This window comes from Aequorivita sp. CRS11, assembly GCF_059693805.1.
Window position 1 is genome coordinate 461,371 of record NZ_JCATIG010000003.1, and the last position, 102,720, is coordinate 564,090.

The following is a 102,720-nucleotide window of genomic DNA, read 5'->3' on the forward strand; positions in this document are numbered from 1 at the left end:
AGGATATGTTCCTTTAAATTGCGGAACAATAGTATAGGAATCAGTTATGTTGCCTGACATTCCACCGATGGTCGTATTTACGTTTTCGTTATGTTCGGGTTCATAGACTTCTAAAGTATTAGGAAGTTTTACCGCGGGAAGTGTGAACAATTTCAAATTTCCTTTGCCTGAAACTTTTACATCCAATTGTAAAGATTCGTTAGCGTTTAGTTGGGTTTTATTAGTGTTCACATCAAAAGTGAAATCGCCCACAGCACCATTGAAACCATCGGGTTTTCCTTCCAATGGAAGCGGTTTTACATCAATAGTACGTTTTCCTGCCGAAATTGTTTTATTGACACGTTCCATAACCCGTCTGCCAAAAATATCACGTCGGTTGCCCTGAACGTCGATTGGAATATCCAGAGTAAGAGGCTCTATTTCCAATTCTCCAGTTTTTTGTGGATAAAGCACTGTAGTTCTTAAAACCACATAACGATAGTCTTCTCCGTTGTATTTGCCCTCGTAAACTTTAAAATTGTTTTGATTGTCAATATTCTGGCTCCAAAAGTCTGCATATTTTGGGGTGTCAATCTCGCGCCATTGACTAGTAATACTTACGTCGTGTGAAACATATAATTTGTATGTAACTGTAAGTGCTTCGTTCAAATACGGATTGGCGTTTGAAACTTCTGCAACCAAATGCACATTTTCACTGGCTACATAATCTGCATTGTTGCCGTCTTTTGGCACTTCCACCGCGGCGGTCACTTCCACCTCAACGGGAAGGGTTTTATAGATTTCACCTTCTATTTCAATTGTGGCTTGGGCAATGGTAATTTTACCGCGGGTTTGCGGTGCTAAAAAATAGGAATACGTTTTTGAAAAACTTCGTTTGCCGTTTATCCACGAATTACTGATGGATTGATTTGGCCCACCAACTACGCGGAAACCATCAAAACTTGGTGGTCTAAAATTGTCGCCATCCTGGTTCATTTCAAAATCTATCCGCAAACGCTCGTTTATTCCAAGTCTTTTTTTGCTGACCTTGGCATCAAACTGAACCTGTGCTGTTGCAGCAATGCTGCACAGTACAAATCCTAAAAGGAATAAAAAACTTTTCATCTTCATAATCTACCAATCTTTATCCGTTCTCACTTTTGCGCCCTTCTGTTTTTCGGCATTTATCTTATCCTGGGTTTTTTTCTCTTCGTTGTTCATAGCTTCCAGCAAACTTTTCACTTGTTGTGGTGAAAGTTGTCCGGGAACTGGTTGTTGCTGTTGCGGCTTGTCGCCCGCTTCGTCTTTTGGCTCATCGGGTTTGCCTTGGCCTTTGTCCTTTTCGTCTTTCTCGTCGCCTTTGTCGCCCTCGTTATTTTTATTGTCCTGGTCCTGTTGGTCTTTTTTATCCTGGTCTTGGTTCTCCTTGTTTTGGTCTTTGTCGTCCTTATTATCGTCTTGGGGCGGTGGCGGATTTTTTTCTAACATATCCTTCGCCAATGCTAAATTATACCGCGTTTCATCATCATTTGGATTGTTGCGAAGTGCATTTTTATACGCTTCCACAGCTTCGGTATATTTTTTTTCGTTCATATACGTATTCCCGAGATTGTGGAAGGCTTTGTGTTTTTCGGCTTTACTGTTGGCAGTAGTTGCTGCTTGTTTAAAACGAAGCATGGCCTCGGCGTTCTTTTCTTTTCCGTAGTAAGCGGTGCCCAGATTGTACTTTGCAGTTTCGCTTTTTGGGTTCAGGGAGATCGCTTTTCGGTAATCTGCTTCTGCTTCGGGAAATTTATCTTTTTGAAGCGCTTGCTGGGCCTCACTTAAATAATTCTGAGCAGCCTTCAGTTCTTTTTCTTGTTCCTTATTTTGGGGCTGTGCAAATGAATTAATTGAAAAAATGACAGCACAAAGAACCATTCCAATTCTTCGCGTACTTTTATTTTGAAAAAACCTTCTATCTGCAAACATCATTTTATTGTTTTTCCTTTTCATTAAACAAATTCAACTTTTTGAGCCAGGCTGTTTGCCGTTCCAAAAAGAACACATCTAAAACTAGCAAAAACAATGCCCCAGCCAAAAACCACTGGAATTGATCCTTAAAATCCGTAAATTGCTTGGCCTCAAATTCTTTTTTATCCATTCCATTCAGAATGGCTTTTACTTGTTCAACAACCACTTTTGTATTTGAGCCGTCAATATACTCACCATTAGCGGTATTAGCAATCTCTTTAAGAGTTTCTTCACCTAATCGGGTGATAACCTGCTCGTTATTTTGGTCGCGTTTGTAATATTGCAGCACGCCGTTTTCTTTAATAGGAATTGGACCGCCCTCCGCAGTTCCCACGCCGATGGTAAAAATGCGGATTCCTTTTTCAGCAGCGTCTTCAGCTATTTCAGAAACATTGCCTTCGTGATCCTCTCCATCAGAAATTAGGAAAAGTACACGATTGGTTTGCTCTTCGTCGTCATAAAAAGTCTGCGCCAATTCAATGGCTTGCGTAATGGCGGTTCCTTGCGAAGAAACCATATCTGTGTTCATGCCGCTCAAAAACAGTTTTGCGGAAGAAAAATCTGAAGTAATGGGAACTTGCGGAAAAGCGCTTCCGGCGTAGCCTATGATGCCAATTCTATCGCCTGCCAGACCGTTGATTATTTGCGTAATGAGCTGTTTTGATTTTTCAAGACGGTTTGGCGCAATGTCTTCTGCCAACATACTTTTTGAAACGTCCAATGCGAAAACAATATCTACACCTTCCCTTTTGACGGTTTCAAGCTTGGTTCCAATCTTTGGATTTACCAAAGCAAAACTTAAACAGGCAATGGCCAAACAAAGCACCAAAACTTTTAAAATAGATTTGAAAAGCGAACGGTTTGGACTTAATTTTTTAAGCAATTCCTTATCGACAAACCGTTTCTGAATTGTTTTTTTCCAAACCAAAAGCAATAGAAAAACCACTACTATCACCGGAATGGCGAAGAGAATGTAGAAATATATGGGTTGTTCTAATTGGTACATTTTTAAATAAATCCTTTAAATACTGTTGTTCGTAACAAAAACTCAAAGCAAATTAAAATCAAGGCGAAAATGGCCCATGGACGGAACATTTCGTTATAATTTGTGTATTTGAATTCTTCAATATCGGTTTTTTCCAGTTTGTTGATTTCTTCGTAAATCTGCTCCAGTTTGGTAGTGCTCGTTGCCCGGAAATACTGGCCGCCAGTTTTTTCAGCAATTTCTTTTAGCAATGCTTCGTCAATTTCTACTTGTACATTTCCGTATTGAAAACCGCCATCGGGACGGATACCGATAGGCGACATCGCCATTCCGTTGCTTCCCAAACCGATTGTGTACACTTTTATGCCAAATTCCACAGCAAGCTCGCTTGCAATTTTTGGATCAATAAATCCTGAGTTGTTTACCCCGTCCGTCAACAAAATAATCACTTTGCTTTTTGCGCGGCTTTCTTTTAAACGGTTTACCGCTGTTGCCAGACCCGAACCTATTGCGGTTCCACCTTCAATAGTCGTATTGTAAGCTATATTTTTTAATGATGAAAGCACAATGGTTTTATCGCTCGTCAAGGGCGTTCGCGTATAGCTTTCGCCGGCATATTCTACCAAACCAATTCTATCATTCGGACGGCCGTTTATAAAACGTGCAGCTACTGTTTTCAATGCTTCCAAACGGTTTGGCTTTAAATCGCGCGCCAGCATACTTGCCGAAACGTCTATAGCCATTACGATATCAATCCCTCGCGTGGTTTTTGTTTTGGTGGATTCGTCAACGGTTCTTGGGCGAGCCATCGCAACAATCAAAGCCGAAAGCGCCAAAATGCGAAGCACAAAAAGCAAAGGTTTTAATCGAGCCAACCAGTTTTTCCCAGATTTAAAACCGCTAATGCTTGAAATTTTTAGAGAAGCGGTTTGCTGTTTCCGTTTCCATAAATACCATAGCACGAGCATTGGAAGTATAAGTAACAACCAGAAAAACTGTGGATTTACAAATTCGAAATTACTGCCCATCTTTTGCTGCTATTTCAAGCTCTATGGAAGCTTCAATTCTTTTTAATATTTCTTCGGCGTACTTGCCGTCATCTTGATAGACTATCAAAACCTCCTGGAGGCCATTTTTCTGTGCGAAAAGCAATAATTCATAAGTGCTTTTCTTTTTCAAAACTTTAGTATCTGAAACCTGTACGTTGAATTCACCGTAAGCCTTTAAACCTTTTATTCCTTTTTCGGTTTCAAAATCGTCGCGTTTTACAATTAGGTTTTTCGCGCCACTTTGTTCGAGGTCGTCCAAAACAGCATCGAGTGCCGTTTCCAGGGCAATGTTCTGTTTTTGGCTGAACTGTGTGGTTGAAACCATAATGTAAAGCGGGGAATTCATTTCGCCATAGATGAAGAAATCCCTTCCCATCACCGCACTTTTATCGGCATTTGTAATTGGGGCTTCCGCACGGACGAGCACTTCGGGGGTTTCCAAAATTACTGCGGGATTTCCGTACTCACTATTTATCCATCTTCCTTCTGAAAGTTCGCGGAGGTCGTTTCCTAAAACCTTGTCTTTTAAATTGTCGAAACCTGTAACTGCTCCATAAATAACCCCTGCCAATACAACTGCGGCAAGCACGCCCGAGATTCCCAAAACCCATTTTCTGCGTTGGCGTTTTTTCTGAAGTTTTTCAAGGTATTCCTGATTTGCCAAAAGTTCCTCCTCAGTAGGTTCGGGAACGGCTTCATGCGTTTCGTTGATGATTTCCTCAATTGTTTTTCTATCAACTTCGGCTTGCCCGGATTCTTGGTTCATTTTTGCGAATTTCACCAAATCGGCACGTTTGAAAATTGAATCCAGTTTTCGAATTGTTTCCAGATCAAAATCGAAACTTCCAGCATCTTTGTGCATCATCAATCGCGTGATTAGCTCGTCGCTGGTGCTTTCCAAAGCGGCTTCGTCCACTTCGCGATCCAAATAGCGTTTTACGATTTCGGTGAGACTACTATAATATTCCTTGCTTTTGTTTTCTTTTAAAAGCTGACTATTGTCCAATGTTTTCAATGCAACGATTGCTTCTTCATAAGGCGGCAATTGCTTTTCGGCGGCGTCTTTTCGTTTTTTTCTTCGGAAGAGATAAATGGCGATTCCAATAATCAGCAAAATTGGCACCAGCCAATACAAAAGCGATAACCAATCAAACGGGGGGCTTTTCACTTCCATCGCTGGTTTTATGTCGAACATTTTCTGTTTGGTCGTATCAACGGGGACGTCCGCCACTATAACCTTTATGGAATCGGTCAAAAATGGTTTGTTGTTAATGAAAATTCGCTGCGAGGGAATGGTGTATTTTCCGCTATCAAACTGCGTTAAGCCGTATTTTTTGATGAGACGGATTTTTGAAGCTTCGAAAGTGGTATCCGTTTTATAGGATTCAATCATTTCCAAAGGCGCAAAAGTTTGCTCTTCAGGAAAAACCACGACATCGGTGGAATCTGCTTGTACGTTTATTGTGTAAAGAATTTCTTCACCGATTTTAATTTTTGTGGAATCGATTGAGGAATTTACTTGTGAAAAAGAGGAAAAAGAAAATAGAATAGAGAATAGAGAAACTAGAAAATAGTGGTTTCTGAGAAATTTTGAATTTCCTATTTTTTGATTTCTATTTAATCTAAAATCTAACATCTAAAGTCTAAAATCTATTTTAACGTCTTTTAAAATACCCCAATAATTTTTTCACATAACTTTCGTCAACTCTACTGCTTAAAGCACCTGCGCCGCTTTTTGTAAATGACTCGGTGAAATAATCCACACGTTCACGATGGTAACTGTAATATTGGTTGCGTACGCTTTTGGAGCCTGTGTTTACCAGTAAAAGTTCGCCAGTTTCCTGATCTTGCATTTGTACCATTCCAAGGTTTGGAATGGTTTCTTCGGCTTTATCGTAAACCCGAATTCCAGTTACATCGTGTTTTCGGGCGGCAATTTTCAAAGTGTCGCGGTAACCGTCTGCAATAAAGTCTGAAAGCACAAAAACGATGGCTTTCTTCTTCATTACGCTGCTTAAAAATTTCAAGGCGTTGGCAATATCGGTCTTGTTACTATTTGGCTTGAACTCAATCAATTCACGAATAATACGAAGTACGTGCGACTTGCCCTTTTTCGGAGGAATGTAAAGTTCAATTTCATCTGAAAAAAGAATCAATCCCGTTTTGTCGTTGTTCTGCATTGCTGAAAAAGCGAGTGTTGCGGCAATTTCGGTAATGATTTCATTTTTGAATTGTTCCTGCGTTCCGAAAAATTCGGAACCGCTAATGTCAACCATCAACATCAACGTAAGCTCGCGCTCTTCCTCAAAAACTTTTACGAAAGGTTCGTTGTAGCGAGCGGTAACATTCCAATCAATATTCCGAACATCATCGCCAAACTGATATTGGCGCACTTCGCTGAACGTCATCCCCCGACCCTTAAACGTACTGTGATACTCGCCACCAAACACGTGATCGCTCAACCGCCGCGTTTTGATCTCGATTTTACGTACTTTTTTAAGAAGTTCTTTGGTATCCACTGCGATAGTTTCAGGTTTCAGGTTTGAAGTTTCAGGTTAAAAGCATCTAAAACTTTCAACTTTTAACTTTAGACTTTGAACTTTTTAGGGTACTTCAATTACGTTTACAATCTTGTTGATAATGTCTTCGGAAGTAATGTTTTCAGCCTCCGCTTCGTATGTAATACCAATTCTATGTCGAAGTACGTCATGCACTACGGCGCGAACATCTTCAGGCACTACATAACCGCGACGACGGATAAAGGCGTAACATTTTGCGGCAATGGCAAGGTTGATACTTCCACGTGGGGAAGCACCAAAATTGATAAGCGGTTTTAAATCTGCAAGCCCAAAATTTTCTGGCGTTCTTGTGGCGAAGATGATATCGAGAATGTATTTCTCAATCTTTTCATCCATATAAACTTCACGAACGGCAGCTTGAGCTCTTAAAATTTGATCGATGGTCGCTACAGGATTTACTTGATCGTATGCGCCTTTTAAGTTTTGGCGAATAATCAGTTGCTCTTCGGCAATCTGTGGATATTTTATAACCGTTTTCAGCATAAAACGGTCAACCTGCGCTTCGGGCAATGGGTAGGTTCCTTCCTGTTCTATCGGGTTTTGGGTTGCCATTACCAAAAATGGTTTGTCGAGCGTAAAAGTGGTTTCGCCAATGGTAACCTGCTTTTCTTGCATCGCCTCCAAAAGTGCGGATTGTACTTTTGCGGGAGCACGGTTAATTTCGTCCGCAAGAACGAAGTTGGCAAAGATCGGTCCTTTTTTTATGCTGAAATCGTTCGCCTTCATGTTATAGATCATCGTTCCCACAACATCTGCAGGAAGTAAATCTGGAGTAAACTGTATGCGGCTAAAACTACCGTGAACAGCTTTTGAAAGTGTATTTATGGCAAGGGTTTTTGCAAGTCCGGGAACACCTTCCAAAAGAATGTGGCCTTGGCCCAAAAGTCCAATCATAAGACGTTCTACCATGTGTTTCTGGCCTACTATTACTTTATTCATTTCCATAGAAAGCACATCTACAAAAGCACTTTCCCTTTCAATTTTTTCATTTAATGCCCCAATGTCAAAGGTCGAATTTGTATTTTCCATACCGTATTTAGATTCAATTTAAAGCCTTTATAAAAAGACGGTGCAAATTGAAAATTTATTGATTAAAAGCCTGTTAACAATTGGTTAAAATAAAAAAAAGGAAAATTTAAATTTTTCTTAGCGATGGCAAGCTTTTTAAAGTATTTCAATATTTATAAAAATGCTTTTATGAAGTATTTCAGAAGTAGTACTTTTAAGAAAAATAATTTATGAAAAACAAAACTGCATTTATAACAGGCGCAACTTCGGGAATCGGGATGGCAACTGCAAAACTTTTCGCTAAAAATGGTTTGAAATTAATTCTCTGCGGAAGAAGGGAAGATAGATTGAAAATATTGTTGGAAGAGCTTTCAACGTCGACCGAAGTTCATACTTTGCGTTTTGATGTCCGCAATAAAGAAGAAGTTTTTTCGGCAATCAACTCACTTCCGCAGCAATTTTCAGAAATTGATATTTTAATAAACAATGCCGGTAACGCCCACGGAATGGACACTATTGAGGAAGGTAGCATTGAGGATTGGGATGCCATGCTGGACATTAATGTGAAAGGTTTACTTTATGTAAGCAAAACTATTCTGCCAAAAATGATTGAGCGAAAAAGAGGCCACATTATAAATATTGGTAGCACTGCCGGAAAGGAAATTTACCCCAAAGGAAACGTATATTGCGCCAGTAAACATGCTGTGGACGCCATAAACCAGGGCATGCGATTGGATTTGAACGGTAAGGGAATAAAAGTTGGCGCCATAAATCCAGGCTTGGTTAAGACTGAATTCAGCGAAGTGCGATTTAAGGGTGATTCTGAAAGAGCCGAAAAAGTCTATAAAGGTTATACGCCATTAAAACCCGAAGATATTGCCGATATTATTTGGTTCGCCGTAACGCGTCCGCCGCATGTTAATATTGCAGATTTGACTGTTATGTGTTTGGACCAGGCTTCTTCGACAATTGTAAATAAAAATTAAACTAAGATGCATCCCGAGCGCAGTCGAGAGGTTTCTTAAAAGTTAGAATTTCTCTTTTAAATTGGTCTCGACTGCGCTCGACCAGACATTGAAAATAAATGATCAATAAAAGACTTCTCATCAAAAACCTCCTCGCCCATAACGACGAGAGTAGTTTCTATGATAAAAAGCGAAAAATAGATCTCGGCACCAAAGAAGGAAAGGCGAAATTTTTAAAACATATTTGTGCGCTCAGTAACAGCAATCCGGCAAATAATTCCTTTATCGTAATTGGCGTTGAGGACGAAACCAATGAAATAACTGGCGTTGATTTTTTTGACGACAGCAAAATCCAAAACCTTATAAACGCCTACCTTACCAATGCTCCGCTCATTATTTATGAAAACGTGGCGTTCCCTAATTTGCCTTCAGACAAAGTTGTTGGGCTGGTAACCATTCGCCCCAATGGATTGATCACTTCGTTGCGCAAAAACATTTGGAAATATTGGGGCGGTTCCATTTTTCTACGCGATGGCAGTATTTCAATGCCGAAGGATTTTGATATTGAGATAAAAGATGTGAATTCAGAAATCGTAAAATCCATTGAAAATGCTGCCAAAAACAATATTGAACTCACGCTGGACGGCGTGATGGATTTCATAAACAATCGCCACAAAGATTTGGAAAGCCATTACAAAGTTTTTAAGGAACAATTTGTAGTCTGTTGGGCAGGAAATCCTAAAAAGGCAAGGAAAAATTTGTATTATTCCCGTGTTGATATTGAATTGATCAACGAGCAGGTTCGGCTATTTTATTCGGCATTGGACGAAGTAAGTATTGAGTTTACAAATGATTACTTCAAAACTGTGGAATATGTGCATTTGGGCCTCAACGAACAATTCAAATATTATCCATTGGAAGAAGTTACAATTCACTTCAAAGAAAACGGCTCATATAATATGGAGTCCAAGCTTATTTTTGAACCGCCACAGTTCAACAAAAAGACCCTTTACCATATATATAACGCAAACAACGCAGTTTTGGAAAAGCTGAAAAAGAACATTCCGCTTACCGCTTCCGAAGAAAAAGATTTGCGAAATCTTCCCTCAACCTATCTCATTTGCTATCTAAATAGCTTTGAAGATGCGAAGGATAAATTACAAGAGGCAAAAGATTTTTTAAGGGATTATGATGCCGAAGCCTATCAACTTTCAAAGGAATCGCTGCGCATTTTGCGGAAGGTGAGTTATAATTAATTTGTTTTCAACCTATTTTTATATCTTTAAACTTGATTAATATAAATATGAAAATATGGGCATCTTCGACAAAATAAAAGAAAAACTAAGCAATGAATTCATTGACATCATCGAGTGGCTGGATTATACCGATGACACCATTTGTCACCGTTTTGAACGCTACCAAAACGAAATAAAAAACAACGCAAAACTTATAGTCCGCGAAGGGCAGACCGCGGTTTTTATAAACGAAGGCCAATTGGCAGATGTTTTTAAGCCTGGAACTTATACTCTGAACACGCAGAATCTTCCCATTTTAACCACCTTAAAAGGGTGGAAGTATGGTTTTGACAGCCCTTTTAAGGCGGAGGTGTATTTTGTAAATACCCATCTTTTTACGGATGAAAAATGGGGAACAAAAAACCCGATAACCTTGAGCGATGACCGTTTCGGTTTGGTAGAAATTCGTGCTTTTGGAACCTATGCCTTCAGAATTAACGATGCTGGAAAATTTATAGTTGACATCGTTGGAACGGACAATAACTTCACAAATTTCGAAATAAATGAACATTTAAAAAGTCTTATTGCCACACGATTTACTGATACTGTTGGTGAAGCGAAATTACCAATAGAACTTTACGCTGCAAATACTACCGAACTTTCCGAAACCTGTAAGGAAGTGATGCAGCCAGAATTCAACAGCGTGGGAATTTCTTTGGAAAAATTCTTTATTGAAAACGTTTCCATGCCTGAAGATCTTAAAAAGGAAATCTTCGAATACAGCCGAATCGACAAGTTGGATCTTGATAAACTTACCAAATTCAAAACTGCAAAAGCCATTGAAGCTGCCGCTGCAAATGAAGGTGGAACAGCTGGAGCAGGAATGGGCATGGGCATGGGCTTCGTACTCGCGCAACAAATGGGCGGCATGATGAATCCACAAATGGGGCAACAGCAAGCTCAGCAACAACAGCAACAGGGTGGCATGATGCCACCACCAATGCCTGCAGCAGTCCAATATTTTTACGCTGTCAATGGCACACAGACCGGTCCGGTGAGTTTTGAGCAGTTGCAATCTTTGTTTGCGAGCAGAACTGTGAATAAAGACACTTTAGTTTGGAAAGCCGGTTTGGCAGAATGGACACCGCTTCAGCAAATTGAAGAATTGAAATCGTTTTTGGGCGGAAATACACCACCGCCACTTCCACCGCAATAATTGATTTTGAAACAATTCTGAAATACTAATTCCTTTGGAAGAATAACTTCATGGAAGAAATTTCACCCAAAAAATCTGAACTCAAAAAATCCTGCGTCAATTGTGGCGCAGAACTCACGTATTCTCCGGGAACAACGGAGTTGAAGTGTGATTATTGTGGTTATAAACAAACTATTGCTCCTTCCGAAAATGGCTTTGAGGAATTGGAATTGAAGCCTTATCTCGAAAAGATGGGCTCTCAAAAACACAGTGAGGAAATCATTATGCTTCACTGTAAAAATTGCGGCGCCAATCAGCATATTGAGGAAAACTACAAGTCGCTTTCATGTATTTATTGCGGTTCGCCTTTAATTATTGAAGATGCTTATAAAGAGGAATGGATTCTTCCGGGGGCTGTTTTGCCATTTCAGATTGATCAAAAAAAGGCGCATCAAATTTTTAAAACTTGGGTTGATGGCCTTTGGTTTGCTCCCAACAATCTTAAAAAAGCTGCCATAGATCCTGAAAAAACACGAGGTTTATATGCACCTTATTGGACATTTGACGCCCAACTTTATGCAGATTATACAGGACAGCGTGGGGAATATTATTATGTTACCAAAACCGTTGGAAGCGGCAAAAATAGAAGAACCGTCCAGGAAAGGAGAACCCGTTGGTATCCAGCTTCAGGTAGCGTTTCGGGTTTTGTGGATGATACATTAATAAAGGCTTCCGGTCAAAAAACAGGGGTTATTCCGCAAAAGATTGCACGATGGAATTTACAATTGTTAAAGCCTTTTGACAATTCCTATTTGGCTGGTTTCGTTACCGAAAAATACACAATTCCGCTTTTGGATGGACATACTGAAAGTAACAAAGTTGCAGAACAAATTGCAGATAGTTGGGTACGGCGCGATATTGGTGGAGATACGCAACAAGTCTCTTCCATGAAAATGAAACTGACCGAAGAAACTTTTAAGCACATTCTGCTTCCGGTTTACATAAGCACCTATAAATTTAAAGGCAAACGCTATAACTTTTTTGTAAATGGACAAAGTGGTGTCATTTCGGGCGAACGACCGTATTCTTTTTGGAAAATTTTCTTTTTGGTGCTTGCTATAATTTTGGCAATTGCGCTTATTTACTTATTTTCATCCTAATGAGAACAGTTGTAATTGGTGATATTCACGGAGGTTTTAGAGCCTTGAAACAAGTATTGGAAACTGCAGATCTTCCGAAGGATACAAGATATATTTTTGTGGGCGATTATGTGGACGGCTGGAGCGAATCTGCCGAGGTGGTTTCGTATTTAATTGATTTTTCTGAAAAAAATGATTGTATTTTCATTCGCGGAAACCACGACGAATTACTTTACAAATATTTGAAATTTGGAGAGAAAAACCCTATGTGGCTCAATCAGGGCGGTGAAAGTAGCGTAAAAAACTATTCAAAAATTTCCGAGGCAGAAAAGGAAAAGCATCTTCAGTTTTATGAAAATTTGATGAATTTTCACATCGATTCCGAAAACCGTCTTTATCTGCATGCGGGATTTACCAATCAGCACGGGCCGCAAAACGAATACTACCCAAACTTGGTCTATTGGGACCGAACCCTTTGGGAAATGGTCTGCGCAATGGATTCGAATATTTCAGAAGAAAACGATAAATATCCAAAACGGCTAAAGCTTTTCAAGGAAATCTATATCGGTCACACGCCTGTAACCCGAGTTGGTTTTGATAAACCCGCTAATTTCGCAAATGTGTGGAATGTTGATACCGGCGCCGCTTTCAAAGGAGAAATCTCTATGCTTGACGTAGATTCAAAAGAAATTTGGCAAAGTGAGCCTGTATTTAAATTATACCCAAATGAAAACGGCAGGAATTAATACTTCTTTATAATAAATTTCGCTGTACAGTCCCTATCTTTGTAGTTACCTCTAAAATAATACCATGGCACTCAAAAATATCCGTTTGGAAGTAATGCAGACTGTTGAAAAGAAAATTGACAGTTATATTGATCAATATCTTATTCCAGTTAATGAAATTTGGCAACCAACCGATCTTTTGCCCAATTTTCAAAAAGAAAATTATATGGATGAGGTTATCCAAATCCGTGAGGAAGCCAAAGAACTAGGTTATGATTTTTGGATTGTTTTGGTAGGCGATATGGTTACTGAGGAAGCGTTGCCAACCTACGAAAGTTGGTTGATGGATATGGAAGGAGTAGATCAACACGGCCGAAATGGTTGGAGCAAATGGATTCGCCATTGGACAGGAGAGGAAAACCGCCACGGCGATACTTTGAACAAATATCTCTATCTATCCGGAAGGGTAAATATGAAAGAAGTTGAAAAAACTACGCAGCATTTAATAAACGACGGTTTTGAAGTTGGAACAGGTCGCGATCCGTATCGAAACTTTATTTACACAAGTTTTCAGGAATTGGCTACCAATGTTTCACACAACCGTGTTGGAAAAATAGCAAAGAAAAAGGGCAATAAAATGCTTGCGAAAATGTGCAATATTATTGCGGGCGATGAAATGCGTCACCACTTGGCTTATCGTGAATTTGTAAAAACCATTTTTGAATACGACGCCAGTGAAATGATGATTGCATTTCAAGACATGATGCAGAAAAAAATAATCATGCCTGCTCAAAACCTTCGCCAAAGCGGTGGAAAAATGGCTTCTGCTTTTGATGATTTCAGTAACGCAGCACAGCGTTTGGGCGTTTATACTACATTTGATTACATAGATATTCTTGAAAAATTGAATGCCCATTGGGAAATTTCAAAAATCAGTGGCTTAACCGATGAAGCTGAAAAAGCAAGAGATTATCTTTTAAAATTACCATCGCGAATGATGCGAATTGCTGAAAGGATAAAAATTCCGCAGGATGCAAACCGCTTTAAATGGGTTGAGGCGAATGGGGTAGTGTAAGCCCCTCCCAGCCTCCCCGAAGGGGAGGAGATTGTAATCCAAAAAAAACCTCACAGGTCTCTGAGACCTGTGAGGTTTTTTAATTCATGCCCACAACATTTCCCCCTTCGGGGGTTAGGGGCCTTTATAAATCAAACTTAATACCCTGCGCTAATGGCAATTCATCACTATAATTAACAGTATTGGTTTGTCTTCTCATATATACTTTCCAAGCATCAGAACCAGNTAAATCAAACTTAATACCCTGCGCTAATGGCAATTCATCACTATAATTAACAGTATTGGTTTGTCTTCTCATATATACTTTCCAAGCATCAGAACCAGACTCGCGGCCGCCACCTGTTTCTTTTTCGCCACCGAAAGCACCGCCAATTTCTGCTCCCGAAGTCCCAATATTTACATTTGCAATTCCGCAATCTGATCCTGCGAATGATAAGAACTTTTCAGCCTCTTTTAATTCATTGGTCATTATTGCAGATGATAAACCTTGTGCAACGCCGTTTTGCATTTCGATGGCATTTTCTACGTCACCGCTGTATTTCAATAAATATAAAATAGGAGCAAATGTTTCGTGTTGTACGATTTCAAAACTGTTTTCAGCTTCAATGATTGCTGGTTTTACGTAGCATCCACTTTCATAGCCTTCACCTTCTAAAACGCCACCTTCAACGAGTACTTTTCCGCCTTCAGATTTAGCTTTTTCGATTGCTTTTAAATAAGTATCAACTGAATCTTTATCGATTAATGGCCCAACGTGATTTTTTTCATCAAGTGGATTTCCAATAACGATTTGCTCATAAGCACCAACAATTGCATCCCTAACTTTATCATAAACACTTTCGTGAATTATCAATCTTCGGGTTGAAGTGCAACGTTGCCCGCAAGTTCCAACGGCGCCAAATACTGCGCCTGGAACAACTACTTTTAAATCTGCTGTTGGTGTAATGATGATAGCGTTGTTTCCGCCCAATTCCAATAAAGATTTTCCAAAACGCTCTGCAACCTTTGCGCCAACAATACGTCCCATTCTTGTAGAACCTGTTGCTGAAATTAAAGGAATTCTTGTATCGGTCGTCATCATTTCGCCCACTTTATAATCACCGTTGATGATGGAGGAAATGCCTTCGGGAAGATTATTTTCTTTTAAAACACCCGCAATAATGTTTTGGCATGCTACTGAGCACAAAGGTGCTTTTTCACTTGCTTTCCACACACATACATCTCCACAAACCCAGGCTAATGCTGTATTCCAAGCCCAAACTGCTACTGGAAAGTTGAATGCTGAAATAATTCCAACAATCCCAAGAGAGTGCCATTGCTCGCGCATTACGTGGCCAGGACGCTCAGAAGGTATTGTTTGACCGTTAAGTTGTCGGGATAAGCCAACTGCGAAATCACAGATGTCAATCATTTCTTGAACTTCGCCGTAACCTTCTTGTAAAGATTTACCCATTTCATAAGAGACAAGTTTTCCCAATGGTTGTTTCAATTCGCGAAGTTTATTACCAAATTGACGCACAATCTCTCCACGTTGTGGAGCCGGCATTGCTCTAAAAGATAAGAAAGCTTTTTGGGCAGAAGTTATTACTTGCTCATATTCTTCTTTTGTGGTAGTGGTAACTTTACCAATTAAAGCCCCATCTACTGGAGAATACGAAGATATTTCTTCGCCTCCCGGAAACCATTTGTTTCCAGTAGAAGTTCCGTGGTTTAAATCTTTAATTCCTAACTTTTCCAATGCTTCTTCAATCCCGAAGCTAGTGGTTGTTGCTTGCATATAGTAATGATTTTTTATTCTGAAAATTTATGAAGCGCAAAGGTACACAATGCGCTGAAGAAAGTAAAATGAAACGGTATCAGTTTGGGAAATACGGTGTTAATCTTGTGTGAAACGTGGGTCGGCTTCCATCACAGTACCACAATTATTACAAGTTCGCAATTCCTTGCTTCCGTAGAAATGTTTGAAATGTTTCAGAAAATCGGTTTCAATATCGCTTAACGGGAAGTAAACTTCATATAATTTATTGTTACAATTGTCGCAAAACCAAAGAAGTCCGTCCTTTCCATCAAGATCGGTGCGTTTTCTTTCAATAACCAAACCTATTGAACCAGTGCTTCGGCCAGGCGAGTGCGGCACTTTTCCGGGATGAAGATACATATCGCCGGGTCCAAGTTCCATCACTTTTTTCTCCCCATTTTCTTGAATTGCAACTTGAATATTTCCCTCAAGTTGATAGAAAAGTTCTTCAGTTTCGTTGTAGTGATAATCCTTTCGAGCGTTGGGACCAGCGACAATCATTACAATATAGTCGTCAGATTCAACGTATAGATTTTTATTGCCAACTGGTGGTTTTAGAAGGTCGCGGTTTTCTTCTACCCACTTATTTAAATTGAAAGGTTTTTTAATAGCCATTGCCGTATTTTTAACTGTTACGTAAAAATACGGCAAAATGGTCTAATAGAAAAAGGGATGTGAGGTTACTTTCTATAAAAAAGTTGAGTAAAGTAGCTACGGCCTTTGGCGCATTTCATTACTCCAAAACCGGTGTGTGTATAATTGCCTTCAATGATTGCTTTATGCCCCGGGCTGTTTAACCAGGCATTTACAACGGCTTCTGCAGTGTCATAGCCATACGCAACGTTTTCACCAACCACTTCAGCGTTGTCGTGATACTTAATTCCTTCAGAGCGATACCCGAAATTGTCGTGGTTTATCTGTTCTTTATCAATCATATATTCGGTATGGTCCACGGCAAAAGCTGAGGCATATTGGGTATCTATCTTAAGCGCGGAAAGTCCTATTGACGCACGGTGGTCATTTACTAGGCTTAGGATTTCAGAAGACATTTGGCTGTCGTTTCTTTGAGCCAAAGCTAAATCAATATCATATTTAGCGGCTTCAACTTCAACGGAATCCTCTTTTGAACACGAGGTGATGACTAGGCATAGCAATGCCATTGCAAGTAGGTTGCTCTTTAGTAGGTTCATAATTTGGGGGACACCAGATTTGGGGCTTGATGTCGATTCAAATATATAAAAAAATTGACACGAAAATGCTTTTAATCGAAAAAATGTTGCACTTTATCGGATAAAGAACAATTTTTTCATTGTCGTTAAAAATTTAAAATGATGCTTAGGCACAGTAAACGTTATATATTTCACGTATATTGGTCGTATATTTAAAACTATTAGTATGGTTAAAATTTTAACATATTTTTTTGCTATTTTTCTTCTATTCGGGTGTAAAAACGAAGAAAAATCTTCTAACGAAACCTTAAATGCTTCAGAAAATTCAATAAAAAAAGAAGAAATTTTCGGAATTGTCATTCACGGAGGAGCTGGAACAATTCTCAAAGAAAATATGAGTGATTCTTTGGAAGCGGCCTATAAAGCAAAACTTAAAGAAGCTATTTCCGCAGGGCATGAAATTTTAAAAAATGGCGGCACTTCTTTGGAAGCAGTTACACATACTATTAATGTTATGGAGGATTCGCCACTTTTCAATGCGGGAAAGGGTTCGGTATTTACACACGAAGGTTCAAATGAACTTGACGCGTCCATAATGGATGGTGCCACTTTGAATGCTGGCGCTGTTGCCGGAATAAAACACATCAAAAACCCAGTAAATTTAGCCCGGGATGTAATGCAAAAAAGTGAACACGTAATGCTTTATGGTGCTGGCGCGGAAGAATTTGCCCAAAATTTGGGTTATAAAATGATGGACACTTCCTATTTCTATACCCAAAAAAGATATGAGTCTTTGCAAAAGGTTTTAGAAAAAGAAAAGAGTAAAAATGAAAAGAAGATTTCTTTTGAAGATCCATTTATTAAAAACTCAAAATTTGGAACAGTGGGCTGTGCCGCACTGGACAAACACGGCAATCTTGCGGCCGGAACCTCAACGGGAGGAATGACAAACAAACGCTGGAACCGAATTGGCGATGCGCCGATTATTGGTGCGGGAACATATGCCAACAATAAAACTTGTGCCGTTTCTTCAACCGGTTGGGGCGAGTATTTTATTCGATCCGTTGTTGCCTATGATATTTCTGCGTTGATGGAATATAAAGGAATGACTTTGCAGGAAGCTGCATCAGAAGTTATCCAGAAAAAAGTTCCGGCATTGGGCGGCGACGGCGGTATTGTTGCAATTGATAAGGATGGAAATGTAGCTATGGAATTCAACACTGCAGGAATGTATCGCGCCACAATGAATTCTGAAGGCGAATTAATTATTAAAATCTATAAAGAAGAATAAATGGAACCGTATTACGCTGTAATCTTCACTTCAGTGCAAACCGAAAATATTGAAGGCTATGCTGAAATGGCAGATTTAATGGAAAATTTGTCAAAACAACAACCAGGTTTTTTAGGGATTGAAAGCGCACGAAATGAAATTGGCATTACCGTAAGCTATTGGCAAAGCCTTGAAAGTATCAAAAACTGGAAAGCGAATCTAGATCATTTGGTTGCACAGAAAAAAGGACGTGAACAATGGTATTCCTATTATAAAGTGAGGATTTGTAAGGCGGAAAGAGAATATGAATTTAATAGTTGATTGAAGATAAAATTTTGATAGCCTGTTAATTATCTCCCAAATGTTAAATTTTAAAATACGATTATAAAATAGTTGAACGTTAGAACTTTAACCTCCCACCCATAAAACGTATTTAAGTAATTATTTCAAACAAAACGATTTGGTTTTTGCTTTGCTGCCCAATCATTTTGCCTTATTTTTAAATGCCTTTAACCATCGAGTATGAAAAATCTTCTCAAGTTCCTAACTGTCCTTTTATTGCTTTTCGTTTTTTCCTGCAAAGACAAAGAGAAGCATTCCGAAACCGACAATCTTTTTAAGTTCAAGGAATACATTTCGTATAACACCTACGGAAACCAATCCATCACCACGGATATTCGTGTTGAACTTGCAAAACCGTTGGAACAATTTGAAATGACACAGGAACTTGCTGCCGATGAATATTTAAAAATTTCTCCCGCTACGAAAGGTAAATTGGTTGTTGAAAACGGCAAAACGTTGATTTTCCAACCTTTGGAATATTTAAAACTCGACACAGAATATACTGTAACGGTAAAACTGGATAAATTTTACGAAGATATTTCCAAAGAATTCAAAACCTACACTTTCAGCTTTCACACCATTACGCCCAATTTTAAAATAGATATTGGAAAACTGCAAAGCTATAGCAAGCAATGGCAATATGTTGAGGCATCCGTTGAGGCGTCGGATGTTATTTCTTTGGAAAAGGCGAAGAAATTGGTTTCTGCGTCGCAGGAAGGCAAAAAGTTAAAACTGAAATGGCCGTCAGAAGAAAAAGAGGCGCGCTATTTCAGCTTTACCATCGACAGTATTTCAAGGAAAATTGACGATTCCGAAATTCTCATAAAATGGGACGGAAAACCGATCGATGCCGAAAACAAAGGTGAAAATACCTTTACAATTCCCGGACAGAACAATTTCACGATTGTTGATATTAGCAGCACCGTGGCACCCGCTGCATTGTTGAGCATCAACTTTTCCGATCCGTTGTTGGAAAATCAGGATTTCGCTGGTTTGGTTACTATTGAAAACACTCAGGATTTACGTTACGAAGTCAACGGAAATGTGTTAAACGTATATCCACCAAATCGCGTTGTGGGCAATGTAAAAGTCACTGTTTTCACGGGAATAAAAAATACTGAAGGTTTTGGATTAAAAAAGGAATTTTCAGAATTGGTTTCTTTTGAACAGTTAAAACCCGCCGTCCGGATGATTTCCAAAGGTGTGATTCTTCCAAATTCTGCTTCAACACCAGTTTATTTTGAAGCTGTAAATCTTTCAAAAGTTGATGTGCGCGTCATTAAAATTTATGAAAACAACGTGCTGCAATTTCTTCAAAATTATAATTTGAATGACAACAATACATATGATATTAAAAGAGTTGGAAGAAGAATTGCCAAAAAAACCATCACCCTTAAAAATACCGACTTGGGCGATAACGGCAGTTGGAAAGCCTACGCCATTAATCTTTCGGAATATTTTAAAGCAGATCCCGGCGCAATTTATCAGCTGGAGCTCAGCTTCAAAAAAGATTATATAACCTATGATTGTGCCGAAACTTCTTCTGAAGTAACAGAGGAAACCGATGATGAGGGCGATGAATATTATGACGATTATTACGAAGAAGATCCTTATTTCGCAAATGATTCCTCCGAAGACGAAGAACTTCGCGAAGAGCGCTATTGGGATAATGAAATTTACCGTTGGAGAAATTACACATACAATTGGCAGCAGCAGGACAATCCTTGCCATCCCGCATATTACAATGAAGATCGTGTAGTTACCGCAAATATTCTGGGCTCAGATTTGGGCTTGATTGTAAAAAAAGGCAACAACCGTTCGTACCATTTTATTGCTACAAACCTAATTTCCGCAAAACCAGAAGGAGGCGTAAAAGTGAAGCTTTTCAACTATCAGCAGCAATTAATTGAAACTGTAACTACGGAAAGCGATGGAATGACACTTTACGACGGTTCAAAAAATGCAGCTTTCGCCGTCGCTCAAAAAGGAAATAATTTCGCCTACGTAAAGTTGGAAGACGGAAATGCCCTTTCAATGAGTAATTTCGACATTTCAGGGAAAGAACTTCAAAAAGGATTGAAAGGTTATACTTATACAGAGCGTGGCGTTTACCGTCCCGGCGACAGCATTCACTTGACATTCGTGCTCAACGACAACGCCAATCCACTCCCAAAAAACCATCCCGTAACCCTTTCGGTAACAGACGCCCGCGGAAAACTCGTGCAAAGAACAGTTTTGAACGGTAACGGTTCCCCCCTCGGGGGGGTTAGGGGGGACTTCGGGGGAGATGCCGCAGACAGAGGGGGCCAGGGCTTCTATTATTTCCCAATCGCCACGGACGCTTCGGCGCCAACCGGAAATTGGAACACAACCGTAACCGTTGGTGGCGCACAATTTTCACATACTTTGAAGGTGGCGACAATTAAACCAAACCGTCTAAAAATCAAGCTCGATTTTGAAGATGAAATTCTCGACGCCACAAAACCCGTAAAAGGAACGGCAAGTGCAATGTGGCTTCACGGCTCGCCTGCGCGTAACTTGAAGATTGATATGACTGCGACACTTCGCGCGAGCAATTCTGCTTTTCCGAAATTTCCAAAGTATAATTTTATAGATCCAATCCGAACTTTTTCCGAAGTTGAAATCTCAGTTTTGGATGCACAACTTTCTTCGGAAGGCAGCACTTCTTTCAGCCAAAATCTGGAGGTTGGTAAAAACGCGCCCGGAATGTTGAAAGCCACATTTTTAACGAAAGTATATGAAGGCGGCGGCGATTTCTCAATGGATATTTTTTCGAAGGATTTGTCGCCGTTCTCACATTTTGTCGGTTTAAAATCTCCCGAAGCTGGGCGTTACGGTTCCTATTTTACGGATGAAAACACAACTTTTGACGTAGTTTCCGTGGATGCGCAGGGCAAAGCTGCAGCCAATCGCGAATTGGAAGTAAAAGTTTTCCAGATTGAATGGCGTTGGTGGTGGAATCGTGGTTCGGACAATCTTTCAACCTATGAAAATTCAACCGTGCACCGTCCCGTAAAAGATTTCACTGTAAAAACCGATGGCAGCGGAAAGGGAAAATTCACCGTAAATATTCCCGAAGAGGAAGGCGGCAGATATTTAATTCGCGTCATCGATAAACAATCCGGTCACGCAACGGGACGAATCACATATTTCTACAGAAATTGGTGGCAGCGCCCAAGTGACGGCGATGCTGAAAGTGCGCGCATGTTACTTTTTTCCGCAGACAAAGAAAAATATAATGTTGGTGAAGAAGCGTTTATAACTTTTCCTTCGGGAAGTGACGGCCATGCGCTGATTAGCGTTGAAAACGGCACAGAGGTTTTGGCAACGCATTGGATTGAAACCAAAAAAGGCGAAACCAAAGCCGCAATAAAAATCACAAAGGAAATGGCGCCGAATATTTATGTGAATATTTCGCTGCTGCAACCACATAGCCAAACGAAAAACGATTTGCCTATACGGCTTTACGGCGTTATTCCGCTTTCGGTTGAGGATCCTTCAACGGTGCTTCACCCCAAAATCACGATGCCGGAGGTTTTAAAACCAGAAAAGCAATTCACCGTAAAAGTTTCCGAGGAAAAAGGAAAACCAATGACTTACACAATCGCGGTTGTTGACGAAGGTTTGTTGGATTTAACACGTTTTGCAACGCCCGATATTCACGAAGCTTTTTACAGCCGAGAAGCACTTGGAGTGAAAACTTTTGATATGTTCGATTACGTGATTGGCGCATATTCCGGCAGTGTCGATAATATTTACGCAATCGGTGGTGGCGATGCGGCTTTGGGTGCAAAAAACCGAAAAGCCGACAGATTTAAACCAGTTGTGAAATATCTGGGACCATTCGAACTCTCCGCCGGAAAAACCGCAAGTCATAATATTATGATGCCAAATTACATCGGCTCCGTTCGCACGATGGTAATTGCGGGCGATAAAACCAAAAGTGCATACGGCAGTGTCGAAAAAACAACGCCCGTCCGAACACCTTTAATGGTGCTGGCCTCACTTCCGCGGAAATTATCGCCGGGCGAAACCGTTACACTTCCAGTTACTGTTTTCGCGATGGAAAACAAAGTGAAAACCGCCACGATTACGGTAAAAACAGGCGATGCGCTGAAACCGAAAAACGGTGCTTCCAAAACGGTTACTTTCAACGGACCGGGCGAACAGATTGTGAATTTTGAATTTGAAGTATTGCCGACGAAGGAATTTCAAACCATTGAAGTAACCGCTTCCGGCAATGGGGAAAAAGCGAACTATAAAGTGGAAATAGACGTGGAAAATCCGAATCCGATTTCTCAGAAATCCACAAATTACACTGTGGATGGAAATGCTTCGCAAACCATAAATTTCGAAACTTTTGGCGTTCTGGGAAGCAATGCCGCGATGCTTGAATTTTCCACTTTGCCGCCGATGGATTTCGGAAAACGAATGGAATATTTAATCCATTATCCTTATGGATGCATTGAACAGACTACTTCTTCAGCGTTTCCGCAGTTGTATTTGGCGGATGTTTTCGACATTACTTTTGATAAAAAACAGAAAATTGAAAAAAATGTAAAAGCGGCAATTGAGCGTTTGGGAAGATTTCAAACTGCAAACGGCGGACTTGCATATTGGCCCGGAGAGCGCGAAGCCGACGAATGGGCAACCAATTATGCTGGGCATTTTATGCTGGAAGCGAAACAAAAAGGATATGCGTTGCCCATCAGTTTTATGAGCAATTGGTTGCTATACCAGCAAAACACGGCGCGCCAATGGCGAAACAGTTATAAGGTTTATAATTCAAGTTTGACGCAGGCTTACAGACTTTATACCTTGGCGTTGGCGGGAAAACCAGAACTTGCGGCAATGAACCGCCTTCGCGAAAGCAAAGAATTGAGCAACGATGCAAAATGGCGATTGGCCGCGGCATACGCTTTGGCTGGCAAAAAGGAAGTTGCACAGCAGATTGCACAAACGGCCAATATCAATTTCGTTCCGCAGAAATACGATTATTATACGTACGGCTCGCCTTTCAGAAATAGGGCGATGGCTTTGGAAACCTTGGTTTTATTGGGCGATTCGAAGCAACGGGAATTGGCAATTTCAGTAGCGAAAGATTTATCTTCCGGAAATTGGTACAGCACGCAGGAAACCTCGTACGCATTGATGGCAATGGCGAAAATGGTTGCCAAAAACGGCGGAAAGGCGATGGAGCTTACCTTTACAAATGCCGGAAAAACAGTTGAAGTGAAAACTGACCGCGCCATTGCGCAGCGCGACCTTTCTTTTGTGATGGGAGGCAATTCTGTTTCGGTGACCAATAAAAAAGGAAATGTGGTTTACGTTACGCTTTCGCAACGCGGGAAACTTCCGCTCGGAAAAGAACTCGCCGAAAGACGCAATCTCTCCATAAAATCTGAATATTTGGGAGGCGATGGAAAATCAATTGACGTTACAAAATTGCGACAGGGAACTGAAATCATTGCAAAAGTGAGTGTTACCAACACTTCCAACAATTGGATAAACAACGTGGCTTTGGCAAAAATCTTCCCAAGCGGTTGGGAAATTGTAAACACAAGTTTTTCTGAATTGGGCGGTGGTGCAACTGGAAATGCGCGTTATACAGACATTCGCGATGATCGGGTGAATTTCTTCTTCGATTTAAACGCGGGTGAGACCAAAACATTCAGCGTAAAATTGAACGCTTCCTATCTGGGTACGTATTATTTGCCCGGAACGCAGGTAGAGGTGATGTATGACAATTCTTATTATGCGCGGAACAAAGGGATGTGGGTGACTGTTGAATTATAGATTATGAAAAAGCTCTTCAGAATATTTGTATTTGCGGTTATTATAAATTTCACTTATGGTTGTAGTGAAACAAAACAAAAAACTCGTTCCGAAATTTATTCTGAAAAAACTGCTGAATTGATAAATGATTTATTGAAAGATGAAGGAAACCATATTTGTGATTGCCTATTAGAACCTAATAATAGTTCGATGGCAGAAATTTACAAGAGTGAAGTGCCAGCTTTTGAATTTGAAGATTATATTGTAAAAAAACTTAGTTTAAAAAACGTTGCTGAAATTGATAGCCTCTATGGGTTTAAGGAAAAGCTAACATTAAATCCTGATTTAATTACACAAGCAATAAAGGTTATTTCGAATAGAGAATATGATTCTATAAATAGAAAATATGATTCTCTATTTATAAAATACGAATATGATAAAGCATTAGAAATTTTTATTAATACTTATCCAAATATCTGTTCTTTCAATAAACCAATTTTCGATAAAAATTTGAAGAATGGTTTGTTTTGGATATCATCTGGAAGTACATGCTTATGGACTCCTCCACCAAAAGTCAAGAATGTTCAAGGCGTTTGGGAATATGATTGGAATTAGTTAATGAAAAACATTGATCCCATTTTAAAAAAACATAAAATAAAACTCAGTGTCCTGCTGATTTTATTTTTGGTTTGGCTTTTCTGTCTTCCGTCACCATTATTCAACGTTCCCACCGCCACCGTTGCCGAAAGCAGCAGCGGACAAATGCTCGGCGCACGAATTGCCGATGACGGACAATGGCGCTTTCCGCAAATGGATTCCGTGCCAAAAAGATTTGAAAAATGCATACTTTATTTTGAGGACGAGCATTTTTATTGGCATCCCGGCTTTAATCCCGTTTCCATTTCAAAAGCACTTTGGAACAATCTTACCAGCGATTCCCGTCGCGGAGGAAGTACGATTACGCAACAAGTAATCCGTCTTTCCCGACAAAATAAAGGCCGAACTTATTTCGAAAAACTAGTCGAAATTTTTCAAGCCACGCGTTTGGAAGCGGGTTATAAAAAGAAATCTATTCTGAATTTATATGCTTCCTACGCTCCTTTCGGAGGAAATGTGGTTGGATTGGAAACCGCTTCGTGGCGCTATTTTGGAATTCCGGCAAGTGACTTGAGTTGGGGACAATCGGCAGCTTTGGCCGTGCTTCCCAATGCTCCCGCCCTTATTTTCCCCGGAAAGAATGAAGAAATTTTAAAACAAAAAAGAGATGCACTATTGCTGAAACTTTTTCAAAATGAAGTGATTGATGAAACAACCTATCAATTGGCTTTGGATGAAAAATTGCCGGGAAAACCTTTGCCATTGCCAGAATTTGCACCTCATTTAACTGAAAAAATAAGAAAGGAACATCACGGAAAACGCATTGAAACCACGATTGATTTTTCGCTTCAACAGAAAGTGAACAATATTGTGAAAGAGCAACATTATATGCTGGCACAAAACCAAATCCACAATCTCGCCGTTTTGGTTATGGATGTTAATACGCGGGAAGTTTTGGCTTATGTGGGCAATTCCCCGACAACACGTGAGCACAACAACTTTGTGGATATTATCGAAAGACCGCGTAGCACAGGCAGTATTTTGAAACCGTTTCTTTTTACTTCAATGTTGGACGCTGGAGAAATTCTTCCGAATAGTTTGGTGGCAGATATTCCCACAACTGTAAATGGCTACACACCTGAAAATTTCGACAAAAAATTCAACGGTGCGGTCCCGGCAAGTGTGGCACTTTCGCGTTCGCTGAATATTCCTGCGGTGCGGATGTTGCGGGATTTTGGGTTTCAAAGATTTTATAATATTCTGAGGAAAACAAATCAAAAAGCAATTGATAAACCTGCTGATTATTATGGTCTCTCATTGATTCTGGGTGGCGCGGAAAGCAGTTTGTGGGATATCACAAAAGCCTATGCCGGAATGGGTTCAACCTTGAATTTTTTCAATAATTCTTCCAGCGAATACCGAAAAAATGAATTTGTAGAACCTGTTTATGTGAAAAATCACGAGGAAATTAACTTGGGGAAAACACAACAAAAACCTTCTGTTTGGAATGCCGGAGCAATTTATGAAGCCTTCGAAGCAATGGAAAAAGTGAACCGTCCAAACGGGGAAGAAAACTGGGAATTTTTCACAAGCAGTCAACCGCTTGCTTGGAAAACCGGAACGAGTTATGGCTTTAAAGATGCGTGGGCGGTTGGCGTTACACCAAAATATGCAATTGGCGTTTGGGTTGGAAACGCCGATGGGGAAGGTCGGCCAGGTTTAACGGGAATTCAGGCTGCGGCTCCAGTTTTGTTTGATGTTTTGAATGTTTTACCACAAAGCGGTTGGTTTAAAATTCCGTACGATGAATTGGTTGAGGTAGAAATCTGCGCAAAAAGTGGCCATTTAGCGGGACTTTTCTGTGATGAAACAAAAATGGAATGGATTCCAAAAAACGGAACACGAACCGAAGCTTGTCCGTACCATCAAACTGTATTTCTATCCCGAGGCGTCGGGACGGAAAATTTTCGGGTTAATTCTTCGTGTTATCCACTTTCAGCAATGGTTCAAAAGAACTGGTTCGTTCTGCCGCCGGTAATGGAATATTATTACGCACAACTTCACCCCGAATACCAAATCTTGCCGCCCTTTGCGCCGAATTGTTTGCAGGAAGGCGAAAAGTTGATGGCATTTATATACCCGAAGAAAAATGAAACCGTGCTTCTTCCGAAGAATTTTGATGAAAATGTAAACGAAGTAATTTTTAGGCTGGCACATCGTTCACCGGAAACTACTGTTTTTTGGTACTTGGATTCAAAATATATCGGCAAGACCGAGACCTTTCACGAACTGGCCATTTCGCCAAAACCGGGAGCATATTTATTGACTACGGTAGATCAGGACGGCAATGAACTTCGTGAGCAGATTGAAATAAAATCCGCTTCAGAAAACCCTTAAAAATTATTTAACAAAACATTAATACTGATTGGTTCGGAATATTACGAACCAAGCGTACTTTTGCATCTTCATTTTAAATCATAAGTATATTTTGACTAAAAAAGAAAGCTTAATTGAGAAATTGGGAGTTCACATTGAGAGCAAGGATCAACTTGCTCCTTTGGCAGCGCGAATTCTTGCAACCTTGATTTTAAGTGGAAAAAAAGGAAGCACTTTTGAATCTTTGGTATGTGAACTCAGCGCCAGTAAAAGTACAATTTCAACACATTTAACCACTTTGCAGGCCGCAAACCGAATTACCTATCACACAAAATGTGGCGATAGAAAAAAGTATTTCACACTTGTTCCAGATGTGATGATAAATGCCATGAATGAAATGCTTAAAAACTGGAAAAACGAACGCGATCTGCATCTTGAAATAATGGAATATAAAAAGGAAATAAATGCAGAACTTCCTGAGGATTGTTCAGAAATCTTCGACTTGGAATTTCATAAAGATTATTTGGAATTCCTTGCACAAGCAAGTGCTTCCATGGAAAAAATTCAAAAAAAGCTTACCGAAAAACATAAAAACGACTAATTAGATCAACAATGAAAAAGAAAAATTTTATTCATTCACTTCCCATAGCTTTAGGCATTCTGCTATTGTTTTCTTCTTGTGGCGATGACAAAAGTGCACAACAGGCCCAAATGGCACAACAAGCCCCAACTTTACCGGTTGTATCAATTCCAACGAAAACTGTTACAGCATTTACAACCTATCCTGCAAGTATTGAAGGGATTGTGAACAGTCAGGTAAATGCAAAAATTTCAGGATATATTACGGATGTTTTGGTTGATGAGGGTCAAAAAGTAAGAAAAGGACAAACGTTATTTAGACTGGAGACCCAAACTTTGAGCCAAGACGCCGCTGCCGCTCGCGCTAACGTGAATGCTGCACAGGTTGAGGTTGATAAACTGAAGCCTTTGGTTGAAAAAAATATTATCAGCAATGTGCAACTTGAAACTGCCAAAGCAAAACTCCAACAAGCAAAAAGTGGCTATAACAGCATTGCGGCAAACATAGATTACGGAAACATAAAAAGCCCAGTTGATGGCTATGTTGGTTCCATCAATCTTCGGAAAGGTGCGTTGGTGAGTCCATCCTCACAAGTCCCTATGACGACTGTTTCAGACATCAGCAAAGTGTATGCATATTTCTCAATGAATGAAAAGGAATATTTGGATTTTATTCAAAATGCAGAAGGAAAAGATATTGAAGAAAAAATAAAAAAACTTCCGAAAGTGCAATTGTTATTGGCAAACGGAAGCCTTTACGAAGAAGAAGGAACCATTGAAACCATTAACTCACAAGTAAATGCGAATACGGGTTCTATTTCTTTCAGGGCTGTTTTTGATAATCCTTCAAGAATTTTAACAAACGGCAACAGCGGAAAAATTAAAATTCCAAAAGTTTATACCGATGCTGTAGTTGTTCCGCAAGAAGCTACCTATGAGCAACAAGGCAGTATTTATGTGTATAAAGTTGGTGAAGATGGTATGGCCACTTCAACCAAAATTGAGACAACGGCAGAAGTTGGAAACCTTTACGTGGTAGCTTCCGGCTTGCAGAAAGGTGATAAAATTGTTGCAAAAGGTGCAAACAAACTACGTGGAAATTCCAAAATAAATCCACAGGAAATGCCTTTTGACAGCATTGCCAAACCTATTGAAAAAGTTTTCAGATAACCGTTTAAGAAAAACCAATCATGTTAAAAACATTTATAGACAGACCCGTACTCTCTACGGTTATCTCGATAATTATTGTGATTTTGGGAATTTTAGGGCTTTCCAATCTGCCCATTACCCAATACCCTGATATTGCCCCGCCGACCATTCAGGTGAATGCAACCTATCCAGGAGCGAACGCCGAAACCATTCTTGAAAGCGTTATTATTCCGTTGGAAGAGCAGATAAATGGTGTGGAAGGAATGACCTATTTAACTTCCACTGCGACCAACAACGGAACCGCTTCCATCAGCGTGTTTTTTGATCAGGATGTAGATCCGGACATTGCCGCTGTAAACGTTCAAAACCGTGTGGCACGGGCTAATTCATTGTTGCCTCAAGCTGTAATTCAAACTGGGGTTACAACTTCAAAACAACAAACAAGTGCGTTGATGTTTCTTTCCTTTTACAGCACCAACAAAGATTATGACGATACGTTTCTTCAGAATTATTTAAAGATAAACGTAATTCCCGAATTACAAAGGGTAAATGGTGTGGGAGACGTGAGTGTATTCGGAGGAAAAGATTACTCCATGCGCATTTGGCTAAATCCTCAAAAACTTGCAGCCTATAGTTTGATGCCTTCCGATGTTGTTGCAGCTTTAAAAGAACAGAGTTTGGAAGCCGCGGCAGGTTCTTTGGGTGAAAATAATGGCGAAGCCTTTTCATATACCATTAAATATCCGGGACGTTACAAAACTGAGCAGCAATACAGCGACATTGTGATTAAAGCTTTGGGCAATGGCGAATTTTTGAGATTGAGCGATGTTGCACAAATAGAACTTGGCGCACAATCTTATGCAGGTGGATCTGTTACCAATGGAAATCCTGCGGTAAATATGGGTATTTTTCAAACGAAAGGTTCAAATGCACAGGAAATTATTGATGCTATAAAAGTAGAATTGGCTCAAGTGGAAGCCAATCTTCCCGAAGGCATCACGTATTATATTCCGTATGATACTAACAACTTTTTGAATGCCTCAATTGAAAAGGTGGTAATGACTTTGGTAGAAGCGTTCCTGCTAGTTTTTCTTGTGGTATTTATATTCTTGCAGGATTTTCGTTCCACTTTAATACCGGCAATTGCGGTACCAGTTTCGATTATTGGAACATTTTTCTTTCTAAATTTATTTGGATATTCCATCAACCTTCTGACGCTTTTCGCTTTGGTATTGGCAATTGGTATTGTGGTAGATGACGCTATTGTAGTCGTCGAGGCAGTCCATTCAAAGATTGACGAAGGAGAGAAAAGCCCGAAAAAGGCATCGCTTAAAGCCATGCACGAAATTTCCGGAGCTATTGTTTCCATTACCTTGGTGATGTCTGCAGTGTTTATCCCCGTAACTTTTATAAAAGGCCCTACGGGAGTATTTTATGAGCAGTTTGGAGTAACGCTTATTGTTGCAATTATTATTTCTGCAATAAACGCTTTGACTTTAACACCCGCGCTGAGTGCACTTTTCTTAAAAGGTCACGATGAAAAACAAAACAGCAATAAACCAGGTTTTATTCAGAAATTCTTTAACGGTTTCAACAGAGGTTTTAAAGCTACTGTAAACCGTTATGGAAGATCTGTCCATTTCCTATACAGGCATAAATGGATTACTGGAGTTATTTTGCTTTTGGCAGTTTTGGGAATTTGGTGGTCATCTGCAACTTTGAAAACAGGCTTTGTGCCCGATGAAGATCGTGGAATTATCTTTATGAACGTAGAACTTCCCGCGGGTTCTTCAATTGATCGTACGCGTGAGGTAAACCTAAAACTATACAATAAAATAAAAGACCTTCCTGGCGTACAAGGTGCGTCGGTTATTGACGGTCGAAGTTTGATCAGCGGTGCGGGAAGCAATTACGGACTTGGCTTTATTAGGCTTGACGATTGGAAAGACAGAGAAGACGAATCGCTTTCGGTGCAGGCAATAACTGGCCAACTTTTCGGAATTGCTGCGCAAATTCCAGAGGCGCAAATTATATTTTTCTCGCCACCAAGTATTCCCGGTTTTGGAAACTCCGCTGGAGCCGAAGTGAATCTTTTGGATCGCTCCGGTGGAAGCTTTACAGATTTGGACCAAACCAATCAGGAGTTTATTGCAAAATTGAGCCAACGGCCTGAAATTCAATATGCACAATCCTCTTTCAACACGCGTTATCCGCAATATGAAATGATACTGAACGTGCCATTGGCAAAAGAAGTTGGGGTTTCGGTGCAAACCATTTTCAACACTTTACAAGGTTATATAGGAAGTATTTTCGCAGCAGATTTTTCCCGCTTCGGAAAACAATATCGCGTGTATGTTCAAGCATTGCCGGAAGACAGGGCAAGTGAAAGCGATTTGAACAATATTTATGTACGTACTGCCAGTGGTGAAATGACGCCAATTACCCAATTCGTTACGCTGAAACGGGTTTATGGGCCACAATCGGTTACACGTTTCAATTTGTTCAATTCCACAAAAGTTACTGCTGCGCCGGCGCCGGGTTATAGCTCGGGTGATGTTATTGCCGCTGTTGAAGACGTTAGCCAAACTTTGCCCAGCAATTTTGATATCGCTTACTCAGGTTTAACCTTGGAAGAAAAAAGCGCAGGCAACCAAACAACGATGATTTTCATTTTGTCATTGGTATTCGTTTACTTTTTGCTCGCAGCTCAATATGAAAGCTATTTATTGCCCTTTTCAGTTCTGTTTTCATTGCCAGTTGGGGTTTTTGGAGCCTATATTTCAACACAGTTTATGGGATTGCAAAACAATATCTACTTTCAGATTGCGCTCATAATGCTTATAGGGTTGCTCGCGAAAAATGCAATTCTTATTGTTGAATTTGCGCTTCAGCGAAGAAAACACGGCGAATCTATTTTGGATGCTGCCATTGACGGTGCCGAAGCGCGATTGCGACCCATTTTGATGACTTCCTTCGCCTTTATATTTGGATTGATGCCGTTGGTACTTTCAAACGGGGTTGGTGCCGCAGGTAACCGTTCCATTGGTACCGGAGCCGTTGGTGGTTTATTGATAGGAACAATTTTAGGGGTTTTTGTAATTCCAATTTTGTTCATCCTTTTCCAGTGGTTACAGGAAAAAATTACGGGCGCACCGACTGAAAAATTAGAAACTATTGAAGAAAACACTTCTCATGAAAAATAATAGCATATATAAAATTTTGATATTGGCAAGTTTGCCGTTTCTGCTGGTTTCTTGCTTTGCCGCGAAAGATTATGAACGGCCCCAAGTGGTAAATGAAGCAAATTACAGAACTGAAAATCTTCCGCAGGATACATTAAGCATCGCGACCCTTTCGTGGAAGGAATTGTTCACGGATCCTTTGTTGCAAGGTTACATTGAAGAAGGCCTGAAAAACAATATGGACATCCGGGTGGCGCTTCAGCAAATACGTATAGCCGAAGCGTATGTAAAACAGGGTAAGGCAGGATATTTTCCTTCCTTGAATGGAAATGCAAAATATACTCATCAGGAATTTTCTGCCGGAGGTCAGTTTGGAAGTCAATTTTCATCACTTGATCAATATGAATTGAGCGCCAACCTTTCTTGGGAAGCTGATATTTGGGGGAAAATCCGCAGTAATGAAAGGGCTTTTCAAGCTTCATACCTTCAAAGTGTTGCGGCGCACCAAGCCGTAAAAAGTAGGTTGCTTGCCAATATTGCTTCGGTTTATTACCAATTGTTGGCGTTGGATGAACAAATTCGTGTTACCGAGGAAACCATCGAAACGCGTTCAAAAGGTTTGGAAACGACCCAAGCTTTAAAGGAGGCCGGAAACGTTACAGAAGTAGGCGTAAAACAAACCGAAGCGCAACTTTATGCCGCTAAAGGAATTTTAATCGATTTAAAAAACCAAGCTCGTTTGCTTGAAAACACCATGTCTATTTTGTTGGGAAGCGCTCCACATGAAATTACTCGCGGAAGTTTGGAAAATCAAAACATAGATATACCGTTAAATACTGGAATTCCAGCGCAATTGCTCAGAAATAGACCAGATGTAATGGCCGCAGAATACAGTTTGATGAATGCTTTTGAACTTACAAATGCAGCGCGCGCAAGTTTCTATCCCTCATTGACGCTTTCGGCAACGGGAGGTTTTCAGAATATTGAGATTGATAAACTTTTCAATGCCAATTCGCTATTTGCAACTATTATTGGAGGGTTGACACAGCCCATTTTCAACAAACGTCAAATCCGTACTCAGTATGAAGTCTCGCAGGCACAGCAGGAACAGGCTTATTTAGATTTTAGATTGGCTGTTATCACTGCCAGTAAAGAAGTTTCGGATGCACTTTATAATTATGAGGCTGCAATCGAAAAAATTGAGGTAAACCAAAAGGAATTTGAGGCTTATAATTTGGCAACAGGCTATTCCGAAGAGCTTTTGGATAACGGTTTTGCAAACTATTTGGAAGTTTTGAATGCGCAGGAAAATGCGCTTAATTCGAGTTTAAATCTCATAAATACAAAAAATAACCAGCTTCAGGCCGTTGTTGATTTATACGAAGCCTTGGGCGGCGGTTGGCGATAGTTTTTTCATAAGTTAGTTTAATTGTTGATTGTAAATCTGTCTTGAATTTTTTCAAGGCAGATTTTTTTATGTCTTATTTCGAAAACAGCTATTTTAGTGCAATGGGAAAATTTCACTTCGTCATTTTTTTACTTGTTTTCGCCTTTATTTCCTGTGAAGAAGCGCCTAATGAAACTATTTCTTTGAATGGGGATTGGCAATTTTCCGAAGATGGAAAAAATGATTGGAAACCCGCCGAAGTTCCCGGAACCATACAATCAGATTTGTTGAAACTGGGTGAAATTCCCGATCCATTTCTTAAAAATAACGAAGATTCCATTCAATGGGTTTCTTCAAAAAACTGGCAGTATAAAAAGCAATTTTCTGTTTCCGAAGAAACCTTAAAAAGAACAAAGCATTTTTTGAATTTTGAAGGTTTGGATACATACGCCAAAGTTTTACTCAATGACAGTTTAATTCTCTCCGCAAACAATGCTTTCCGAAGTTGGAAAGTCGATATTAGCGATGCATTAAAACCCGAAAACGAACTTTTGATAATTTTCAAAAGCCCAGATTCCATCGAAAAAAGTGAAGCTGAAAAGTTAAATTACGAGCTTCCCGGCGGAAGTCGTGTTTTCACCAGAAAGCCGCAATATCAATACGGTTGGGATTGGGCACCAACTATAAAAACAATAGGCATTTGGCGAAATGTTTCGTTGATGAGTTATGATTTTGCGCGATTAAAAGACGTTTTTCTTGAAACAAAATTAATCTCAGATTCATTGGCTGAATTTGTCGCGAAGTTTGAAATTGAAACGGTAAAAGAAGAAGAAATCACCCTTCAAATCACAAATAAAAATACGTCTGAAACCTTCACTTCAACCTTTAAAACCAAAGCGGGTGAAAGCGATTATCAAATTCCTTTTAATATCAAAAATCCTAAACTTTGGTGGACGCATAATTTGGGCGAACCATTTTTGTATGACATTCAAGTTGAATTGATTCACAACAAAAATGTTTTGGAAACACATTCCAAAAAACTTGGCATTCGTTCCATTGAATTGATTTCCGAAAAAGATTCCATCGGCGAAAGTTTTTATTTCAAACTGAATGGAAAACCCGTTTATATGAAAGGCGCCAACTATGTTCCACAACAAATAATTGAAACAAAATTAGACCAAGAAAAATACACAAAACTTATTGATGACGCGGTTTCGGCAAATATGAATATGCTGCGCGTTTGGGGCGGTGGAATTTATGAAGATGATTATTTCTACGAATTATGTGATGAAAAAGGGGTTTTAATTTGGCAGGATTTTATGTTCGCCTGTGCCATGTATCCCGGCGATGCCGCATTTTTAGAGAATGTAAAGCAGGAAGCAATAATAAATATAAAACGTTTGAGAGGCCATCCAAGTATTGCTTTGTGGTGCGGCAATAATGAAAACAATGAAGGTTGGCAGCGTTGGGGCTGGCAGGACGGTAAAACCGAAGCGCAAAAGCAGGAAATCTGGAAAAATTATTACGCTGTTTTCAACCATATTTTACCGCGAGCAGTGGACAGTTTAAATCCGAATATCAATTATTGGGAAAGCTCTCCAAAATACGGCCGAGGCGATAAACGCTACCAATTTGAAGGGGATGCCCACGATTGGTGGGTGTGGCATGATGGCTATCCATTTGAACATTTTGAGTCAGCAGTACCGCGGTTTATGAGCGAGTTTGGATTTCAATCTTTCCCAACTGTTGAAACCATAAAATACACCACTGAAAGAGATTCGGTGGTAATGAATGATACACTTTTTACAAACCATCAAAAGCATTCGCGGGGTTTTCAGATTATTGAAGATTATATGGCGCGAGATTTTCCCGTTCCTAAAAACGCTGATGATTACGTTTATATGAGTCAACTTCTGCAAGCCTATGGAATTTCCAAAGGAATCCATGCCCAGCGCCGCGCAAAACCTTACAATATGGGTACGCTTTATTGGCAGTTGAACGATTGCTGGCAAGCGGTTTCGTGGTCAAGTATCGATTATTTGGGCAATTGGAAAGCATTGCATTATAGCGCAAAAAAAGCTTTTGATAACATTTTGATTTCCGCGGAAGAAAAAAACGACACACTAAATATTTTTGTTGTTAATGATAATTTTAAAAACATTAAAGATTCCCTTTCTGTGAAATTGATGGATTTCGATGGAAAAGTTATTTATGAGAACAAACTTTTGGCTGAAAGCCTTGAAAATAGTAGCGAAGAACTTTTTTCGCTTCCACTGCAAACCTTGAAATTTAAAAGGACGGTTTGTTTATTAAAAGTGAATTTTGGAAAAAATGAATACTTCCATTATTTTGTAAAACCGAAGGATTTGAAACTGAGCAAAAGTGAAATAGAAATCAAAACTGAAAAGGCGAAAGATGGATTTATGATTACGCTTTTCTCAAAAACACTTCAGAAAAATGTATTTTTAATTGCCAATGAAAAAGGAACTTTTGAAGATAATTATTTCGATCTTTTGCCGAATGAGCCTAAAACAATTCTTTTTTCAACCGAAAGCAAATCACCGCTAAAACTGGAATATAAAACCTTAAATCAATTCATAAAATAACGATGCGAAAAATTCTTTTCTTAATCATATTTGTTATGTCCGCTGGAATGTTTTCGCAGAGCAATCAAATTGCACTGATTCCAAAACCGCAGTCTTTGGAATTAAAAAAAGGAACTTTCAAAATTGATGAAAACATTACCCTTTATTTTGAACCAGAATTTGAAATTGCAGGAAATTTTTTAAATGATTTTCTTCAAAATGGAGCGGGATTTCAGCTTAAAAAAACTTCGGAAAAAGAAGCAGATTTAATTTTCAAAAAAGATGTGTCCCAACCTTCCGAAGGCTATATTTTAGAAATATCAAATTCAAAAATTACAATAAAAGCTTCTGATGCGAGCGGTGCTTTTTATGCGGTTCAAACCTTGCGGCAATTACTTCCGCCCCAGGCTGAGGCAAAAAATCCAACTAAAAAACAATCATTTTCAATACCACAATTAACGATTACAGATTACCCAAAATTTCAATACCGAGGAATGCATTTGGATTGTGCTCGGCATTTTTTCGATAAAGAGTTCGTGAAAAAATACATCGCTAATCTCGCTTTGTTGAAAATGAATTATTTTCATTGGCATCTCACGGACGACCAAGGTTGGCGGATTGAAATAAAAAAGTATCCGAAACTCACATCAAAAGGTGCTTTTCGCGAAGAAACCCTAATTGGACATTATAACGATACCCCACAAAAATTTGACGGCAAGCGTTACGGCGGATTTTACACCCAGCAAGACATAAAAGAAGTAGTAGCTTTTGCTGCAAAACACAACGTTACCATAATTCCCGAAATTGAAATGCCTGGCCACGCCCAGGCTGCAATCAGTGCCTATCCTGAGTTGGGCTGCACAGGCACACAAATTCCCGTTGCTACAACATGGGGTGTTTTTGATGAAATATTTTATCCTAGCGAGAAAACTTTTACTTTTTTGGAAGATGTGTTGGAAGAAGTAACATCACTTTTCCCAGGGGAATATATTCATATTGGTGGCGACGAAGTTCCAAAAATTCAATGGCATCTCTGTAAGCTTTGCCAACAAATGATATATGACTTAAACTTAAAAGATGAGCACGGTCTGCAGAGCTATTTTATTCAGCGAATAGAAAAGTTTGTAAACAGCAAAGGAAAAAAAATAATAGGCTGGGACGAGATTTTGGAAGGCGGCCTAGCGCCAAACGCAACCGTAATGTCATGGCGCGGGATGCAGGGCGGCATTGATGCTGCAAAAGAAAAACACGACGTGATCATGACGCCAACCTCACATTCTTATTTTGATTATTATCAAAGCGATAACCCAGATGAGCCCTTGGCGATTGGAGGTTTTGTTCCCTTAAAAAAAGTGTATTCTTTCAATCCAATTTCTAAAGAATTAAATGCAGAGGAGTCAAAATATATACTCGGTGCGCAGGCCAATCTGTGGACAGAATACATTCAGAATGAAAAGCAAGTTGAATATATGGTTTTTCCAAGAATCCTTGCTATGAGTGAAGTTACGTGGAGCGGTCCTTCAGAAAATTTGGAAAAGGATTACCCAGATTTCGTTACTCGCGTTGAAGAGTTTATGCCGCGTTTGGATTCTTTGAATATTAATTATGCCAATCATTTATACGAACTTGAAGGCAAGATTTTGAAAGAGGACGGCAAGGTTTTTTACGAGCTGACAACGCCAACAAAGGGAAAGAAAATCTGCTACTCTATAAATAATTCTGAAACTAAAGTCTATTTAAAACCGATTTTGATTGAAGAAAATTCGAAGATTTCAGCCAATGTTTTTAAAAATGGTGAAAAAGTTGGCAGTGATTTTTCAGAAAAAATTATTTATCACAAAGGAATTACAGCAAAAATTTCATTGAACGTTCCGCCAAATCCAGCCTATGCTGCAGGCGGAAAGGAAGCTTTGATTAATGGAATTTCAGGTAGTGATAAACGTTACGGCGACAAGGAATGGTTGGGATTTTGGGGCGATGATTTGGAAATTACAATTGATTTTGGGACTCCAACAGACATTAATTCCGTAACCACTCGTTTTTATAATGCGCCGGGACAATGGATTCATGCACCGAAGATTATAAAAATGATAAGACCCTTTGTTGACGGAACTACAGATACGATATCGATTCCAACTTTTTTCCCCGATTATAATAATGAAAATATTATTGAAGGATATATTCCTATAATACCAATCCTTGCAGGAAAAATGATCGATGGGTCAAAGATTGTTTTAATAATCCCAAATTATGGAATCATTCCCGAAGGCCAACAAGGCGCCGGAAATAAAGCCTGGACATTTATTGACGAAATTATTATAGAATGATTATAGAAATTTGCGCCAACAGTTTTGAAAGTGCCCAAGCTGCGCAACTTGCCGGAGCGGACCGCATCGAACTTTGCACCGAACTTTCCGTGGGCGGGCTCACGCCAAGTCAAGGCTTGATTGAAAAAGTGATTTCAGAATTGAATATTCCCACTCACGTTTTAATCCGCCCGCGAAGTGGAAATTTTACTTATTCTGAAGAAGAAGTTGATGTAATGCTTCGCGATATTGCATTTTGCAAAAAGATAGGTTGCGCAGGAATTGTAAGCGGATTTTTAACTTCGGAAAACAAAATTGAATCAGAAAAAACACAGCAATTAATCGAAACTTCCGATGGAATGGAATTCACTTTTCACCGCGCTTTTGATTGGGTCGAAAATCCTTTGGAAGAACTTCAAAAACTGATTGATTTAAAAGTAAACAGGTTGCTTTCTTCTGGCCAAAAACCAACTGCAATTGAAGGTATTTCACTTTTAAAAGACCTTCAAAAACATGCAAAAGATAAAATTGAAATTATGCCTGGCGGTGGAATTAAGATTGAAAATGCCTTGAAATTTAAAGAAGCAAATTTCAAGAGCATTCACTTTTCGGCAACAACAAAAAAGCAAGTGCTTCAGCAAAAACCAAATGTTTCAATGCATAGCGAAGCTTTTTTTGAAGAAGGAATTGTTGCAACTTCTAATAAAGAAACAATTCAAAAAATAAAGCAGCTTTTAGCGTAACGGAAAACCCTTTGCCGCCCACCACGGGTGGATTTCAATCATCAATCTGCCAGATTTTACCATCGGGTCCATATTGGCCAAACTGTCGGCCATTTTTTGAGTGGGAACATTGTAAATAGTAATACCGCGAATGTCGCCATTATCTCCAAACGGTCCGGAAATGTCTGCAAAACCTTCCTCATACATTCTGCCCAAATGCGCCAAATGTAATTTTTGCAGGCTGTCCGCTTCTTCTTTGGTTTGCGAACGGGTTGGACCACTTTTCAGGAATGCAATAAAATATTGTTGCATCAAAATAGTGTCGCCCGATTTTTCATCAACATAATCGAAGGTTTGAAAGCCTTTTTGAGTAAGTTCCTCTTTCAGCTGCGCCATTGGAATTTTCTCTTCCTCTGGGCAAGGCTCGGTGATGTATTCTTTCTCAATTTTGGTTTCACAGCTAAAAAGTGTGATTCCTAAAATTATCAATAGTAGTTTAGTTTTCATTTTTCCAAGTTTTAAAAGGATTTTTACTCAAATTTGAATTGTAATATTTCACATCGCCAGTAACTTCCTTTCCCAGCCATTCGGGTTTTGAAAAGGGCTCGGTTTCTGAATTAAGTTCTATTTCGGCAATAATTAAACCTTCGTTTTCGCCCATAAAATCATCCACTTCAAAAGTATGGTCGTCAAAGAAAATTTCATAACGTGTTTTTTCGATAATTCCCGGTTCGCAAAGTTGGAGCAATTCCTCGGCCTCTGCCTGTGAAATTTGTTTTTCCCATTCAAATCTCGTAAGGCCAGATTTGTTGGATTTTCCTTTAATGGTTAAAAATCCATCGTTTCCCTGAATGCGGATGCGCACGGTGCGTTCGGGATGGGTGTTCAAAAACCCTTGAACGATTCGCGTGCGTTTGTGCGCCTCATTTTTAAAAGCTTCGGAAGTGACTAAAAATTTACGTTCTATTTCCTGCATTTTGGGCTATTTGTTTGATTTCATCGGAAGTGATTTGTTGTTTTGAAAATTCTTTTTTCACCAAAACCAGCATCGCTTCAGCAATGGTTTCAGTTTTTATCATTTTGTATTTCTTCGGAACCAAAAATCCGAAGGTTTTCATAAAAAAAGTTGCCACTTTTTCACCAAAACGGTTTTCATCCCTATCGCCCACAATTAGTGAAGGTTGCAGGATGTATGTATTTTCAATATGCTGATTTAAAACATCGCGTTGCATTTCGCCTTTTGTTTTATTGTAAAAAATACTACTGTTTTCATCCGCGCCCATTGCTGAAATTGCAATGAAAGTTTTAATTCCGTTCTGTTTTGCAAGTTTTGCGGCAGTAACTGGAATGCCGTAATCAATCTTTTTATATGTTTCTTTATCGGGCGTTTTGGCTTTTGTAGTACCGATACAGCAGAAAACCACATTGGCCGTAAATGCTTCAGAATGATTTTCAAGTTGGAACATATCTATCAAATATTCCTCGATTTTCGGGGAATTCTTTCCCGCAGTGCTGCGCGAAAAGAGTTTTATCTTTTCATAAGCAGGGTCTTTCAAAAGTTTTTTGAGCAGGATACTTCCCGTTAAGCCCGTGGCGCCTAAAATGATTGCTGTTTTTTTCATTGAATATGTTTCCATTAAAAATAGGTTTCGACTGCGCTCAACCAGACATTAAAGATATTAAATTTGTAAGATGCAGGACGAACTACCCATCCGCAAAATTATACACGTAGATATGGACGCTTTTTATGCGTCCGTGGAGCAGTTGGACAATCCCGAGCTTCGCGGAAAAGCGATTGCCGTGGGTGGAAGTTCGGCACGTGGCGTTGTAAGCGCGGCAAGTTATGAAGCCCGAAAATTTGGTGTGCGCAGTGCGATGAGTGGGACGGTAGCACGAAAGCTTTGTCCAGACTTGATTTTTGTACGAACCAATTTTGACCGCTATAAAGAAGTTTCGAAACAAATCAGGAAAATATTTTTTGAATATACCGATTTGGTAGAACCGCTGTCTTTGGACGAAGCTTATCTGGACGTTACCGAAAACAAAAAGGGCAATCCCAGCGCCACGCTGATTGCGACCGAGATTCGGAAAAAGATAAAAGAAAAGACAGGGTTGAACGCTTCCGCAGGAATTTCGGTGAATAAATTTGTGGCAAAAATTGCCAGCGATATTAATAAACCCAACGGACAGAAAACTATTGGTCCCGAGGAAGTGGTTCCTTTTTTGGAAACGTTGGATGTAAAGAAATTTTATGGCGTTGGGAAGGTTACAAAAGAGAAAATGTACCGTTTGGGCATTTTTACGGGAAAGGATTTGAAAAGTAAATCGCTTGAATTTTTAGAGGAACACTTCGGAAAGAGCGGTAGTTTTTATTACAAGGTGGTTCGTGGGATTCACACCAGTAAAGTAAAGCCTTCGCGAACGCAGAAATCGTTGGCAGCAGAGCATACTTTTTCTGAAAATATTTCTTCTGAAATTTTTATGATGGAACGGCTTGAGGAAATCGCAGCAGAAGTCGAAAACAGGTTAAAGAGCAAAAAACTGGCGGGAAAAACCGTTACGCTGAAAATTAAATATCGCGATTTTACGCTTCAAACGCGCAGCAAAACGCTACCGCTTTTTATCGCTTCCAAGGAATTGATATTGGAAGTGGTTAAAGAATTGTTATTTCAGGAAAAAATGAAGGAATCGGTACGGTTGTTGGGAATTTCCATTTCACACCTTAACAACGAAACCCCGAAGAAAAAGGAGGTTCCAAAGGAATCCATAGACGTGCAACTTAAACTTGAATTTTAAATATGACAGAAGACTACGTATCTTTAAACTAATTTAAAACTCCAGCTTATGAAAACCGTAGCTTTTTCCCTTATTGCCCTTGCAGGTTTTACACTCTTATTTTCCTGTAAAAATGACGCCAAAACCAACGAAGAAACGCAGACTGTTGTAACTGATTCCATTCCTTCGGAAACTGCGCCCGATGCTATGTACGTTACCGCTGTAAGTGGATTAACTTTACGTGAATTTCCCAATCTGCAAAGTACGAAACTTGCCGTGATGCCCTTGGGCACGAAAGTGAAAATCGTGAATGCCGAAGGAAAAACCACGATGAACGTGGGTGGAATTGATGGCGCAATGGATGAGGTGGAATTCAACAATCAAAAAGGGTTTGCTTTTAACGGTTTTCTTTCGAAGTTTTTCCCTCCCGGGGAAAATGCTTCCGCAAAAAACTATGCTGAGGAATTAAAGAAGGATTTTCCAAAGGTGAGTTATTCCGAAGCTACGGGCGGTACGGCGAGCAAGCCTAGCAAAACCGAAACTTTGATTTTGCCAACCGATACATGGCACGAGGCATTTTTTACGGCGCAACAACTTTTTGATATTCCGAAAGCATTTGCATTCCCCAACCCGAAAGGTTCCAATAGTGAGACGCAACAGAACAACAATAAAAAGAAGGGGGATTTTGTAAGCGAACTACTGATTGCCCGAAACGACAATCAGCTTCAGAAAATAGTGTATAATTACAAAACCACAGGTTTTGGCTATACGGTTACTATTACCAAAGAAGCGGAGGGGATGAAACTGGAAAAGACGGAAGTAGCAGACTAATTATTTCACCTGCGAAACCCGCAACGTATTCACCATTCCCTTATCCACAATGGGCATTGCAGCGAGGTTTATTAAGTAATCGCCTTTGTGCACGTAGCCTTTTTCAAAAGCAATCCTGTTTACATCGTCCACGGTTTCATCTGTACTTACGTATTTATCATAATAAAAAGCCTTTACGCCCCAGAGTAAATTCAAACGGGCAAGAATACGCTTGTTGCTGGTAAAAGCCAAGATAAAAGCCGAAGGCCGCCACGCGGAAATCTGGAAGGCGGTGTAGCCACTATTGGTCAAGGTGCAAATGGCCTGTGCCTCAATCTCGTTTGCCATATGGGCGGCATGGTAGCAAATGGATTTGGTTACGTAGCGGTTGGTTTTAATCTGCGGCGGCTCTTGTGGAACTCGGATCAATTCAGAATTTTCTACACTTTTTAGAATTCGGGTCATGGTTTTGATAACCGCCACGGGATAATTACCCACGGAAGTTTCACCGGAGAGCATTACGGCATCAGCGCCGTCCATTACGGAGTTTGCCACATCGTTCACTTCGGCGCGGGTTGGAGTGAGTGAAGTTATCATCGTTTCCATCATTTGGGTGGCGATGATTACTGGAATTCGGGCACGCTTTGCGGTAAGTACCAATTCTTTTTGAATAAGCGGAACTTCCTCTGCGGGAACTTCAACGCCCAGGTCGCCGCGAGCGACCATCAATCCGTCGCAATAGGCGATGATCCTGTCAATATTTTCAACAGCTTCAGGCTTTTCTATTTTTGCTATTATAGGAATTTTGTATTCTGAATGTGCTTCAATCAATGCTTGGAGTTCCTTTAAATCTTCGGCATGGCGCACGAAGGAAAGTGCCATCCAGTCTACTTTTTGCTCGATGGCAAAAATGGCGTCTTCTTTGTCTTTGGCGGTAAGCGCGGGAAGGGAAATATTTGTATTGGGAAGGTTTACCCCTTTTTTGGAACGAAGTGGGCCGCCCTGGATTACCATTACTTTTACTTCGTTTAAATTATTGGTTTCAAGCACTTCAAAAATAAGTTTCCCATCGTCCAGGAGCACCCGCTCGCCAGGATTTACATCGCGCGGAAAATTGTCATAATTCATATAGACGCGTTCGCGGTTACCCTCAAATTCATCGCCGGTGCAGAATAAGAGCTCATCACCGGGTTGAACAATAACTTCTTCCTTCATCATCCCCACCCGAAGTTTTGGCCCTTGCAGATCGCCCAAAATGGCAACGTGGGTGCCTAGCTCTTCAGAAAGCTTTCGTATATTTTGAATGTTATTTTTAACGGTAGTATAATCTGCGTGCGAAAAATTTACCCTAAATACATCTACGCCTTCCAAAATCATATGTTTTAAGATTTCAGGGCTTGAACAGGCGGGTCCGAGAGTAGCTACTATTTTGGTTCTTTTTTGATTTGACATTTAGTCGAAAATTAAATTGTTTTTAGATTTTATGTGGTTAGTTTCTACGATATAGGCAGAAATGATCTGTTTTATTTCGTTTATTTCTGAAAGAAATTTTCGCAGGGGCACGGTGTCAAAATCTGAGTAAATTTTCAGAAAAAAATCTACCTTTTTAAATTCGGGAAGCAGATAGTGAACCGTGGATTTTTCTGAAACCATTTCAGCAAATAAGCCGCCGGAACTTTGCAAACCCGCTTCAACCGACTTGCATTTGTTGGCTATAAGGTAAAAATGTGTGTATTTATGAACGTCTTCAAAATCATATAGCGGAAATGTTATCAGCAAACCCTCTGTTGAAAAATCGAGGTCGGTTTGTTTTCTTTTTAACCTCAAGTTTAAGTGACTGTTCATTAAATAGGCCATTTTGTAAGCCTCTTCACTGCAATGAATGGCAATGAGCGTGTAGGGCTCTTCAAAATTTTCATCAAAGATCAATTTATGATTTGCCATTTTTTTTGATGCTGTTGTTACTGTTGATACTATTGATGACAGCATTACAAAAATAGGCAACTTTAAAGGGATTAACTAAACAACGTGGTTGCTATCGTTAAATTTGATAGAAAAATAACTTTTGGGAGCTAAGGTTTTTCTGAATCAACCTTGATTTGAAGTTTGTAAAAAGCTCTTTTGGCAGCACGTTCCTCGGCTTTCTTTTTTGAAGTAGCTCTTGCTTTTGCTACTACTTCATCTTCAAGCTTTAATCGAACGGCGAAATGTTTCAATTCATCTTTGCCGTTGTCTTCATAAATTTCAAAATTGAACTGTTTTTTGTGTTTTTGGCACCATTCAATAAAAAGGCTTTTGTAGCTTATTACCTTTCCCTCCAGTTTTTTGATGTCCACATACGGTTTTATGACCCTTTTTTGAATGAACTTTTCACAATACTTAAAACCGCGATCCAAATAAATGGCTCCCACCAAAGCTTCAAAAACGTTTCCGTAAATATTTCCGCTAAATTGTTGCGTGGGAATGGTGGTTTTAAGAAATTTCACCAATTGAAGGTCACGGCCCAACTCGTTCAAATGTTCGCGGCTTACAACCTTGCTACGCATTTTTGTCAAATAACCCTCGTTACCTCCGGGAACTTTTTTAAACAAGTGTGCAGCAATTACGGCACCTAGCATAGCATCACCTAAAAACTCGAGCCGTTCATAATTTTGCGGTTGGCCACTGGTATTTTTTTCGTTGGTAGAACGATGTGTGAAAGCGGTCTCGTAAATGGAAAGGTCTTTGGGCTTGAACCCCAATATTTTTTTTAGGGAATTGGAAAATTCCCCGTTTTTGTCTGAACGGGAAGAAAATATGTTTTTAATGGAGGCCATTAATTGTTTTAGGCATCAAGTTTTTTAAAGAGCACACACGCATTGTGCCCGCCAAACCCAAATGTATTGCTCATTGCCACTTTTATATCGCGTTTTTGAGCTTTATTGAGGGTAAGGTTTAAGGAAGGGTCTATGTTTTCATCTACCGTAGTATGGTTAATGGTAGGTGGAACAATCCCGTATTTCATTGCCAAAATAGAGGCAATAGCTTCAATAGCGCCTGCAGCTCCCAAAAGGTGTCCGGTCATAGATTTTGTTGAATTGATATTGATATCTTTAGCGTGCTCGCCAAAAACATTTACAATAGCTTTCAATTCGGCCACGTCGCCAAGAGGAGTTGAGGTTCCGTGGGTGTTTATGGCATCCACTTCATTCGGGCTCATATTGGCATCGCGCAGGGTGTTCAGCATTACACGCTCTACGCCAATTCCGTCAGGATGCGGCGCCGTCATATGGTAAGCATCGCTGCTCATACCACCGCCCACAACTTCGGCATAAATTTTTGCGCCACGCTTTTTTGCGTGTTCGTATTCCTCAAGGATAAGTGCTCCTGCTCCCTCGCCCAAAACAAAACCATCGCGGGTAGCGTCAAAAGGACGCGAAGCCGTTTCTGGACTATCGTTGCGGGTAGAAAGGGCGTGCATTGCGTTAAAACCACCCATACCAGCTATGGTTACAGCTGCTTCGCTTCCGCCGGTTACAATAACATCACAATGGCCTAAACGTATATAGTTTAGTGCATCTATCATTGCATTGGCAGAGGAGGCACAGGCAGAGACCGTGGTATAGTTGGGCCCCATAAAACCATGCTTTATGGAAATATTTCCGGGCGCAATATCCGCAATCATTTTTGGAATAAAGAAGGGGTTGAAACGTGGCGTTCCATCCCCTTCTGCAAAGTTTATTACTTCATCCTGAAAGGTCTCCAACCCACCTATTCCGGCACCCCAAATTACACCCACTCGGAATTTGTCTATCTCATCGAGGTTTATTCCTGCGTCAATTATAGCTTCATCTGAAGATACAAGAGCGTATTGGGCAAAACGGTCTAGTTTTCGGGCTTCTTTCCTGTCAAAATGATCTTCTGCGTTGAAATTCTTCAATTCGCAAGCGAATTTTGTTTTGAACTTTTCGGTATCAAAATAGGTTATGGGCGCACAGCCACTTTTCCCACTAACAAGGGCGTCCCAATATTCTTGAATATTGTTGCCAATAGGGGTAAGGGCTCCAAGGCCTGTAACTACAACTCGCTTTAATTCCATAGAAGAATGGTTATTTTGCTGCTTCTATATAGGAAATTGCTTGACCAACAGTGGCAATGTTTTCAGCTTGGTCGTCCGGAATCTGGATATCAAATTCTTTTTCAAATTCCATGATAAGCTCTACCGTATCTAGGGAGTCTGCTCCTAAGTCGTTAGTGAAGCTCGCTTCGTTTACAACTTCGTTTTCGTCTACACCTAATTTGTCTACGATAATCGCTTTTACTCGTGATGCAATGTCTGACATAATTCTTGATTTTTAAATTTAATTATAAGTGGCAAAAATAAAATATTTTAATTGAAATCACCATTTAATGTTAAAAATGTGCCTTTGATAGTTTTAAAAATTTCACATTAAAACAAAATTGGGAAAACCAATTTAAACAATTTTGGGCGAAGTAAAACCCTATTGCCTTACTTTTGTGTTTTATTTGTTAATATTTACTTCGAGAAAAACTTTTGGAAACGGGAATGAAGAAGCGGATTGTAATTTTTGCGTCGGGTAGTGGTACCAATGCCGAGAACATTATTAAATACTTTCGACGAACCCAATTTGCCGAGGTCGTTCGCGTCCTCTCAAACAAGAAGGATGCCAAAGTTTTGGAACGTGCTGAAAAACTTAAAGTTAAAGCAGATTCTTTCACAAAAGAGGAATTATTTTCTAAAGAAGGAACTTTAAAAGTTTTAAAGGAAATCAAGCCAGACATCATTGTTTTGGCGGGTTTTCTACTGAAATTCCCAGAGATTATACTCAATGAATTTCCAAATAAAGTGATTAATATTCACCCGGCATTGCTGCCAAAATACGGCGGCAAGGGAATGTACGGCAGTTTTGTGCACGAGGCTGTTGTAAAAAATAAAGAAGCCGAAACAGGAATAACCATCCATTATGTGGATGAAAATTATGACGAAGGCGCAATTATTTCACAAAAAAAAGTAACCCTTTCAGAAAAAGAAACGCCAGAAACAGTTGCTGAAAAGATACATAAATTGGAACACGAGTGGTTTCCGAAAATAATTGAAGAAGTACTTCGCGATGGCTAAAAAACAAAAATTTTACGTGGTTTGGTTCGGTAATCCCGCTGGTATTTTTGGCAGTTGGAAGGAATGCAAACGATCCATTGATGGCGTGAAAGGCGCCCAATACAAAAGTTTCGAGACTTTTGAGGAAGCGAAAAAAGCATACAATAAAGAATATGCAGATTATAAAGGGAAAACTGTAAAAAAAATACTTTCCAAAGAACAACTTCAAAAAATAGGCGAACCAAATCTGTATTCCATTGCTGTTGACGCAGCTTCTAGCGGCAATCCCGGAAAAATGGAATATCGTGGGGTTGATACACAAACACACAAGCAATTATTTCATCAAGGGCCATTTCAACAAGGCACCAATAATATCGGGGAATTTTTGGCACTTGTACACGGTTTGGCTTTTCTTCAAAAAAAGGGAAGCGATAGAATTATCTATACTGATTCGCGCATTGCGATGGGCTGGGTGAAAAAGAAAAAGTGCAACACAAAACTGAAGCAATCTGCAAAAAACAAAGCGTTGTTTGAATTGGTTGCACGTGCCGAAAACTGGCTCAAAACCAATAAATACGAAACAAAAATCGTAAAATGGGAAACCAAAGCCTGGGGAGAAATTCCTGCGGATTTTGGGCGGAAGTAATTTTATTTGCAATTCTTAAAGGTTAATTTTCATAATCCAGATTTCCTTAAAATATTCAAAGCCCTTATATTCTTTCCACTTTTCGTAAACTGGCTTTAAGGCTTTATTGTCTGCAACATATACATAGTTCCAATTGTTTCTGGAATTGATAAAAGTTTGTGGACGGTAGCTTTTTTCGGTTAAAAATTGTGACCATTTTAAAGCATTTTCTTTTACGGAGAAAACATTCGTAACTAGATAATATCCTGAGGCCAAGCCAGGAACCGACATTGATTGAATTCTAACTTCTTTCTTTATTTTGTCTTCTTCTGAAAGCACAATAGGTTTTTTGGGAGTTACATTTTCTTTCGGCTTTTTAATTGCGGGAGTGTTATTTTGAATAGGCTTGGTTTCCTTTTTTTTAGTTAAAATAACTGTATTTATCGGTTCTTCCTCAATTGGCTCTAAAATTTCTACAATTACAGATTCGTTAATTATAGTATCGTTTACAGTCTTTGTCTTCTCCTCCAAAAATTCCTTGTTTATTTCAGTTTCAAACGCTACAAAAAACAGATAAAAGCGGTCTGCCTTAGCTTGAAACTGCAGATTGGCTTGGGTAGTGGCATTGTCCAAAAGCTCGTTGTTCGGGTTTGGTATTTCCATTTTCAACAAATCAAAACCAAGTGTGTTGGTACTGTTGGGGTTTCTACCTGTAAAGAATTCATCACCCATAGTGATCGAGCTATTGAAAAAGTTTTTTTCTTCCCTTACTTTGTTACTTAAAGGTTTAAAACTCCCTATTTTTTTGTCAAATATTGAAACCTCATCTGTCTTTATCTTTCGGTCACCTTCCATGGCTCCGAGTGCGATTGTGGTATTGACTATGCCTTCTTCTTTGCTTTTAAAATCCCTAAAAGTTAATTCTACAGCTTCTTTATTCACTTCTACCAAACCATTGTAAGTTGTGAAATATTTAGAACTTTCCGAAGCATCTTCATACACAATATACAAAAGCCAACCTGCAGAGCCACCTCCTGAAATTTCACCTTCGGTAGCTTTAATATTTGCAATGGTATAAGTGCCATTTATTGATGCAAGATTCTGAAGTTTTGATGTTACATCGGCATAGCAAACATAGGGTGAATTGGTTGTAAAAACCTCAGTGCCATAGCTGTCGAAAATAACCCTCCCGTTTAGGGTTTCATAAGCCCCATTGGGTGTTTTAAACAATATTGAATTGATTGCCGGATTCCTTTCACCGCGGCCCACATGGATCATTCTATTGCCAGATTTACGTAATGCGCTTTTTTCAGAGGGATACAATCCACACCAATAAAGGGCTGCGTGTGCAATCCTTAAATTTTTAGGCAGATTATTTATGCTAGCTTCACTCGAACTGAATGTTGTTTCATCATTGTCCACGTCTATGTATTCCATTTTTACAATATCGTTGGCAATGGTATTATCCATCAGTGGTTCTGTTGCATCATCTCCTAAAATGTTGTTCCCTATAAGAATTGAATTTCCCCGAATATATAATTGTTTGTTTTCTTTAAAAGGAACCCCTTCCTGGGAATGTATAAATTGAAAAAACAAAAAGAAAGAAACCAGAAAATATAAGTTTTTCATTTAAAGGCAATTAAAAGTTTCGGAATTTACAATTTTTTAATTTACCATGTTTTCTGATTTAAATACTCAAGTGATATTTCTTCGGCTTTATAAACCCTTAGAATTGTAAATAATTGATTAAATTTGCACCCTCTTTAAAAATCCTTTATGAGCAAACTCGTAATCGTTGGCACCGTAGCTTTTGATGCTATTGAAACCCCATTTGGCAAAACCGATAAAATTCTTGGCGGTGCCGCTACCTATATAGGTTTGGCAGCTTCGCAATTTAAGGTGGATGGCGCAATAGTTTCCATAGTGGGCGGTGATTTTCCTAAGGAAGATTTACAAATGCTTGAGGAAAAAGGAATGGACATTTCAGGGCTTGAAGTGGTTGAGGAAGGCAAAACTTTCTTTTGGAGCGGAAAATATCACAATGATATGAATACCCGCGATACCTTGATAACAGATTTGAACGTGCTTGCCGATTTCAACCCAAAAGTTTCCGAAGAATATCGCGATGCCGAAGTGGTTATGTTAGGAAACCTGCATCCGCTCGTCCAATTGGGCGTAATTGAGCAGATGGATTCGCCAAAACTGATTGTGTTGGATACCATGAATTTTTGGATGGACAGCGCCTTGGAAGATTTAATGCAAGTAATTGCAAAAGTAGATGTAATTACCATAAATGATGAAGAGGCAAGACAACTTTCCGGCGAATATTCTTTGGTAAAGGCAGCAGCTAAAATTATGGAGATGGGCCCGAAATATGTTGTAATAAAAAAAGGAGAACACGGGGCATTACTTTTTGGAAATGACGATGTTTTCTTTGCGCCTGCGCTTCCTCTGGAAGAGGTTTTTGACCCAACTGGTGCTGGCGACACTTTTGCTGGAGGCTTTACGGGCTATTTGGCAAAAACCGGCGATTACAGTTATGATAATATGAAGAATGCCATTATAAATGGTTCGGCGCTTGCTTCGTTCTGTGTGGAAAAATTTGGACCCGAAAGATTGCTTCAGCTTTCAAACGGTGAAGTTCACCAGCGCTTGCAGCAATTTAAGAGCTTAACACAATTTGATATCAAATTAACCTAAATACGCGCCCTGAAATTTCAGGGCGTTTTTTGTACATTTATATAGTTTCAGAAAAAATATGAGCGACGCCTTAAAACACGAATGTGGAATTGCACTTGTAAGACTGTTGAAGCCCTTGGAGTATTACAAGGAAAAATACGGAACCGCTTTTTACGGTGTAAACAAAATGTATTTAATGATGGAAAAGCAGCACAACCGCGGGCAGGATGGTGCGGGTTTTGCTAGCATTAAACTGGACGTTAACCCAGGCGAACGCTATATTAGCCGTGTGCGCTCCAATGCTGCGCAACCCATCCAAGATATTTTTGCGCAGATTAACGAGCGAATAAATCTTGAATTTTCGGAGCATCCCGAATACAAAGATGATGTTGCTGCACAAAAAAAGAACATTCCGTATATAGGCGAATTATTTCTTGGCCACGTTCGCTACGGTACTTTCGGAATAAATAGTGTTGAAAATGTACATCCTTTTCTGCGTCAGAATAATTGGATGCACCGTAACCTCATAATTGCGGGAAATTTCAACATGACCAATACCAACGAGCTTTTCGACAATCTCATAAAGCTCGGAATGCACCCCAAGGAAAAAGCCGATACCGTTACGGTAATGGAAAAGATAGGACACTTTTTGGACGATGCGGTTCGTAAACTTTACAAAAAAGCAAAGGCAAAAGGAATGACCAAACAGGAAGCTTCACCCTATATTGCCGAAAACTTGAATGTGGCTAAAATTCTTCGGAAATCTGCCGCCAATTGGGACGGTGGTTATGCAATGGCCGGACTTTTGGGCCATGGCGATTCTTTCGTGCTTCGTGATCCGGCAGGAATTCGTCCTGCATATTTTTATCAAGACGATGAAGTGATTGTGGTTGCTTCGGAACGCCCGGCAATCCAAACTGTTTTTAATGTTCCTTTTGAAGAGGTGAAAGAATTGGATCCCGGAAATGCGCTTATCATAAAGAAAGACGGAAGCATGAAACTTTCTGAAATTCTAGCTCCTTTAGAGCGAAGATCCTGCTCCTTTGAACGTATTTATTTTTCCCGCGGAAGCGATGCCGAAATCTATCAAGAGCGAAAAATGCTCGGAAAATTGATAATGCCGAAAATTTTGGAAGCCATAGATTTTGATACTGAAAATTCAGTGTTCTCCTTTATACCCAATACCGCCGAAACTTCCTTTTACGGAATGTTGGAAGCTGCACAGGACGAACTGAACAAACAGAAGAACGAGGCAATTTTAAATGAAAAAGAGAAATTAACGACAGAGCGGCTTCAGCAAATACAAGCACACAAAATACGCACAGAAAAGATTGCGATTAAAGATGTAAAGCTAAGAACGTTTATCACAGACGATAGCAGTCGTGATGATTTAGTTGCACACGTTTATGATGTTACTTATGGTGTTGTAAAAACAGATGATAATTTGGTTATTATTGACGACAGCATCGTTCGTGGAACTACCCTGAAGAAAAGTATTTTAAAAATGCTGGACAGACTTCATCCCAAGCAGATTGTCGTAGTTTCTTCAGCCCCTCAAATTCGTTATCCGGATTGTTATGGAATTGATATGGCGCGCTTGGAGCATTTGGTAGCTTTCCAGGCGGCTTTGGAACTTCACAAAGATCGAGGAACATATGGTGTTGTGGAAGAAATCTATCACAAGTGTAAGGAGCAAGTTGCCTTGGAGGATGCTTCGGTAATCAATCACGTTAAAAAACTTTATGCACCTTTTACAGATGAGGAAATTTCAGATAAAATTGCTGAAATAATCAGCGATGAAAATATAAAAGCTAAAGTAAAACTCATCTTTCAATCTGTTGATGATTTACATAAGGCGTGCCCAAAGAATCTTGGGGATTGGTATTTTACCGGAAACTATCCAACAGCAGGAGGGAATAGGGTTGTGAACAGAGCCTACATCAATTTTTATGAAGGAAATCCAGAACGAGCTTACTAAATTCTTTAAATTTTAACACAGCTTTTACCGTTTATCGGGAACCCTATCCACTTAATCGAAATTGTTGATTAACACTGTTTTAGTGCTCAAACTTGAACTATATTTGAACTTACCATAAGGCGTAAGTAGGTTAGGTCTATGGTAAGATTTGGGGCAAAATAGGCAGATTTAGGTCTGCCTATTTTCATGTAACCCTATTAACAATTCTTCATACTTTTTTTAAAAAGGCAAATTATTTAATATTTAAGAGTGTTAAAATTCAGCTTTAAAAAAATATATCTATTGAAAAACGATAAAATATGTTTTTCAACGAAAAAATTGGCAATTCATCTAAAAGCATAATTTTGAATACTTTATTAATTTATATTTGAACATACCATTAGCATAAGTAGGTTAAGTTCATGGTAGATTTGGGGCAAAAAAAGGCAGACACTTGTTTGCCTTTTTTTATACCCAAATCTCAACGGGGGTGGCAAGCCATCAGCTTGCTGTTTCTTAAGTTCAGAATTTTATTGCGAGCCGTTTTTCTTTTCCCAGACGCTAGTTTGCCTTTTTTTATTACCAAATCTTAGCGAGGTGGCATGCTTTCCAAGAAAATTACTTCATAACGAGTTTCATTGGCGAGCCGTTTTTGTCTCATTTTTTACTCAAGGTTGATTATTTCGCATAAAAAAATCCGCAGTTTAAAATTGAAACTGCGGATTCGGTATAATTAATCTATTACTTAAATTTACTTATTCTTCGCATAATTAGAGGAGACTTCGTCCCAATTGATAACATTCCAAAATGCACCAACATAGTCGGGACGCTTGTTTTGATATTTCAAATAATAAGCATGTTCCCATACGTCCAATCCTAAAATCGGTGTTCCGCCACAACCTACTTTTGGCATCAATGGATTGTCCTGGTTTGGTGTAGAACAAACGTCAACCTTTCCACCTTTGTGTACGCAGAGCCAAGCCCAGCCTGAACCAAATTGTGTTTTTGCCGCTTCGGAAAATTTCTCTTTAAATGCATCGAAACTTCCAAAAGCATCATCAATCGCTTTTGCCAGATCTCCAGAAGGTTTATCACCGCCGTTTGGCGACATTACTTTCCAAAAAAGGCTATGGTTGTAAAATCCGCCTCCATTATTGCGGACAGCTTTGTTGTCCATGTCCAGATTGGTCAGAATATTCTCGATGGTTTTTCCTTCCTTGTCAGTGCCTTTAATGGTATCGTTCAATTTATCGGTATACCCTTGGTGGTGTTTGTCGTGGTGTATTTCCATCGTTTTGGCATCTATGTGCGGTTCCAGCGCATCAAATGCATACGGTAATTTCGGTAGTTCGAAAGACATAATTATATTGTTTTTTATTGGTTATTACTAAAATTCCCTCAAATTTAAACATTCTCGATTTTTAAAAGTGTTATAGCTTTTATAAGATTTCTATTCAACCATAGATTAATTTGATTCCAAAGCCATAAAAGCAGTATTTTAGTGCAAAATGAAAATTCCGTGGAAAAACAATCCTCCTTTTCAATTTATGATGCCTCGGCCGGAAGCGGAAAGACCTTCACACTTGTAAAAGAATATCTAATTCAGATCCTTTCTTCAAAAAGTGAAGATTACTTTAAGCATCTTTTGGCAATCACTTTTACCAACAAAGCAGTGGCCGAAATGAAGCAGCGCATTGTGGAAACTTTGGTGAATTTCAGCGAAGAAAAAAGCGTTACGGAACCCTTACCGATGATGCTGAAAATTGCTGAAGAAACAGATAAAAGTTTGATTGAAATCCAAAAGCAGTCCCAAAAAATTATAAAAAATCTGCTTCATAATTACGCAGCTTTCAGCGTAGAAACCATTGATAGATTCAACCATCGATTAATACGAACTTTTGCACGTGATTTAAAACTGGCAACCAATTTTGAAGTTACGCTTGAAACCAATGAACTTTTGGCAGAGGCCGTGGATCTTTTACTGAGCAAAGCTGGAGAAAATAAGGAAATTACAAAAGTTTTGCTCGATTTTGCATTAGAAAAAACAGACGACGACAAATCGTGGGACATTTCCCGGGATATTGCAGAAGCTGCAAAATTGCTTTACGATGAAAACAATTCAGGGCACGTTTCGGTTTTAAAAGAGAAATCTTTGGAGGATTTTCTGGAATTCAAAAAACAATTGGTTCTTAAAAAGAAATTACTCTCGCAGGAAACTGAAAGCATCGCTTCGCAGACACTTCAACTTATTGAAAAGAGCGGTTTGCAGGACGTCGATTTCAGTGGCGGTTATCTTCCGAAGCATTTTCAAAATCTTTCAATGGGGAGATATGATGTAAATTTTAGTGCAAAATGGCAGGAGACCATGGGTGAAAAGCCACTTTATCCAAAGCGGGTTTTTGCAGTAATTGGAGGTATAATTGATGAATTAACACCCCATTTTATTGTAAACTTTCAGCAAACAAAAGAGTTGGTTTTCAAGGTGCTATTGCTTGAAAATATGCTGAAAAACATTACCCCGCTTTCCGTAATAAATCTGGTGAACCACGAAATTGAAACCATTAAGAAGGAAAAAAATGTGTTACCTATTTCAGAATTCAATTCGCTTATAAACAAAGAGATTAAAAACCAGCCAGCCCCTTTTATTTATGAGCGTTTGGGAGAAAAATATCGCCACTTTTTTATTGATGAGTTTCAGGACACCTCAAAAATGCAGTGGGAAAATTTAATTCCGCTAATCGATAACGCCCTGTCGCAGCAATTAGAGCCAAGCGCTGGAAGTCTTTTGTTGGTAGGCGATGCCAAGCAATCCATCTATCGCTGGCGTGGGGGATTGCCCGAACAATTTATGGGTTTATACGGAAATGAAAATCCGTTTCAGCGTGAGAAGAAGATATTGGCACTTGGCACCAATTATCGCAGTTGCAAGGAAATAGTGGATTTCAACAATGAATTTTTCACTTTCATTTCTTCTTATTTTGCAGATGCTGGTCACGAAAATTTGTATTTAGAAGGAAATAAACAAAACTGCAATGATAAAAAGGACGGGTATGTAAAATTTGAATTTGTTGAAAAGCAGAATAAAACAGAAAAAACAGAAGCCTATTCAACGCTGGTTTTAGAAACATTTCACGAAGTTAAAAACAAAGGTTTTTCCGAAAGCGATATTTGTATTTTAACAAGGAAAAAGGCAGATGGCATAGCTCTTGGGGCATTTTTGATGGAGCAGGGCGTGTCTGTAATTTCTTCGGAAACTTTATTGTTGCAATCATCGCCATTGGTAGAAATGCTTGTTTTTTCGCTTCAGTTTTGTTTGCAGCCAAACAATGACAAAGCCAAAATACAATTGCTGGATTTGCTACATGAACACTTAAATATTTCAGAAGAAAAGCACGCTTTTTTTACCAAATTTCTAAATATTTCTGAAGAAAATTTTACCGAAAATTTAAGGAAATATGATGTTGATTTCACCTTTGCGGAAATGCGCTCCGTTTCCCTTTATGAGGCCTTTGAATATTGTATAGAAAAATTCAAATTAGCCGATGCTGCCGACGCATATCTTTTCGGGTTTATGGATTTGGTATATGAGTTTGAACAACAACCCCAGGCAGATAAATTTTCGTTTTTGGATTATTGGGAAACTAAAAAAGATAGCGCCTCCATTCCTGCCAGTGAAGGCACAAATGCCGTGCAATTGATGACCATTCACAAAGCAAAGGGGCTGGAGTTTCCCGTGGTTATTTTTCCCTTTGCGGATATTCAATTGTTTGATGGTAAGCATGATAAACTTTGGTATCCTTTATCGAATGAAGACTTCAACTTTAAGGAAGCGCAGATAAACTTTAAGTCTGAAATAGCAAATTATGGTGAAGTTGGAGAGCAAATGTACCACGAGCACCGAAGCCAGTTGGAACTGGACAATATCAATCTGCTCTACGTTACCCTAACGCGCGCTATTGAAAAGCTCTTTGTTTTTGCTGAAATGCCCACGGAGCCCAAAGATGGAGTTTCTTCCACCTACAACCATCTTTTTATGGAATTTCTTAAACAAAGGGGAATGTGGAATAGCGATCAAACGGTTTATGAATTTGGGAAAAATTCAGAGAAAAAATCAAAAGAGAAAGAAGTTGTTTCACAAATGGAGCCCCGATACCTTTCAAGCAACCCGAAAAAGCACGGACTTAAAATTGTTCCTTCCCAAGAAACTTATTTAGAGACAGAAACAGTTGCTGCCATTACTGCGGGGAATTTGCTTCACGACACCATGGCCCAGATTTATACGGAAATCGATGCCGAAAGGGTTTTGATGGAATTGGAAGGCCGCGCCATAATCCCAAAAGATGAGTTTGATAGTTTACGGAAAACCGTTTATCAAATTATTCAACATACAGATTTGAGGAAACTATTTGACGGCACTTATAAAGTTTATAACGAACGAAGTATAATCACAAAAGACGGTTTGGTTTTGCGGCCAGATAGAATAAATATAAGTACTGAAAACACATCGGTAATTGTGGATTATAAATCCGGGAGCCCTAAAATTTACCATAATGACCAATTGATTGATTATGCGAATGCGTTGCAGGATATGGGATTTGTAGTTTCAGAAAAAATGCTTATCTATAGCAACAAAGATGAAATAGTAATAAATAAAGTTTAATTTTGAAACTTTAAACAAAGCTTAATTATGTACGGAAAAATAAAGGAACATCTACAGAAAGAACTTGAAGAAATAAAGGAAAACGGACTTTATAAAAAGGAAAGAATCATTACTTCACCACAAGATGCTGAAATCACTATTTCTACTGGTGAGAAGGTTATCAATTTTTGTGCGAATAATTATTTAGGCCTTTCTTCAAATAAAGAGGTGGTCCAAGCAGCAAAAGATGCGATGGATACTCACGGTTTTGGAATGTCGTCTGTTCGTTTTATTTGCGGAACACAGGATATCCATAAAGAACTGGAGCAGAAAATAGCCGATTTTTATGGCACAGAGGATACCATACTTTATGCAGCCTGTTTTGATGCTAACGGCGGTGTTTTTGAGCCTCTATTAGGCGCTGAAGATGCGATTATTTCAGATTCGCTCAACCATGCCTCCATAATAGATGGGGTGCGTCTTTGCAAAGCGGCTCGTTATCGCTACGAAAACAGCAATATGGAAGATTTGGAAAAACAGCTTGTTGCCGCCAATGAAAAAGGAGCTAGGTTTAAAATTATAGTTACGGACGGTGTATTTTCTATGGACGGTTTGGTAGCCCCGCTTGATAAAATTTGTGATCTGGCTGATAAATATGATGCCATGGTTATGATAGATGAATGCCACGCTACTGGCTTTATAGGAAATACCGGTAGAGGAACTTTGGAAGAGAAAGGCGTGATGGGGCGAATAGATATAATTACCGGAACACTTGGAAAGGCCTTGGGTGGTGCCATGGGCGGTTATACAACAGGGAAAAAAGAGATTATTGAAATGCTTCGCCAGCGTTCCCGTCCTTATTTGTTTTCAAACTCATTGGCACCTGCAATTGTTGGAGCATCTATTAAGGTGTTTGATATGCTTTCAAGTAATACTTCCCTAAGAGATAAGCTGGCAGAAAATACGGCTTATTTCAAAAAAGGAATGAAAGAAGCAGGATTTGATATTATTGATGGTGATTCTGCCATAGTACCAGTAATGTTGTATGATGCCAAACTATCTCAGCAAATGGCAGATATGCTTTTGGAAGAGGGAATATATGTTATAGGATTCTTTTTCCCCGTTGTGCCAAAAGGCAAGGCACGAATCCGTGTACAGCTTTCAGCAGCCCACAGTAAAGCGCATTTGGACAAAGCCATAAATGCCTTTATTAAGATTGGAAAAAAATTGGGGGTTATTGACTAGTAAATCCTTTATTTACGTATCAATAGCAACGACTTTAGGAAAATTTTATTAGATTTGCTTTTGTTTATAAAATTTAACAACTTACTTTTGCTCTTAATTAACACTTAAAAATTAAACAATCGAATATGAAACATCTTAACAGATTATTAGTTGCTGCTATCCTATTTATGGGAATCGGGGTGGCGAACGCGCAAGACGAAAACAATCCTTGGGCTGTTGAGGTTGGTGTAAACGCTGTTGACGTTTATTCAGCCGGACTCAATGAGGATCAAGTACGTATCCCAGCTGCTGCTAGAGGGGATATCTTTGACGAGTATTTTAATGCAAATGACCACTGGAACATTCTTCCATCAGTTTCTAGGCTAGCTATTAGCAGATACATTGGTAGTGGTTTTGTATTCACTGCAGCAGGTTCTATTAACAGAATCGACAAATTAGGCGATCTTCCTGCTGATGACCTTAGCTACTACAGTGCAGATGGAGAGGTTAAGTACAGCTTCAAAAATGCACTAGGCGGTGGATGGTTTGACCCATCTATTGGTATAGGTGGTGGTTATACTTGGGTTGATAATATCGGCTTTGGTACTGCTAACGCGCTTGCTGGTGTTAAGTTTTGGTTCAACGATTACTTAGCTCTTAACCTTCAATCTACTTATAAGCATGCATTTGAGGATTCTTATGGAATCACTCACTTCCAACATTCTGCTGGTATTGTATTCCAGTTTGGCGGAAAAGATACAGACGGTGACGGAATCTATGATAAAGATGATGAGTGTCCAGAAACTCCAGGTCTTCCTGAATTTAATGGATGTCCTGATACTGACGGTGACGGCATTGAAGATAGAAATGATGCTTGTCCAAACACTCCTGGTTTAGCTGAATTCAACGGATGTCCTGATACTGACGGTGACGGTATTGCTGATCCACAGGATGAGTGTCCTACTGTAGCTGGTCTAGCTGCTCTTAACGGTTGTCCTGATGCTGATGGTGATGGTATCGCTGATAAAGATGATGCTTGTCCAAATGAGGCTGGTCCAAAGGCTAACAATGGTTGCCCTTACCAAGACAGAGATGGCGATGGTGTTCTTGACAAAGACGATCAGTGTCCAGATGTTGCTGGTACTGTAGCAAACAAAGGTTGTCCAGAAGTTTCTGTAGAGGTTATCAAGCAATTGAACGAGTACTCTAAAACTATCTTGTTTGACTATGATAAGTCTTCTATAAGAAAAGAGTCTTATGCTGCACTTCAGAGCATTGCTGATATTATGAAAGAATATCCTAACACTACTTTCCACGTAGAAGGTCACACTGACAGTCGTGGTAGTGATTCATACAATATGAAGCTGTCTAAGGAAAGAGCTTCTTCTGTTAAGGATTACTTAACTACTATTGGTATGGACGGTAACAGATTAACTTCTGAAGGTTACGGTGAAGAAAGACCAATTGCAACTAACAATACCGCAGCTGGTAGACAACAAAACCGTCGTGTTGAGATTTCTTTAAAGAAATAATTTCAACAGATAAGTTTTAATAAATAATTTTGAAACGCCTCCGATTTTCGGAGGCGTTTCTTATTTTTAGGCTATGGTAACATTTCTTCAAGACGCCTTAACCGATGTTAAGAATAGCCTTCCCGATATTTCGGATATTACTTTTATATTGCCAAGCAAGCGGGCTGGTGGCTTTCTTTTGAACGAATTGAAAAAGAATTCTGCTGCTACTTTTTTTGCTCCCCCAATTTGCAGTATTGAAGAATTTATTGAAGAGCTTTCCAACTTAAAAATCATAAACAATACTGAACTTCTCTTTAAAAGCTATGAAGCATATCTAAAAACTGATTCAATAACGGAAAAGGAAGATTTTGAAACCTATTCAACCTGGGCAACCACACTTTTAAATGATTTTAATGAAATAGATCGATACCTCGTTGAACCGACACGATTTTTCAGTTATCTGGCCAGTATAAAAACTCTTGAAAGATGGGGCGTAAAGGAAGAAAAGACAGAATTGATAAACAACTATTTGCAATTTTGGGAAAGCCTTCCAGTCTTTTATGAAAATATTCAATCGCTTCTACTAAAAGAGCAAATTGGGTATCAAGGAATGGTTTACCGTGAGGCCTCGGCAAATATTGAACATTATATTACTGCCAACAAAAATAAGACACACGTCTTCATCGGTTTTAATGCTTTAAACACGGCCGAGCAACATATTATACAAGAATTGTTGGAAACCGAAACCACAATGGTTTATTGGGATGCTGATCGCACATTTTATGAAGATTCAAAACACAGCGCTTCTCATTTCATAAGAAAATATATAAAAGAATGGAAATATTTTCAGCAGAAAACGCCAAAGTTTATCGCTCAAAATTATGAAAAACCAAAAAATTTTCAATTTATAGAGGTCCAAAAAAACATTGGTCAAGCAAAATATGTTGGCGAACTGCTTTCAACACTTTCTGATGATGAAATAAATAAAACGGCCGTGGTGCTAGGCGATGAAAATCTACTGGTCCCGTTGCTCTATTCGTTGCCAGAAAATGTGAAAAACCTCAACCTTACCATGGGAGTGCCTTTAAAACAATTTCCAGCGGTTGTTTTTTTTGAAAAGCTTTTTGCTATTCACACCCGTGATTCGGAAATGTTTTATTACAAAGATGTTTTATCACTTTTAAATCATCCTGTGGGAAAAAACTTAGTTACTGAGTTTGATACTATTGTTCAAAATGTAACGAAGGAAAACATTACGCATATATCCTTTTTAGATTTGATGGAGCTTTCAGATCCTTCGGAAAATGATATGCTCGAACTTCTTTTTAAGAACTGGAAAGACGACAGCCATACAGCCATAAAATCGTCTCTAAGAATTATTGATGAACTTCGGAAAAAACACACATCCACAACCATAGAAAGTGTGGTCTTGCAACAACTACACACTGTTTTTAGTGAAATCGAGGCCCTTAACCAAAAATACCCACATTTAAAATCCATCAAAAGCGTAAACACACTTTTTTCAGAACTTACAGCTACAACATCTTTGGATTTTGAGGGCGACGCGTATAATGGGTTGCAGATAATGGGGGTTTTGGAAACGCGGGTACTCGATTTTGAAAACGTGATTATAACCTCAGTAAACGAAGGTATTTTCCCTTCCGGAAAGTCGAATGCATCTTTTATTACCTATGATTTAAAACAACAATTCAGCTTGCCACTTTTTACCGAAAAGGATGCAATTTACACCTATCACTTTTATAGACTGTTGCACCGGGCAAAAAATGTGACACTGCTCTATAACAACCATTCCGAAGGGATAAATACAGGTGAAAAGAGCCGCTTTATTCGGCAACTGGAAATTGAAAAACATCCAAACCATACTATTGAAAAGAAAGTGCTCGCTCCAAAAGTTCAAATTGAAAAAAAGGCTTTAAAGCAGATAGAGAAGACCGATGCAGTAATGCAGCGTTTACGTGACATTGCAGAAAAAGGGTTTTCGCCCTCTGCCTTGACCAGCTATATCCGCAATCCGTTGGAATTTTATTTTCAGAAAATTTTAAAGTTGAATGAGTTGGAGGAAGTTGAGGAAACTGTAGCAGCAAATACGTTGGGAACGATTGTTCACGATACTTTGGAAAAATTTTATCAGCCCTTTGAAAATTGCGTGCTCACAGTTCAGGATTTGCAGAATATGAAAGAACGGATTCACGGGGAAGTGACCTCCCAATTCAGAAAAACCTTTAAAGGTGGAACATTTTCCAAAGGAAAAAACCTTATTATTTTTGAAGTGGCGAAGCGCTACATTTCAAATTTTATAGATAGGGAAATTAACGATGTTCAAGCCGGAAACACCATAAAAATTATCAAGATTGAAACAGACCTTACCTTGGATGTTCCGATCCCTGAGCTGCATTTCCCAATAAAACTCCACGGAAAAGTGGATCGGGTGGATGAATACAACGGGCAACTTAGAATAATTGATTATAAAACCGGATTGGTAAATCAAAGTGATGTGGAAATAATTGACTGGGAAGATTTGAATCAAGATTACAAATTCAGCAAAGCATTTCAAGTATTGGCGTATGCGTTGATGATGAATAAGGAAATTCCTATCAACAATGCTGAAGCGGGAATAATTTCCTTTAAAAACTTAGGAAGTGGATTTCTAAAATTTGGAACTAAAACCTCTGCTTACAGTAAAAGAGACCAGTTGATAAACGGTAATGTTTTGGAAACATTTACGGTTGAATTAAAGAAGATTATTTTGGAAATTTGCGATCCAAATATTCCCTTCATTGAAAAAGAAATAGCTAAATGATTATAAATAAAAACAGAATACTTTCCTCAGAAAACAAAAAACCGATTCTTTACGATGTTTATTATAATGAAACGGGAAACCCCCAGCCCGTGGTTATTTTCTGTCACGGCTATAAAGGCTTTAAGGATTGGGGAGCGTGGCATTTGGTGGCCGAAGCGTTTGCAGAATCTGGCTTTTGCTTCGTAAAATTTAATTTCTCGCATAATGGCGGTACGATGGAAAATCCTATCGATTTCCCAGATTTGGAAGCATTTGCGGAAAACAATTTCAGTTTTGAACTTGACGATTTAGATAGGGTTTTAAACGAAATTGAAAAAGGAAACGATAATTTTCCAAAGAAAATTTCAACCATTTCCTTAATTGGCCACAGCCGCGGTGGCGGAATTGTTTTGATAAAGGCCGAAGAAGATACCCGTATTCATAAAGTAGTTACGTGGGCCAGTGTAAGCGATTTTAAAGCAAGATTCCAAGAAAACACTGCAGCGTTTGAAACTTGGAAAGAAACAGGCGTAACACACGTTGAAAACAATCGGACAAAGCAAATGCTGCCCCACAACTTTCAGTTCTATAAAGATTTTAAAAAAAATGAAGAGCGTTTTTCCATCAAACGTGCAGTGAAAAATATGAAAGTCGGACAGCTCATTGTTCACGGAAGCGAAGACCCAACAGTTTCCGAAAAGGAGGCAAGAGCCATCCGTTCGTGGAATCCAGAAAGTGAATTGAAAATAATAGACGGGGCAGACCATGTTTTTGGAGCAAAACATCCTTTTGAAGAAAGCAATTTACCAACCGATTTAAAAAACGTTGTTGAAAAGACAATTGAGTTTCTAAAATAGAGCTTGTATTAAAAAATTTACTATTTTTGGCATCCTAATCAGCAATTGGGGGATTAGCTCAGCTGGCTAGAGCGCTTGCCTGGCAGGCAAGAGGTCACCGGTTCGACTCCGGTATTCTCCACAAAAAAACCACCGTGAAAACGGTGGTTTTTTGTTTTATTCCTGAACAGGCAAGACCAAAAGAGGTTTGCTGGTATGAAATTCTCTTTTATGTATTTCATTCTTTTCCCAAAGTTTTTTGAAAAAACCGCGCTTTCTTCTAACTACACAAAGCATATCTGGATTGAATTGCTGAAAATATTCTATTACAGCCTGAAAAGTGGTAGCGGCTTCCACTTGGCTATATGAAGTTTGCAACAACTTTAAATTGTCAGTTACGCTTTTCATTTCTTCCGTAGTTTCGGGAGTTTCTACGTGAAGTACGTTAACTTCGGTTCCAAAATTTTGTTTGAACTGTTTTACCGCTTCCAAAAGTTCATCACGCTCAAAACTTCCATTTTTAAAAGCCATCAACATAGTTTTTGGCGGTTGGAACTTTGCTCCTTCTGGAACTACCAAAATAGGAATGTTGGTCTGTTTTAAAAGCTTTCCAGAGGTTTTCCCGAGATAGACCTCTTCCTTTATAGAATTACTACGTGGCGCCAGAACCATTAAATCTATTGGCACTTGCTTGCTAATGCGCGCAATTCCTTCCAAAACTTCGCCTTTGATTGGGTGCGCAATCACTTGCACTCCTTTACGCTCTACTTGCGAAAGCACTTCATCTAAACGGTTTTCCGATTCTTCCTTTAAAATAGTGTTTACCTTTGAAAGACCACCTACCTTGGACAGTTCCTGAAATACAGAAACAACGTATACATTGGCGTTTATTGATTGGGCCAAATCTATGGCGTATTGTAAATTGCTGATTGCATTTGCTGAAGACCCAACGGGCACTAATATATTTTTCATAAGCAGAAACTTCTTCTTAGTTTGAAAACAAAATTAACTTTAAAACTCGTTCGATCCATAACTCTTTAACATTTCAACCAAATTTAAACATTTAGGCAGAAACAGGCTTATTAACTTTTTGCATTTTCCGTAGTTTTACCATTCCGCATGCGACAGACCGATATTTCTTTTAAACGAATCCAACAACTTGCCATTCCCGCAATAATTTCAGGAATTGCAGAGCCCGTTCTTTCGGCCACAGATGCTGCTGTGGTGGGAAATATTAAGGAATTTGGAATTGAATCGCTTGCTGCAGTAGGGATTGTTGGAACGTTTCTTTCAGCTTTAATTTGGATCTTGGCACAAACCCGCAGTGCCATTTCGGCTATTGTTTCGCAAAATTTGGGAGCTGGTAAATTGAAGGACCTCCATAATTTTCCAGCACAGGCTATATATTTCAACATTGCACTAAGCATCATTGTTTTGTTTTCTACATATTTTTTTGTGGAAGAAATTTTCAAAATTCTCAATGCCGATGGGATGGTGTTAGCTTTCAGCATTGATTATTACAATATTCGCGTTTGGGGCTTTCCGCTTACACTATTCACTTTTGCGGTTTTTGGACTTTTCCGGGGCTTGCAAAACACTTTCTGGCCTATGGTCATCGCTACCCTAGGAGCTTCTTTAAACATAGGGTTGGATTTTGCTTTGGTTTATGGAATTGAAGGCTTAATACTACCTTTAGGAATAAAAGGTGCAGCCTGGGCAAGTCTTATTGCACAGATTGTAATGGCTGGTCTCTCCTTACTTCTTCTTTTAAAGAAAACCGAAATTTCCTTAAGACTGAAATTTCCGCTACATCCCGAAATAAGACGGCTCGTGGTAATGAGCTTTAATCTCTTTCTGCGCTCTCTAGCGTTGAATACCGCGTTAATCCTCGCCACTCGCGAAGCCGCTGCTCTTGGGAAGGAATATATTGCTGCCCATACCATTGCCTTTAATGTTTGGATTTTTACCGCTTTTTTCATTGATGGCTACGGCGCCGCAGGGAATATTCTTGGCGGCAAACTTTTGGGCGAACGCAACTACGGTTCGCTTTGGAAACTTACAAAGAAAGTGAATCTGTACAATCTTGTCGTTGCTGCGGCTCTTGTACTGTGCGGATTGGTACTTTATGAACCTTTGGGGCTTCTTTTCAACAAAGACGAAAAAGTGCTTTCCATCTTTTACGGAATGTTTTTTATGGTACTAATTTGTTTGCCATTTAATGCGATGGCCTTCACGTTAGATTCCATTTTTAAAGGTTTGGGCGAAATGCGATACCTGCGGAACGTACTATTGGGTGCAACTATTTTCGGTTTTATTCCCGTGCTCTATTTTTCAAAATATATGGATTGGGGCTTAATAGGAATTTGGATGGCCTTAATTGTATGGATAGCATACCGTGCGGTGGCGCTAATGATTAAATTCCGAAGAAAATATATTCCGCTCATTGAAAATTAATACATTTACGAAATACGAAATATGGATATTCTTAAATTTCTTGGCGGCCCCGGCCTGTTTTTAATATTGGCTATTTTGGTAATTGTAGTGGTTGCCTACAATAAAATTAAAAAGAAGTAATCAACGCGTTTTAAGCCAACCGGTAATGCTCATACGTTCCGAAGCTTTCACCACTTTTACTTCGTGTTCCAAAACTTGGCTTTCAAATATTACCACCCGCCCGGGAAGTGGTAAAATATCCAGCTCCTCTTTTTCGGTATAAATGGTAAGCTCACCGCCATTTTCGCGCAGCCAATTGTCTTCGTTCAGATAGCAGACTATGGAAAGTTTCCTTCGGTCGTCATTCTGAAAAGTATCCAAATGCCGCTTGTAAAAAGTGCCCGTTGGATATACTGCATAGTGAAACTCTTTGTGAAGAATTCCCAAAAAGCAAGTCTTATTTAAGTAATTGACCAATTCGTTTATTTTTTTGAAGAAAACCTGTTCGGCAGCATTGGCATTTGCTTCATCCATCCAAAGAATAAAATCGCCACGAACGGTTTTGTCTATTTCCTCATTGGTGCGGTTACCTATGGCAGATTTTTTAAAGCGGTCCGCTTCGTATTTTGCAAGCAAAGAATGGCGTAGCACCTCCACTTCTTCCGAAGTGAAAAAATTGTTCACAATACTGTACTGCTGCTGTAGCAAGTTTTTAATAATAGTTTCAAACAGTGGATTTTCAACAAATTCCAGTTGCTCAAAAAGTTCTTCGGTCATTTTTGGATTCTTTAAAAAGTGGGCAAATATAGTATAGAATTGGGTTATTTTTTTATCCCGTGCAAAACATAGCCATATTTCGTGTAAAACATGGCTATGTTTTGATTAAAACCAAGCTTAGTTTTTTTCAAAAATAGGCTTTAAAAGTTGGGGCGAATAAAATTGTATCTTTGTTGCCCAACTTTATGCAATGGAACAGATACGCATCACCAAGATTTTTTCTTTTGAAACTGGGCACGCACTTTACGGCTACGACGGCAAATGCAGAAACGTGCATGGCCACAGTTACAAGCTTTCCGTAACCGTTATCGGCACGCCCATAAAAGATACCAATAACGTAAAATTTGGAATGGTGATAGACTTTAGCGACCTCAAAAAAATAGTGAAAGAAGAGATTGTGGACGTTTTTGACCACGCAACGGTTTTCAACAAAAATACGCCACACGTTGAATTGGCGAAGGAACTCAGCGATCGCGGGCACAGTGTGCTGTTGGTAGACTACCAGCCCACCAGCGAAATGATGGTAATCGATTTTTCTGAAAAAATAAAGAACCGTTTGCCTAAAAACATTCAGCTTCACTCGTTAAGATTACAGGAAACCGACAGCAGCTATGCAGAATGGTTTGCTGGGGATAATTAAACCGAATCACTTTCCTATCTTTGAATATGCAAATCCCAAAAGGCAAGAAAATATACTTCTCCAGCGACAACCATCTTGGCGCACCCACACAGGCCGAAAGCCTTCCGCGCGAAAAGATTTTTGTGAAATGGCTGGACAGCATTAAGCATGATGCCGAGGTTATTTTTCTGCTCGGTGATCTCTTCGATTTTTGGTTTGAATATAAGACTGTGGTGCCAAAAGGCTTTGTTCGGGTTTTGGGAAAACTGGCCGAACTTCGTGACAGTGGCATCCAAATCCACTTTTTTGTGGGCAACCACGATTTGTGGATGCACGATTATTTTGAAAAGGAACTGAACATTCCAGTTTATCACGACCCAAAAGAGTTTGTTTTTAATGAAAAACATTTCTTCATAGGTCACGGCGATGGAAAAGGCCCGGGCGACAAAGGCTACAAACGGATGAAAAAGGTTTTTATCAATCCGTTTTCAAAATGGCTTTTCCGTTGGTTGCATCCCGATATTGGCGTACGTTTAGCGCAACACCTTTCGGTAAAAAACAAATTGATTTCGGGCGATGAGGACAAAGAATTTTTGGGTGAGGAAAAGGAATGGTTGGCGCAATATTCCAAAAGAAAACTTGAGAGCAAACATTTTGATTACTTCGTTTTTGGGCATCGCCATTTGCCGATGGAAATTAAGGTTGGTGAAAATTCAACCTACTACAATCTTGGCGATTGGATAAACCATTATACCTATGGCGTTTTTGATGGAGACAAATTGGAGTTAAAGACATACCGTCCTTAAGGTTTTTATAAGGCATCCATACTCTATTCATACTCTATTTATGACTTATCTATGGCTTATTTGCGGGTGATCCTAAAGTTTTCAGCCGTCCTGACCTACTATGAAATTTATTTAATATCCTTTAACCGCAATTGCAAACTCACATTCCCCTGCCATACATTTTCATCAATGCAATAAGTAGCTTTAAATGGCTTTCCGTTGCAGGCGATATCACTTTTTTCAGCCATATTGAAACCAATTCCCGTAAATTGATTAGAATCTCCCTGTTTAACCACAATGCGCAGGTGCGTTTTGTCCTCACCCACACATTTTCCCCAGCCGGTGTCTTTCAGATTCTGTGTCATAAATGTGGGTGTCATATTTCCCGGGCCAAAGGGTGCAAATTGCTTTAATATTCTGAAGAATTTTGGGGTAATGTCTTCCAAATTTATTTCAGCATCAATCTTTATTTCTGGCGTTAGCAAATGCGGATCGATGGTTTCGGAAACCACCCGTTCAAATTCATTTTTGAAATTTTCAAAATCTTTTTCAAACAAAGTCAATCCCGCTGCATACTTGTGCCCACCAAACTGTTCAATGTGTTCCGCACAGCTTTCCAAAGCATTATAAACATCAAAACCTTTTACGGAACGGGCAGAGGCAGCCAATTTTTCACCACTTTTTGTAAACACCAAAGTTGGACGATAATAGGTTTCGGTCAATCGGGAAGCCACGATGCCGATCACGCCTTTGTGCCAGTTTTCCTTATAAACCACGGTAGTTTTACGTGCTTCCTCTTTATTTTGAATTATTTGTTGAAGCGCTTCTTCGGTTATTTGTTTGTCGGCTTCTCTACGATCGGTATTGAAGGTTTCAATTTCAGCGGCGTACTTTTCTGCATTTTCAAAATCCGTTTCCGTAAGCAAAGTAACGGCGTGGTTACCGTGTTTCATCCTTCCAGCAGCGTTGATGCGCGGCGCGATAATGAAAACTACATCAGTAATGGTGAGCGTTTCTTTTTTTACTTGTTTTAAAATTGCCTGAATTCCCGTTCGCGGATTGCTGTTTATAACCTTCAATCCATAATGTGCAAGAATTCTATTTTCGCCAGTGATTGGAACAATATCGGCAGCAATTGCGGTGGCGACCAAATCTAAATAGAGCAACAAATCGTCAATTTGCTGGTCTCTTATTGTTGCCAACCCTTGAATCAATTTAAACCCAACGCCGCAACCGCAGAGTTCTTTGTACGGATATTCGCAATCTTCCCGTTTTGGGTCGAGTACCGCAATGGCTTTTGGGATTTCCTTCCCTGGTCGGTGGTGATCGCAGATAATGAAATCGATATTTTTTTCGGAAGCGTAGGTCACTTTTTCAATGGCTTTTATACCGCAATCCAAGGCAATAATTAGCGAAAAACCATTGTCCTCGGCATAATCAATTCCTTTATATGAAACGCCGTAGCCTTCATCATACCTGTCTGGAATGTATGTAGAAACATTTGGATAATAACTTTTTAAATAGGAAGAAAGCAGGGCGACGCTGGTGGTTCCGTCCACATCGTAATCGCCGTAGATTAAAATATTTTCTTCGTTTTCGATTGCTTTTTCAATTCGGGAAACGGCTTTGTCCATATCCTTCATTAAAAACGGATCGTGAAGATTGTCCAGACTTGGGCGAAAGAATTTTTCGGCTTCCTCAAAAGTTTCAACCCCACGCTGCACCAAAAGCGACGCAATTATCGGTTCCACTTTTAATGCCTTTGAAAGTGATTTCACTTTTTCGGGATCGGGTTTGGGTTTTAGGGTCCAGCGCATATTCTGTAGAAATTCCAAGTTCTAAAATTCCAAATTCCAAAATTTGGATTGGTTGTGATTATTAAATAAGGGGGAGAGGTGTAAAATTACAAAATTATGACAACAGTTTAAGGGCTTTTTGTATTTGATAATTCACTATCTTGTAAGAACAATTCTCCCCGTTAACCTTAAATAAATAGTAATATGAAAACACTTTTACTTTTTTTGGTGGGAATAGTCTCGATTGTATCTTTTGCACAGGATGGAAGTTTGGATACTTCGTTTGGCAATAACGGGACTGTACAAACAGATATTGATGGCGATTCAGACTATGCAATAGCAATAGCGCAGCAAGCAGATGAAAAACTTTTAGTAGCTGGTAGATTTACTATACAGGGACAGGCCTTTCCTTCCATTGCGAGATATAATGTTAATGGCACTTTAGACACTTCCTTTGGAAATGCTGGCGTGGCAATTTTTGGTGCTTCAGGTTATGAGGATGAATATTATGATATTGTATTAAGTCAAAATGACGGGAAGATTATTGCCGGGGGTCCAGTTAATCTAAACTCTAATTATCAATATGTAGTAAACCGTTTTTTACCCGATGGTTCAATTGATACGAGTTTTGGCAATAATGGCGAAATAATAGTATTTCCGGAGAACATCTATAAAGGAGATGTAACATTACTGGATGATGATTCATTTATAGCAGTGGGTAGAATTTTTGATAGCGGAATATCAAAAGTTGCTTTAAAAAAGTATACGTCCAATGGAATGTTAGATACCTCCTTTGGAAATAACGGCATTGTTATAACAGATGTTGGGAATGAATCGAATTCCGCTTTAAAAGTAGCTTTGGCTCAAGACGATACAATTGTGGTGCTTGCAAACAGTCAAGACAATGGCGTGTCTTCTCAAGTATTATTGCGCTACTTGCCCAATGGCGTGTTGGACACTGCTTTTGGTAATAATGGAATAGTAACCATTGTAAATGATCCTGATTTTACTTCAAGCAATATTGCTCTGTACAATGATGGTAAAATCGCAGTTCACAGTTCTTTTTTGGATTGGCAGTTTGATATAATGAATAATTTAATTTTCAGATATCTTCCTGACGGAAGCTTTGATGCATCTTTTGGCAATAATGGGTATATAAATCCGAACAGGAATAATTTTATAATAAGCGGCATTGAAGTTCAAGAGAACCAAAGATTGTTAGTTTTTGGGGAGCTTACTGATTTTTTTGAGGGTGGAGGACCTTTTTTTATTAACAGGTATCACCTTGGCGGACATTTAGATACTGGTTTTAATTTTACAATTAATTCTTCTGAGTATTTTGTTTCGAGTATGTTAATCCAACAAGACGGTAAAATAGTATGTCTGGCCAGCACAGCGTGGTACAATGGACAAGAAGATATTATTATAGAGCGCCGTGTTAATGATCCTTTGTCCAGTCCAGAATTCCAAAACAAAAGAACTACAATTTACCCAAACCCCTCAAATGGAGTTTTCACTATTGAACGCGATTTGTTTTCTGAAAACACAACTTTCCAAATAACAGATATTACAGGAAAAATTATTGCTAAAGGCGAATTGAATGATACCCAAACCCAAATAGATTTTTCTGTGGCCCAAGCTGGGGTTTATTTTTTGAAAACCGCTGATGGGGTGTTCAGATTGCTGAAGAATTGAGTTACCGTATAATTTCAATGACGCATCAAAACTTAAAAATTATGAAAACACTTTTACTTTTTATTGTGGGAATAATTTCTGTTGTTACTTACGGACAGGATGGTAGTCCAGATTTGTCATTTGGAACAGAAGGTGTGGTTACAACCGATATTGAGAATAGTGAGGAACTCTTATCATCTGTAGTTCAACAAAATGATCAGAAACTAATTGTTTCGGGAATAACGTCAATAAATAACAATCTTAGTAAACCATATTTGGTAAGATATATGCCAGATGGCAGCTTAGACAGTTCTTTTGGAAACAATGGGATATTAGTTGCTGATTATGCTGAAGGTTATTGTGAACACGTTAATTTACTTCTGGATGAAGAACAGAATATTCTAACCGGAGGCAAATTCTCCAACAGTCAAAGCCAAACCTATAAAATTGCAAAATATAACGCAAATGGTGAATTGATAAATTCTTTTGGAACCAATGGCGTTTTAACAATTCCGAATGGAAATTTTGCCAATATGCTAGTCTTAGCAGATAACTCATTATTATTTTTAAAACTTACTGCCAATGATAAAATTGGCTTTTTTCATTATTTTGAGGATGGGACTTTAGACCCTAATTTTGGAATAGATGGCATTGCGATTTCTAACTTTTCAGGAGGAACTTTTACTATCAGCGAATTAAAAATAGATTCCGAGAATAATTTCTTCGTTTCAGGAATTCGAGCTAATTCTTATACAGCAGACATAATATTATTGAAATTTTTACCAACCGGATATTTAGATATAAATTTTGGAGATAATGGATTAACCACCAAGTCACTTGAATCAATTGATGCAGTAAACTTTCGGAATCCAAGCTTTGATTTTACCAATAATCAAAATATAGTGATTGCTGGAAGTTACGGTTATTGTACTCTGCAATTAGAACCATTCTTTAAGCAATATTTTATTCGTTTCTTAAGTGATGGCCAACCAGATTTAAATTTTGGAAATAATGGAACGAGATTATTATCCGAGACAGGATTCTCTATTTCCCAATTAATAATTCAAGAAAATCAAAGAATGCTTGCCATTGGTAGCACTACTGATTGTTTTGAACTTGGCGTATATAATGTTAAGCGGTACTTTTCAGGAGGATATAGAGATTATTCTTTCATTTTAGGTTTGGAATTTGTAGATAGTAAAACCATTGTTCAAACTGACGGAAAGATTGTAGGTGCTGGTATTACAGCTCCGTTAAGTGGTCCTCAAAATATTTTGGTAGCTCGTTTTAATAATTCACAACTAAGTGTTCCTAACTTCAAAAATCAAATAACAACTATTTACCCAAACCCCTCAAATGGAATTTTTACTATTGAACGCGAACTGTTTTCTGAAAATGAACAATATGAAATAACTGACATTGCCGGGAAAACTATTGCCTCGGGCGAATTGACCGAAAAACAATCGCAGCTAAATCTCACTGCTGCCCAAAGTGGGGTTTATTTTTTAAAAACTTCAAACAGTATTTTTCGTTTGTTGAAAAACTAAGATGTAAATATTTTCTTTGGAATTTGAGGTTTGCGATTTCTTTGGAATTTGGAGTTTGTGATTTGGAATTTCCAAGTGGCATTTCGTACTTTCGAATTCCAAACGATTTTTAACTATGCCATTAGTAACCCCCCTTTCTCCAGACCACGACGCCGAAACAAAACAATTGGCTGAATTCTTTAACGAAACACTTGGCTTTTGCCCAAATAGCGTGCTTACCATGCAGCACCGCCCGGCAATTAGCAAAGCCTTTATCAATCTCAACAAAGCCGTAATGGCCAACGAGGGGCGCGTTACTTCAGCCTTAAAAAGAATGATCGCTTGGGTAAGCAGCAATGCAACCGGTTGTCGCTACTGCCAGGCCCATGCTATTCGTGCTGCGGAACGCTATGGCGCAGAGCAGGAGCAATTGGATAATATTTGGGAATATAAAACCCATTCCGCTTTTTCTGAAGCTGAACGCGCTGCGCTCGACTTTTCTTTGGCCGCAAGCCAAGTACCAAATGCGGTGAATGATGAAATAAAACAGCGACTTTACAAATACTGGAACGAAGGCGAAATCGTGGAAATGCTTGGGGTTATTTCGCTTTTTGGTTATTTAAACCGTTGGAACGATTCTATGGGAACTTCCATTGAAGATGGTGCCGTGGAAAGTGGGGAGCAGTATCTTGGGAAGCATGGGTGGAATAGGGGAAAGCACGTTTGATTAGTGATTGCAGATTAACGATTGTTGAATTACTTCTTCCCCGAAACAACTATAACTATTTCTCCCTTCGGCGGCTTGATTTCAAAATGCTTTAAAACTTCTTCAGCAGAACCACGAACGGTTTCTTCGTGCAGTTTTGTCAATTCCCGTGAAACGGAAACTTGTCTGTTGCCGCCAAAATATTCCACAAATTGAGCAAGTGTTTTCAACAGTTTGTGTGGCGATTCATAAAAAATGATGGTGCGGGTTTCTTCGGCTAAAAGTTCGAGCCTTGTTTGCCTGCCTTTTTTCACCGGGAGAAAGCCTTCAAAAACAAATTTATCATTCGGGAAGCCACTGTTTACCAATGCTGGTACAAAAGCTGTTGCACCGGGAAGGCAATCCACTTCAATGCCGGCTTCTACACAGGCACGAGTCAATAAAAAACCGGGGTCGCTGATTGCTGGGGTTCCGGCATCGCTTATCAATGCTATATTTTCACCGTTTTGAATCCGTTTTACAATCCCTTCCACCGTTTTGTGCTCGTTGTGCATGTGGTGCGAGTGCATTTGGGTGCCAATTTCAAAATGTTTTAAAAGTTTCCCGCTATTTCGGGTGTCTTCGGCGAGGATTAAATCTACTTCTTTCAGCACTTCAACAGCGCGAAAGGTCATATCTTTTAAATTGCCGATGGGCGTGGGCACCAAATAGAGTTTTCCCGTCATAGTTTATGGGCGTACAGTTTTTCCGAAGAAATAGGAGACCAACAAAAATAGAATGCCCAACAAAGGGAGCGTTATATCGGGATCATTTAGCCTATAATGTGCAAAACAGGCCAGAACCATATCAAAAAAGAGCCCTGCGTATGCCCATTCCATGACCCATTTGGGCTTTCGAAAAAGAATAAATACGATTGCCAATATTTTTGCAAGGGCCATCGGAATGACCAAATAGGTGGGGTATTGATAATCTTGGTAATACCCTTCAATCACTGCCGTATCTGTTAAATACATAAATGCAGAATACAGAAATAAAACGCTGAGCAGCCCTGTGGCTATCCAGTAGATGGTTTTTTGGGCTGTCATAACTCTGGGTTTAATTGAAACGCTTTTCAATAATGTTCATAAACCTTTCCGAATATTCTTCTTTGTCAAGCCAATGGTTGTAGTCTGGCTTCACGTTACCTTTTATAAATCTTTGTGCTTCCTCAAAGCTTTCCATGGTGTTTATTTGTGAAAGGACGCGGGTGTAATCTTCAGTTTGCCCTTCAAAAAGGTGCTTTATAAATGCCAAACGGTCGTTCAGCCCAATGTTAAGGCCTTTGTTTAGGGTGTCGTTTATAGAGCGAGCACGGGATTCGGTCAATGTTTTACTGGCTTCTTTTCCTTCTACCGATTTTGGGAAAATTTGAGTATTTTTTCTTTCGAACTCCGGCATTTGCTGATAGGCCGATGCAAATTCCTCCAAATCATTTTTAGCATATTTTGTGGTGGGTTTTTCCTGTATTTCGACAGTTTTAGTTTCGGGGTTTTTTGGAAGCATTTCATCCAAAAGTTCATCAATGCGCTCACTTTCTTCAGGCATTTGTGCTACAATGTCCTTTATCTTTTCCATCAAAGGTTCAATAAGGTCTTCTTTGTGCGCGGGCTGTGGAACAGGCTCGGGCTCCTTAAACCAATTTTGCTCACGGAAACTCTTGGAGTCTAAAGAGGTTGGGAGGGGCGGATGTGCAGCGTCTTCAATTTGATTTTCGAGATATTCAAGTACCGAGAGCTTTTCATACAGCTCACCCACCAATTGCTTAACAGAGGCGGCTTTAAAGGTTTTTTCTTCTTCAATTATCTGTTGTGCTAGCGCTGTTACCTGCTCACGGAGTTTCTTCTTCATATCTTTTTAAATTAACCTGAATTTCTATTTTGTTTTTATAAATTTACGCATCCTTTATGTAAACGTCAACTATTTTTGTTTTCTTGTTTAAATCTGCCGTTTTGTAATGGTTTTCAAGCAATCTTCAAGTTGGACAAATCGTTTGGAAATTTAATTAGTACCCAATGTTTCGCGTAAAATTAAACTATGTTTCTTGAAAATACCGTAAATCAGAAAGAACAATTTGGCTGGATTGAGGTAATCTGCGGATCTATGTTTTCAGGAAAGACCGAAGAGCTAATCCGGAGGTTGAAACGCGCCCAGTTTGCCCGTCAAAAAGTCGAAATTTTTACACCGTCCATAGACACACGCTATGCCGAGGATGCCGTGACCAGCCACGATAGCAACCAGATTCGATCCACACCCGTGCCTGCTGCAGCCAATATTCCAATTCTGGCAGATAACTGCGATGTGGTTGGCATAGATGAGGCCCAATTTTTTGATGACGAAATAGTAAAAGTATGTAACGACCTTGCCAATCGCGGCGTTCGTGTGATCGTTGCAGGGCTGGATATGGACTACAAGGGAAATCCCTTTGGGCCCATGCCCGCCTTAATGGCCACGGCCGAATATGTTACCAAGGTTCATGCGGTATGTACCCGCACGGGGAATCTTGCCAATTATAGTTACCGCAAGGCGAAAAGCCAGGACCTTGTATTACTTGGTGAAACCGAAGAATACGAACCCCTGAGCCGTGCGGCATTTTACAAGGCGCAACTTCGGGACAAAGTAGTAAAACTGGAAGTGAAGGATGCCGAAGACCTGAGTGAGCAGAAAGCTCCTGAAAAACCTGGAAAACAAGCCTAATATGCCCAAAGCCACCGAAACTCTATTGGAGATTGATTTAAACGCGCTCGAGAATAATTATAAATACCTTATCTCAAAATTAAAGCCCGAAACCAAAGTTTTGGCAGTTGTAAAAGCCTTTGGCTACGGTAGCGATTCAGTGGTTATTGCTAAAGAGCTTGTGGAATTGGGCGTTGATTATTTCGCTGTTGCATACGCAAATGAGGGCGAAACCCTTAGAAATGCAAAAATTGAAACACCTATTTTGGTGCTCCATCCACTTCCCGTTAATTTTGAAGTAATCGTGGATCGTTGTTTGGAACCCAGTATTTATTCCCGAAAAATGCTGGAGGAATTTATCGCTTTCGCAGAAGAAAAGAAGCAGATCAATTATCCAGTTCACTTGAAATTCAACACGGGCTTGAACCGTTTAGGATTTGTAGCGAGCGATGTGGATTATATTGCAGAAACACTTTTAAAAACAAACAGTGTAAAGGTGAAATCGGCCTTTTCGCATCTAGCGGCGAGTGAGGACTTGAAACTGAAGGATTTTACAATGGGACAGATTGAAAGTTTCCGAAAAATTTCGGAAGAACTTTCAGAAAAATTGGAGTATAAACCCTTATTGCACTGCGCTAACACTTCGGGAATACTCAACTATCCCGAAGCACATTTTGACATGGTGCGCACGGGAATTGGTCTTTACGGCTTCGGAAATGACAAAGAAGAAAACAAATATTTAAAACCCGTTGGTACTTTAAAAACCGTTATTTCACAAATACATACTGTACAAAAAAGTGAAAGTGTGGGATATAATCGTGGTTTTATTGCGGAAGAAATTACACGTTCCGCAACCCTTCCAATTGGCCACGCAGACGGAATTCCACGTTCTTATGGAAAAGGCAAAGGCTGGGTAACTATACATGGCAAAAAAGCGTCCATTCTGGGCAATGTTTGTATGGATATGGTAATGGTAGATGTAACCAATATTGATTGCGAAGAAGGGGATGAGGCAATTGTGTTTGGCCCTTCCACATCTGCTGAGGAGTTATCGGCAGCGATAAACTCTATTTCTTATGAATTAATAACCGCAGTTTCGCAAAGAGTGAAACGCGTTGTTTGTAGGAATTAATTCCTTTTGGGAAATTATTTTAGAAAATGAATTCTTTTTAAGTAAATTAGTGGCTATTAACTTCTAAAACCAATCAACATGTTAAAAGAATTTAGGGATTTTATTATGACCGGCAATGTGGTAGACCTTGCCGTAGCCGTTCTACTTGCCGCTGCTGTAGGCACCGTTGTTTCAAGTTTTACCAATGATGTCATGATGCCGATAGTGGGTAATTTTACTGGAGGTGTTGACTTTGCCGATTTAAAAGTAGTGCTTTCAGAGGCTGTGGTTGCTCCAGACGGAGAGGTTACCAAGCCGGAGAATGCCATTATGTACGGAAAATGGATAAACTCTATCATCAATTTAATTATTGTTGGTTTTGTATTGTTCTTGATAGTGAAGGCATACGGAAAAGTGCGTAAGAAAAAAGAAGAAGCCCCTGCGCCGGACCCAGGACCATCAGAAAAGGATTTATTGATGGAAATTCGTGACGAACTGAGAAAAAAATAATTTACAGTCACCGCTGCATTACATATTCTAACCTTAAACCCTCTCCAAAATGGAGAGGGTTCTTTTTTGCTTTTTATTCTGAAAAAATAAATATGGATAAACTACTTTTGCCTAAAATTTAAAATAATGAAATTAGCTTTGGTAGGTGCCACCGGGATGGTTGGCGAGGTAATGTTGAAAGTATTGCAGGAGCGTAACTTTTCTATTGACGAATTGCTCTTGGTGGCTTCAGAAAGATCTGTGGGAAAAGAAATTTCCTTTAAAGGAAAAAACCACAAAGTGATTGGTCTAGAGCAGGCTGTTGCTGCAGCCCCAGACATTGCAATTTTTTCTGCAGGTGGAAGCACATCATTAGAATGGGCCCCAAAGTTTGCTGAGGTGGGCACTACTGTAATAGATAACTCTTCGGCTTGGAGAATGGAGCCCGGAAAGAAGTTAATTGTTCCCGAAATCAACGCCCATCTATTGACCAAAGAAGATAAAATAATAGCCAACCCCAATTGCTCTACCATACAATTGGTAATGGCTTTGGCGCCCCTTCACAAAAAATACAATATGAAAAGAGTGGTGGTTTCTACCTACCAATCCGTTTCAGGAACCGGTTTAAAGGCTGTACAACAAATGGAGAACGAAATGGTGGGAATAAAGGGAGAAATGGCATACCCGTATCCTATCCATAAAAATGCATTGCCCCATTGTGATGTTTTTGAGGAAAACGGTTATACAAAAGAAGAGATGAAACTGGCCCGTGAGCCACAAAAAATATTGGACGATCGTACTTTTTCAGTAACTGCTACTGCAGTGAGAATTCCAACAGCTGGCGGGCACAGTGAGGCTGTAAACGTACAATTTGAAAATGATTTTGAATTGGGGGATATCCGTAGAATTCTGCATGAAACTCCAGGTATCATCGTTCAGGACAACCCAGATACAAATACATACCCGATGCCAATGTACGCTCACGATAAAGACGATGTATTTGTTGGAAGAATTCGTCGGGATGAAACACAACCCAATACATTAAATATGTGGATTGTAAGTGATAACCTTCGGAAAGGAGCAGCAACGAACGCCGTTCAAATTGCAGAATACTTGGTAAACAATAAGCTCGTTTAAGTATTTAAGAGAAAAACTAATAATCTTTTTAAAATTTTGTTAAAAAAACGCACTTTATATAAAGGTGCGTTTTTTATTTTTCAGTACCTTTAAAGGATTAACCCTTAAACGTAAAGCCTATGAATTCAACATTTACTAAAATCCTGAGAATCATTTTAGGCTTAGGATTACTATTTTTTGGACTGAGTAAATTGATAAATCTTCACATTATGCCTACCCATATTTATACGGGAGATGCGGCAATTTTTATCGATTCGCTTAGCAGCACAGGCTACATTCTAAAAGTCATTGGAATTTTGGAAATCTTTATCGGTTTGCTTTTGCTTATTAACAAGTGGGTTTCGTTTGCATTGCTTTTGTTGGCCCCCATTACGGTTAATATCTTATTATTTCATTTATTTTTGGATACACCAGGTCTTCTTGTGGCCTTGGTGATAACTATATTGAATGTTATTTTGATTTATAAGCATTGGAAAGTTTATAAACCCTTATTTCATTAACTCCAACTGTATGCAGTATTTAAGGGCTTCTTTGCGGAAGCCTTTTTACATATTGTAATATTTCCTTTTAAGTAAAAACATTACATTTACATTTCCAAAAAATCAATAATATGAAATTTACAATTGTTCCAGCAATCCTTGTACTTGCCTTTGTGGGCTGTAAGGAAGAACCAAAAAAAGAAGTTATTTCCGTGACCTATCCGCAAACAAAAAAAGTTGATACTGTAGATACCTACTTTGGTGTTGAAGTAAAAGATCCATACCGATGGTTGGAAGATGACCGCAGTGAAGAAACCGCCGTCTGGGTTAAGGCTGAAAACGAAGTAACCTTCGGGTATTTAGAAAAAATACCTTTCCGGGAAGAATTGAAACAACGGCTTTCCGATCTATGGAACTACGAAAAAGTTGGCCCCCCATTTAAGGAAGGCGATTATACCTATTTCTACAAAAACGATGGTTTGCAGAACCAGTATGTACTATATCGATACAAAACAGGTGAAGACCCAAGTACTGCTGAAGTATTTTTGGACCCCAATACTTTTAAGGAAGACGGGACCATTTCTTTGGGCGAGACAAGTTTCAGCAAAGATGGCAGCAAGCTGGCCTATAGTATTTCTGAAGGCGGGAGTGACTGGCGTAAAGTTCTTGTAATGAATACTGAAACGAAGGAATTGGTTGGAGATACATTAAAAGACATTAAATTCAGCGGACTTTCATGGAAGGGTGAAGACGGTTTTTACTATTCCAGTTATGATAAACCAAAGGGCAGTGAGCTTTCAGCTAAAACTGATCAGCACAAAGTGTACTACCACAAAATGGGAACCCCGCAAAGTGAGGACAAGGTGATTTTTGGAGCTACCTCAGAAGAAAAGCACCGCTATATAAATGCGAGTGTAACAGAAGATAATAATTATTTGGTAGTAAGGGCGAGTACTTCAACTTCTGGAAATAAACTGTTTATAAAGGATTTGACAAAACCTGGAGCTGCGTTTGTAACTATTTTGGACGATACGGATTCTGACACCTCCATTTTGGAAAACGTTGGTTCAAAATTATACATTGTTACAAATAGAAATGCACCAAACAAAAAAGTAGTTACCGTAGATGCCAGCAATCCAACTCCTGATAATTGGGTGGATTTTATTCCTGAAACTGAAAATGTACTTTCACCTAGCACCGGAGGCGGAAATATTTTTGCAAACTATATGGTTGACGCTGTTTCAAAAGTAATGCAGTATGATTATGACGGAAAATTGATTCGCGAAGTGAAACTTCCGGGCGTTGGTTCGGCGGGTGGTTTTGGAACAAAAAAGGAAGAAAAGGAATTGTACTATTCCTTCACAAATTATGTTACTCCCGGCAGCATTTATAAATATGATATTGCAAGCGGCAATTCAGAATTATTCATAAAGCCTGAAATAGACTTCAACCCAGAAAACTTCGAAAGCCATCAGGTTTTCTATACCTCAAAGGATGGGACCAAAATACCAATGATAATTACCCACAAAAAAGGCTTGAAAATGGACGGAAAAAACCCAACAATCCTTTACGGTTACGGTGGGTTTAATATTAGTTTAACACCAGGCTTTAGTATTGCAAACGCCGTATGGATGGAGCAAGGTGGTGTTTATGCTGTACCAAACCTTCGCGGTGGCGGTGAGTATGGCAAAAAATGGCACGATGCGGGTACGCAGATGAAAAAGCAAAACGTATTTGATGATTTTATAGCTGCTGCTGAATATTTAATTAAAAACAACTATACTTCCAGCGATTATCTCGCTGTTCGCGGAGGTTCAAACGGAGGGTTGCTTGTAGGCGCAACAATGACGCAGCGTCCAGATTTAATGAAAGTAGCACTTCCGGCAGTTGGGGTTTTGGATATGCTTCGTTACCATACTTTTACTGCGGGAGCAGGTTGGGCGTATGATTACGGTACAGCCGAAGACAGCAAAGAAATGTTTGAGTATTTAAAAGGCTATTCGCCATTGCACAATGTAAAAGAAGGGGTGGAATATCCAGCAACTTTAATCACTACCGGCGATCACGATGATAGGGTAGTACCCGCGCATAGCTTTAAATTTGCTGCTGAACTTCAGTCAAAGCAAGCGGGGAATAATCCTGTTTTAATTAGAATTGAAACCGATGCCGGTCACGGAGCGGGAACACCTGTGAGCAAAACCATTGAGCAGTATGCAGATATTTTTGGATTTACCCTATTCAATATGGGTTATGAAGATTTGCCGGAAAATATCAATAAAGAAATAAAACAATAATTGAAAAAGCCCCTCAATCTGAGGGGCTTTTTTTAATCCAACTTTTCAGTTAATTTTTTAAATGTTTTTTTCGGGTCTTTATTTTCATAAAGCACTTCATACACTGCATTTATTATGGGGGTCTTGGCTTTTTTCTTGCCTTTTTGCTGGTTTAAATTGTAAGCGCTTTTAGTAGCGTAATAGCCTTCAGCAATCATACTCATTTCAAGCTGGGCACTTTTCACGGTATAGCCTTTTCCAATCATTGTTCCAAACAAGCGGTTTCGACTGAACACAGAATAACCCGTAACCAATAAATCTCCCAAATAAGCTGAATCGTTTATGTCACGTTTCATTTTGTGAACCTTTTTCACGTATTTTTTCATCTCGCGGATGGCATTGCTCATCAATACGCTTTGAAAGTTGTCGCCATACCCAAGTCCGTGTGCAATCCCTGCAGCCACGGCGTAAATATTTTTGAGCATTGCCGCGTATTCTATCCCCAAAACATCATCGCTGGTTGTGCATTTAATGTAATCACTGCTTAAAACGTTTGCAACAAGTTTTGCTTTTTCATCATCGGCACTAGCTATGGTGAGGTATGAGAGTCTTTCCAACGCAACTTCTTCCGCGTGGCATGGACCAGAGATGACCCCAATATTGTTAAAAGGAACTTTGTAATGTGTGTTAAAATGGTCCCCGACGATAAGGCTAGTTTCGGGAACAATGCCTTTAATGGCTGAAAAAACTATTTTGTCTTCCAAAGAAACTGTCAGTTTTTCAAGCTCCCTTTCAAGGAAAGCGGATGGTATTACAAAAATGAGACAATCTGCACAGCTAATGGTTTCATTAATATCGTTACTTAGTTTAAGTTGCTTCAAATTAAATTCTACCGAACTTAAATAATTAGGGTTGTGGCCGTGCTTTTTAAGATGTTCCAAAGCGTAATTGCTTCGCATATACCAACACACTTCCTCTAGGTTTTCACAGAGCATTTTTACAATGGCCGTAGCCCAGCTTCCACCGCCAAAGACTGCAAATTTTGGTTTTTCTTGCATTTATTAAAATTATGAATTCAAAAGTAAACAATTCTTATTTTATCAAAACATTTAACAGTAGCTTAAGATTGTGCATACAATCTTTTACTGCCTGTTTGCGTTACTGACATTGATTATTGAAATTTAGGTAGTTTCAATGATTTTGGTTGGTTATTTAGTTGAAGCCGCTCCCCAAGTGTTAATTTGGTGGGGCGGTTTTTCATTTATAAAAATTCATCTCGTCCAGATACTTCCAAACCTCAGCAGAAAGCATCGGGCGAATGTTTTTACCGTATTTTATACTTTTTCTAATAAATGTTGAAGAAAGCTCAATAATTGGGGCGTCAACTTTCTTTATCTTTTCATGATTGACAAATTGTGTTCCCACGATTCCTTCGGAAATTCTTGGGTAAACGTAGATGGAATAGCGTTCTAAAATCACTTCATAATTTTTCCACTTGTGGAGGCTCTTCAGGTTGTCTTCTCCCATAATCAAACAGAAGTTATTTTTTGGATACTTTTCCTCCAAATGTGCCAAAGTATTCACCGTATAATTGGGTTGCGGCAGATCAAACTCCACATTGCTGGCCTGTAGCTTCGGATACTCTTCCACGGCAATCCGTACCATTGCCAAACGGTGGTGGTCTTCCAAAAGCGTTTTTTTCTTTTTATGTGGATTGTGTGGTGTAACCACAAACCAAACTTCATCCAAATCGCTGAACTCCACCATGTGGTTGGCAATAATCAAATGCCCCACGTGAATGGGGTTGAACGTGCCGAAATAAAGTCCAATTTTTTTTGCCATTTTTTTCTGTACAGACGCACGGCCGTGCGTCTGTACGGGATTATTTTTATGATTTTATAAAATTTTCTACCAAATCATGCGCTTCCTTTAAAGCGGTTTCCAAATCGTGGTTTTTAATGATTTTGTCGAATTGCGGCGCAGTCGCCAATTCCACCGACGCTTTTGCAATGCGCATATTGATGCGTTCTTCACTTTCGGTCTTGCGTTTTTTAAGCCGGATTTTCAGCTCGTCGATGCTGGGTGGTTTTACGAAAACCGCCAGTGTTTTTTCGGGATATTTCTTTTTAATTCGGAGTCCACCAACAACGTCAATGTCAAAAATCACGTTTTTTCCGTGGCCCCAAATACGTTCCACTTCACTTTTCAGCGTCCCGTAAAAATTGTCGCGGTACACTTCTTCCCACTCTAAAAAATCACCATTTTTAATGTGTCGCTTAAAATCTTTCAACGAGATGAAATAATAATTCTCGCCGTGCTTTTCATCGCCACGGGGCTCGCGACTTGTACACGAAACCGAAAATTCCAAGTTGAGGTCTTTCTGTTTCAACAAATGTTGTACGATGGTGGTTTTTCCACTGCCGGAAGGGGCCGAAAAAACGATTAATTTTCCTCCTTCCATCTATAAAACGTTTAGCGCTTGTTCCTTAATTTTTTCAAGCTCGTCCTTCATTTGCACAACTACTTGCTGCATTGGAGCATAGTTTGCCTTGCTGCCAATAGTGTTGATTTCACGACCAATTTCCTGTGTAATGAAACCCAATTTTTTTCCGTTGGAATCGTGCGATTTTAAGGATTCCTCAAAATACTCCAAATGGTTTTTAAGGCGAACTTTTTCCTCAGTGATGTCGTATTTTTCAAGGTAATAGATCAATTCCTGCTCAAAGCGGTTTTCGTCCACTTTTTCCTTTAAATCCGCAACCGCCTTGCGCAATCTTTCCTTTACGCCGTCAATTCTTTCGGGATCCAAAGCAATCACTTCTTCCAACAATTTTGAAATAGTTTTGGAACGTTCCAAAAAGTCGTTTTCCAAAACCAAACCTTCATCGGTTCTGTACTCGTTTATGGCTTCCAGCGCTTTGTCAATTCCTTTTAAAATAGCTTTATATTCCTTCTCGTCAATTTCCTCGCGTTCGGTTTTCAAGGCATCGGGCATGCGCACTGCCATTTTTAAAAGCTCTACGGGGTCGCCGTTTACCACGTTTGCCAATTGCTTTATATATTGTTTTACAACGCCTTCATTCAGCTGTGTGGTTACCTCCTCGCCCGTTACTTCAATATAAAGTGAAAAGTCCACTTTTCCGCGTTGTAATGATTTTGCGAGCAGATCGCGGATTTCAAGCTCCTTTTCCCGGTATGCCGAAGGCACGCGCGTATTGAGGTCGAGACCTTTGCTGTTTAAAGATTTGATTTCGATGGTAATGGTTTTGGAAGGCAACTGAACAACTTCTTTGCCGTAGCCCGTCATGGATTGAATCATATTCCAGTTTTAATGAAGGGCAAAGGTAATAAAAAGTCCCCACCCCGACCCTCCCCAATGGGGAGGGAGTTATTTCGAGTTTAAAAATTCAAATGTTCGCGTTTCACTATAATACAATTTATTGGTTTGGTGAAAACCCACGTGTCCGCCGTATTTTGGCGTTTCGAGGAAAAGGTTTTTCATTTTTGAAGCCAAATCTGTTGGGTAGCATTCCGAGGAAAGAAAGCTGTCGTTTTCAGCATTTAAAACAAAGACTGGAATTTTAATTTTCGGAAGAAATTGCAAGCTGCTGTTTTTTTCGTAATAATCAAACGCATCCTTAAAACCGTGTGCCGGCGCGGTGTAAACATTATCGAATTCAAGAAGCGAAGTAATTTTTTTATAATCGGAAGCTGTCATTTTTTCGGGAAAATCTTTCATTTTCGCTTTGTACTTTTTCCGAAGATTTATCAAAAAGGAGTTACGGTAAACCCAATTTGAAAATTCATTCAAAGATTCCAAAGAACCTTTTAAACTCAAGGGCGTGGAAATTGCAACTGCTTTTTTTATTTCCTTCGGAAATGATTCGCGCTCGCCCAAATATTTCAAAAGCAGATTTCCACCAAGGCTGAAACCTACGGGTGCTATTTCACTGTATTTGTTCTTTTTCAGAATAAAATTGATTACCGCTTCCAGATCGTCCGTTTTCCCTGCGTTGTAGGATTGATAGGAAAGATTTGCCTCGCCACTGCAACCGCGAAAATTCACCGCAGCAACATCCCAACCGTTCTGGTTCAGGATTTTGGCTTGGCCTTTCATATACGTGCGTTGGGCGTTGCCTTCCAATCCGTGGAGTAGGATTGCAACCTTGGGGGGAGCTTTTTTGGAGAAGGACCAATCGATATCCACAAAATCGCCGTCCGGCAATTGCAAACGTTCCCGTTGTTGGATTAAACCGGGCGACGGCCGGAGCTTTGCGGAATAAATCGTGGAGAAGTGTCCGTTTTTAAAAGGAAAGCTTGGTATATAATTGCTTTTAATCAGCGGCATTTTTATGAAAAAGTTTTAACAGAAACTAAACATATTTACTATGCTTGCATAACAAAAGTAGCTTAAATTTGTATAAAAATTTGAAGATGTACACAAAACAATTTGAAATACGCTGGAGCGATGTGGATGCCAACCGCCACCTGCGCAACAGTGCCTATATAGACTACATGAGCCACACGCGAATGAGTTTTATGCTGGAGAGAGGCATGGACCAGCAGCATTTGGCGGAATACAACTTGGGCCCCGTGGCATTTTATGAGCATATGTATTATTTCCGTGAGTTTTTTCCCGGACAGCCCGTTACTGTTTCATTGCAGTTGAAAGGCCTTTCGGAGGATGGGATGTATTTTGAATTCCTGCACAATTTTTATGATGAAAAGGGTAAAAACTATGCCCGTTGCGAAATGATGGGGGCGTGGATTGATCTGACGGAAAGAAAACTGGTAGGTCTTCCGAAGAAATTTTACGAAATATTCAATGCGTTGGAAAAGACAGACGATTTCAGAATTCTCACCAAAGAAAACACCCGAAAGTACAGTCAGCGGCCAAAGGATCTTTAGTCCGTACTTTTACGGACGCGCTTTATAGTGGAAAGATAAACGCCCAAAAAGATTAATGCTGCCGCGCCTATTCGCAAAGCGGTTAGACTATCGGCGCCAACGATTACTGCGAAAAGTACCGCTATTACAGGTTGTAAATAAATAAAAGCGCCTATGGTGGAAGGGCTCAATTGTTTTAGGGCGTAAATATTCAAAAGATAGGTCATAACCGTGGTGCAGATAACCACAAAAGCAAGTTTCCAAATAGCTTCAAAAGGCAAGTTGGTCCAAGACACAGCCGTAAATTCTGAAATACCTATCGGCAGGTTTATTAGGAACGCAAAGAGAAATAGAAATTTCATTAAAGTAATGGAACTGTACTTTGGAACCAATGGTTTTACCAAAATCAAATAGACTGAATAGGAAGTTGCGTTTACAATAAATAAAATATTTCCCAATGGAATATTTGGCGCATTGGGTTGTTCCTTAATTCCAAAAAGGATTAAAACCAAAGCCCCGCCAAGGCCAAGAAATATACCGAGACTTTTTACCCAAGTTATCCGCTCCCGCAAGATAAATGCTGATAGAACCAAAAGCAAAACTGGTGAAAGCGTAATTATTACCGAACTGTTAATGGGCGTGGAAAGGCTCAATCCCTTAAAAAAGGCGAGCATATTCAAAACCATTCCGAAGAAAGCGCAAGCTATAAATCTTAACCAATCACGCCGCTCAATTTTTTCTGAAGGAAAGAAAAAGCTTATAATCCAAAAAACCAATGCCGCGCCAGACACTCGCAATAGTATAAAACCGAACGGCTGGATTACGTGTGGCATCAATCCTTTGGCAATGGTGTGGTTTATGCCATAGATGGTGCTGGCTGTGGTTGCAGCCAAAAGCGCAAAAATGCGTTGGTTGGTCAATTATTATGAATGGATTTTTTTGCAGCGGCAACTGTTTTGGGACTGCTGCCTATAAATATTTCGTCATTGTTGACTATTACCGGGCGTTTCAGAAAAGTGTAATGTTCTAAAATGAGCCCTTTGTAATCTTCCTCCAAAAGGTTTTCATCCTTTAAGCTTCGTTCCTGATAAAGCTTCGCCCTACGGCTGAATAGCTCCTCATAACTATCGGTAAGGTTGAACAGTTCGTCTAATTCTTCTTCGGTAATTCCCTGTACTTTTATGTCCTGTTTTATGAACGATGAGGGGATTTCTATTTCGTCCATCACACGTTTGCAGGTATCACAACTTGATAAATAATATACTTTTTGCATAGTTCAAAATTAATCAATACTGAGGAAAGGTTCGGCTTCTTTCATCGCTATTTTCAATTCAATGGGGCCATCGGCATAACTCGCAATGTCGTACTGGTTATAAACAAAAATAAGGCTGTCTTGCGTGAAACCAACACTTTCGGGAAGATAGAATGTATCATTCTCAAACCAGAAACCGTTTTCGTTAATGGATTGATCTTTTGCAATATTTTGTTCGGATCGAAACTTTTTCTCTGCGAAAGCTGTAAACTCCTTACTGTTTTTAAAAAGTTCTTTTGAAGTAAGCTCTTCCCCGGTTTTTGGGTCAATGTTCAAAAATGAAGTGGTGCCATAACCGTGGGCGCCGCCGGTAAAAAGATATTGGCGCAATTCAAAACAAAGGTGTTCTTCGGAAGAGAAAATTTCATTTACAGAGATTTCCGCAAAATACTCCCCAGCCATATCTGGAAACTGGGCTTTGTCAGCATTATAGGTTTCAATAAAATTTGTAGCAGCCTCTTCAATGCTTTTTGCCGTCGGGATGGTGTCTTCACCCATTAATAAAGAACTAAAAATAAAATTTCTAATCTTCGTATTTATTTTTTCGGAAATCTCATCATCGCCAAAAACCTCCACATAGTTTATGGTAACTTCGGGACATTTGCTGTCTTTGCATATTGCAAGCTCCCTTTCAGTAAAACTTTGCGAAGAAATCTCAATGTTCTTTTCTTGGTTACAGCCCATACTTATAAGTACAATAATTGCCGCTACCGTAATTTTATTATTCATACGTTAAAAGGAATAGATGGTTAGCTATCACAAACGAACTCTTACATTTGTAATTCAAAAGTAATAACTTTAAAATCAGCTATTGTAAAAGTTATATTAAAACATAGAATATATATGATATTGCTGATTATCAATTTAAAATTTTAGCTATCTATATGAAATTCAATACCAAAACAATACACGGCGGGCAGCACAATGTAGATCCAGCTTATGGCTCGGTAATGCCTCCTATTTATCAAACCACAACTTATTCACAAACAACTCCAGGTGGCCATAAAGGGTTTCAGTATTCGCGTACTGGCAATCCCACGCGTGCTGCCTTGGAAAGAGCTTTTGCGAGTATTGAAAACGGAGAATACGGACTTGCCTTAGGAAGTGGTCTTGCTGCAATTGATGCGGTAATGAAGCTTTTGAAACCTGGCGATGAGGTAATTTCCACGAATGATCTTTATGGTGGAACTTATCGGTTGTTTACCAAGATTTTTGAAGGGTTCGGGATAAAGTTTCACTTCATCGGAATGGAAAACGCCGATAAAATTGAAGAATATGTAAATGATAAAACAAAACTGATTTGGGTGGAAACACCAACCAACCCAATGATGAATATTATAGATATAAAAAGAGCAGTTTCCATTGCCAAAAAATACAATGTTCTTCTCGCAGTTGATAACACATTTGCAACGCCCTATTTGCAACAACCGTTGGAAATAGGCGCTGATATTGTGATGCACAGCGCAACAAAATACCTTGGCGGGCATAGTGATGTTGTTATGGGGGCATTGGTTGTAAAAGACAAAGCGCTTGCGGAAAAGCTTTACTTTATACAAAACGCCAGTGGTGCCATTTGTGGGCCACAGGATTGCTTTTTAGTTTTGCGTGGGTTGAAAACACTTCACATCCGTATGCAACGCCATTGCGAAAACGGCAAGGCCATTGCGGAATATTTGGCAAAGCACCCAAAGATTGAAAAAGTATATTGGCCGGGCTTTAAAAACCATCCAAACCATGCAATTGCAAAAGAGCAAATGAAGGATTTTGGAGGGATGCTTTCATTTGTTACAAAAGGAAACAATTACGAGGATGCTGTTAAAATTGTCGAAAACCTAAAAATCTTCACCTTGGCAGAAAGCTTGGGCGGTGTGGAAAGCCTTGCAGGCCATCCCGCCAGTATGACGCATGCCAGCATTCCAAAAGAGGAACGTGAAAAAACGGGGATTGTTGATTCATTGATTCGTCTATCTGTAGGTATAGAAGATGTAGATGATTTAATTGCAGATTTGAAGCAAGCAATAGGGTAATCTTTATTTTAAAAACAAATTGGGGCTGATTATATAATCCGCCCCAATTAAATATTATAAAATTTGTAAGTTAATTTATGTAATAAATATATCCAATGTTTAACCAATAAATCCATTCATTGGCTTTGTTTTCGGGAACTGGCGTAGTTCCATTATTTTCAAAAGTTGGGTTAAGACCGTCTACCCAGTCAGAGAAGTAATAGTGCCAGCGGCTGTCAAGCATTAAATCACTTAAATCGTTCAATTTATATCTAATCCCTACACTTCCCACAACAGCCCAAGTGGAAGCAGGATCCTGCTGGAAGGCATTAAAGTATTTATCGGGGGTTGATATTGGACTGTTTAGCGGTCCAAAAGTAGAAGAAACTTCTGGGTCAAAATTCACCCAATGAACACCAAAACTGATAAAAGGTGCAATTTTATAGCCACCTGCAGCAAAATCTCGGATGCTTAACGGGAAGTATTCAAGTTGAGAGCCTACTTCAAAAACAGAAACAGAACCACTCATGGCCCTTAATTGATCTGCAAAAAGCGAAGTCTGGTCTGGTTCTACCCAACGGCCAAAGTGCTCCAAGTTAGTTTTGTGGTAATCAATCTCTGTACGTATTTTAAAGTGGTCGTTAAAATACTTATCGCGTGTATAGCAGTTACAATCTGCGCGGTATGAAAAGTTAATGTAATGAATAAGACCAATTCCAAACCCTGTGTTTTTAGCATTGGTTTCAAAATCGTTTCGCTGTCCAAAATCTGAATAAAAAACGACCGGCCCTGTAATTAAACCCACCTCGTGAGAAAAGCCAAACTGACTGTAAACTTCCTGCCTTGCAAAAGCCAACAAGAAAAATACCAATAACAAAAATCTGGTATTCATTATAAATATGGGTTTAGATTGAGACACAACAAATATATAAAAACATATTTAACAGTGAAATTTAATAAAGCTATTTAGCTAATTTGTAAAAAATTGGCGCACAGTTTTTATCATAACGCTTATATTTGCTCCTTCCTTATGTAAATGGTTTTTTTAATGCATCTTTTTATTCAATATCTTAATTTAGATATTCGGCAAAATGCATTGTATCAAACAATTGTCAAGGAAATTCGCTAAAAGTAAAATAAAATTTTAACCAATGAAGCAAAGTATAAAAGATTTCATTTCTGAAGTTGAAAAACTCAATCCCAATGAACCTGAATTTCTTCAGGCAGTAACCGAGGTTGCTGAAACCGTAATTCCATTTATAGAAGAAAATGAAAAATATGCCAACAAAAAATTGTTGGAACGCATGGTCGAGCCAGAGCGCACCATTCTATTTAGAGTGCCTTGGACTGATGACAAAGGTGAAATTCACGTAAACAAAGGCTATAGAATTGAATTCAATTCAGCCATTGGCCCATACAAAGGAGGGCTGCGCTTTCACCCTTCGGTAAACTTAAGTATTCTTAAGTTTTTAGGCTTTGAACAAACCTTTAAAAACAGCTTGACCACCTTGCCAATGGGCGGTGGAAAAGGAGGTTCCAATTTTGACCCAAAAGGTAAAAGCGATGCTGAAATCATGCGTTTTTGCCAAAGTTTTATGACAGAGCTTTTCCGTCATATTGGCCCAGACACTGATGTTCCCGCGGGAGACATAGGTGTGGGCGGACGTGAAATTGGCTATATGTATGGGCAGTATAAACGCATTAGAAATGAATTTACCGGAGTACTTACAGGCAAGGGACGCTCTTATGGCGGATCGCTTATACGCCCTGAAGCAACCGGTTACGGAAATGTATATTTTGCAAAAAACATGCTTGCAACCAAAGGGGAAAGCTTTAAAGGAAAGACAGTAGTTGTTTCCGGTTCTGGAAACGTTGCGCAGTATGCTGCCGAAAAGGCAATCCAGTTTGGTGGAAAAGTAGTTACATTCTCAGATTCTGCCGGATATATTTATGACGCCGAAGGTATTGATGAAGAAAAACTTGCTTTCGTAATGGAACTGAAAAACGAAAAGCGCGGCCGAATTTCAGAATACACAAAAAAATATACCGGCGCAAAATATGTTGAAGGAAAACGCCCATGGGAAGTGAAATGTGATATCGCACTGCCTTGCGCAACCCAAAACGAATTAAATGGCGAAGAGGCTAAAATGCTTTTGGACAACGGTTGTATCTGTGTGGGAGAAGGCGCCAATATGCCTTGTACCCCAGAAGCGATTGAAGCGTTCCAAAAAGCGAAGATCCTGTTTTCACCAGGAAAAGCATCAAATGCAGGTGGTGTTGCAACTTCAGGTTTGGAAATGTCGCAAAACTCATTGCGTTTAAGCTGGACCGCCGCTGAGGTGGACGAAAAACTACACGGCATCATGAACGATATACACGCAGCTTGCGTTGAGTACGGAAAAGATGGCGATGGGTATGTAGATTACGTGAAGGGTGCAAACGTTGCCGGCTTTGTAAAAGTAGCCGATGCCATGCTGGCCCAAGGCGTGGTTTAATACTTCATATCTTAAAATAAAGGAATAGCCTTTCCGAAAAGTCTTTTTTCAAAAAAAGATTTGGAAAGGCTTTTTCATTCCCATCTCGCAATAAATAGTATTTTAGCGTGTTAATATTCAAAACAGAATTTCTATGAAGCAGTGGGCAATTGCTTTACTATTTATATTTCCCTTTCTGGCAAGCGCCCAGAATTTCGAAGACCGCTGGACGGGATACTTCTCCTATGTTTCGGTGAAAGATATTTCCCAAGGCGACAACAAGATTTATGTAGGCGCTGAAAATGCCGTTTTTACCTATGATCTTTCCACACAAGAAATAAAAACCCTTTCCACTGTTAATGGCCTTTCTGGAAACGCTATAACCACCCTACACTATAGTGAGGCATTTGATTTATTGGTTATTGGGTATGCAAACGGATTGATAGAGATTGTAAAAGAAGGCGAGGAAAACGTTTTAAAAGTGGTAGATATTTTAGAAAAGCAAACCATTCCACCTGATAGAAAACGTATCAACAATTTTACGGAATTCAACGAAAACCTTTATATAGCAACCCAATACGGAATATCGGTTTATAACTTGTCGAGGCTTGAATTTGGCGACACCTATTTTATAGGTGATGGGGGTGCCCAGATAGATATTGTACAAACTATTGTACAGGAACCTTACATTTTTGCCGCAAGTTCAACCAGTGGCATGCGCAGGGCTTTTGTAGCAGATGATAATTTGATTGATTATCAAAACTGGACCACTATAATGGGTGGTGGTTTTAGAGCTGCGGAAAAATTAGGTAATGAGCTGTATGCCTCAAACCGATCCAACACTATTTTGCGTTTCACGCCTGATGGGACTACCGTAGCTGTAGAGAATTTCAATTCTGAAGTGCAAAAATTCAGGCTCGCAGATAATCTGTTAACTATTATAACCAAAACTTCCAGTCAGGCATATTCCGAAGGGTTTGTACAGGAAGCTTCAGTAAGTACGGTGCTGGGATTTGACCTCGATTTGCTTTCGGGTTATGGTTTTGGCAATAATTTTTATTTGGGGACTAATGAGGACGGCATGCTAATAGTTCCTTTTGGCAGCATGCAGGCTACCCAAGTGCTTCCCAATGGTCCAATAAGAAATAGCCCATATTCCATCGATGCTTCCCCGGGACAATTATGGGTGAGTTTTGGAGAGGTTGATAGAGATTATAATCCATATCCGTTATCACGTTTCGGAATAAGTCAGTTAAAGGATACCATCTGGACAAATATCTCTTATGAAGAGCTCAGTTTAGCAGTAAATGCGGAACCTACAGACTTGGTAAACGTAACCATCAATCCAGATGCGCCCAATGAGGTATATATGAGCGCGAACCAAAAAGGGCTTTTAAAAATAGTAGATGGTGTTCCCACAATTCTTTATGATGAAACCAATAGCCCGTTGGAAAGAATAAATATAGGAGGCGCTGATGCTGGTATCCGAATTTACGGCTCCCAGTTTGATAGTCAAGGGAATCTCTGGATTGTACAAAGCAAAACTGACGAAGGCCTTATTAAATTAACTCCCGGAGGCCAATTTCAAAAAACTGATATTTCAGGAATAATTAATGCCCCTGGAGAGGTAGCGTTAACAGAACTAGCTTTAAGCCGAGAAAACTATGCCTTCTTTGGAACATATGGAAGCGGCTTAATAGGATACAACCCAACAACGAACAGATTGAATAGAATTGATAAAGGTGCGGGATTGGGCAACTTACCCTCAACTACGGTCCGCGCTGTTGCATTCGATAGCCAAAACAGGTTGTGGATAGGAACCGTAAAGGGTTTGCGAATAATTTATAGTCCCGGAAGTTTTTTTGAAGAGGGAACAACTCCAGAATCACAATCCATTATTATAGTGGAAGATGGGGTACCGCAGGAACTTTTATACGAACAGACAATAGCCGATATTGAAGTGGATGGTTCCAACAATAAATGGATTGCCACAACCTCGTCTGGGGTTTTCTATTTATCTCCCAATGGACAGGAAACGCTGCTTCGCTTCACCAAAGATAACTCCCCATTGCCTACAAACAATGTGCAGGATATAGCAATAGATCCATTTACGGGCGTGGTTTATTTTGCAACCACACAAGGGCTTGTAGCCTATAGGGGAACCTCAACCGCACCAAGTGACAATTTGGAAAATGTGCATGCTTTTCCCAACCCCGTTCGTCCAGGTTTTAGCGGAAACGTTACCATTGATGGACTTACGGCCCAAGCCAATGTTAAGATTACAGACATTACCGGAAGCCTTGTTTTTGAGGAAACTTCAGAAGGAGGAAGCGTACTTTGGGACACTACGGCCTTTGGAAAATATAAGGTACGTTCGGGAGTATATCTTGTGCTTGTAACTACAGAGGATAATGTGGAGACCAAGGTCGCAAAAATTATGATCATCCGCTAATGGTTGTTGCCACCAAAGCTATTGTCTTTTCCGCGATTAAATATTCAGAGGCCGACTTAATTGTAAGTTGCTTTACTGAAACTTCGGGCATGAAAAGTTATTTACTTCGCAATATTCTGAAATCGAAGAAAGGGAAGCTAAAAGCATCTTTTTTTCAGCCCCTCACACAACTTGAGATTATAGCCGACCATAAAAACAAAGGGACGCTGGAATATATTAAGGAAGCCAAAGTGTACTATCCCTACCGAACCCTTCATACCGATATTGTAAAAACAGGTTTGGTTATGTTTTTGGCTGAAATGCTAAAGAACTGCATTCGCGAGGAAGAAGCCAATGAAGACCTTTTTGTTTTTTTGGAACAATCCTTCCTATGGCTTGATAAAAATGAGGAAGTTGCGAATTTCCATATTTTCTTTTTGCTACAACTGAGCTTGTATCTGGGCTTTTTCCCCGATGCTACAGCTATTAATAAAAGCTATTTCAATATAGTAGAAGGAAACTTTCAGGCTACAAGTACTTCCAATTACTGTATGGAGGGCGAAACAATAGAAAACTTCAAGCAATTTTTTGGAACAAACCTAGAAACATTTCAGAAAATAAAACTTACCAAAACACAGCGCAAAAACTTGCTGCAATTAATGCTTTCCTATTACAGCTTTCACGTGCAAGGCTACCAAAAACCAAAATCACTCGCTGTGCTCAACCAGTTGTTTTCATAAAGACAAATTACAATTCTCGTTGTAGATGCTCATATACATTACTGCCCAATTTTTTTGTGCCGATACTCTCAAAACCTAAGCCCACATATAATTTTTTGGCATTCGGGTTTTTAAAATCCACCAAAAGCCCGATTTTTTCATGGCCTTCTGTCTTTGCTTGTTGTATGGCAGCAGCCAGTAATTTTTTACCTATTCCTTTTCCTTGCTGCTGTGGGGCTACACTTAACGTGTCTATATAAACCTCTCCCGGGTTGGTTTCGTCATCAATTACTAAATCAGTTACTTTATATTTTTCCGCAATATGCTGAAGAAAAGGCGCACGGTATTGCGGTAATAACTTTCCATCATAAAAAGTGATGGAGCCCATAATTTCGTCATTTTCCTCATACACTAGGGTATGCTCAAAGCTGTATTGATTAGCTTTTTTTTGAAAGAAATGTTCAAACAAAGGATACGATTTCTCGGGCGCGTTTGTGTTTGTAAACGTACACGCCAAATCTTCCATTGCCTGAACGATTAACGGGGCAACTTGCCTAAAATCTTCGGGACGGGCAGGACGGATGTTTGCTATTTGCAATGTTTTCATGGTTTTTAAATCATTATTTGGAAGAAATTTCAGCTACTCTTTCTTCTGCAGTCTAAAAGTATAACAGTTTCTTAAGACACACTTCTTCCTCAAAATAATATATTCAACAAAAAGAAAAAAACTATGAGCAAAGAAGAACAAAAGGAATTGGTGACCATCAATCCCACCACAGGAAAAGTTATAAAGAAATATCCCTTAATGACCGACAAGCAAGCTGACGAGGCCGTGGAAAAATGCCACCAAGCTTTTTTGGAATGGCGTATGGTTTCGCATAAGGAAAGAGGAAAAATTATAAAAGCTATCGGCAAAGAACTAAAAGAAAACGCCGAAGAGCTTTCCAAATTGATGACCAACGAAATGGGGAAACTGCTAAAACAGAGCAAGCAGGAGATAGAACTGTGTGCAGGAATCTGTGATTGGACCGCTGCCAACGGCCCGGACAATTTAAAGGACGAAGAGCGCGAGCTTCCCGATGGCGGAAAGGGTATTATTACAAACTCGCCCATAGGTGTTATTTACGGGATACAGCCGTGGAATTTCCCCGTGTATCAGGTAATGCGTTACTCTATTGCAAACCTTATGGCAGGTAACGGTATTCTTTTAAAGCATGCTGAAAATGTAACGGGCACAGGATTGATGCTTCAAAAAATCTATGAAAAAGCAGGACTGCCCAAAAATCTTTTTACCGTTTTAAAAATAACCCACGACCAGAGCGATAAAATAATAAAGCACAAACTTGTAAGGGGCGTTACCCTTACCGGAAGCCCCGATGCGGGACGTGCCATTGCCAAAAAGGCGGGTGCCGCCCTAAAGAAAACGGTGATGGAACTGGGTAGTAACGATGCATATATTGTATTGGAAGATGCAGATATTAATTTGGCAGTAAAAATGTGCGTACGCGGAAGAATCTATAACAATGGCGAAACCTGTGTGGCTGCAAAACGCTTTGTGGTTGTAGATAAAGTCTATGATGAATTCCGTGATGCGTATGTGGAACAGATGAAAAAAATTAAGCACGGAGACCCGACCGAAAAGGATTCAAAAATTGGCCCGATGGCGCGAGAGGACCTTCGTGAAACCCTTCACAAACAGGTAGAAAAGAGCGTGAAGAAAGGAGCCAAAATACTTTGCGGTGGCCAAATGCCAAAAGGCAAAGGATTCTTTTATCCTGCTACGGTTCTTGAGAATGTAAAGCCTGGGCAGCCCGCTTATGACGATGAACTTTTTGGGCCAGTAGCGTCGCTAATCCGCGCCAAGGATGAAGAAGATGCCATGCGTATTGCCAACGATAGTAAATACGGTCTGGGGGGTGGTATTTTTTCCAAAAATGAAAAGAAGGCCATGGAACTGGCCAGCAAGCATTTTGATACGGGTATGGTCTTTATCAATGGTTTCGGCCTTGCACAGCCCAATATGCCCTTTGGCGGTGTAAAAGATTCCGGATATGGCCGCGAGCACGGCGGTTTTGGGATGAAGGAATTTGTGAATGAAAAGGCCATCATGCGTCTTAAAAATTAATAAATTATAAATATTTCAATCATGAAAAGGTATCTTCTCTTATTGTTCTTTTTTCCACTTTCACTTTTTTCACAAGATGAAAAAGAAAAACAACTGCCCGAGCCCTATGCCACAAAACCAGTTTCAAATTACTCCAATGTAGTAGGCTGGGAAGAAGGGGAAACTCCCAAAGCGCCTAACGGTTTTACGGTTCACAAATATGCAGATGGGTTTCAAAACCCCCGATGGATGTACGTGACCCCCAATGGTGATGTGCTTGTAGCCGAAAGCAATAGTAACTACGGAATTCTTAAACAAATTGGCGCAACAATTATAGGCGCCGGAGGTTCCAACAATCTAGCCAATAGTGCCGACGTTATTACGCTGCTGCGGGATACAGATAACAACGGATATCCCGATGTGCGGGAAACACTGCTTACCAAAAAGGAAGGCCTTAACCAGCCCTTTGGCATGCTCGTTATAGGCGATTGGCTATACGTGGCAAATACCGATGCAGTACTGCGCTATCCCTATAAAACGGGACAAACCAAAATTACCGTCAAGGGTGAGAAAATTACCGACCTCCCCGCAGGAAAAGTCAATCAGCACTGGACGCGCAATATTATTGCCAATGCCGATAACTCTAAGATATATATAGCCGTGGGTAGTGGTGATAATATTGGCGAGAAAGGAATGGAGCACGAAGTAATGAAAGCAAACATACTCATGATGAATCCTGACGGCAGTGAGCTGCAAGTATATGCTTCGGGATTACGTAATCCTGTTGGGATGGATTGGGAGCCTACAACACAAACTCTTTGGACCACCGTAAATGAGCGGGACGGTCTGGGTGATAATTTGGTTCCCGATTATTTAACTTCGGTGAAGGAAGGTGGTTTTTATGGCTGGCCCTATATATATTGGGGCAGTTATTATGATCCACGTGTGCCCATTCCGCCCAATGTAAAGCTAAAAGAGTCCATTGTGCCCGATGTAGATTTGGGCCCGCATACGGCTTCCTTGGGACTGATGTTTTATACTGCAGATGCATTTCCGGAGAAATATAGAAACGGAGCCTTTATAGCGCAACATGGGTCTTGGAACCGTGACATTTTATCGGGGTATAAAATGGTGTACGTTCCATTTGAGAATGGTGCGCCTGCCGGAAAGCCGGAAGATTTTCTTACAGGATTTATTATTGACCCAAATGAAGATGAGGTAAGGGGAAGACCCGTTGGCGTTACACTTTTGCCCGATGGGTCTATGTTAATGACCGATGATACCACAAACCATATTTGGAGGATTGCCTATACGGGTGAATAGGCATTTTGTTCAATGTTTTCTGAAATAAACTAAACTTTATGATTTCCTTAAAAGTGGGTGGCCACATTGTTTAGTATCTTCAAAATAAAAAAACTATGAGCACAAAAAACCTTTACAGTAATGAAGCCAAAGAGAAAATAAAAAAGATGGCAGAGTCCATTGACTATACCATGATGGCTACCAATTTAAATAGCCAGCCTTTCCACGTGGTGCCTATGAGTACTAAGGAAGTGGATGACGAGGGCAACATCTGGTTCCTCAGCAATAGAACCAGCACACACAATCAGCACATTGAAAAAGAAAACAGGACCCAACTTATTTACGCAGACAAAGGCAACTTTGAGTTTTTGAGCATTTACGGCCGTGCCCATATAAGTACAGACCGAAACAAAATAAAGGAACTATATGGCAGTGGTGACGACGCCTGGTTTGATGGCGAAGACGACCCCAACATAACCGCCATTAAAGTGGTACCGGAAGACGCCCATTACTGGGACACCAAAAACGGCAAGGTACTTTCGCTTTTAAAAATGGCCCAAGGCGCCATAACGGGGAACGAACCCGATCTGGGCGTACAGGGCGATTTAAAGGTATAATTTACTCCCCTTCCTAATGACATCCTTCCAGAGACAGCAGTTGTTTTTGGAAGGATTTTTTTTAGTTTTTATGTTTTCGTTTTTTGTCCCACCATATATAGAGGCCAAACAGGGCCAAGCTCACCAGCGAGCCCCAGAGCAAGCTCGTTTTAAGCGAGTCTATATCGCGTCCCGTCCAGGCTATCAGTAATATTAGGGGGGTTATGCCTATAAGGGTAGCGGTAATGAATTTAAAATAATTCATTCGCAGCAATCCTGCTACAAAGCTGATGGCATCGTTGGAGAGAAAAGGGTTTATTCGCGTAATCATCACCGCCCAAAACCCGTAATCGTTCAAGAAATCGGTCATCTTCTGGGTGGTTTTTTTGCCCAACAATCTAGCGGTAAGCTCAATACTTAAATACTTCCCTATAAAATACCCTATGGAAGAAGCGCAAAAAATGGCAATCAGGATAATTAAACTTCCCCAAAAGGGGCCGTACGCCAGTATTGCCACAATCATCAACAATACGGAAGGGATTACCAACAGGAACATCTGAACGATCATAGCCAGTACAATCACCACGGGGCCCATCCACCCAAAATCGCTTACCCAGTTCTTGATGCGTGCCTCATCATTACTGGTGAGTACATCCCAGGCTTCATTTAAAAATTGATTGACCTGGGGGATGGCAAAGTAGCAGATCACCAAGACTATTATCAAGGTAATAGAACTGTAAAGAGGCGCTTTACTTTTTCTAACGGAGATTTCGCCTAGATCCTTTTTTTGCATAAAGCGCAGGTTTTTTACTTTTTAGCTTACAGCTTCTGCTTGCGGCTTTCTTTCTGTCGTAAAGTTAAGTAGTTGTGTAGGGTCCATTAGGTTGTGTATTCCATCCAGTGTGCAAAGAAATGCAATGGCGACGCTCAGCCCTTTAAAGAGTGTAGTTTTGGAGGTGGGGTTTTTCGGTCTTTCGTTTTTATGGTGCAGGGGCAGGGTGTAGCCGCAGCCTTTTAAAAATTCGGCCTCGATCTGTAAAAGTTCCAAAGGGGTGTAGCCGTTAAACTTGCGTCCCAATCTTTCATGTACCAGCCCCACGTAGTTTAACTGCAGCGACCCGTGGGTATCGCTCAGATGCTTCCAGCTATCGGTATTGTTGCAGATATTGCCCACCGCACATTGCTTGGCACATTCAGGGTTTAGGGTGTTGTTGTGAAAGGCGGTATAGAGTCTTTGCAGGGCGTGGTCCAGTCTTTTTGAAGTTTTCATAAGCGCTGATTTTTTACTTCTTATGAAATTACTAAAACCTAGAAAGAAAGCCCCCGATTTTTTGAATTTTTTAGTAAAATGAAAAAATAAGGTGCTGCGTACTCATTTTTTCACCCCCAATGCCCCTTTCCGGAAACTTTTTTGTCGGGCTATTTTTTAAGTTAAAATTTACCCTTGAAAAAAATTATTGATAATCAATTAGTTGAATTTTCCGTATAGGAAAAACCCTTCAAAAAAAAGGGGGATTTCCCCCGTTGACTGGCTTTTGTTTTTTTCCGAAAATTGGAATTATTAACAATTTAAACTTTTACCATTATGAGTAATGTAAACCAAAACCTTGTAAATGAAATCCTGGCCCCACTGGCTATGACTGCAATCACAGATGCCCTAACTGCTGTGGAGTCTGCCCTACCAGATGCTACCCTAACCGATGAGCAACGCCGTACCTTCAACGCTATAAGCGTGGACAACAAAGTTTTTGCCGAAGAGGTGCTGGATGAGATGACGATCAATACCACCGTCACCATTCCCCCTGTTTTTGATAGAAGCTTGCTGGCAACGGACCTAGAGCTTTTTGAACAAGTGGAAAGCATAAAAAGCCGTATGCTGAATATTGTGCAGCGGCTGGATGACCTACTGCGTGTGGCGGGCCATGAAAGCTACGGCATGGCCACCGCCGTGTATGGTATGTTTGAGGTAATGGCGCGCACCGGTGTGCCCGGTGCACAGGCCAGTTATGATAGGCTTAAAGTTAGGTTTCAAAATCAAGGGGGTGCTAGGCCGGTATCTGAACCGGAGATGGAAATTTAAACTTCCATAACCCACCTAAGGAAGAACGGGGATTTGTTCCCGTTTTTTTGCAACTGTTCTGAAGTGGAATTTTGTATAAAATAACGCATTTACACCCCACTTTTTTGGTTTCAACACATCACTTTATGGT

Annotated in this window: 87 protein-coding genes, 1 tRNA gene and 1 pseudogene (1 of these 89 only partly in view); 51 read left to right on the forward strand and 38 right to left on the reverse strand. The window is 39.6% G+C overall.

From position 1 onward, the window contains the following. The 7 genes from AC58DT_RS08130 to AC58DT_RS08160 all read right to left on the reverse strand — a co-directional run. Positions 1-1,110: the 5' portion of a BatD family protein gene (locus AC58DT_RS08130; RefSeq protein ID WP_497216371.1), read on the reverse strand. It extends 663 nt beyond the left edge of the window; 1,110 of the gene's 1,773 nt are visible here — the first part of the coding sequence; the start codon lies at positions 1,108-1,110; the stop codon falls past the left edge of the window. A gap of 3 nt (positions 1,111-1,113) precedes the next feature. Next, positions 1,114-1,974: a tetratricopeptide repeat protein gene (locus tag AC58DT_RS08135; protein WP_497216372.1), complete on the reverse strand. Its 861-nt coding sequence runs from the start codon at positions 1,972-1,974 to the stop codon at positions 1,114-1,116. Beyond that, positions 1,955-2,998: a VWA domain-containing protein gene (locus AC58DT_RS08140; RefSeq protein ID WP_497216373.1), complete on the reverse strand. Its 1,044-nt coding sequence runs from the start codon at positions 2,996-2,998 to the stop codon at positions 1,955-1,957. Before AC58DT_RS08140 ends, AC58DT_RS08135 begins: the two co-directional genes overlap by 20 nt. A gap of 2 nt (positions 2,999-3,000) precedes the next feature. After that, on the reverse strand, positions 3,001-4,005 hold the full coding sequence (locus AC58DT_RS08145) for a vWA domain-containing protein (RefSeq protein ID WP_497216374.1): 1,005 nt from the start codon (positions 4,003-4,005) through the stop codon (positions 3,001-3,003). After that, a complete protein-coding gene (locus AC58DT_RS08150; protein WP_497216375.1) occupies positions 3,995-5,662 on the reverse strand; it encodes a cytochrome c-type biogenesis protein in 1,668 nt (555 codons plus the stop codon). The genes AC58DT_RS08145 and AC58DT_RS08150 overlap by 11 nt, the downstream gene beginning before the upstream one ends. Positions 5,663-5,681: 19 nt before the next feature. Further along, positions 5,682-6,545: a DUF58 domain-containing protein gene (locus AC58DT_RS08155; protein ID WP_497216376.1), complete on the reverse strand. Its 864-nt coding sequence runs from the start codon at positions 6,543-6,545 to the stop codon at positions 5,682-5,684. Between the two features lie 84 nt (positions 6,546-6,629). Next, on the reverse strand, positions 6,630-7,634 hold the full coding sequence (locus AC58DT_RS08160; protein WP_497216377.1) for an AAA family ATPase: 1,005 nt from the start codon (positions 7,632-7,634) through the stop codon (positions 6,630-6,632). 209 nt (positions 7,635-7,843) lie between these two features. On the opposite strand from AC58DT_RS08160, the gene AC58DT_RS08165 reads away from it, so the two are divergent. From AC58DT_RS08165 to AC58DT_RS08190, 6 genes are all read left to right on the forward strand, one after another. Next, positions 7,844-8,599: an SDR family NAD(P)-dependent oxidoreductase gene (locus AC58DT_RS08165; RefSeq protein WP_497216378.1), complete on the forward strand. Its 756-nt coding sequence runs from the start codon at positions 7,844-7,846 to the stop codon at positions 8,597-8,599. A 98-nt stretch (positions 8,600-8,697) separates the two neighbouring features. Then, entirely contained in the window at positions 8,698-9,834 is a 1,137-nt protein-coding gene (locus AC58DT_RS08170) for an ATP-binding protein (protein WP_497216379.1), read from the forward strand. Positions 9,835-9,889: 55 nt separating this feature from the next. Continuing rightward, positions 9,890-11,029, forward strand: a complete 1,140-nt coding sequence (locus AC58DT_RS08175; RefSeq protein ID WP_497216380.1) for an SPFH domain-containing protein — start codon at positions 9,890-9,892, stop codon at positions 11,027-11,029. A gap of 50 nt (positions 11,030-11,079) precedes the next feature. Further along, complete coding sequence (locus AC58DT_RS08180; protein WP_497216381.1) at positions 11,080-12,168, forward strand: TFIIB-type zinc ribbon-containing protein; 1,089 nt, start codon at positions 11,080-11,082, stop codon at positions 12,166-12,168. Next, positions 12,168-12,893 (forward strand): metallophosphoesterase family protein, encoded by a 726-nt coding sequence (locus AC58DT_RS08185; protein WP_497216382.1) that lies wholly within the window; start codon positions 12,168-12,170, stop codon positions 12,891-12,893. Before AC58DT_RS08180 ends, AC58DT_RS08185 begins: the two co-directional genes overlap by 1 nt. A gap of 64 nt (positions 12,894-12,957) precedes the next feature. Then, positions 12,958-13,947: an acyl-ACP desaturase gene (locus AC58DT_RS08190; RefSeq protein WP_497216383.1), complete on the forward strand. Its 990-nt coding sequence runs from the start codon at positions 12,958-12,960 to the stop codon at positions 13,945-13,947. Positions 13,948-14,173: 226 nt separating this feature from the next. On the opposite strand, the pseudogene amaB reads toward AC58DT_RS08190, so the two are convergent. The 3 genes and pseudogenes from amaB to AC58DT_RS08205 form a co-directional block, all read right to left on the reverse strand. Continuing rightward, positions 14,174-15,724: pseudogene (gene amaB / locus AC58DT_RS08195) on the reverse strand (L-piperidine-6-carboxylate dehydrogenase); the annotation flags it as partial. A gap of 99 nt (positions 15,725-15,823) precedes the next feature. Further along, entirely contained in the window at positions 15,824-16,360 is a 537-nt protein-coding gene (locus tag AC58DT_RS08200; RefSeq protein WP_497216384.1) for a 3-hydroxyanthranilate 3,4-dioxygenase, read from the reverse strand. 65 nt (positions 16,361-16,425) lie between these two features. Further along, on the reverse strand, positions 16,426-16,935 hold the full coding sequence (locus tag AC58DT_RS08205; protein WP_497216385.1) for a CAP domain-containing protein: 510 nt from the start codon (positions 16,933-16,935) through the stop codon (positions 16,426-16,428). Positions 16,936-17,140: 205 nt separating this feature from the next. Between AC58DT_RS08205 and AC58DT_RS08210 the strand changes: the two genes are divergently transcribed. From AC58DT_RS08210 to AC58DT_RS08265, 12 genes are all read left to right on the forward strand, one after another. Continuing rightward, positions 17,141-18,205 (forward strand): isoaspartyl peptidase/L-asparaginase family protein, encoded by a 1,065-nt coding sequence (locus tag AC58DT_RS08210; RefSeq protein ID WP_497216386.1) that lies wholly within the window; start codon positions 17,141-17,143, stop codon positions 18,203-18,205. Continuing rightward, positions 18,206-18,505, forward strand: coding sequence for an antibiotic biosynthesis monooxygenase family protein (locus AC58DT_RS08215; RefSeq protein WP_497216387.1), 300 nt, complete (start codon positions 18,206-18,208; stop codon positions 18,503-18,505). A gap of 201 nt (positions 18,506-18,706) precedes the next feature. Continuing rightward, on the forward strand, positions 18,707-24,343 hold the full coding sequence (locus AC58DT_RS08220) for an alpha-2-macroglobulin family protein (protein ID WP_497216388.1): 5,637 nt from the start codon (positions 18,707-18,709) through the stop codon (positions 24,341-24,343). A 3-nt stretch (positions 24,344-24,346) separates the two neighbouring features. Next, on the forward strand, positions 24,347-24,937 hold the full coding sequence (locus AC58DT_RS08225) for a hypothetical protein (RefSeq protein WP_497216389.1): 591 nt from the start codon (positions 24,347-24,349) through the stop codon (positions 24,935-24,937). Positions 24,938-24,940: 3 nt separating this feature from the next. Continuing rightward, positions 24,941-27,316: a penicillin-binding protein 1C gene (pbpC, locus tag AC58DT_RS08230; protein ID WP_497216390.1), complete on the forward strand. Its 2,376-nt coding sequence runs from the start codon at positions 24,941-24,943 to the stop codon at positions 27,314-27,316. Between the two features lie 91 nt (positions 27,317-27,407). Beyond that, a complete protein-coding gene (locus AC58DT_RS08235) occupies positions 27,408-27,896 on the forward strand; it encodes a GbsR/MarR family transcriptional regulator (protein WP_497216391.1) in 489 nt (162 codons plus the stop codon). A gap of 11 nt (positions 27,897-27,907) precedes the next feature. After that, on the forward strand, positions 27,908-29,044 hold the full coding sequence (locus AC58DT_RS08240; RefSeq protein WP_497216392.1) for an efflux RND transporter periplasmic adaptor subunit: 1,137 nt from the start codon (positions 27,908-27,910) through the stop codon (positions 29,042-29,044). Positions 29,045-29,064: 20 nt separating this feature from the next. Beyond that, positions 29,065-32,226, forward strand: coding sequence for an efflux RND transporter permease subunit (locus AC58DT_RS08245; protein ID WP_045080317.1), 3,162 nt, complete (start codon positions 29,065-29,067; stop codon positions 32,224-32,226). Continuing rightward, positions 32,216-33,613, forward strand: coding sequence for an efflux transporter outer membrane subunit (locus AC58DT_RS08250; protein WP_497216393.1), 1,398 nt, complete (start codon positions 32,216-32,218; stop codon positions 33,611-33,613). The genes AC58DT_RS08245 and AC58DT_RS08250 overlap by 11 nt, the downstream gene beginning before the upstream one ends. 101 nt (positions 33,614-33,714) lie before the next feature. Beyond that, positions 33,715-36,198, forward strand: a complete 2,484-nt coding sequence (locus tag AC58DT_RS08255; RefSeq protein ID WP_497216394.1) for a beta-mannosidase — start codon at positions 33,715-33,717, stop codon at positions 36,196-36,198. A 35-nt stretch (positions 36,199-36,233) separates the two neighbouring features. After that, positions 36,234-38,504, forward strand: a complete 2,271-nt coding sequence (locus tag AC58DT_RS08260) for a beta-N-acetylhexosaminidase (protein ID WP_497216395.1) — start codon at positions 36,234-36,236, stop codon at positions 38,502-38,504. Continuing rightward, the gene (locus tag AC58DT_RS08265) at positions 38,501-39,226 is read left to right on the forward strand and encodes a copper homeostasis protein CutC (RefSeq protein ID WP_497216396.1); all 726 of its coding nucleotides are present in this window, start codon (positions 38,501-38,503) and stop codon (positions 39,224-39,226) included. Before AC58DT_RS08260 ends, AC58DT_RS08265 begins: the two co-directional genes overlap by 4 nt. On the opposite strand, the gene AC58DT_RS08270 is transcribed toward AC58DT_RS08265, so the two are convergent. The 3 genes from AC58DT_RS08270 to AC58DT_RS08280 are packed head-to-tail and all read right to left on the reverse strand — an operon-like array spanning position 39,218 to position 40,827. Continuing rightward, on the reverse strand, positions 39,218-39,712 hold the full coding sequence (locus tag AC58DT_RS08270; protein WP_497216397.1) for a YciI family protein: 495 nt from the start codon (positions 39,710-39,712) through the stop codon (positions 39,218-39,220). The two genes, AC58DT_RS08265 and AC58DT_RS08270, sit on opposite strands and share 9 nt — an antisense overlap. Next, on the reverse strand, positions 39,702-40,181 hold the full coding sequence (locus tag AC58DT_RS08275; RefSeq protein WP_497216398.1) for a CYTH domain-containing protein: 480 nt from the start codon (positions 40,179-40,181) through the stop codon (positions 39,702-39,704). Before AC58DT_RS08275 ends, AC58DT_RS08270 begins: the two co-directional genes overlap by 11 nt. Further along, positions 40,162-40,827 (reverse strand): NAD(P)H-binding protein, encoded by a 666-nt coding sequence (locus AC58DT_RS08280; RefSeq protein ID WP_497216399.1) that lies wholly within the window; start codon positions 40,825-40,827, stop codon positions 40,162-40,164. Before AC58DT_RS08280 ends, AC58DT_RS08275 begins: the two co-directional genes overlap by 20 nt. 70 nt (positions 40,828-40,897) lie before the next feature. Between AC58DT_RS08280 and dinB the strand changes: the two genes are divergently transcribed. Together dinB and AC58DT_RS08290 are read left to right on the forward strand one after the other, a co-directional pair. Further along, entirely contained in the window at positions 40,898-42,001 is a 1,104-nt protein-coding gene (gene dinB, locus AC58DT_RS08285) for a DNA polymerase IV (RefSeq protein ID WP_497216400.1), read from the forward strand. A 48-nt stretch (positions 42,002-42,049) separates the two neighbouring features. Continuing rightward, positions 42,050-42,811 (forward strand): SH3 domain-containing protein, encoded by a 762-nt coding sequence (locus AC58DT_RS08290; protein ID WP_497216401.1) that lies wholly within the window; start codon positions 42,050-42,052, stop codon positions 42,809-42,811. Here the strand turns inward: AC58DT_RS08290 and pyk are convergent, their stop codons facing one another. The 5 genes from pyk to AC58DT_RS08315 form a co-directional block, all read right to left on the reverse strand. Beyond that, positions 42,812-44,242, reverse strand: a complete 1,431-nt coding sequence (pyk, locus tag AC58DT_RS08295; protein WP_497216402.1) for a pyruvate kinase — start codon at positions 44,240-44,242, stop codon at positions 42,812-42,814. Further along, positions 44,243-44,734 carry an IPExxxVDY family protein gene (locus AC58DT_RS08300; protein WP_497216403.1) on the reverse strand — a complete coding sequence of 164 codons (492 nt, stop codon included), beginning with the start codon at positions 44,732-44,734 and terminating at the stop codon, positions 44,243-44,245. Between the two features lie 128 nt (positions 44,735-44,862). Continuing rightward, positions 44,863-45,606 (reverse strand): ribonuclease III, encoded by a 744-nt coding sequence (gene rnc / locus AC58DT_RS08305; protein WP_497216404.1) that lies wholly within the window; start codon positions 45,604-45,606, stop codon positions 44,863-44,865. 8 nt (positions 45,607-45,614) lie between these two features. After that, complete coding sequence (gene fabF, locus AC58DT_RS08310) at positions 45,615-46,868, reverse strand: beta-ketoacyl-ACP synthase II (RefSeq protein ID WP_497216405.1); 1,254 nt, start codon at positions 46,866-46,868, stop codon at positions 45,615-45,617. Between the two features lie 10 nt (positions 46,869-46,878). Further along, positions 46,879-47,112, reverse strand: a complete 234-nt coding sequence (locus tag AC58DT_RS08315) for an acyl carrier protein (protein WP_014781833.1) — start codon at positions 47,110-47,112, stop codon at positions 46,879-46,881. 224 nt (positions 47,113-47,336) lie between these two features. Between AC58DT_RS08315 and purN the strand changes: the two genes are divergently transcribed. Both purN and AC58DT_RS08325 read left to right on the forward strand, forming a co-directional pair. After that, on the forward strand, positions 47,337-47,909 hold the full coding sequence (gene purN, locus AC58DT_RS08320) for a phosphoribosylglycinamide formyltransferase (protein ID WP_497216406.1): 573 nt from the start codon (positions 47,337-47,339) through the stop codon (positions 47,907-47,909). Further along, positions 47,902-48,534, forward strand: a complete 633-nt coding sequence (locus AC58DT_RS08325) for a ribonuclease H1 domain-containing protein (RefSeq protein ID WP_497216460.1) — start codon at positions 47,902-47,904, stop codon at positions 48,532-48,534. Before purN ends, AC58DT_RS08325 begins: the two co-directional genes overlap by 8 nt. 15 nt (positions 48,535-48,549) lie before the next feature. Here AC58DT_RS08325 and AC58DT_RS08330 read toward each other — a convergent pair whose 3' ends face one another. Next, positions 48,550-50,142 carry a hypothetical protein gene (locus tag AC58DT_RS08330; RefSeq protein ID WP_497216407.1) on the reverse strand — a complete coding sequence of 531 codons (1,593 nt, stop codon included), beginning with the start codon at positions 50,140-50,142 and terminating at the stop codon, positions 48,550-48,552. A gap of 147 nt (positions 50,143-50,289) precedes the next feature. Between AC58DT_RS08330 and AC58DT_RS08335 the strand changes: the two genes are divergently transcribed. Then, positions 50,290-51,213 (forward strand): PfkB family carbohydrate kinase, encoded by a 924-nt coding sequence (locus tag AC58DT_RS08335; protein ID WP_497216408.1) that lies wholly within the window; start codon positions 50,290-50,292, stop codon positions 51,211-51,213. A gap of 58 nt (positions 51,214-51,271) precedes the next feature. Beyond that, entirely contained in the window at positions 51,272-53,170 is a 1,899-nt protein-coding gene (locus AC58DT_RS08340; RefSeq protein ID WP_497216409.1) for an amidophosphoribosyltransferase, read from the forward strand. 730 nt (positions 53,171-53,900) lie between these two features. Here AC58DT_RS08340 and AC58DT_RS08345 read toward each other — a convergent pair. Beyond that, complete coding sequence (locus AC58DT_RS08345) at positions 53,901-54,509, reverse strand: superoxide dismutase (protein WP_497216410.1); 609 nt, start codon at positions 54,507-54,509, stop codon at positions 53,901-53,903. Between the two features lie 159 nt (positions 54,510-54,668). Here AC58DT_RS08345 and AC58DT_RS08350 point away from each other — a divergent pair, with 159 nt between their 5' ends. From AC58DT_RS08350 to AC58DT_RS08375, 6 genes are all read left to right on the forward strand, one after another. After that, a complete protein-coding gene (locus tag AC58DT_RS08350; protein WP_497216411.1) occupies positions 54,669-57,809 on the forward strand; it encodes a UvrD-helicase domain-containing protein in 3,141 nt (1,046 codons plus the stop codon). Between the two features lie 27 nt (positions 57,810-57,836). Next, positions 57,837-59,033: a glycine C-acetyltransferase gene (gene kbl, locus AC58DT_RS08355; protein ID WP_497216412.1), complete on the forward strand. Its 1,197-nt coding sequence runs from the start codon at positions 57,837-57,839 to the stop codon at positions 59,031-59,033. Positions 59,034-59,158: 125 nt separating this feature from the next. Further along, on the forward strand, positions 59,159-60,544 hold the full coding sequence (locus AC58DT_RS08360) for an OmpA family protein (protein WP_497216413.1): 1,386 nt from the start codon (positions 59,159-59,161) through the stop codon (positions 60,542-60,544). 73 nt (positions 60,545-60,617) lie between these two features. Continuing rightward, positions 60,618-63,347, forward strand: coding sequence for a PD-(D/E)XK nuclease family protein (locus tag AC58DT_RS08365; RefSeq protein ID WP_497216414.1), 2,730 nt, complete (start codon positions 60,618-60,620; stop codon positions 63,345-63,347). Then, positions 63,344-64,183, forward strand: a complete 840-nt coding sequence (locus AC58DT_RS08370) for an alpha/beta hydrolase family protein (protein ID WP_497216415.1) — start codon at positions 63,344-63,346, stop codon at positions 64,181-64,183. Before AC58DT_RS08365 ends, AC58DT_RS08370 begins: the two co-directional genes overlap by 4 nt. Positions 64,184-64,230: 47 nt before the next feature. Continuing rightward, positions 64,231-64,304 (forward strand) — tRNA-Ala (locus AC58DT_RS08375). 35 nt (positions 64,305-64,339) lie between these two features. Here AC58DT_RS08375 and AC58DT_RS08380 read toward each other — a convergent pair. Further along, on the reverse strand, positions 64,340-65,134 hold the full coding sequence (locus AC58DT_RS08380) for a universal stress protein (protein WP_497216416.1): 795 nt from the start codon (positions 65,132-65,134) through the stop codon (positions 64,340-64,342). A 147-nt stretch (positions 65,135-65,281) separates the two neighbouring features. On the opposite strand from AC58DT_RS08380, the gene AC58DT_RS08385 reads away from it, so the two are divergent. Beyond that, the gene (locus tag AC58DT_RS08385) at positions 65,282-66,616 is read left to right on the forward strand and encodes an MATE family efflux transporter (protein ID WP_497216417.1); all 1,335 of its coding nucleotides are present in this window, start codon (positions 65,282-65,284) and stop codon (positions 66,614-66,616) included. Positions 66,617-66,736: 120 nt separating this feature from the next. Here the strand turns inward: AC58DT_RS08385 and AC58DT_RS08390 are convergent, their stop codons facing one another. Continuing rightward, on the reverse strand, positions 66,737-67,372 hold the full coding sequence (locus tag AC58DT_RS08390; RefSeq protein WP_497216418.1) for a 2OG-Fe(II) oxygenase: 636 nt from the start codon (positions 67,370-67,372) through the stop codon (positions 66,737-66,739). A 190-nt stretch (positions 67,373-67,562) separates the two neighbouring features. Between AC58DT_RS08390 and AC58DT_RS08395 the strand changes: the two genes are divergently transcribed. Both AC58DT_RS08395 and AC58DT_RS08400 read left to right on the forward strand, forming a co-directional pair. Continuing rightward, positions 67,563-68,012 (forward strand): 6-pyruvoyl trahydropterin synthase family protein, encoded by a 450-nt coding sequence (locus AC58DT_RS08395; protein ID WP_497216419.1) that lies wholly within the window; start codon positions 67,563-67,565, stop codon positions 68,010-68,012. 26 nt (positions 68,013-68,038) lie between these two features. Then, positions 68,039-68,797: a UDP-2,3-diacylglucosamine diphosphatase gene (locus AC58DT_RS08400; protein ID WP_497216420.1), complete on the forward strand. Its 759-nt coding sequence runs from the start codon at positions 68,039-68,041 to the stop codon at positions 68,795-68,797. 107 nt (positions 68,798-68,904) lie between these two features. Here AC58DT_RS08400 and recJ read toward each other — a convergent pair whose 3' ends face one another. Further along, positions 68,905-70,593 (reverse strand): single-stranded-DNA-specific exonuclease RecJ, encoded by a 1,689-nt coding sequence (gene recJ / locus AC58DT_RS08405; RefSeq protein ID WP_497216421.1) that lies wholly within the window; start codon positions 70,591-70,593, stop codon positions 68,905-68,907. 183 nt (positions 70,594-70,776) lie between these two features. Here recJ and AC58DT_RS08410 point away from each other — a divergent pair, with 183 nt between their 5' ends. From AC58DT_RS08410 to AC58DT_RS08420, 3 genes are all read left to right on the forward strand, one after another. Further along, positions 70,777-72,267, forward strand: coding sequence for a T9SS type A sorting domain-containing protein (locus AC58DT_RS08410; protein ID WP_497216422.1), 1,491 nt, complete (start codon positions 70,777-70,779; stop codon positions 72,265-72,267). A 41-nt stretch (positions 72,268-72,308) separates the two neighbouring features. Beyond that, a complete protein-coding gene (locus AC58DT_RS08415; RefSeq protein WP_497216423.1) occupies positions 72,309-73,793 on the forward strand; it encodes a T9SS type A sorting domain-containing protein in 1,485 nt (494 codons plus the stop codon). Between the two features lie 115 nt (positions 73,794-73,908). Next, the gene (locus AC58DT_RS08420) at positions 73,909-74,499 is read left to right on the forward strand and encodes a carboxymuconolactone decarboxylase family protein (RefSeq protein ID WP_497216424.1); all 591 of its coding nucleotides are present in this window, start codon (positions 73,909-73,911) and stop codon (positions 74,497-74,499) included. Positions 74,500-74,528: 29 nt separating this feature from the next. Here AC58DT_RS08420 and rsmI read toward each other — a convergent pair whose 3' ends face one another. The 3 genes from rsmI to AC58DT_RS08435 are packed head-to-tail and all read right to left on the reverse strand — an operon-like array spanning position 74,529 to position 76,365. Further along, the gene (rsmI, locus tag AC58DT_RS08425) at positions 74,529-75,203 is read right to left on the reverse strand and encodes a 16S rRNA (cytidine(1402)-2'-O)-methyltransferase (protein ID WP_497216425.1); all 675 of its coding nucleotides are present in this window, start codon (positions 75,201-75,203) and stop codon (positions 74,529-74,531) included. Positions 75,204-75,206: 3 nt separating this feature from the next. Further along, the gene (locus AC58DT_RS08430) at positions 75,207-75,563 is read right to left on the reverse strand and encodes a DoxX family protein (RefSeq protein WP_497216426.1); all 357 of its coding nucleotides are present in this window, start codon (positions 75,561-75,563) and stop codon (positions 75,207-75,209) included. Between the two features lie 10 nt (positions 75,564-75,573). After that, positions 75,574-76,365, reverse strand: coding sequence for a DUF8457 domain-containing protein (locus AC58DT_RS08435; RefSeq protein WP_497216427.1), 792 nt, complete (start codon positions 76,363-76,365; stop codon positions 75,574-75,576). 186 nt (positions 76,366-76,551) lie between these two features. Between AC58DT_RS08435 and AC58DT_RS08440 the strand changes: the two genes are divergently transcribed. The 6 genes from AC58DT_RS08440 to AC58DT_RS08465 all read left to right on the forward strand — a co-directional run bounded on the left by AC58DT_RS08440 (position 76,552) and on the right by AC58DT_RS08465 (position 82,700). Then, complete coding sequence (locus tag AC58DT_RS08440; protein WP_497216428.1) at positions 76,552-77,211, forward strand: thymidine kinase; 660 nt, start codon at positions 76,552-76,554, stop codon at positions 77,209-77,211. Position 77,212: 1 nt separating this feature from the next. Then, on the forward strand, positions 77,213-78,322 hold the full coding sequence (alr, locus tag AC58DT_RS08445) for an alanine racemase (protein WP_497216429.1): 1,110 nt from the start codon (positions 77,213-77,215) through the stop codon (positions 78,320-78,322). A gap of 78 nt (positions 78,323-78,400) precedes the next feature. Next, the gene (mscL, locus tag AC58DT_RS08450) at positions 78,401-78,811 is read left to right on the forward strand and encodes a large conductance mechanosensitive channel protein MscL (protein WP_497216430.1); all 411 of its coding nucleotides are present in this window, start codon (positions 78,401-78,403) and stop codon (positions 78,809-78,811) included. Positions 78,812-78,937: 126 nt separating this feature from the next. Continuing rightward, positions 78,938-79,927: an aspartate-semialdehyde dehydrogenase gene (locus AC58DT_RS08455; RefSeq protein ID WP_497216431.1), complete on the forward strand. Its 990-nt coding sequence runs from the start codon at positions 78,938-78,940 to the stop codon at positions 79,925-79,927. A 119-nt stretch (positions 79,928-80,046) separates the two neighbouring features. Continuing rightward, positions 80,047-80,427: a DoxX family membrane protein gene (locus AC58DT_RS08460; protein ID WP_045080274.1), complete on the forward strand. Its 381-nt coding sequence runs from the start codon at positions 80,047-80,049 to the stop codon at positions 80,425-80,427. Positions 80,428-80,537: 110 nt separating this feature from the next. Further along, complete coding sequence (locus AC58DT_RS08465; protein ID WP_497216432.1) at positions 80,538-82,700, forward strand: prolyl oligopeptidase family serine peptidase; 2,163 nt, start codon at positions 80,538-80,540, stop codon at positions 82,698-82,700. A 32-nt stretch (positions 82,701-82,732) separates the two neighbouring features. Here AC58DT_RS08465 and AC58DT_RS08470 read toward each other — a convergent pair whose 3' ends face one another. The 5 genes from AC58DT_RS08470 to AC58DT_RS08490 form a co-directional block, all read right to left on the reverse strand. Further along, a complete protein-coding gene (locus tag AC58DT_RS08470; RefSeq protein WP_497216433.1) occupies positions 82,733-83,737 on the reverse strand; it encodes an NAD(P)H-dependent glycerol-3-phosphate dehydrogenase in 1,005 nt (334 codons plus the stop codon). Positions 83,738-83,936: 199 nt separating this feature from the next. Next, entirely contained in the window at positions 83,937-84,521 is a 585-nt protein-coding gene (gene nadD / locus AC58DT_RS08475; RefSeq protein WP_497216434.1) for a nicotinate (nicotinamide) nucleotide adenylyltransferase, read from the reverse strand. Between the two features lie 46 nt (positions 84,522-84,567). Beyond that, complete coding sequence (gene gmk, locus AC58DT_RS08480) at positions 84,568-85,140, reverse strand: guanylate kinase (protein WP_497216435.1); 573 nt, start codon at positions 85,138-85,140, stop codon at positions 84,568-84,570. Further along, positions 85,141-85,998 carry a YicC/YloC family endoribonuclease gene (locus tag AC58DT_RS08485; protein ID WP_062620602.1) on the reverse strand — a complete coding sequence of 286 codons (858 nt, stop codon included), beginning with the start codon at positions 85,996-85,998 and terminating at the stop codon, positions 85,141-85,143. It lies immediately after the preceding gene. 69 nt (positions 85,999-86,067) lie between these two features. Beyond that, the gene (locus AC58DT_RS08490) at positions 86,068-87,027 is read right to left on the reverse strand and encodes a YheT family hydrolase (protein WP_497216436.1); all 960 of its coding nucleotides are present in this window, start codon (positions 87,025-87,027) and stop codon (positions 86,068-86,070) included. 86 nt (positions 87,028-87,113) lie between these two features. Here AC58DT_RS08490 and AC58DT_RS08495 point away from each other — a divergent pair, with 86 nt between their 5' ends. Then, complete coding sequence (locus AC58DT_RS08495) at positions 87,114-87,587, forward strand: acyl-CoA thioesterase (RefSeq protein WP_497216437.1); 474 nt, start codon at positions 87,114-87,116, stop codon at positions 87,585-87,587. Here the strand turns inward: AC58DT_RS08495 and AC58DT_RS08500 are convergent. The 3 genes from AC58DT_RS08500 to AC58DT_RS08510 are packed head-to-tail and all read right to left on the reverse strand — an operon-like array spanning position 87,584 to position 89,607. Then, positions 87,584-88,486 carry a DMT family transporter gene (locus tag AC58DT_RS08500; protein WP_497216438.1) on the reverse strand — a complete coding sequence of 301 codons (903 nt, stop codon included), beginning with the start codon at positions 88,484-88,486 and terminating at the stop codon, positions 87,584-87,586. The genes AC58DT_RS08495 and AC58DT_RS08500 overlap by 4 nt on opposite strands. Beyond that, the gene (locus AC58DT_RS08505; RefSeq protein ID WP_497216439.1) at positions 88,483-88,839 is read right to left on the reverse strand and encodes an arsenate reductase family protein; all 357 of its coding nucleotides are present in this window, start codon (positions 88,837-88,839) and stop codon (positions 88,483-88,485) included. Before AC58DT_RS08505 ends, AC58DT_RS08500 begins: the two co-directional genes overlap by 4 nt. Before the next feature lie 9 nt (positions 88,840-88,848). Further along, positions 88,849-89,607, reverse strand: a complete 759-nt coding sequence (locus AC58DT_RS08510) for a DUF3298 and DUF4163 domain-containing protein (RefSeq protein ID WP_497216440.1) — start codon at positions 89,605-89,607, stop codon at positions 88,849-88,851. A 155-nt stretch (positions 89,608-89,762) separates the two neighbouring features. On the opposite strand from AC58DT_RS08510, the gene AC58DT_RS08515 reads away from it, so the two are divergent. Further along, complete coding sequence (locus AC58DT_RS08515) at positions 89,763-90,905, forward strand: trans-sulfuration enzyme family protein (RefSeq protein ID WP_497216441.1); 1,143 nt, start codon at positions 89,763-89,765, stop codon at positions 90,903-90,905. Between the two features lie 70 nt (positions 90,906-90,975). On the opposite strand, the gene AC58DT_RS08520 is transcribed toward AC58DT_RS08515, so the two are convergent. Then, positions 90,976-91,776 (reverse strand): THC0290_0291 family protein, encoded by an 801-nt coding sequence (locus AC58DT_RS08520; RefSeq protein WP_497216442.1) that lies wholly within the window; start codon positions 91,774-91,776, stop codon positions 90,976-90,978. A gap of 259 nt (positions 91,777-92,035) precedes the next feature. On the opposite strand from AC58DT_RS08520, the gene gdhA reads away from it, so the two are divergent. The 3 genes from gdhA to recO all read left to right on the forward strand — a co-directional run bounded on the left by gdhA (position 92,036) and on the right by recO (position 96,529). Then, positions 92,036-93,379, forward strand: coding sequence for an NADP-specific glutamate dehydrogenase (gdhA, locus tag AC58DT_RS08525; RefSeq protein WP_062620617.1), 1,344 nt, complete (start codon positions 92,036-92,038; stop codon positions 93,377-93,379). A 133-nt stretch (positions 93,380-93,512) separates the two neighbouring features. Continuing rightward, positions 93,513-95,810, forward strand: a complete 2,298-nt coding sequence (porZ, locus tag AC58DT_RS08530) for a type IX secretion system anionic LPS delivery protein PorZ (protein WP_497216443.1) — start codon at positions 93,513-93,515, stop codon at positions 95,808-95,810. Next, positions 95,810-96,529 carry a DNA repair protein RecO gene (recO, locus tag AC58DT_RS08535; protein WP_497216444.1) on the forward strand — a complete coding sequence of 240 codons (720 nt, stop codon included), beginning with the start codon at positions 95,810-95,812 and terminating at the stop codon, positions 96,527-96,529. Before porZ ends, recO begins: the two co-directional genes overlap by 1 nt. A 7-nt stretch (positions 96,530-96,536) precedes the next feature. On the opposite strand, the gene AC58DT_RS08540 is transcribed toward recO, so the two are convergent. After that, entirely contained in the window at positions 96,537-97,115 is a 579-nt protein-coding gene (locus AC58DT_RS08540; protein WP_497216445.1) for a GNAT family N-acetyltransferase, read from the reverse strand. A gap of 123 nt (positions 97,116-97,238) precedes the next feature. Here AC58DT_RS08540 and AC58DT_RS08545 point away from each other — a divergent pair, with 123 nt between their 5' ends. The 3 genes from AC58DT_RS08545 (at position 97,239) to AC58DT_RS08555 (ending at position 100,531) form a co-directional block, all read left to right on the forward strand. Further along, positions 97,239-98,633: an NAD-dependent succinate-semialdehyde dehydrogenase gene (locus AC58DT_RS08545; RefSeq protein ID WP_497216446.1), complete on the forward strand. Its 1,395-nt coding sequence runs from the start codon at positions 97,239-97,241 to the stop codon at positions 98,631-98,633. A 21-nt stretch (positions 98,634-98,654) separates the two neighbouring features. Beyond that, entirely contained in the window at positions 98,655-99,935 is a 1,281-nt protein-coding gene (locus tag AC58DT_RS08550) for a PQQ-dependent sugar dehydrogenase (RefSeq protein WP_497216447.1), read from the forward strand. A gap of 95 nt (positions 99,936-100,030) precedes the next feature. Beyond that, complete coding sequence (locus tag AC58DT_RS08555) at positions 100,031-100,531, forward strand: pyridoxamine 5'-phosphate oxidase family protein (RefSeq protein ID WP_497216448.1); 501 nt, start codon at positions 100,031-100,033, stop codon at positions 100,529-100,531. 61 nt (positions 100,532-100,592) lie between these two features. Here the strand turns inward: AC58DT_RS08555 and AC58DT_RS08560 are convergent, their stop codons facing one another. Then, on the reverse strand, positions 100,593-101,303 hold the full coding sequence (locus tag AC58DT_RS08560) for a TVP38/TMEM64 family protein (protein ID WP_497216449.1): 711 nt from the start codon (positions 101,301-101,303) through the stop codon (positions 100,593-100,595). Positions 101,304-101,324: 21 nt separating this feature from the next. Next, positions 101,325-101,780 carry a Na(+)-translocating NADH-quinone reductase subunit F gene (locus tag AC58DT_RS08565; protein ID WP_497216450.1) on the reverse strand — a complete coding sequence of 152 codons (456 nt, stop codon included), beginning with the start codon at positions 101,778-101,780 and terminating at the stop codon, positions 101,325-101,327. A 315-nt stretch (positions 101,781-102,095) separates the two neighbouring features. On the opposite strand from AC58DT_RS08565, the gene AC58DT_RS08570 reads away from it, so the two are divergent. Continuing rightward, a complete protein-coding gene (locus AC58DT_RS08570; RefSeq protein WP_497216451.1) occupies positions 102,096-102,590 on the forward strand; it encodes a hypothetical protein in 495 nt (164 codons plus the stop codon). Positions 102,591-102,720 lie beyond the last annotated feature (130 nt).

Bases quoted from the DNA above. Each gene is read 5' to 3' on its own strand.
- AC58DT_RS08505 (WP_497216439.1), bottom strand. From the start codon at position 88,839: ATGCAAAAAGTATATTATTTATCAAGTTGTGATACCTGCAAACGTGTG.
- AC58DT_RS08165 (WP_497216378.1), top strand. From the start codon at position 7,844: ATGAAAAACAAAACTGCATTTATAACAGGCGCAACTTCGGGAATCGGG.
- gmk (WP_497216435.1), bottom strand. From the start codon at position 85,140: ATGGAAGGAGGAAAATTAATCGTTTTTTCGGCCCCTTCCGGCAGTGGA.
- AC58DT_RS08135 (WP_497216372.1), bottom strand. From the start codon at position 1,974: ATGAAAAGGAAAAACAATAAAATGATGTTTGCAGATAGAAGGTTTTTT.
- AC58DT_RS08545 (WP_497216446.1), top strand. From the start codon at position 97,239: ATGAGCAAAGAAGAACAAAAGGAATTGGTGACCATCAATCCCACCACA.
- AC58DT_RS08260 (WP_497216395.1), top strand. From the start codon at position 36,234: ATGTCCGCTGGAATGTTTTCGCAGAGCAATCAAATTGCACTGATTCCA.
- AC58DT_RS08400 (WP_497216420.1), top strand. From the start codon at position 68,039: ATGCAAATCCCAAAAGGCAAGAAAATATACTTCTCCAGCGACAACCAT.
- AC58DT_RS08265 (WP_497216396.1), top strand. From the start codon at position 38,501: ATGATTATAGAAATTTGCGCCAACAGTTTTGAAAGTGCCCAAGCTGCG.
- AC58DT_RS08225 (WP_497216389.1), top strand. From the start codon at position 24,347: ATGAAAAAGCTCTTCAGAATATTTGTATTTGCGGTTATTATAAATTTC.
- AC58DT_RS08515 (WP_497216441.1), top strand. From the start codon at position 89,763: ATGAAATTCAATACCAAAACAATACACGGCGGGCAGCACAATGTAGAT.
- AC58DT_RS08335 (WP_497216408.1), top strand. From the start codon at position 50,290: ATGAGCAAACTCGTAATCGTTGGCACCGTAGCTTTTGATGCTATTGAA.
- AC58DT_RS08485 (WP_062620602.1), bottom strand. From the start codon at position 85,998: ATGATTCAATCCATGACGGGCTACGGCAAAGAAGTTGTTCAGTTGCCT.
- AC58DT_RS08415 (WP_497216423.1), top strand. From the start codon at position 72,309: ATGAAAACACTTTTACTTTTTATTGTGGGAATAATTTCTGTTGTTACT.
- AC58DT_RS08210 (WP_497216386.1), top strand. From the start codon at position 17,141: ATGGTTAAAATTTTAACATATTTTTTTGCTATTTTTCTTCTATTCGGG.
- AC58DT_RS08255 (WP_497216394.1), top strand. From the start codon at position 33,715: ATGGGAAAATTTCACTTCGTCATTTTTTTACTTGTTTTCGCCTTTATT.
- AC58DT_RS08470 (WP_497216433.1), bottom strand. From the start codon at position 83,737: ATGCAAGAAAAACCAAAATTTGCAGTCTTTGGCGGTGGAAGCTGGGCT.
- AC58DT_RS08250 (WP_497216393.1), top strand. From the start codon at position 32,216: ATGAAAAATAATAGCATATATAAAATTTTGATATTGGCAAGTTTGCCG.
- AC58DT_RS08430 (WP_497216426.1), bottom strand. From the start codon at position 75,563: ATGACAGCCCAAAAAACCATCTACTGGATAGCCACAGGGCTGCTCAGC.
- mscL (WP_497216430.1), top strand. From the start codon at position 78,401: ATGTTAAAAGAATTTAGGGATTTTATTATGACCGGCAATGTGGTAGAC.
- alr (WP_497216429.1), top strand. From the start codon at position 77,213: ATGCCCAAAGCCACCGAAACTCTATTGGAGATTGATTTAAACGCGCTC.
- AC58DT_RS08325 (WP_497216460.1), top strand. From the start codon at position 47,902: ATGGCTAAAAAACAAAAATTTTACGTGGTTTGGTTCGGTAATCCCGCT.
- AC58DT_RS08510 (WP_497216440.1), bottom strand. From the start codon at position 89,607: ATGAATAATAAAATTACGGTAGCGGCAATTATTGTACTTATAAGTATG.
- AC58DT_RS08435 (WP_497216427.1), bottom strand. From the start codon at position 76,365: ATGAAGAAGAAACTCCGTGAGCAGGTAACAGCGCTAGCACAACAGATA.
- AC58DT_RS08370 (WP_497216415.1), top strand. From the start codon at position 63,344: ATGATTATAAATAAAAACAGAATACTTTCCTCAGAAAACAAAAAACCG.
- AC58DT_RS08340 (WP_497216409.1), top strand. From the start codon at position 51,272: ATGAGCGACGCCTTAAAACACGAATGTGGAATTGCACTTGTAAGACTG.
- AC58DT_RS08140 (WP_497216373.1), bottom strand. From the start codon at position 2,998: ATGTACCAATTAGAACAACCCATATATTTCTACATTCTCTTCGCCATT.
- AC58DT_RS08565 (WP_497216450.1), bottom strand. From the start codon at position 101,780: ATGAAAACTTCAAAAAGACTGGACCACGCCCTGCAAAGACTCTATACC.
- AC58DT_RS08245 (WP_045080317.1), top strand. From the start codon at position 29,065: ATGTTAAAAACATTTATAGACAGACCCGTACTCTCTACGGTTATCTCG.
- AC58DT_RS08290 (WP_497216401.1), top strand. From the start codon at position 42,050: ATGAAAACCGTAGCTTTTTCCCTTATTGCCCTTGCAGGTTTTACACTC.
- AC58DT_RS08205 (WP_497216385.1), bottom strand. From the start codon at position 16,935: ATGAACCTACTAAAGAGCAACCTACTTGCAATGGCATTGCTATGCCTA.
- AC58DT_RS08570 (WP_497216451.1), top strand. From the start codon at position 102,096: ATGAGTAATGTAAACCAAAACCTTGTAAATGAAATCCTGGCCCCACTG.
- AC58DT_RS08560 (WP_497216449.1), bottom strand. From the start codon at position 101,303: ATGCAAAAAAAGGATCTAGGCGAAATCTCCGTTAGAAAAAGTAAAGCG.
- AC58DT_RS08365 (WP_497216414.1), top strand. From the start codon at position 60,618: ATGGTAACATTTCTTCAAGACGCCTTAACCGATGTTAAGAATAGCCTT.
- AC58DT_RS08270 (WP_497216397.1), bottom strand. From the start codon at position 39,712: ATGAAAACTAAACTACTATTGATAATTTTAGGAATCACACTTTTTAGC.
- AC58DT_RS08360 (WP_497216413.1), top strand. From the start codon at position 59,159: ATGAAACATCTTAACAGATTATTAGTTGCTGCTATCCTATTTATGGGA.
- AC58DT_RS08240 (WP_497216392.1), top strand. From the start codon at position 27,908: ATGAAAAAGAAAAATTTTATTCATTCACTTCCCATAGCTTTAGGCATT.
- AC58DT_RS08540 (WP_497216445.1), bottom strand. From the start codon at position 97,115: ATGAAAACATTGCAAATAGCAAACATCCGTCCTGCCCGTCCCGAAGAT.
- AC58DT_RS08315 (WP_014781833.1), bottom strand. From the start codon at position 47,112: ATGTCAGACATTGCATCACGAGTAAAAGCGATTATCGTAGACAAATTA.
- AC58DT_RS08550 (WP_497216447.1), top strand. From the start codon at position 98,655: ATGAAAAGGTATCTTCTCTTATTGTTCTTTTTTCCACTTTCACTTTTT.
- porZ (WP_497216443.1), top strand. From the start codon at position 93,513: ATGAAGCAGTGGGCAATTGCTTTACTATTTATATTTCCCTTTCTGGCA.
- AC58DT_RS08495 (WP_497216437.1), top strand. From the start codon at position 87,114: ATGTACACAAAACAATTTGAAATACGCTGGAGCGATGTGGATGCCAAC.
- pyk (WP_497216402.1), bottom strand. From the start codon at position 44,242: ATGTCAAATCAAAAAAGAACCAAAATAGTAGCTACTCTCGGACCCGCC.
- AC58DT_RS08150 (WP_497216375.1), bottom strand. From the start codon at position 5,662: ATGTTAGATTTTAGATTAAATAGAAATCAAAAAATAGGAAATTCAAAA.
- AC58DT_RS08390 (WP_497216418.1), bottom strand. From the start codon at position 67,372: ATGACCGAAGAACTTTTTGAGCAACTGGAATTTGTTGAAAATCCACTG.
- AC58DT_RS08280 (WP_497216399.1), bottom strand. From the start codon at position 40,827: ATGAAAAAAACAGCAATCATTTTAGGCGCCACGGGCTTAACGGGAAGT.
- AC58DT_RS08440 (WP_497216428.1), top strand. From the start codon at position 76,552: ATGTTTCTTGAAAATACCGTAAATCAGAAAGAACAATTTGGCTGGATT.
- recJ (WP_497216421.1), bottom strand. From the start codon at position 70,593: ATGCGCTGGACCCTAAAACCCAAACCCGATCCCGAAAAAGTGAAATCA.
- AC58DT_RS08410 (WP_497216422.1), top strand. From the start codon at position 70,777: ATGAAAACACTTTTACTTTTTTTGGTGGGAATAGTCTCGATTGTATCT.
- pbpC (WP_497216390.1), top strand. From the start codon at position 24,941: ATGAAAAACATTGATCCCATTTTAAAAAAACATAAAATAAAACTCAGT.
- AC58DT_RS08160 (WP_497216377.1), bottom strand. From the start codon at position 7,634: ATGGAAAATACAAATTCGACCTTTGACATTGGGGCATTAAATGAAAAA.
- fabF (WP_497216405.1), bottom strand. From the start codon at position 46,868: ATGGAATTAAAGCGAGTTGTAGTTACAGGCCTTGGAGCCCTTACCCCT.
- AC58DT_RS08275 (WP_497216398.1), bottom strand. From the start codon at position 40,181: ATGCAGGAAATAGAACGTAAATTTTTAGTCACTTCCGAAGCTTTTAAA.
- AC58DT_RS08385 (WP_497216417.1), top strand. From the start codon at position 65,282: ATGCGACAGACCGATATTTCTTTTAAACGAATCCAACAACTTGCCATT.
- rnc (WP_497216404.1), bottom strand. From the start codon at position 45,606: ATGGCCTCCATTAAAAACATATTTTCTTCCCGTTCAGACAAAAACGGG.
- AC58DT_RS08380 (WP_497216416.1), bottom strand. From the start codon at position 65,134: ATGAAAAATATATTAGTGCCCGTTGGGTCTTCAGCAAATGCAATCAGC.
- AC58DT_RS08345 (WP_497216410.1), bottom strand. From the start codon at position 54,509: ATGTCTTTCGAACTACCGAAATTACCGTATGCATTTGATGCGCTGGAA.
- AC58DT_RS08300 (WP_497216403.1), bottom strand. From the start codon at position 44,734: ATGGCAAATCATAAATTGATCTTTGATGAAAATTTTGAAGAGCCCTAC.
- AC58DT_RS08175 (WP_497216380.1), top strand. From the start codon at position 9,890: ATGGGCATCTTCGACAAAATAAAAGAAAAACTAAGCAATGAATTCATT.
- AC58DT_RS08190 (WP_497216383.1), top strand. From the start codon at position 12,958: ATGGCACTCAAAAATATCCGTTTGGAAGTAATGCAGACTGTTGAAAAG.
- AC58DT_RS08395 (WP_497216419.1), top strand. From the start codon at position 67,563: ATGGAACAGATACGCATCACCAAGATTTTTTCTTTTGAAACTGGGCAC.
- AC58DT_RS08170 (WP_497216379.1), top strand. From the start codon at position 8,698: ATGATCAATAAAAGACTTCTCATCAAAAACCTCCTCGCCCATAACGAC.
- AC58DT_RS08465 (WP_497216432.1), top strand. From the start codon at position 80,538: ATGAAATTTACAATTGTTCCAGCAATCCTTGTACTTGCCTTTGTGGGC.
- AC58DT_RS08185 (WP_497216382.1), top strand. From the start codon at position 12,168: ATGAGAACAGTTGTAATTGGTGATATTCACGGAGGTTTTAGAGCCTTG.
- AC58DT_RS08420 (WP_497216424.1), top strand. From the start codon at position 73,909: ATGCCATTAGTAACCCCCCTTTCTCCAGACCACGACGCCGAAACAAAA.
- nadD (WP_497216434.1), bottom strand. From the start codon at position 84,521: ATGGCAAAAAAAATTGGACTTTATTTCGGCACGTTCAACCCCATTCAC.
- AC58DT_RS08180 (WP_497216381.1), top strand. From the start codon at position 11,080: ATGGAAGAAATTTCACCCAAAAAATCTGAACTCAAAAAATCCTGCGTC.
- recO (WP_497216444.1), top strand. From the start codon at position 95,810: ATGGTTGTTGCCACCAAAGCTATTGTCTTTTCCGCGATTAAATATTCA.
- purN (WP_497216406.1), top strand. From the start codon at position 47,337: ATGAAGAAGCGGATTGTAATTTTTGCGTCGGGTAGTGGTACCAATGCC.
- kbl (WP_497216412.1), top strand. From the start codon at position 57,837: ATGTACGGAAAAATAAAGGAACATCTACAGAAAGAACTTGAAGAAATA.
- AC58DT_RS08520 (WP_497216442.1), bottom strand. From the start codon at position 91,776: ATGAATACCAGATTTTTGTTATTGGTATTTTTCTTGTTGGCTTTTGCA.
- AC58DT_RS08455 (WP_497216431.1), top strand. From the start codon at position 78,938: ATGAAATTAGCTTTGGTAGGTGCCACCGGGATGGTTGGCGAGGTAATG.
- AC58DT_RS08330 (WP_497216407.1), bottom strand. From the start codon at position 50,142: ATGAAAAACTTATATTTTCTGGTTTCTTTCTTTTTGTTTTTTCAATTT.
- gdhA (WP_062620617.1), top strand. From the start codon at position 92,036: ATGAAGCAAAGTATAAAAGATTTCATTTCTGAAGTTGAAAAACTCAAT.
- AC58DT_RS08200 (WP_497216384.1), bottom strand. From the start codon at position 16,360: ATGGCTATTAAAAAACCTTTCAATTTAAATAAGTGGGTAGAAGAAAAC.
- rsmI (WP_497216425.1), bottom strand. From the start codon at position 75,203: ATGACGGGAAAACTCTATTTGGTGCCCACGCCCATCGGCAATTTAAAA.
- AC58DT_RS08555 (WP_497216448.1), top strand. From the start codon at position 100,031: ATGAGCACAAAAAACCTTTACAGTAATGAAGCCAAAGAGAAAATAAAA.
- AC58DT_RS08490 (WP_497216436.1), bottom strand. From the start codon at position 87,027: ATGCCGCTGATTAAAAGCAATTATATACCAAGCTTTCCTTTTAAAAAC.
- AC58DT_RS08220 (WP_497216388.1), top strand. From the start codon at position 18,707: ATGAAAAATCTTCTCAAGTTCCTAACTGTCCTTTTATTGCTTTTCGTT.
- AC58DT_RS08460 (WP_045080274.1), top strand. From the start codon at position 80,047: ATGAATTCAACATTTACTAAAATCCTGAGAATCATTTTAGGCTTAGGA.
- AC58DT_RS08215 (WP_497216387.1), top strand. From the start codon at position 18,206: ATGGAACCGTATTACGCTGTAATCTTCACTTCAGTGCAAACCGAAAAT.
- dinB (WP_497216400.1), top strand. From the start codon at position 40,898: ATGCAGGACGAACTACCCATCCGCAAAATTATACACGTAGATATGGAC.
- AC58DT_RS08145 (WP_497216374.1), bottom strand. From the start codon at position 4,005: ATGGGCAGTAATTTCGAATTTGTAAATCCACAGTTTTTCTGGTTGTTA.